Annotated in this window: 112 protein-coding genes, 3 tRNA genes and 3 pseudogenes (2 of these 118 only partly in view); 45 read left to right on the top strand and 73 right to left on the bottom strand. The window is 60.8% G+C overall.

The window, feature by feature from the left end:
* The 4 genes from BSY16_RS05370 to dusB form a co-directional block, all read right to left on the bottom strand.
* Window positions 1-792: the 5' end (the start) of a sensor histidine kinase NtrY-like gene (locus BSY16_RS05370; RefSeq protein ID WP_069061391.1), read on the bottom strand. It extends 1,479 nt beyond the left edge of the window; 792 of the gene's 2,271 nt are visible here — the first part of the coding sequence; its start codon is at window positions 790-792; its stop codon lies off the left edge, out of view.
* A gap of 206 nt (window positions 793-998) precedes the next feature.
* Window positions 999-2,453 carry a nitrogen regulation protein NR(I) gene (ntrC, locus tag BSY16_RS05365; protein ID WP_069058704.1) on the bottom strand — a complete coding sequence of 485 codons (1,455 nt, stop codon included), beginning with the start codon at window positions 2,451-2,453 and terminating at the stop codon, window positions 999-1,001.
* Window positions 2,453-3,601: a two-component system sensor histidine kinase NtrB gene (locus tag BSY16_RS05360; protein ID WP_069058703.1), complete on the bottom strand. Its 1,149-nt coding sequence runs from the start codon at window positions 3,599-3,601 to the stop codon at window positions 2,453-2,455. Before BSY16_RS05360 ends, ntrC begins: the two co-directional genes overlap by 1 nt.
* Complete coding sequence (gene dusB / locus BSY16_RS05355; protein WP_069058702.1) at window positions 3,598-4,623, bottom strand: tRNA dihydrouridine synthase DusB; 1,026 nt, start codon at window positions 4,621-4,623, stop codon at window positions 3,598-3,600. Before dusB ends, BSY16_RS05360 begins: the two co-directional genes overlap by 4 nt.
* A 146-nt stretch (window positions 4,624-4,769) precedes the next feature.
* On the opposite strand from dusB, the gene BSY16_RS05350 reads away from it, so the two are divergent.
* The gene (locus tag BSY16_RS05350; RefSeq protein WP_069058701.1) at window positions 4,770-5,981 is read left to right on the top strand and encodes a bifunctional 2-C-methyl-D-erythritol 4-phosphate cytidylyltransferase/2-C-methyl-D-erythritol 2,4-cyclodiphosphate synthase; all 1,212 of its coding nucleotides are present in this window, start codon (window positions 4,770-4,772) and stop codon (window positions 5,979-5,981) included.
* A 2-nt stretch (window positions 5,982-5,983) separates the two neighbouring features.
* Window positions 5,984-6,478 carry a CinA family protein gene (locus BSY16_RS05345; RefSeq protein ID WP_150130025.1) on the top strand — a complete coding sequence of 165 codons (495 nt, stop codon included), beginning with the start codon at window positions 5,984-5,986 and terminating at the stop codon, window positions 6,476-6,478.
* Here BSY16_RS05345 and BSY16_RS05340 read toward each other — a convergent pair.
* From BSY16_RS05340 to BSY16_RS05280, 13 genes are all read right to left on the bottom strand, one after another.
* On the bottom strand, window positions 6,475-7,284 hold the full coding sequence (locus tag BSY16_RS05340; RefSeq protein WP_069058699.1) for a hypothetical protein: 810 nt from the start codon (window positions 7,282-7,284) through the stop codon (window positions 6,475-6,477). The two genes, BSY16_RS05345 and BSY16_RS05340, sit on opposite strands and share 4 nt — an antisense overlap.
* Before the next feature lie 31 nt (window positions 7,285-7,315).
* Complete coding sequence (locus BSY16_RS05335) at window positions 7,316-7,768, bottom strand: type II toxin-antitoxin system RatA family toxin (RefSeq protein WP_069058698.1); 453 nt, start codon at window positions 7,766-7,768, stop codon at window positions 7,316-7,318.
* Window positions 7,769-7,777: 9 nt separating this feature from the next.
* The gene (locus tag BSY16_RS05330) at window positions 7,778-8,344 is read right to left on the bottom strand and encodes a P-loop NTPase family protein (protein WP_069058697.1); all 567 of its coding nucleotides are present in this window, start codon (window positions 8,342-8,344) and stop codon (window positions 7,778-7,780) included.
* 71 nt (window positions 8,345-8,415) lie between these two features.
* Entirely contained in the window at window positions 8,416-9,393 is a 978-nt protein-coding gene (gene lipA, locus BSY16_RS05325) for a lipoyl synthase (RefSeq protein ID WP_069058696.1), read from the bottom strand.
* Between the two features lie 92 nt (window positions 9,394-9,485).
* Window positions 9,486-10,931: a dihydrolipoyl dehydrogenase gene (gene lpdA, locus BSY16_RS05320; protein ID WP_069058695.1), complete on the bottom strand. Its 1,446-nt coding sequence runs from the start codon at window positions 10,929-10,931 to the stop codon at window positions 9,486-9,488.
* 59 nt (window positions 10,932-10,990) lie between these two features.
* Window positions 10,991-11,632: an SGNH/GDSL hydrolase family protein gene (locus BSY16_RS05315; RefSeq protein WP_069058694.1), complete on the bottom strand. Its 642-nt coding sequence runs from the start codon at window positions 11,630-11,632 to the stop codon at window positions 10,991-10,993.
* 16 nt (window positions 11,633-11,648) lie between these two features.
* Entirely contained in the window at window positions 11,649-12,989 is a 1,341-nt protein-coding gene (locus BSY16_RS05310; RefSeq protein ID WP_069058693.1) for a pyruvate dehydrogenase complex dihydrolipoamide acetyltransferase, read from the bottom strand.
* 15 nt (window positions 12,990-13,004) lie between these two features.
* Window positions 13,005-14,384, bottom strand: a complete 1,380-nt coding sequence (locus tag BSY16_RS05305; protein ID WP_069058692.1) for a pyruvate dehydrogenase complex E1 component subunit beta — start codon at window positions 14,382-14,384, stop codon at window positions 13,005-13,007.
* A gap of 18 nt (window positions 14,385-14,402) precedes the next feature.
* Complete coding sequence (pdhA, locus tag BSY16_RS05300) at window positions 14,403-15,449, bottom strand: pyruvate dehydrogenase (acetyl-transferring) E1 component subunit alpha (RefSeq protein ID WP_069058691.1); 1,047 nt, start codon at window positions 15,447-15,449, stop codon at window positions 14,403-14,405.
* Between the two features lie 149 nt (window positions 15,450-15,598).
* The gene (locus BSY16_RS05295; protein WP_069058690.1) at window positions 15,599-15,907 is read right to left on the bottom strand and encodes an FtsB family cell division protein; all 309 of its coding nucleotides are present in this window, start codon (window positions 15,905-15,907) and stop codon (window positions 15,599-15,601) included.
* A 139-nt stretch (window positions 15,908-16,046) separates the two neighbouring features.
* A complete protein-coding gene (gene eno / locus BSY16_RS05290) occupies window positions 16,047-17,321 on the bottom strand; it encodes a phosphopyruvate hydratase (RefSeq protein WP_069058689.1) in 1,275 nt (424 codons plus the stop codon).
* 131 nt (window positions 17,322-17,452) lie between these two features.
* The gene (kdsA, locus tag BSY16_RS05285) at window positions 17,453-18,292 is read right to left on the bottom strand and encodes a 3-deoxy-8-phosphooctulonate synthase (RefSeq protein ID WP_069058688.1); all 840 of its coding nucleotides are present in this window, start codon (window positions 18,290-18,292) and stop codon (window positions 17,453-17,455) included.
* A 1-nt stretch (window position 18,293) separates the two neighbouring features.
* On the bottom strand, window positions 18,294-19,187 hold the full coding sequence (locus BSY16_RS05280) for a VOC family protein (protein ID WP_069058687.1): 894 nt from the start codon (window positions 19,185-19,187) through the stop codon (window positions 18,294-18,296).
* A gap of 144 nt (window positions 19,188-19,331) precedes the next feature.
* On the opposite strand from BSY16_RS05280, the gene BSY16_RS05275 reads away from it, so the two are divergent.
* Window positions 19,332-20,573 carry an NAD(P)/FAD-dependent oxidoreductase gene (locus BSY16_RS05275; protein ID WP_069061390.1) on the top strand — a complete coding sequence of 414 codons (1,242 nt, stop codon included), beginning with the start codon at window positions 19,332-19,334 and terminating at the stop codon, window positions 20,571-20,573.
* A 73-nt stretch (window positions 20,574-20,646) separates the two neighbouring features.
* Here BSY16_RS05275 and BSY16_RS05270 read toward each other — a convergent pair whose 3' ends face one another.
* Entirely contained in the window at window positions 20,647-21,606 is a 960-nt protein-coding gene (locus tag BSY16_RS05270) for a GlxA family transcriptional regulator (protein ID WP_069058686.1), read from the bottom strand.
* A gap of 101 nt (window positions 21,607-21,707) precedes the next feature.
* Between BSY16_RS05270 and BSY16_RS05265 the strand changes: the two genes are divergently transcribed.
* Complete coding sequence (locus tag BSY16_RS05265) at window positions 21,708-22,253, top strand: cysteine hydrolase family protein (protein ID WP_069058685.1); 546 nt, start codon at window positions 21,708-21,710, stop codon at window positions 22,251-22,253.
* Between the two features lie 208 nt (window positions 22,254-22,461).
* A complete protein-coding gene (locus tag BSY16_RS05260; protein WP_150129880.1) occupies window positions 22,462-23,613 on the top strand; it encodes a glycosyltransferase in 1,152 nt (383 codons plus the stop codon).
* A gap of 8 nt (window positions 23,614-23,621) precedes the next feature.
* Here BSY16_RS05260 and BSY16_RS05255 read toward each other — a convergent pair whose 3' ends face one another.
* Complete coding sequence (locus BSY16_RS05255; RefSeq protein ID WP_069058684.1) at window positions 23,622-24,212, bottom strand: TetR/AcrR family transcriptional regulator; 591 nt, start codon at window positions 24,210-24,212, stop codon at window positions 23,622-23,624.
* A gap of 118 nt (window positions 24,213-24,330) precedes the next feature.
* Between BSY16_RS05255 and BSY16_RS05250 the strand changes: the two genes are divergently transcribed.
* The gene (locus BSY16_RS05250) at window positions 24,331-25,554 is read left to right on the top strand and encodes an MFS transporter (protein WP_069058683.1); all 1,224 of its coding nucleotides are present in this window, start codon (window positions 24,331-24,333) and stop codon (window positions 25,552-25,554) included.
* Between the two features lie 51 nt (window positions 25,555-25,605).
* Here the strand turns inward: BSY16_RS05250 and pyrG are convergent, their stop codons facing one another.
* The 4 genes from pyrG to BSY16_RS05230 all read right to left on the bottom strand — a co-directional run bounded on the left by pyrG (window position 25,606) and on the right by BSY16_RS05230 (window position 29,697).
* Entirely contained in the window at window positions 25,606-27,234 is a 1,629-nt protein-coding gene (pyrG, locus tag BSY16_RS05245) for a CTP synthase (protein WP_069058682.1), read from the bottom strand.
* 148 nt (window positions 27,235-27,382) lie between these two features.
* On the bottom strand, window positions 27,383-27,868 hold the full coding sequence (gene secG, locus BSY16_RS05240; protein WP_069058681.1) for a preprotein translocase subunit SecG: 486 nt from the start codon (window positions 27,866-27,868) through the stop codon (window positions 27,383-27,385).
* Between the two features lie 122 nt (window positions 27,869-27,990).
* Window positions 27,991-28,761, bottom strand: a complete 771-nt coding sequence (gene tpiA / locus BSY16_RS05235; RefSeq protein ID WP_069058680.1) for a triose-phosphate isomerase — start codon at window positions 28,759-28,761, stop codon at window positions 27,991-27,993.
* Window positions 28,762-28,812: 51 nt separating this feature from the next.
* Window positions 28,813-29,697, bottom strand: coding sequence for an alpha/beta hydrolase (locus BSY16_RS05230; RefSeq protein WP_069061388.1), 885 nt, complete (start codon window positions 29,695-29,697; stop codon window positions 28,813-28,815).
* Window positions 29,698-30,003: 306 nt separating this feature from the next.
* Between BSY16_RS05230 and parE the strand changes: the two genes are divergently transcribed.
* Both parE and BSY16_RS05220 read left to right on the top strand, forming a co-directional pair.
* Window positions 30,004-32,061 carry a DNA topoisomerase IV subunit B gene (gene parE / locus BSY16_RS05225; protein WP_069058679.1) on the top strand — a complete coding sequence of 686 codons (2,058 nt, stop codon included), beginning with the start codon at window positions 30,004-30,006 and terminating at the stop codon, window positions 32,059-32,061.
* Window positions 32,062-32,131: 70 nt separating this feature from the next.
* Window positions 32,132-32,563 carry a hypothetical protein gene (locus BSY16_RS05220; RefSeq protein WP_069058678.1) on the top strand — a complete coding sequence of 144 codons (432 nt, stop codon included), beginning with the start codon at window positions 32,132-32,134 and terminating at the stop codon, window positions 32,561-32,563.
* A 3-nt stretch (window positions 32,564-32,566) separates the two neighbouring features.
* Here BSY16_RS05220 and BSY16_RS05215 read toward each other — a convergent pair whose 3' ends face one another.
* From BSY16_RS05215 to BSY16_RS05195, 5 genes are all read right to left on the bottom strand, one after another.
* Window positions 32,567-33,694 (bottom strand): DUF2336 domain-containing protein, encoded by a 1,128-nt coding sequence (locus BSY16_RS05215; RefSeq protein WP_069058677.1) that lies wholly within the window; start codon window positions 33,692-33,694, stop codon window positions 32,567-32,569.
* Between the two features lie 202 nt (window positions 33,695-33,896).
* The gene (gene tig, locus BSY16_RS05210; RefSeq protein WP_069058676.1) at window positions 33,897-35,372 is read right to left on the bottom strand and encodes a trigger factor; all 1,476 of its coding nucleotides are present in this window, start codon (window positions 35,370-35,372) and stop codon (window positions 33,897-33,899) included.
* Window positions 35,373-35,652: 280 nt separating this feature from the next.
* Window positions 35,653-35,737: transfer RNA gene (locus BSY16_RS05205), tRNA-Leu, on the bottom strand.
* A 138-nt stretch (window positions 35,738-35,875) separates the two neighbouring features.
* The gene (locus tag BSY16_RS05200) at window positions 35,876-36,463 is read right to left on the bottom strand and encodes a GDYXXLXY domain-containing protein (RefSeq protein ID WP_069058675.1); all 588 of its coding nucleotides are present in this window, start codon (window positions 36,461-36,463) and stop codon (window positions 35,876-35,878) included.
* A gap of 2 nt (window positions 36,464-36,465) precedes the next feature.
* Window positions 36,466-37,569 carry a DUF2157 domain-containing protein gene (locus BSY16_RS05195; RefSeq protein WP_069058674.1) on the bottom strand — a complete coding sequence of 368 codons (1,104 nt, stop codon included), beginning with the start codon at window positions 37,567-37,569 and terminating at the stop codon, window positions 36,466-36,468.
* A 1,099-nt stretch (window positions 37,570-38,668) separates the two neighbouring features.
* Between BSY16_RS05195 and BSY16_RS05185 the strand changes: the two genes are divergently transcribed.
* The 3 genes from BSY16_RS05185 to trmFO all read left to right on the top strand — a co-directional run bounded on the left by BSY16_RS05185 (window position 38,669) and on the right by trmFO (window position 40,855).
* Window positions 38,669-38,812, top strand: coding sequence for a DUF1127 domain-containing protein (locus BSY16_RS05185; RefSeq protein ID WP_069058672.1), 144 nt, complete (start codon window positions 38,669-38,671; stop codon window positions 38,810-38,812).
* A 332-nt stretch (window positions 38,813-39,144) separates the two neighbouring features.
* Window positions 39,145-39,288: a DUF1127 domain-containing protein gene (locus BSY16_RS33055; RefSeq protein ID WP_069058671.1), complete on the top strand. Its 144-nt coding sequence runs from the start codon at window positions 39,145-39,147 to the stop codon at window positions 39,286-39,288.
* 157 nt (window positions 39,289-39,445) lie between these two features.
* Window positions 39,446-40,855 carry a methylenetetrahydrofolate--tRNA-(uracil(54)-C(5))-methyltransferase (FADH(2)-oxidizing) TrmFO gene (gene trmFO, locus BSY16_RS05175; RefSeq protein WP_069058670.1) on the top strand — a complete coding sequence of 470 codons (1,410 nt, stop codon included), beginning with the start codon at window positions 39,446-39,448 and terminating at the stop codon, window positions 40,853-40,855.
* A gap of 3 nt (window positions 40,856-40,858) precedes the next feature.
* On the opposite strand, the gene BSY16_RS05170 is transcribed toward trmFO, so the two are convergent.
* The 5 genes from BSY16_RS05170 to yajC all read right to left on the bottom strand — a co-directional run bounded on the left by BSY16_RS05170 (window position 40,859) and on the right by yajC (window position 45,638).
* The gene (locus tag BSY16_RS05170; protein WP_069058669.1) at window positions 40,859-41,311 is read right to left on the bottom strand and encodes a hypothetical protein; all 453 of its coding nucleotides are present in this window, start codon (window positions 41,309-41,311) and stop codon (window positions 40,859-40,861) included.
* Window positions 41,312-41,389: 78 nt separating this feature from the next.
* On the bottom strand, window positions 41,390-42,232 hold the full coding sequence (locus BSY16_RS05165; RefSeq protein ID WP_069061387.1) for a phytoene/squalene synthase family protein: 843 nt from the start codon (window positions 42,230-42,232) through the stop codon (window positions 41,390-41,392).
* Between the two features lie 31 nt (window positions 42,233-42,263).
* Entirely contained in the window at window positions 42,264-42,650 is a 387-nt protein-coding gene (locus tag BSY16_RS05160) for an Mth938-like domain-containing protein (protein WP_069058668.1), read from the bottom strand.
* On the bottom strand, window positions 42,643-45,150 hold the full coding sequence (locus tag BSY16_RS05155) for a protein translocase subunit SecDF (protein WP_069061386.1): 2,508 nt from the start codon (window positions 45,148-45,150) through the stop codon (window positions 42,643-42,645). The genes BSY16_RS05160 and BSY16_RS05155 overlap by 8 nt, the downstream gene beginning before the upstream one ends.
* A gap of 149 nt (window positions 45,151-45,299) precedes the next feature.
* Window positions 45,300-45,638 (bottom strand): preprotein translocase subunit YajC, encoded by a 339-nt coding sequence (gene yajC / locus BSY16_RS05150; RefSeq protein WP_069058667.1) that lies wholly within the window; start codon window positions 45,636-45,638, stop codon window positions 45,300-45,302.
* A 183-nt stretch (window positions 45,639-45,821) separates the two neighbouring features.
* Here yajC and BSY16_RS05145 point away from each other — a divergent pair, with 183 nt between their 5' ends.
* On the top strand, window positions 45,822-46,691 hold the full coding sequence (locus BSY16_RS05145; RefSeq protein WP_069058666.1) for an ATP-binding protein: 870 nt from the start codon (window positions 45,822-45,824) through the stop codon (window positions 46,689-46,691).
* Window positions 46,692-46,731: 40 nt separating this feature from the next.
* On the opposite strand, the gene BSY16_RS05140 is transcribed toward BSY16_RS05145, so the two are convergent.
* From BSY16_RS05140 to BSY16_RS05130, 3 genes are read right to left on the bottom strand one after another with little or no spacing between them, the layout of a single operon-like run.
* Entirely contained in the window at window positions 46,732-47,037 is a 306-nt protein-coding gene (locus BSY16_RS05140) for an NIPSNAP family protein (RefSeq protein WP_069058665.1), read from the bottom strand.
* A 36-nt stretch (window positions 47,038-47,073) separates the two neighbouring features.
* Window positions 47,074-47,547 (bottom strand): GNAT family N-acetyltransferase, encoded by a 474-nt coding sequence (locus BSY16_RS05135; RefSeq protein ID WP_069058664.1) that lies wholly within the window; start codon window positions 47,545-47,547, stop codon window positions 47,074-47,076.
* A complete protein-coding gene (locus BSY16_RS05130) occupies window positions 47,544-47,975 on the bottom strand; it encodes a rhodanese-like domain-containing protein (RefSeq protein WP_069058663.1) in 432 nt (143 codons plus the stop codon). The genes BSY16_RS05135 and BSY16_RS05130 overlap by 4 nt, the downstream gene beginning before the upstream one ends.
* 87 nt (window positions 47,976-48,062) lie before the next feature.
* On the opposite strand from BSY16_RS05130, the gene ftrA reads away from it, so the two are divergent.
* Entirely contained in the window at window positions 48,063-49,052 is a 990-nt protein-coding gene (gene ftrA, locus BSY16_RS05125; protein ID WP_069058662.1) for a transcriptional regulator FtrA, read from the top strand.
* A gap of 73 nt (window positions 49,053-49,125) precedes the next feature.
* Here the strand turns inward: ftrA and BSY16_RS05120 are convergent, their stop codons facing one another.
* The 15 genes from BSY16_RS05120 to BSY16_RS05050 form a co-directional block, all read right to left on the bottom strand.
* Window positions 49,126-50,706: a peptidoglycan DD-metalloendopeptidase family protein gene (locus tag BSY16_RS05120; RefSeq protein WP_069058661.1), complete on the bottom strand. Its 1,581-nt coding sequence runs from the start codon at window positions 50,704-50,706 to the stop codon at window positions 49,126-49,128.
* A 152-nt stretch (window positions 50,707-50,858) separates the two neighbouring features.
* Window positions 50,859-51,485 carry a hypothetical protein gene (locus BSY16_RS05115; RefSeq protein ID WP_069058660.1) on the bottom strand — a complete coding sequence of 209 codons (627 nt, stop codon included), beginning with the start codon at window positions 51,483-51,485 and terminating at the stop codon, window positions 50,859-50,861.
* Window positions 51,486-51,746: 261 nt separating this feature from the next.
* Entirely contained in the window at window positions 51,747-52,403 is a 657-nt protein-coding gene (locus tag BSY16_RS05110) for a protein-L-isoaspartate(D-aspartate) O-methyltransferase (protein ID WP_286157182.1), read from the bottom strand.
* A complete protein-coding gene (surE, locus tag BSY16_RS05105; protein WP_069058659.1) occupies window positions 52,400-53,170 on the bottom strand; it encodes a 5'/3'-nucleotidase SurE in 771 nt (256 codons plus the stop codon). Before surE ends, BSY16_RS05110 begins: the two co-directional genes overlap by 4 nt.
* A 13-nt stretch (window positions 53,171-53,183) precedes the next feature.
* Window positions 53,184-54,467: a serine--tRNA ligase gene (serS, locus tag BSY16_RS05100; RefSeq protein WP_069058658.1), complete on the bottom strand. Its 1,284-nt coding sequence runs from the start codon at window positions 54,465-54,467 to the stop codon at window positions 53,184-53,186.
* A gap of 64 nt (window positions 54,468-54,531) precedes the next feature.
* Entirely contained in the window at window positions 54,532-55,362 is an 831-nt protein-coding gene (gene tatC, locus BSY16_RS05095; RefSeq protein ID WP_069058657.1) for a twin-arginine translocase subunit TatC, read from the bottom strand.
* On the bottom strand, window positions 55,359-55,979 hold the full coding sequence (tatB, locus tag BSY16_RS05090; protein ID WP_069058656.1) for a Sec-independent protein translocase protein TatB: 621 nt from the start codon (window positions 55,977-55,979) through the stop codon (window positions 55,359-55,361). Before tatB ends, tatC begins: the two co-directional genes overlap by 4 nt.
* Window positions 55,980-56,104: 125 nt before the next feature.
* Complete coding sequence (locus tag BSY16_RS05085) at window positions 56,105-56,302, bottom strand: twin-arginine translocase TatA/TatE family subunit (protein ID WP_023511864.1); 198 nt, start codon at window positions 56,300-56,302, stop codon at window positions 56,105-56,107.
* Between the two features lie 42 nt (window positions 56,303-56,344).
* A complete protein-coding gene (locus BSY16_RS05080) occupies window positions 56,345-57,442 on the bottom strand; it encodes an ABC transporter ATP-binding protein (protein ID WP_069058655.1) in 1,098 nt (365 codons plus the stop codon).
* A 65-nt stretch (window positions 57,443-57,507) separates the two neighbouring features.
* Window positions 57,508-58,212, bottom strand: coding sequence for an SMC-Scp complex subunit ScpB (gene scpB, locus BSY16_RS05075; protein WP_069058654.1), 705 nt, complete (start codon window positions 58,210-58,212; stop codon window positions 57,508-57,510).
* On the bottom strand, window positions 58,205-59,017 hold the full coding sequence (locus tag BSY16_RS05070) for a segregation and condensation protein A (protein WP_069061384.1): 813 nt from the start codon (window positions 59,015-59,017) through the stop codon (window positions 58,205-58,207). The genes scpB and BSY16_RS05070 overlap by 8 nt, the downstream gene beginning before the upstream one ends.
* 76 nt (window positions 59,018-59,093) lie before the next feature.
* Window positions 59,094-60,113, bottom strand: a complete 1,020-nt coding sequence (gene nagZ, locus BSY16_RS05065; protein ID WP_069058653.1) for a beta-N-acetylhexosaminidase — start codon at window positions 60,111-60,113, stop codon at window positions 59,094-59,096.
* A gap of 128 nt (window positions 60,114-60,241) precedes the next feature.
* Window positions 60,242-63,493: an SPOR domain-containing protein gene (locus BSY16_RS05060; RefSeq protein WP_069058652.1), complete on the bottom strand. Its 3,252-nt coding sequence runs from the start codon at window positions 63,491-63,493 to the stop codon at window positions 60,242-60,244.
* 63 nt (window positions 63,494-63,556) lie between these two features.
* Window positions 63,557-65,317 (bottom strand): arginine--tRNA ligase, encoded by a 1,761-nt coding sequence (gene argS / locus BSY16_RS05055; RefSeq protein ID WP_069061383.1) that lies wholly within the window; start codon window positions 65,315-65,317, stop codon window positions 63,557-63,559.
* Window positions 65,318-65,383: 66 nt separating this feature from the next.
* A complete protein-coding gene (locus BSY16_RS05050; protein WP_069058651.1) occupies window positions 65,384-66,604 on the bottom strand; it encodes a deoxyguanosinetriphosphate triphosphohydrolase in 1,221 nt (406 codons plus the stop codon).
* A 219-nt stretch (window positions 66,605-66,823) separates the two neighbouring features.
* Between BSY16_RS05050 and erpA the strand changes: the two genes are divergently transcribed.
* Together erpA and xth are read left to right on the top strand one after the other, a co-directional pair.
* Window positions 66,824-67,156 carry an iron-sulfur cluster insertion protein ErpA gene (gene erpA / locus BSY16_RS05045; protein WP_069058650.1) on the top strand — a complete coding sequence of 111 codons (333 nt, stop codon included), beginning with the start codon at window positions 66,824-66,826 and terminating at the stop codon, window positions 67,154-67,156.
* Window positions 67,157-67,188: 32 nt separating this feature from the next.
* Entirely contained in the window at window positions 67,189-67,980 is a 792-nt protein-coding gene (xth, locus tag BSY16_RS05040; protein ID WP_069061382.1) for an exodeoxyribonuclease III, read from the top strand.
* Window positions 67,981-68,015: 35 nt separating this feature from the next.
* Here xth and exoR read toward each other — a convergent pair whose 3' ends face one another.
* The 6 genes from exoR to BSY16_RS05010 form a co-directional block, all read right to left on the bottom strand.
* Window positions 68,016-68,816, bottom strand: coding sequence for an exopolysaccharide production regulator ExoR (exoR, locus tag BSY16_RS05035; protein ID WP_069058649.1), 801 nt, complete (start codon window positions 68,814-68,816; stop codon window positions 68,016-68,018).
* 364 nt (window positions 68,817-69,180) lie between these two features.
* Window positions 69,181-70,425, bottom strand: coding sequence for an OmpP1/FadL family transporter (locus tag BSY16_RS05030; protein WP_069058648.1), 1,245 nt, complete (start codon window positions 70,423-70,425; stop codon window positions 69,181-69,183).
* Between the two features lie 358 nt (window positions 70,426-70,783).
* The gene (locus tag BSY16_RS05025; RefSeq protein WP_069058647.1) at window positions 70,784-73,627 is read right to left on the bottom strand and encodes a valine--tRNA ligase; all 2,844 of its coding nucleotides are present in this window, start codon (window positions 73,625-73,627) and stop codon (window positions 70,784-70,786) included.
* Between the two features lie 137 nt (window positions 73,628-73,764).
* On the bottom strand, window positions 73,765-74,547 hold the full coding sequence (locus tag BSY16_RS05020) for a PopZ family protein (protein ID WP_069058646.1): 783 nt from the start codon (window positions 74,545-74,547) through the stop codon (window positions 73,765-73,767).
* A 153-nt stretch (window positions 74,548-74,700) separates the two neighbouring features.
* A complete protein-coding gene (locus BSY16_RS05015; protein ID WP_286157181.1) occupies window positions 74,701-76,098 on the bottom strand; it encodes a TolC family outer membrane protein in 1,398 nt (465 codons plus the stop codon).
* Between the two features lie 260 nt (window positions 76,099-76,358).
* The gene (locus BSY16_RS05010; protein ID WP_069061380.1) at window positions 76,359-77,009 is read right to left on the bottom strand and encodes a protein-L-isoaspartate O-methyltransferase family protein; all 651 of its coding nucleotides are present in this window, start codon (window positions 77,007-77,009) and stop codon (window positions 76,359-76,361) included.
* A 326-nt stretch (window positions 77,010-77,335) separates the two neighbouring features.
* Here BSY16_RS05010 and exbB point away from each other — a divergent pair, with 326 nt between their 5' ends.
* A complete protein-coding gene (gene exbB / locus BSY16_RS05005) occupies window positions 77,336-78,385 on the top strand; it encodes a tonB-system energizer ExbB (RefSeq protein WP_502695998.1) in 1,050 nt (349 codons plus the stop codon).
* Between the two features lie 4 nt (window positions 78,386-78,389).
* Window positions 78,390-78,818 carry a TonB system transport protein ExbD gene (gene exbD / locus BSY16_RS05000; protein ID WP_069058644.1) on the top strand — a complete coding sequence of 143 codons (429 nt, stop codon included), beginning with the start codon at window positions 78,390-78,392 and terminating at the stop codon, window positions 78,816-78,818.
* 73 nt (window positions 78,819-78,891) lie between these two features.
* Here exbD and BSY16_RS04995 read toward each other — a convergent pair whose 3' ends face one another.
* Window positions 78,892-79,158 (bottom strand): hypothetical protein, encoded by a 267-nt coding sequence (locus BSY16_RS04995; RefSeq protein ID WP_069058643.1) that lies wholly within the window; start codon window positions 79,156-79,158, stop codon window positions 78,892-78,894.
* Between the two features lie 204 nt (window positions 79,159-79,362).
* On the opposite strand from BSY16_RS04995, the gene BSY16_RS04990 reads away from it, so the two are divergent.
* A tRNA-Cys gene (locus BSY16_RS04990) sits at window positions 79,363-79,436 on the top strand.
* Between the two features lie 22 nt (window positions 79,437-79,458).
* Here the strand turns inward: BSY16_RS04990 and BSY16_RS04985 are convergent.
* Window positions 79,459-79,888: pseudogene (locus BSY16_RS04985) on the bottom strand (DDE-type integrase/transposase/recombinase); the annotation flags it as partial.
* A gap of 219 nt (window positions 79,889-80,107) precedes the next feature.
* On the opposite strand from BSY16_RS04985, the gene BSY16_RS33050 reads away from it, so the two are divergent.
* The 3 genes and pseudogenes from BSY16_RS33050 (at window position 80,108) to BSY16_RS31340 (ending at window position 82,461) form a co-directional block, all read left to right on the top strand.
* Window positions 80,108-80,233 (top strand): transposase, encoded by a 126-nt coding sequence (locus BSY16_RS33050; protein ID WP_083242831.1) that lies wholly within the window; start codon window positions 80,108-80,110, stop codon window positions 80,231-80,233.
* Window positions 80,234-80,314: 81 nt separating this feature from the next.
* Window positions 80,315-81,634: pseudogene (locus BSY16_RS04975) on the top strand (IS701 family transposase).
* A gap of 72 nt (window positions 81,635-81,706) precedes the next feature.
* A protein-coding gene (locus tag BSY16_RS31340; RefSeq protein WP_502695997.1) for an IS5 family transposase occupies window positions 81,707-82,461 on the top strand; the annotation gives its coding sequence in 2 pieces (ribosomal slippage) (window positions 81,707-82,048 and window positions 82,051-82,461; 753 coding nt in all).
* Between the two features lie 262 nt (window positions 82,462-82,723).
* Here the strand turns inward: BSY16_RS31340 and BSY16_RS32680 are convergent.
* The 4 genes and pseudogenes from BSY16_RS32680 to BSY16_RS04950 all read right to left on the bottom strand — a co-directional run bounded on the left by BSY16_RS32680 (window position 82,724) and on the right by BSY16_RS04950 (window position 85,659).
* Entirely contained in the window at window positions 82,724-84,019 is a 1,296-nt protein-coding gene (locus BSY16_RS32680) for a ribonuclease H family protein (RefSeq protein WP_353652375.1), read from the bottom strand.
* 24 nt (window positions 84,020-84,043) lie between these two features.
* A pseudogene (locus BSY16_RS04955) lies at window positions 84,044-84,498 on the bottom strand (transposase); the annotation flags it as partial.
* Window positions 84,499-84,978: 480 nt separating this feature from the next.
* A complete protein-coding gene (locus BSY16_RS31880) occupies window positions 84,979-85,200 on the bottom strand; it encodes a hypothetical protein (protein ID WP_150129878.1) in 222 nt (73 codons plus the stop codon).
* A 99-nt stretch (window positions 85,201-85,299) separates the two neighbouring features.
* Window positions 85,300-85,659: a nuclear transport factor 2 family protein gene (locus BSY16_RS04950; RefSeq protein ID WP_069058639.1), complete on the bottom strand. Its 360-nt coding sequence runs from the start codon at window positions 85,657-85,659 to the stop codon at window positions 85,300-85,302.
* A 273-nt stretch (window positions 85,660-85,932) separates the two neighbouring features.
* Here BSY16_RS04950 and BSY16_RS04945 point away from each other — a divergent pair, with 273 nt between their 5' ends.
* From BSY16_RS04945 to BSY16_RS04930, 4 genes are all read left to right on the top strand, one after another.
* On the top strand, window positions 85,933-86,139 hold the full coding sequence (locus BSY16_RS04945) for a hypothetical protein (RefSeq protein ID WP_069058638.1): 207 nt from the start codon (window positions 85,933-85,935) through the stop codon (window positions 86,137-86,139).
* A gap of 310 nt (window positions 86,140-86,449) precedes the next feature.
* Window positions 86,450-86,722 (top strand): hypothetical protein, encoded by a 273-nt coding sequence (locus tag BSY16_RS04940; protein WP_069058637.1) that lies wholly within the window; start codon window positions 86,450-86,452, stop codon window positions 86,720-86,722.
* A gap of 213 nt (window positions 86,723-86,935) precedes the next feature.
* The gene (locus tag BSY16_RS04935; RefSeq protein WP_083242830.1) at window positions 86,936-87,655 is read left to right on the top strand and encodes a class I SAM-dependent methyltransferase; all 720 of its coding nucleotides are present in this window, start codon (window positions 86,936-86,938) and stop codon (window positions 87,653-87,655) included.
* A 165-nt stretch (window positions 87,656-87,820) separates the two neighbouring features.
* Window positions 87,821-88,144 carry an RcnB family protein gene (locus BSY16_RS04930; RefSeq protein WP_069058636.1) on the top strand — a complete coding sequence of 108 codons (324 nt, stop codon included), beginning with the start codon at window positions 87,821-87,823 and terminating at the stop codon, window positions 88,142-88,144.
* A 51-nt stretch (window positions 88,145-88,195) separates the two neighbouring features.
* On the opposite strand, the gene BSY16_RS04925 is transcribed toward BSY16_RS04930, so the two are convergent.
* On the bottom strand, window positions 88,196-88,672 hold the full coding sequence (locus BSY16_RS04925) for a DUF2938 domain-containing protein (protein ID WP_069058635.1): 477 nt from the start codon (window positions 88,670-88,672) through the stop codon (window positions 88,196-88,198).
* A gap of 73 nt (window positions 88,673-88,745) precedes the next feature.
* A complete protein-coding gene (locus BSY16_RS04920; RefSeq protein WP_069058634.1) occupies window positions 88,746-89,030 on the bottom strand; it encodes a hypothetical protein in 285 nt (94 codons plus the stop codon).
* Between the two features lie 164 nt (window positions 89,031-89,194).
* Between BSY16_RS04920 and BSY16_RS04915 the strand changes: the two genes are divergently transcribed.
* Window positions 89,195-89,269 (top strand) — tRNA-Asn (locus BSY16_RS04915).
* 232 nt (window positions 89,270-89,501) lie between these two features.
* Here the strand turns inward: BSY16_RS04915 and BSY16_RS04910 are convergent.
* Window positions 89,502-89,768, bottom strand: a complete 267-nt coding sequence (locus tag BSY16_RS04910) for a PepSY domain-containing protein (RefSeq protein WP_069058633.1) — start codon at window positions 89,766-89,768, stop codon at window positions 89,502-89,504.
* 157 nt (window positions 89,769-89,925) lie between these two features.
* On the bottom strand, window positions 89,926-90,237 hold the full coding sequence (locus BSY16_RS31330; protein WP_083242829.1) for a DUF982 domain-containing protein: 312 nt from the start codon (window positions 90,235-90,237) through the stop codon (window positions 89,926-89,928).
* A 120-nt stretch (window positions 90,238-90,357) separates the two neighbouring features.
* On the opposite strand from BSY16_RS31330, the gene BSY16_RS04905 reads away from it, so the two are divergent.
* Both BSY16_RS04905 and BSY16_RS04900 read left to right on the top strand, forming a co-directional pair.
* Complete coding sequence (locus tag BSY16_RS04905) at window positions 90,358-90,543, top strand: hypothetical protein (RefSeq protein WP_069058632.1); 186 nt, start codon at window positions 90,358-90,360, stop codon at window positions 90,541-90,543.
* A 107-nt stretch (window positions 90,544-90,650) separates the two neighbouring features.
* A complete protein-coding gene (locus BSY16_RS04900) occupies window positions 90,651-90,833 on the top strand; it encodes a helix-turn-helix domain-containing protein (protein WP_069058631.1) in 183 nt (60 codons plus the stop codon).
* 134 nt (window positions 90,834-90,967) lie between these two features.
* On the opposite strand, the gene BSY16_RS04895 is transcribed toward BSY16_RS04900, so the two are convergent.
* Window positions 90,968-91,360, bottom strand: coding sequence for a hypothetical protein (locus BSY16_RS04895; RefSeq protein WP_069058630.1), 393 nt, complete (start codon window positions 91,358-91,360; stop codon window positions 90,968-90,970).
* Between the two features lie 609 nt (window positions 91,361-91,969).
* Between BSY16_RS04895 and BSY16_RS04885 the strand changes: the two genes are divergently transcribed.
* From BSY16_RS04885 to BSY16_RS04870, 4 genes are all read left to right on the top strand, one after another.
* Window positions 91,970-93,076: a tyrosine-type recombinase/integrase gene (locus BSY16_RS04885; RefSeq protein ID WP_069058628.1), complete on the top strand. Its 1,107-nt coding sequence runs from the start codon at window positions 91,970-91,972 to the stop codon at window positions 93,074-93,076.
* The gene (locus BSY16_RS04880; protein WP_069061377.1) at window positions 93,076-94,134 is read left to right on the top strand and encodes a tyrosine-type recombinase/integrase; all 1,059 of its coding nucleotides are present in this window, start codon (window positions 93,076-93,078) and stop codon (window positions 94,132-94,134) included. Before BSY16_RS04885 ends, BSY16_RS04880 begins: the two co-directional genes overlap by 1 nt.
* Window positions 94,135-94,143: 9 nt before the next feature.
* Window positions 94,144-94,344, top strand: coding sequence for a hypothetical protein (locus BSY16_RS04875; RefSeq protein WP_069058627.1), 201 nt, complete (start codon window positions 94,144-94,146; stop codon window positions 94,342-94,344).
* Window positions 94,345-94,658: 314 nt separating this feature from the next.
* Window positions 94,659-95,432: a hypothetical protein gene (locus tag BSY16_RS04870; protein ID WP_150129877.1), complete on the top strand. Its 774-nt coding sequence runs from the start codon at window positions 94,659-94,661 to the stop codon at window positions 95,430-95,432.
* A gap of 1,339 nt (window positions 95,433-96,771) precedes the next feature.
* Here BSY16_RS04870 and BSY16_RS04860 read toward each other — a convergent pair.
* Window positions 96,772-97,053, bottom strand: a complete 282-nt coding sequence (locus tag BSY16_RS04860) for a hypothetical protein (protein WP_150129876.1) — start codon at window positions 97,051-97,053, stop codon at window positions 96,772-96,774.
* 468 nt (window positions 97,054-97,521) lie between these two features.
* On the opposite strand from BSY16_RS04860, the gene BSY16_RS04855 reads away from it, so the two are divergent.
* Entirely contained in the window at window positions 97,522-99,138 is a 1,617-nt protein-coding gene (locus tag BSY16_RS04855; RefSeq protein ID WP_083242827.1) for a calcium-binding protein, read from the top strand.
* 185 nt (window positions 99,139-99,323) lie between these two features.
* Here the strand turns inward: BSY16_RS04855 and BSY16_RS04850 are convergent, their stop codons facing one another.
* Window positions 99,324-100,019: an SDR family NAD(P)-dependent oxidoreductase gene (locus BSY16_RS04850; RefSeq protein WP_069058622.1), complete on the bottom strand. Its 696-nt coding sequence runs from the start codon at window positions 100,017-100,019 to the stop codon at window positions 99,324-99,326.
* A 242-nt stretch (window positions 100,020-100,261) separates the two neighbouring features.
* Here BSY16_RS04850 and BSY16_RS32275 point away from each other — a divergent pair, with 242 nt between their 5' ends.
* The 11 genes from BSY16_RS32275 (at window position 100,262) to BSY16_RS04795 (ending at window position 108,815) form a co-directional block, all read left to right on the top strand.
* Window positions 100,262-100,414 (top strand): hypothetical protein, encoded by a 153-nt coding sequence (locus BSY16_RS32275; RefSeq protein WP_171902384.1) that lies wholly within the window; start codon window positions 100,262-100,264, stop codon window positions 100,412-100,414.
* A gap of 131 nt (window positions 100,415-100,545) precedes the next feature.
* Window positions 100,546-100,779, top strand: a complete 234-nt coding sequence (locus tag BSY16_RS04845) for a hypothetical protein (RefSeq protein ID WP_069058621.1) — start codon at window positions 100,546-100,548, stop codon at window positions 100,777-100,779.
* Between the two features lie 398 nt (window positions 100,780-101,177).
* Window positions 101,178-101,705: a hypothetical protein gene (locus BSY16_RS04835; protein WP_069058619.1), complete on the top strand. Its 528-nt coding sequence runs from the start codon at window positions 101,178-101,180 to the stop codon at window positions 101,703-101,705.
* Window positions 101,706-101,836: 131 nt separating this feature from the next.
* Window positions 101,837-102,088: a hypothetical protein gene (locus BSY16_RS04830; protein ID WP_069058618.1), complete on the top strand. Its 252-nt coding sequence runs from the start codon at window positions 101,837-101,839 to the stop codon at window positions 102,086-102,088.
* A 695-nt stretch (window positions 102,089-102,783) separates the two neighbouring features.
* The gene (locus BSY16_RS04825; RefSeq protein ID WP_069058617.1) at window positions 102,784-103,251 is read left to right on the top strand and encodes a DMP19 family protein; all 468 of its coding nucleotides are present in this window, start codon (window positions 102,784-102,786) and stop codon (window positions 103,249-103,251) included.
* A gap of 298 nt (window positions 103,252-103,549) precedes the next feature.
* Entirely contained in the window at window positions 103,550-103,864 is a 315-nt protein-coding gene (locus BSY16_RS04820) for a hypothetical protein (RefSeq protein ID WP_069058616.1), read from the top strand.
* 1 nt (window position 103,865) lies between these two features.
* Window positions 103,866-104,270 carry a hypothetical protein gene (locus tag BSY16_RS04815; RefSeq protein WP_069058615.1) on the top strand — a complete coding sequence of 135 codons (405 nt, stop codon included), beginning with the start codon at window positions 103,866-103,868 and terminating at the stop codon, window positions 104,268-104,270.
* 158 nt (window positions 104,271-104,428) lie between these two features.
* On the top strand, window positions 104,429-104,671 hold the full coding sequence (locus tag BSY16_RS04810; RefSeq protein WP_069058614.1) for a hypothetical protein: 243 nt from the start codon (window positions 104,429-104,431) through the stop codon (window positions 104,669-104,671).
* A 215-nt stretch (window positions 104,672-104,886) separates the two neighbouring features.
* A complete protein-coding gene (istA, locus tag BSY16_RS04805; protein ID WP_069058613.1) occupies window positions 104,887-106,407 on the top strand; it encodes an IS21 family transposase in 1,521 nt (506 codons plus the stop codon).
* Window positions 106,397-107,179, top strand: coding sequence for an IS21-like element helper ATPase IstB (istB, locus tag BSY16_RS04800; protein ID WP_069061376.1), 783 nt, complete (start codon window positions 106,397-106,399; stop codon window positions 107,177-107,179). Before istA ends, istB begins: the two co-directional genes overlap by 11 nt.
* Before the next feature lie 97 nt (window positions 107,180-107,276).
* Complete coding sequence (locus BSY16_RS04795) at window positions 107,277-108,815, top strand: IS3 family transposase (RefSeq protein WP_069061375.1); 1,539 nt, start codon at window positions 107,277-107,279, stop codon at window positions 108,813-108,815.
* Between the two features lie 33 nt (window positions 108,816-108,848).
* Here BSY16_RS04795 and BSY16_RS04790 read toward each other — a convergent pair whose 3' ends face one another.
* On the bottom strand, window positions 108,849-109,586 hold the full coding sequence (locus BSY16_RS04790; RefSeq protein ID WP_069058612.1) for an Arm DNA-binding domain-containing protein: 738 nt from the start codon (window positions 109,584-109,586) through the stop codon (window positions 108,849-108,851).
* A gap of 811 nt (window positions 109,587-110,397) precedes the next feature.
* On the opposite strand from BSY16_RS04790, the gene BSY16_RS04785 reads away from it, so the two are divergent.
* A complete protein-coding gene (locus tag BSY16_RS04785) occupies window positions 110,398-110,892 on the top strand; it encodes a YciE/YciF ferroxidase family protein (protein ID WP_069058611.1) in 495 nt (164 codons plus the stop codon).
* Between the two features lie 87 nt (window positions 110,893-110,979).
* On the opposite strand, the gene BSY16_RS32270 is transcribed toward BSY16_RS04785, so the two are convergent.
* Window positions 110,980-111,141, bottom strand: coding sequence for a hypothetical protein (locus BSY16_RS32270; RefSeq protein ID WP_171902383.1), 162 nt, complete (start codon window positions 111,139-111,141; stop codon window positions 110,980-110,982).
* Window positions 111,142-112,005: 864 nt separating this feature from the next.
* Window positions 112,006-112,329: the 3' portion of a YoaK family protein gene (locus BSY16_RS04780; protein ID WP_171902382.1), read on the bottom strand. Its footprint extends 318 nt past the window's final position; 324 of the gene's 642 nt are visible here — the last part of the coding sequence; the start codon falls outside the window, past its right edge; it ends in the stop codon at window positions 112,006-112,008.

Raw genomic sequence — 112,329 nt, 5'->3', positions numbered from 1 at the left:
GATCGTATAGAGGAAGGCGTCCGGAATGTTGTCGAGCTTGATGATGGCACCGACGAGGTTCGTCGTTCCCGGTGGAATCAGTGTCGGCTGGCCCGCGGCTGACGCGCGCAACGCTTCCTCGGGCACCGCCGGCAACGGGCTTTCGGTGTGGATGTTGGCTTGAACGAGGGTCGAGCCATCGGCACGCAGAAGGAAAGCACCGAGCATGCCGCGACCGCGTGCCTGCCGTGTCATCAATTCTATGAAGCCCGTGCGGTCGAGGCTGTAGAGCTGGCGATTGCGATCAAGGTCGTTTGCCATCGACACGGTCTGGCCCTGAAGATAGCTCGCATTTTCAAGCATATAGGCCTGCGCCACATTGAGCGACGAGCTGACGATCGACTGGGTCCGGAGCGAAAACCAGCGATCGAGGCCGACATCCAGCGTGATGGACGCAAAGATCGCGACCAGCACGGCCGGCGTGATCGCGACAATGGAGAAAAGCGCCACGATCCGCACATGCAGGCGCGCCGCGGCACGGCCGCGCCGTCGGGCGCGCAAAAGCCGCAGGATTTCGCGGCCGATCAGGAACATCAGGCCGACGATGAAGATCGCGTTGATCGCCGCCGATGCAATGACGACATTGGCTTCAGGCTTGATCGGCGTCAGGCCGAGCAGGATGAACAGAGAGATCGTCGCCGCGACAAGCGCGCCGCCGGCCAGCAGCAGGCCAGGCAGAGCAAAGGACGCGCGGCGGTCGCCACCCGTTCCCGCGTCGCTCGTTGCCGAAAGCAGGCTTACGCCCTCATTCATCTGCCGCATCGCTTCCCCGACCGGATACCCGAAGGGCGCCGACGTTTTTCTCGTGTTTTCCGGAGTAGCGCCGATCGCGTAAGGATCGGCTGCATTTTGCACCCACATCCAGAACGATCAGGCACGCGAACCTATTCGGCCGCAAACCCCTCTGTTACCCTCAAGCAACAGATTGTGGCCAAAATGCAACGCCCCCAACCGATAAGTCAAGCGGAGCGGGAACTTCTGTACACGGATACACCCAGTTCGCGAATTTTCTTGCGCAGCGTGTTGCGGTTGAGGCCGAGCAGGTCGGCGGCCTTGATCTGATTGCCGCGCGTTGCAGTCAGAGCCGCCAGGATCAGCGGATACTCCACCTCGGCCAACACACGATCGTACAGCCCGACCGGCGGCAGGCCATCACCGAAGCCGGCAAAGTACTGCCGCATATTTTCCTCGACGGCCTGCGAAATCGACAACGACCACGTGCGCGCCACCGTCTTCTCGATCGGGCTGTCGGGAATGTCGGCACGCAGCTCCGTCTCGATGATTTCGCGGCTGATCACGTCCTGCGGATAGAGTGCGGTGAGCCGGCGCACCACATTTTCCAGTTCGCGCACGTTGCCCGGCCAAGGATGCGCCTTCATCAGTTCCAGCGCCTCCTGATCGAATCGCTTGGCGTCGAGCCCTTCCTTTTCCGCCTGCTGCACGAAATGGCGCACCAGATCGGGGATATCCTCCGCCCGGTCGCGCAGCGGCGGCAGGCGCAACGGCACGACGTTCAGACGGTAATAGAGGTCTTCGCGAAAGAGGCCCTGATTGATCGACTGCTTCAGGTCCTTGTTGGTCGCCGCCACGATGCGCACATCCGTACGGATCGGCGTGCGCCCACCCACTGTCGTATATTCGCCCTGCTGAAGCACGCGCAGCAGACGGGTCTGGGCGTCCATCGGCATGTCGCCGATCTCGTCGAGGAAGAGCGTGCCGCCTTCTGCCTGCTCAAAGCGGCCGGTCGAACGGTTCTGAGCCCCGGTAAAGGCGCCCTTCTCATGCCCGAACAGTTCCGATTCGATGAGGTCGCGCGGGATCGCCGCCATGTTGATGGCGACGAAAGGGCCGTTGCGGCGCTTGCCGTAATCATGCAGCGCCCGCGCGACAAGTTCTTTGCCCGTGCCCGATTCGCCGGTGATCATCAGCGTCAGGTCGGTCTGCATCAGGCGGGCGAGCACGCGGTAGATTTCCTGCATCGCGGCCGAGCGGCCGACGAGCGGCATGCCGTCCTGCGTGTCGTCGTCGAGGCGGGCGGGCTTGCGCTTCGGCTCCGAAAGCGCCCGGCCGATGATGGCAATGAGTTCAGTGAGGTCGAAAGGCTTCGGAAGATAGTCGTAGGCGCCCTTCTCCGAGGCCTTGATCGCCGTCATGAAGGTGTTTTGCGCGCTCATCACGAGCACCGGCAGCTCCGGGCGGGCCTTCTTGATGCGCGGCAGCAGGTCGAAGGCGTTCTCGTCCGGCATCACGACATCGGTCACGACGATGTCGCCCTCGCCGGCAGAAATCCAGCGCCACAGGGTCGCTGCGTTGGAGGTGATGCGCACATCATATCCCGCACGGCTGAGGGCTTGGTTGAGCACCGTGCGGATCGCGGCATCGTCATCGGCAACGAGGACTGTGGCGCCTGTCATTAGATACGTCCTTTGGTCTTGGGAAAGTCGTCGTCTTCACTGACGCCGCGAGAGGCCGGCATCAGCACGCGGAAGGTGGTGCGGGAACCCTGGCTGTCGCATTCGACAATGCCGCCATGGCCACCGATAATCTTTGCGACCAGTGCGAGACCTAGGCCGGAGCCGTTGGTCTTGGTCGTGATGAAAGGATCGAAGAGGTGCGGGACGAGATCCGCCGGCACGCCGGGGCCATTGTCATGCACACAGAACTCGAGCGGCAGCGAAATCTTTTCGCGCGTGCCGGCCACCGAAAGCCGAATGCCGGGCCGGTAGGCAGTCGTCAGCTGGATTTCCCCATCCGGCCGGTTGCCGACAGCCTCGGCCGCATTCTTGATGAGGTTGAGAAACACCTGAACGAGCTGGTCGCGATTGGCATAGACCGCCGGCAACGAGGGATCATAAAGCTCGGTGATCTTGATATCCCGCCCGAACCCCGCCTTGGCGACAGCCTTCACATGGTCGAGCACGGAATGAATGTTGAGCGGCACGCGGTCGATCGGCCGCTCGTCGGAAAACACTTCCATCCGGTCGACCAGCGAGACGATGCGGTCGGTCTCGTCGCAGATGAGTCGGGTCAGCGCCCGGTCCTCATCGAGCACGGAGGTTTCCAAAAGCTGCGCTGCGCCGCGAATGCCGGAAAGCGGGTTCTTGATCTCGTGCGCCAGCATGGAGGCGAGCCCCGTCACCGAACGCGCGGCAGCGCGATGGGTGAGCTGGCGGTCGATCTTGTCCGCCATAGAGCGCTCCTGGATGACGACCACCACCGCGCCCGGCTCGGTCGTCACCGGCGCCACGTAGATATCGACGAGCTTTTCCGCGCCGAGCCGCGGCGAGCTGAGATCCACCCGATATTCGCTGACCGGCGCCTTGCGCTCACGCACCTGGTCGATCAGCGTCAAGAGCGGGCTGCCGAAGGGGATGACGGCGGAAACCTTGTGCCTGGCGAGATGGTTGGCGCTCGCGCCGAAGAAGGATTCGGCCTCCCAGTTGGCAAAGGCGATGAACCCGTTGACGTCGACGAGGATGACCGGGTTCTGGATGGCGTTGAGCACGGCGAGCGCGAGATCCGGCGCCTTCGCGGCATTCTGGTCTGCGGCCTTGTCCGTCATGCGGCCTCTCCAATCCTGGCCGTGTCGTTGCCCAGCACGGCGGTAGCGAGCCGATCCGCCACGAAGGTGCTGTCGCGCGCCGTCATGATCGCGGCCTTGTCCGGTCCGGTCAGGCCGGGCGCAAAACGCTCCAGATACCAGCCAACATGTTTTCGCGCATGGCGCAGGCCCGCTTCATCGCCATAGAAATCAAGCATCATGCGATAGTGCTCGACCGCAACCGCGGCGACCTTTTCCGCCGATGGATGCGCTGAAGCACCCGCCAGCACTGCCGGATGCCAGGGCCGCCCCTGTGCCGACCGTCCGACCATGACGGCATCGGCGCCCGAGCGGCGCAGAATCTCCTGCGCATCCTCTGCCGTATCGACGTCGCCGTTCGCCACGAGCGGAATGGTGAGAACGTCACGCACCGCGCGAATCGCATCCCAATCGGCCCGGCCTTCGTAGAACTGCATGCGCGTGCGCCCATGCACGGTGATCATCGCAGCACCAGCAGCCTCCGCGCGCGAAGCAATGTGCGGCGCGTTGAGCGAATTATGATCCCAGCCGAGCCGCATCTTCACCGTCACCGGCACCTTGACCGCGTTGACGGTCGCCTCGATCAGGCCGAGCGCATGGTCCGGATCCCGCATCAGCGCCGAGCCCGAATAGCCACCGATCACCTTCTTGGCGGGGCAGCCCATGTTGATGTCGATAATATCGGCGCCCTCGCCCTCCGCGATCTTCGCCGCCTCCGCCATCCAGTGTGCCTCGCGGCCGGCGAGTTGCACCATATGGGGCCGGATGCCGCAATTGCGGATGCGCGACCAGCTTTCCCGTGCATTCAGCGCCAGTTCCCGGCTCGCCACCATCTCGGTCACCACCAGGCCGGCGCCAAAACGCCAGGCAAGATCGCGGAACGGCAGGTCCGTAACGCCGGACATCGGCGCAAGAACCACGCGGTTCCGAAGGGTCTGGCCACCAACCGCGAGCGGCGCTGACAAGGCGGGGATCGTCAAATGCTCATCTTTCAAGCAGGTCATGTCTCTGCACTATTTTTAGCCATTGTTATCGTTCTTGCCAAGACGCAATCACATCGCCCCGTAATTTTCCCAAGGACGCTGGAATTGCGTCATCCTTCCGGCTAAACCACCTCAAAACGCTTTGAAACGAGAGGTGCGAGACCGAAATGCAGGCGGAAAACACGCTATCCTGCGCTGTGGTGATCGTTGCCGCCGGGCGAGGTGAACGGGCCGGAAGTCATGCCGAAGGCCCCAAGCAATACCGCCGCATCGGCGGAAGGCCGGTCATCTCCCATACGCTCGATCTCTTTGTCAATTGGCAGCCGGCCCGGCGTATCGTGGTCGTGATACATCCCGATGACGAAGCGCTGTTCGAGACCGCCCGCGCCACAGCCCTGCCCGCCGGTGATCGCCTCACCGTCGTGCACGGCGGCGCGACCCGCCAGCAATCCGTGCTTTCCGGCCTCGAAGTCCTCGCCGATGACGATATCAGCCACGTCCTCATCCAGGATGCCGTGCGTCCCTTCGTCGAGCCCGCCATCCTCGTGCGCACACTCGCTGCCTTCCATCACGGGGCGCGTGCGGTTCTTCCAGCCGTCGCCGTTGCCGACACGCTGAAGCGGGCGGATGCCAACGGCAATGTCGCGGAAACCGTGTCCCGCTCGGGCCTGTTCGCCGCCCAGACGCCGCAATCCTTCCACCTCGCCACCATCCTCGAAGCGCATCGCCGCGCTGCCGCCTCCGGCCGCACGGACTTCACCGACGACGCCTCGATTGCCGAATGGGCCGGCGTGCGCGTGCATCTCGTCGAAGGCAGCGCCGGTAACGTCAAGCTTACATTGCAGAAGGACATCACCATGGCCGACCAGCGCCTCTCCCACGGCTTGCCGGATGTTCGCACCGGCAACGGCTACGATGTGCATCAGCTTGTGGAAGGCGACGGCGTGACGCTCTGTGGCCTCTTCATCCCGCACGACCAGAGGCTTTCCGGCCATTCCGACGCTGACGTCGCCCTGCACGCCCTGACGGACGCCCTGCTCGCGACCTGTGGCGCCGGCGATATCGGCGACCATTTTCCGCCTTCGGATATGCAGTGGAAGGGTGCGGCCTCGCGCATCTTCCTTGAGCATGCCGCCGGCATCGTGCGTGCCAACGGTGGCACGATCATGAATGCCGACGTCTCGCTGATCGCCGAAGCCCCGAAGGTCGGTCCGCACCGCGATGCGATGCGTCAAAACCTTTCGGACTTCCTTGGAATTTCGATCGACCGCTGCTCGGTGAAGGCAACGACCAACGAGAAGATAGGCTTCATCGGCCGCCGCGAGGGCATTGCCGCCATTGCCACCGCGACCGTCGTCTACAGGGGGACCGACGCATGAGCATCTGGCCGGAAGACATCGAAAATGCCGCCCGCACAATCGTTGCCGATTTCACGGAACGCAAGCTGCTGATCGCCACCGCCGAATCCTGCACCGCCGGCCTGATTGCCGGCGCGATCACCGAGATCGCCGGCTCTTCAAACGTCTTCGACCGCGGTTTCGTCACCTATTCCAACGAGGCCAAGCGCGAGATGATCGGCGTCGCCAATGCGACGCTGAAGGCCCATGGCGCCGTCTCCCGCGCGACGGCCCTCGAAATGGCGCAAGGTGCCATCGGAAATTCCGGCGCCAACATCTCTATCGCCGTGACAGGTATTGCCGGCCCCGGCGGCGGCTCGGATGAAAAGCCGGTCGGCCTCGTCCACCTCGCCGCAGCCCGTACAGACCGCGAAACGCTTCACCGCGAGATGCGCTACGGCGATATCGGCCGCAGTGCCGTCCGGCTTGCGACGGTGCGCACCGCGCTGGAAATGCTGATCGAGATCGCGCGGGATTAGTTCGGGCAGAGGGAATAGACGCTCATGGCGAAATTCGCCTCGTAGCGTGCCGCATCGCTCCAGAAGACCTGACCCGCGGAAAAATTATTTGCGAGGAAAGCGTCAACACTCGCCTTCTGCTTTTCGGCGAGCACCTTGTAATCGGGCGTCCTGCGCTTTTCGCTGACACATGTCGTGAAATCCGGGATGGGGCTTGTCCGCTCCACAAAGAGCGCCTCGAAGTCACTGGAACTCAATGCCTTACCAGTCTCGACGGCAGCGATCTTGCGGGCCGCCGGTGCGGGCAGCACGATATCGAACGTCTCGACATGGAAAAAATCACCGAGGCGCCGGTCCTCATCGCCAAGTTCGGGCCCCTCGACGGTATAGGCCTTGCCGACGAGCTTGTAGCCGCTCACCTCGAAGGCCAAACGCGCCGAGATCTTTACTATCAACGCCTTCTCGTGCTCCGGCTTCTGATCCTTGAAGAGCGGGGGCTGCAACGTCTCCTTGTCCACGATGCGCATCTCACCGCCGACGTCGATCGCCACCGGATCGGAGGAATAGGCGTGGCGCGCATTGTAGAAGGCCAGCATCTCCGCTTCGCGTGTTGGGAAGAAGGCGCGATCCAGATAAACGGGATTTCGTGGCAAGCCGCCATCGGTGCCCCGGATCGTCATCTTCACATCCGGCCCGATGCGATAACTACCAGCAAGCGGCCGGTTCTGTTCGTCGAGAAGCAGGATGTAGTCTCCCGGCGCTTCCTGCGCGGCCGCAGACGTGCAGAACAAGGCGATCAGGACGAAGGGCGCAAACCGGGTGATCATGCCCCGGTAACGGGTGAGCAGGCGGAAAAATTCAGGTGGTTGGATAGATCGCGTCGGCGCGCTTCTCGAACGCCTCGGTGAACATACGAAAGGCGCGGTCGAACATCGAGCCCATCAGCGCACCGAGAATGCGGCTCTTGAACTCGTAGTCGATGAAGAAATGCACAGAACACCCGCCGTCCGGCAGCGCCTCGAACCGCCAGCGATTGTCGAGGTAGCGGAATGGCCCGTCGATATACTTGACGTCGATTGCACGTTCCACCCGGTTGAGCAACACCTGCGTGGTAAAGGTCTCGCGGATCGCCTTGTAGCCGACCGTCATGTCGGCAACCAGCAAATCCTTGCCATCCCGCTCCTTGCGCGAGCGAACCGTCAGCCCCTCGCAGAGCGGCAGGAATTCCGGATACCGCTCCACATCGGCAACGAGGTCGTACATCTGTTCAGGCGTGTGGGGAACCGGACGGCGGGTTTCGTATTGGGGCATGGCCGAGAGCTAATATTTTGGCCCCAGAATCGCAAGTAGCTGTTGGTTCTGGCGTCGCGATTTCAACACGCAAACCGACACATCAGGGCCATATGCCGCAAGATTTTCCGCGATTTCCGGGCTTTCCGTCCGCTCGAAATTCCAGACATAGCTGAGAAATTCCCGGCTGATCCGTTCCGGGCATCCATCCGCCATTTCCGGCCGCGACTGGCCGCGAAGTCTTAACCAGCGCGAGATCACCCCATAAAGCGACATCCAGCGCGGCGGGCGCAGCCAGAGCACCAGGTGGCTGCGCGGCAGACGCAGCGGCAGCGTGCCGGGGCTCGTACCGTCAAGGACCCAGCGCTCTTGAGCAACGATCGTCTGCAAGCGCGCCAAAGCCTCCACCCTTGGCCGCGTCTCCCAGCCCGGCAGCCAGAAAATCTCGCGATCCATGGAGACGTAGGGCACAGCAAGACGCGCCGAGAGCCCCTGCGCCAGCGTACTCTTGCCGCTCCCCGAGCAGCCGATCACCAGCACACGCTCTGCCGTCCTCAGCCGTTCGGCTGCCTCCTCTACGGTGATCGAAACCGTCATGGCCGTCCCCCAAATGCAAAACCCCGCCGTCGGGCAGGACGGCGGGGTTTAGAGGAAGGTCTTGAAAATGTCTATTCCGCGGCGGCGAGAAGCTTGCGCTCGCGAGCGGCGCGAAGTCGGGCGAAATCATCTCCGGCATGGTGCGAGGAGCGCGTCAGCGGGCTCGACGAAACCATCAGGAAGCCCTTGCTGTAGGCGACCGTCTCGTAGGACTTGAACTCGTCCGGCGTGACGAAGCTCATGACGGCGTGGTGCTTGCGGGTCGGTTGAAGATACTGACCGATGGTGAGGAAATCGACGTCGGCGGTGCGAAGGTCGTCCATCAGCTGGAGCACTTCGTTGCGCTCTTCGCCGAGGCCCACCATGATGCCCGACTTGGTGAACATGGTCGGGTCGAGTTCCTTCACGCGCTGCAGCAGGCGGACGGAGTGGAAGTAGCGCGCACCCGGGCGGACGGTCAGGTAATTGCCCGGCACGGTCTCCATGTTGTGGTTGAACACGTCGGGCTTGGCAGCGACGACGCGTTCCAGGGCACCGGGCTTCTTCAGGAAGTCGGGTGTCAGGATTTCGATCGTCGTCAGCGGCGAGGCCGCGCGGATCGCCCAGATCACCTTCTCGAAATGTTCTGCACCACCATCGGCCAGATCATCACGGTCCACCGAGGTGATGACGACGTGGCTGAGGCCCATCTGCTTGACGGCCTTGGCGACGTTTTCCGGCTCAGCCAGGTCGAGCGCATTCGGCTTGCCCGTCGCCACGTTGCAGAAGGCGCAGGCGCGGGTACAGATCTCGCCCATGATCATGAAGGTCGCGTGCTTCTTGTCCCAGCACTCACCGATGTTCGGGCAACCCGCTTCCTCGCACACCGTCACCAGCTTGTGGCTGCGCACGAGATCGCGCGTCTCCTGGTAGCCCTTGGAGACCGGCGCGCGCACGCGGATCCATTCCGGTTTGCGCAGCACTTCGGTGTCCGGCCGGTTGGCCTTTTCCGGGTGGCGTACCCGCTTGCCATCGGGTGAAGGGTTGGTGCGGTCGAGAATGGTGACCATGTCGTTTCCACTTTCCTGGTGAACGCCTTCGCGTTCATCCTGCGGACCGAAAATCAGCAGCCCGCCTCATGTGGAGGCGGGCTTTAGCACGTTCAAGCGTTGAGCGCACGCCCATAGGCATCCAGCACGCTTTCCTTCAGCGTTTCCGAGATCGTCGGATGCGGGAAGATCGTGTGCATCAGCTCTTCCTCGGTGGTTTCGAGGTTCATGGCGATGACGAAGCCCTGGATGAGTTCCGTTACTTCCGCGCCGACGAGATGGGCGCCGAGCAACTCGCCGGTCTTCTTGTCGAAGATCGTCTTGACGAGACCCTGGTCTTCGCCAAGCGCAATCGCCTTGCCATTGGCGACGAAGGGGAAACGGCCGACGCGAATGTCACGGCCCTGTTCCTTGGCCTTGGCTTCCGTGAGGCCAACCGAAGCGACCTGCGGGTGGCAATAGGTGCAGCCCGGGATCTTCGACTTGTCCATCGGGTGGACGTTCGGCAGGCCGGCGATCTTCTCGATGCAGATGACGGCCTCATGTTCAGCCTTGTGGGCGAGCATCGGGGGACCTGCGACGTCGCCGATGGCGTAGATGCCCGGCACGTTGGTCTTACCGTAGCCGTCGATGGCGATGAAGCCACGGTCGGTCTTCACGCCGAGCGCCTCAAGGCCGATATTTTCCACATTCGCCTGCACGCCGACGGCGGAGATCATACGGTCGGCGGTGATCTTCTCAACCTTGCCGTCCTTCATCTCGACATGCGCGGTGATCGAGTTGGCGCCCTTCTCCACCTTGGTGACCTTGGCCTCCAGATGGATCTTCATGCCCTGCTTCTCGAACTGCTTCTTGGCGAGCGCAGAGATTTCGGCATCCTCGACCGGCATCACCGTCTTCATCACTTCGACGACTGTCACGTCGACACCAAGCGTGCGGTAGAAGGACGCGAATTCGATGCCGATGGCGCCCGAGCCCATGACGAGCAGCGACTTCGGCATTTCCTCCGGCTTCATCGCCTCGAAATAGGTCCAGATCAGCTTGCCATCCGGCTCGATGCCGGGCAGCGCACGCGGACGCGCACCGGTCGCGATCACGATGTTCTTGGCCGTATAGGTGCCTTCCGGCAGCACGGTCTTCGGCAGTGGCGCCTGCGGCTGCTGGATCGCCTTGGTCGTCTTGGACACGACGATCTCGCCCGGCTTGGTGATCTTGGCCTCGCCCCAGATGATATCGACCTTGTTCTTCTTCATCAGGAAACCGACGCCGCCGTTCATGCGCTGCGCGATGCCGCGCGAGCGGGCGACGATGGCCTTCAGGTCCGGTGTCACCGAGCCTTCGATCTTGATGCCGTAGTCGCCCGGGTGCTGTGCGTAGTGGAAGATTTCGGCCGAGCGCAGCAGCGCCTTGGTCGGAATGCAACCCCAGTTCGAGCAGATGCCGGCGAGATGCTCGCGCTCGACGATGGCCGTCTTCAGGCCAAGCTGGGCGGCGCGGATCGCGGCGATGTAGCCGCCCGGACCCGAACCGATAACGATGACGTCGTAAGTCTGAGCCATGTCGTTTCCTGCCTTTTCTCTGGGCCGCGCGCGGATTGCTGCTGCCGCCTGTTGTCTTTTTACAATCCGAGCATCATGCGCACGACGGGCTCGAGCCCGCGGCCAATCGCCCGTGTGTTTTCAGCATCGAGGTGCACGCCATCGAGCGGCGTTGTCCTGGCGACCGATCCGGCATCGAAGAAGCCGCAACCGGTCTCATCCGCGAGGTCCGCGTAAAGTGTCGCCAGCATCGCCGACTGTTCGACGCCGCCGGTATACATCGCCGAAAAGGCAACGTTCGCCGTCTCGCAGATCGGCGGCGGCGAAACGATGAGGATCTCCGGCCCGCCCTCGCCGCTGAACGACCAGGCGTGGTGGCGCACCAGCTCCACCAGCCGTTCCACGCCGCGCACCGCGCCAAATGCCGTTCCGCAGATCGTCGGCTTCATGTCGTTGGCGCCGAGCAGAAGGATGACGAGGTCGATCGGATCGTGGCTGTGCAGGATCGTCGGCAGGATGCGCACACCGTTGCGGTCGCAATCCGCCAGATGATCGTCATAGGCGGTGGTGCGGCCGTTCAGGCCCTCTGCGATAACGGTGACATCCGGTCCCAGAGCCTTGGCGAGCACGCTCGGCCAGCGATCCTCGAAGGCATGCCGGTCGAGCGTTTCCGCACTGTAACCCCAGGTCAGGCTGTCGCCGTAGCAGAGAACCGTCTTCATGGCCGCACCCCGCGTATCAGACGAGCATCCCCATCGGGCTTTCGATGTAGCGCTTGAAGGCTCCGAGCAGTTCGGCGCCGAGCGCTCCGTCGACGGCGCGGTGGTCGGTGGAGAGCGTAACCGTCATCGCATTGACGATTACCATCTGGCCCTTCTTGACCACGACCCGCTCCGTGCCGGCACCAACCGCCAGGATCGTCGCATGCGGCGGGTTGACGACGGCGGCGAAATTCGAGACGCCCATCATGCCCATGTTGGAGACCGCAGTCGTGCCGCCCTGGTACTCTTCCGGCTTCAGCTTGCGTTCCTTGGCGCGCTTGCCGAGGTCCTTCATCTCGTTGGAGATGGCCGACAGGCTCTTCAGCTCCGCCTTGCGGATGATCGGGGTGATCAGACCGCCCGGGATCGACACGGCAACGCCGACATCGGCGTGTTTATGTTTCACCATGTTGCTGTCGGTCCAGGAGACGTTGGCGTCCGGCACATCGCGCAGGGCAAGTGCCATGGCCTTGATCACCATATCGTTGACCGAGAGTTTGTAGGCCGGCTTGCCGTCCTTCTCCGGTGCGGAACCGTTGATCTGGGCGCGCAGCGCCAGAAGCGCATCGAGCTCGACATCGACCGAGACGTAGAAGTGCGGGATCGTCTGCTTGGATTCCTGCAGGCGCTTGGCAATGGTCTTGCGCATGCCGTCATGCGGCACGAGGTCGTAGGAGCCCTGCTCGAACAGCTTGAGCACGGCGTCTTCCGACATGCCCTTCGGAGCAGCGGCCGGAGCGGCCGAGGCAGCAGCAGCCGGGGCTGCGGCAGCGGCGGGCTTGGCTCCACCGGAGGTGACAGCCTTTTCGACGTCGCTCTTCACCACGCGACCATGCGGGCCGGAACCGGAAACCGCCGAAATGTCGACACCGGCTTCCTTGGCGATGCGGCGGGCGAGCGGCGAGGAGAACACGCGGTTGCCGTCCTTGGCCGGAGCCGGACCGGCAGAGGCGGTCGCAGCGGGAGCCGCTGCAGCAGCAGCCGGCTTTTCCGCTTCCTTCGGCGCTTCGGGGGTCTTTGCTTCCGCCTTCGGAGCAGCAGCACCGCCACCAGCGGCGGCAGCGCCAACATCTTCGCCATCGGCGGCGAGGATGGCAATGAGGCTGTTGACCTTCACGCCTTCCGTACCGGCCGGCACGACGATCTTGGCGACAACGCCCTCGTCGACAGCTTCGACTTCCATCGTCGCCTTATCGGTCTCGATCTCGGCGATGACGTCACCGGATTTCACGGTGTCGCCTTCCTTGACGAGCCACTTGGCGAGGTTGCCCTCTTCCATGGTAGGTGACAGGGCGGGCATCGTGATGTTGATCGGCATGTCTCAACCCTCCCCTTATTTGTAGCAGACGGTTTTGACCGCCTGGACGACTTCGCCGACATTCGGCAGCGCCAGCTTTTCGAGGTTCGCGGCGTAGGGCATCGGAACGTCCTTGCCGGCAATCGTCAGGATCGGCGCATCGAGATAGTCGAAAGCCTGCTGCATGACGCGGGTCGCGATCTCGGTGCCGACGGAGGACTGCGGGTAGCCTTCCTCAACGACGACCAGGCGGCCGGTCTTCTTGACCGATTCGATGACGGTCGGCAGGTCCATCGGGCGGATGGTGCGCAGGTCGATCAGTTCGACGTCGATGCCGTCCTTCTCGAGCTCCGCAATCGCCTTCAGCGCATAGGTCATGCCGATGCCGAAGGAGACGACGGTGACGTCGTTGCCCTTCTTGTGGATGCGCGCCTTGCCGATCGGCAGCACGAAATCATCCATCTTCGGCACTTCGAAGCTCTGGCCGTAGAGGATTTCGTTTTCGAGGAAGATGACCGGGTTCGGATCGCGGATGGCGGCCTTCAGCAGACCCTTAGCATCGGCAGCCGTGTACGGCATGACGACCTTGAGGCCCGGAATGTGGCTGTACCAGGCGGCATAGCACTGCGAGTGCTGGGCCGCGACGCGGGCAGCCGCGCCATTCGGGCCGCGGAAGACGATCGGCGCGCCCATCTGGCCACCGGACATGTAGAGCGTCTTGGCAGCGGAGTTGATGATCTGGTCGATCGCCTGCATGGCGAAGTTGAAGGTCATGAACTCGACGATGGGCTTGAGGCCCGTCATGGCCGCACCGACGCCGACGCCGGCAAAGCCATGTTCAGTGATCGGCGTATCGATGACGCGGCGGTCGCCGAATTCTTGCAGAAGACCCTGGGTGATCTTGTAGGCACCCTGGTATTCGGCGACTTCCTCACCCATGACGAAGACGTCTTCGTCGCGGCGCATTTCTTCCGCCATGGCATCGCGCAGCGCTTCACGCACCGTCGTCATCACCATTTCGGTGCCGGCCGGAATATCCGGATCGGCGGTGACTTCGCCCTTCGGCTGAGCCGGGACGGATGCGGCGGCAGGGGCCGGTTCGGCGGCCTTCGGTGCTTCGGCTTCTGCCGGCTTTGCGGCGGCCTTGGGGGCTGCGACCGAATCGGCGCTTTCGCCGTCCTGCAGCAGCACGGCGATTGCCGTGTTGACCTTGACGCCTTCAGTGCCGGCGGCGATCAGGATCTTGCCGATCACGCCTTCATCGACGGCTTCGACTTCCATCGTCGCCTTGTCGGTTTCGATTTCAGCGATCACATCGCCGGACTTTACGGTGTCACCCTCGTTCTTGATCCACTTGGAGAGCGTTCCCTCTTCCATGGTCGGAGACAGGGCGGGCATGAGAATTTCGATAGGCATTTTTCGTCCCTCCCCGGATTACAGCAGGATGTCGGTGTAGAGTTCGGATGCATCCGGCTCCGGATCGGCCTGCGCGAAATCGGCACTGTCGGCGACAATGTCACGGACGTCCTTGTCGATCTGCTTGAGATCGTCCTCGCTTGCCCACTTGTTTTCCAGAAGGCGGGCGCGCACCTGCTCGATCGGGTCGTGCTCGGAACGCATCTTCTGCACTTCGTCCTTCGAGCGGTACTTCGCCGGGTCGGACATGGAATGGCCGCGGTAGCGGTAGGTCTGCATCTCGAGGATGACCGGACCCTTGCCTGCACGGCAGTGCGCGACAGCCTCATCCGCAGCAGCCTTCACCGCACGCACATCCATGCCATCCACCTGGAAACCGGGGATGTTGAAGGAGGCGCCGCGATGCGAGAAGTCGGTCTGGGCTGAGGCACGCGAAACGGACGTGCCCATGGCGTAGCGGTTGTTCTCGATCACGTAGACCACCGGCAGCTTCCAAAGCGCTGCCATGTTGAAGCTCTCGTAGACCTGGCCCTGGTTGGCCGCGCCGTCACCGAAATAGGCAAGCGATACATTGTCGTTGCCGCGATAGCGGTTTGCGAAGGCAAGACCGGTACCGAGCGAGACCTGCCCGCCGACGATGCCGTGACCGCCGTAAAAATTCTTTTCCTTGGAGAACATGTGCATGGAGCCGCCCTTGCCCTTGGAAAGGCCGCCGCGACGTCCGGTCAGTTCGGCCATCACACCACGTGGGCTCATGCCGCAAGCGAGCATGTGGCCATGGTCGCGATAACCGGTGATGACCTGGTCACCTTCTTTCAGCGCCGCCTGCATGCCGACGACGACAGCTTCCTGGCCAATGTAGAGGTGACAGAAGCCGCCGATGAAGCCCATGCCGTAAAGCTGGCCGGCCTTCTCTTCGAAACGCCGGATCAGCAGCATTTCGCGGTAGGCTTTGAGATCGTCTTCCTTGGAGAATTCGGCGATGGTGCCGCCGGTGAAGTCTTTTTTGACAGGCCTTGCCGTGGTCTTACGGCTGGACGTGGACGCGGTTTTACGCGGAGCCATGCGTTCCTCCCTATGTTTGCCTCTTGAAGAAAACCATAGGGGAGAAAGTCCGGCTCAGCAATGCCATAAATGCATGGCTTATATTCTTCGTAAGCCGCTGAATAGTAAGGGAGATTTACGATTAACTAGATTTCAGTTAATCCAGCTCTTCAGTGGAAAATGACGATTTCGTCGGCGCGGGACATGTTGAGATAGGAGCGCGCCTTCTCATCCAGCATGTCGCGTTCAAGCGAGCCGTCGCTCATCAAGGCCACTTCTTTTTCCAGGATCTGGCGTTGCCGCACGAGCACGTCGACGCGCGCCTGACGCTCAACCCTCTGCCGTTCGAACTCCTCCATCCCCCTGAGGCCGAATTCGCCATGTACGGAATGATAGCCGAAGTAGGAAAGGAATGCGACCGTAATCACCGGTAGTGCCAGCCGGCCGAATTTCCGCTTTTTATGATGTTTGGTCCACATGCAGGTGCCCCGCTACGCAATACGGATTTGACACTAGCGGCAAGCGGTTAACCGACCATTGACCATGATGGACGGGCGACAAAAAAAACCCGCATCCGGAGATGCGGGCTTCGCCGTTTCGGAGAAACTGTTTTTCCGATCAGCCGCGCAGGATGCCGCGGCCAGCGTACTTCGCCTGCGGACCAAGCTGTTCCTCGATGCGGATCAGCTGGTTGTACTTGGCGGTACGGTCAGAGCGGGCGAGCGAGCCGGTCTTGATCTGACCGCAGTTGGTGGCGACAGCGAGGTCGGCGATCGTCGAATCCTCGGTCTCGCCCGAGCGGTGCGACATGACGGCGGTGTAGCTCGCCTTGTGCGCGGTCTCGACGGCGTCGAGCGTCTCGGAGAGCGAGCCGATCTGGTTGACCTTGACGAGGATCGAGTTGGCGACGCCCATCTTGATGCCGTCGCGCAGGCGCGCGGAGTTCGTCACGAACAGGTCGTCGCCGACGAGCTGGACCTTCTTGCCGATCTTGTCGGTCAGCGACTTCCAGCCGTCCCAGTCGTCTTCCGCCATGCCGTCCTCGATCGAGAAGATCGGGTACTTGCCGGCAAGCTCTGCCAGATACTCGGCCATGGCTTCCGGTTCCAGGGTGCGGCCTTCGCCTTCAAGCACGTACTTGCCGTCCTTGAAGAATTCGGTCGAGGCGCAATCGAGCGCGATGTACATGTCTTCGCCCGGCTTGTAGCCGGCCTTCTCGATCGACTTCATGATGAAGTCGAGGGCAGCCGGAGCGGACGCCAGACCCGGCGCGAAGCCACCTTCGTCACCGACATTCGTGTTGTGGCCGTCGGCAGCAAGCTGCTTCTTCAGCGTGTGGAAGACTTCCGAACCCATGCGCACGGCATCGCGGATATTGTCCGCACCGACCGGCACGATCATGAATTCCTGGAAGTCGATCGGGTTGTCGGCATGCGCGCCGCCATTGATGATGTTCATCATCGGCACCGGCAGGACGCGGGCGTTCGGGCCACCGACATAGCGGTAGAGCGGCAGGTTGGCGGCTTCCGCGGCAGCCTTGGCGACGGCGAGCGAAACGCCGAGGATGGCGTTGGCGCCGAGGCGGGCCTTGTTCGGCGTACCATCAAGCTCGTTCATCGCCTGGTCGATCAGGATCTGGTCTTCGGCTTCAAGACCGCCGATCGCTTCGAAGATTTCGCCGTTGACGGCGGCGACGGCATTTTCGACACCCTTGCCGAGGTAGCGCTTGCCACCGTCACGCAGTTCGACGGCTTCATGTGCGCCGGTCGAGGCGCCTGATGGAACGGCCGCGCGGCCGAAGCTGCCATCCTCGAGGTGCACGTCCACTTCAACGGTGGGATTGCCGCGGCTGTCGAGAATCTCGCGGCCGATGATGTCGATGATAGCAGTCATGGAAATCGTCCTGTTTCGGGGTTAGTAAATCGATTAAAATTCACTTTTAATCGACGATGCGGAAATTACAATGGCGCAGGCAGCCGTTGTAAAAAACGGATGGCACGTCTCCATGTCATCCGTTTGAAGCCTCAGCTCTTGGTGATGTCGTCGAAGGCGACGAGCTTTTCGAGAAGCCGCGGCATGTCCTTCAGGTGCACCATGTTCGGGCCATCCGACGGCGCATTGTCCGGATCTTCATGCGTTTCGACGAAGAGGCCGGCAATGCCGACCGCGACGGCGGCCCGCGACAAGGTCTCGACGAACTCGCGCTGGCCACCGGTCGAACCGCCCTGCCCGCCCGGCTGCTGCACGGAGTGGGTCGCGTCGAAGACGACAGGGGCGCCGAGCGAGGCCATGATTGGCAGCGAGCGCATGTCGGAGACGAGCGTGTTGTAGCCGAAGGACGCTCCGCGTTCGCACAGCATGACGTTCGGATTGCCGCTCTCGGTGAACTTGGTGAGCACGTTCTTCATGTCCCAGGGCGCGAGGAACTGGCCCTTCTTGACGTTGATCGCGCGGCCGGTCTTGGCGGCAGCGACGAGCAGGTCCGTCTGGCGCGACAGGAACGCCGGGATCTGCAGCACGTCGACCGTCTCGGCGACGATTGCGCACTGCTCTTCCGTGTGAATATCCGTCAGCACCGGAAAACCGAAATCCTTCTTGAGGTCGGCAAAGATTTCCATTGCCTTCTCCAGCCCGATGCCGCGCTTGCCGGACAGCGAGGTGCGGTTCGCCTTGTCGTAGGAGGATTTGTAGACGAGGCCGATGCCGAGCTTGTCGGTCATTTCGACGAGCGCCTCGGCCATCATGTAGGCGTGGTCACGGCTCTCCATCTGGCAGGGGCCGGCGATCAGCGAGAAGCGTTCGGTCTGCGAGAAGGTGACCTTCTTCGGGCCTTCGCCGACGACAACGGTGGAATTGGTTTTCATCTCATTCTCCAAAGACGAAGTGGACACCCTGCCCCGGCGCCGGTGGCACCATCAGGCGGCCGTCCCGCTCCTTAAAGGCGACGCCGCGCTCCGTCAGCAGGCGGCGACAATCGGACAGGTTGGAAGTCTTGAACACGACCGCCCGCCCCTTGAGGCCACGGTCCGTGCCCACAACCGGCGGAATGCCATAGAATCCTTCAAGGCCGGCATCGTTCAGCACGGTGATGCGGCCGCGCGGCGTATCGACGGACATGCCGAAGGACAGGGCCTCGACCTCGCGCTCATCGGCCGCTTCCTGCACGAGGTACTGGAAGTCGGTCGGGTTCTGCTCGGACAGCACGACCTCCGAGAGCGCCACGACACCATTCTCATGCGCTTCCAGCGACTTGCGGTCGGAGGGCAGCGGCAGGATGCGTTGCGAGGCGAAGAAGAGGAAATCCGGGCTGCGCTGGTCGGCGGCAAAGGCCAGTCGAAAACTGCCGGTCGCCGATGTGCCGTCGGGCAGCAGCATGTCGCGGGAGAATTCCAGCACCTCACCGCCCGAAAGGCCGGCCGTCGTGTAGCGCTGGTCGTCTTCCCAGGCGTCGCTGCTCGCCATGGCGATGCCGGAAAAGCCTTCTATGCCGCGGCGGAAACGAAAGGCCTGGTCGCGCGCGACGAAGACATTGCCCTTGCGGGCGGCTTCCTCGCACTCCTCGCGATTGGCAATACCGAGCGGCTCCAGATAGCTGCCGTCGGAGAGGAAGACGCAACAGTTTTCCGTCCCGAAGGGATGGCGCGCGTCCTTGGCGACGGTGAAACCGAGCGCCGTCAGACGCTCGCGGGCAACACCGAGATCGGACACCGGCAACACCAGATGGTCGATCGGGCGAGGCGTTCTCGAACTCACGGTCATGGGTAAAATCCGGTCGTGTTTCAGGCGCCCCGTGCTTTGCATGCTTTCGGTCCGCAATGCAAGCACCAGCATGACAGGCGGAGACGCCCGGAACTTTTCCATCCGCCAGCCATTCCAGACCACCTTCCGCACCGGAGCATTCCCATTTCAAAGTCCGATGACATCACCCGCCAGCGCGATCTGCACGAATCCCGCCCCCTTTGGGCCGACTCGCCCCGCATCGCGCTTCACACGAAGCAAACGCCATCGAGGGATGACTACGACGTCATCATCGTCGGCGCCGGCATTTCCGGTGCCCTGATGGCGCATGCGCTGGCGGATGGAAAACGCTCCGTGCTCGTGGTCGACCGCCGCCAACCCGTGCATGGCAGCACGCTCGCCAGCACCGCGATGATCCAGCACGAAATCGACATCCCGCTCCACAAACTCGCCGGCATGATCGGCGCGGAAAAGGCCGCCCGCGCCTGGCAGCGCTCGGCGCGCGCCGTGGAGCAGTTGACACACATCGTCGCCGATCTCAGCCTTTCCTGCGGCTTCGAGCGTAAGAAGACGCTCTTCCTTGCGGGCGACGAATATGGCGCCCGCGCCCTGCGCACCGAAGTCGATGCGCGTCATGCAGCCAATATCGAGGCCGATTTTCTCGACGCCGCCGGCCTCGCCGAGCGTTTTTCCCTCAATCGCACCGGCGCTATTCTTAGCGACATTTCCGCCTCGGCAAACCCGGCCCAGATGGCCGCCGGCATCCTGCGCGCGGCGGCAAGGCGCGGGGTGGAACTCGTCAACCCGCTCGAAATCACCGATGTGCGCTCAACGACTCAAGGTGTCTTCCTCGCCACGGCCGACGGCAAGATTCTCGCCGCCCGCCACGCCGTCTTCTGCTCGGGTTACGAGTTCCTGGAGACACTTGCGCACAAGGACCACGCCATCATCTCTACCTGGGCGCTCGCCACGCCACCCGGAATTGCCCTGCCGGACTGGCTGAAGGACTGCATCGTCTGGGAAGGCGCCGATCCCTATCTCTATCTGCGCCGCTCGCGCGACGGCCGGCTGGTAGCCGGCGGCGAGGACGAGGAGAGCGAAGACGCCTTCGCCTCGCCGCAGAAGCTGAAAAACAAGGCGACAACCATCCGCAGGAAAGTCGAAGCCCTGCTCGGCCTCTCCCTGCCGGCGCCGCAATATACCTGGGCTGCCCCCTTTGGTACGACCCGCACCGGCTTGCCGCTGATCGGGCGCGTTCCCGGCATGGACAACGTGTTCGCCGTCATGGGCTTTGGCGGCAACGGCATCACCTTCAGCCAGATCGCCGCAGAGATCGTTTCGTCGGAGATCGCCGGCCATGGCGATGCGGACGCGGACCTCTTCGCCTTCAGTCCAGGCACTACCTGACAAAACGCCTTTCGGAAGGCCGCGCTATGCACGATGACGGTCGTGCGCAATCACTTTCAACGGGAGTATGCGCTCAGGAGCGGAAGCGTTTGCGATAGTCTCCCGGCGTCAGCCCGACGATTCGGGCAAAAACTTTCCGGAAGGCGCCGGGATCGTTATAGCCGACGTCCACCGCCACGTTGTCGACCGAGCGCGTGGTGAATTGCAGCATTTCCTGGGCCTTCGCTACCCGCAGTCGCTGGCAATAGTCCGTCGTCGTCAGCCCCGTCGCCTTGCGAAAACGCCGAAGGAAGGTGCGCTCTTCGAGCCCCGCCTGCGCAGCGAGCCCCTCAAGGCCGATCTCCTTCGCCTCCGTCGCCTGCAGAAAATGCTGCACCTTTAGGATCGCCGCATCGCCATGCAGCAGGCGCGGCGAGAAGGTGCTGTAGTAGCGCTGCTCCCGCCCCGGCGGATCGATGACGAATTGCCGCGCGATCTCCAGCATGATCGTGGGCCCGAGAAAACGGTCGATCAGTTTCAGCCCGAGATCGACCCAGGCCATGACGCCACCGGCCGTGACGATGTCACCATCGTCGCTGAGCAGCCGATCGGTATCGACATGAACATCGGGAAAACGCACTTCGAAGGTCTCGGCAATCACCCAGTTGGTGGTAATCGTCCGGCCGGTCAGCAGCCCCGTCTCGCCAAGCAAAAAGGCCCCGGCACAGATCGAGGCGAGCTGAATGCCATTGGCATGGCATTCGCGCAGCCAGGCGGCGAAGGGCGCCGCGTCCTCCCGGCGGACGGGATCGCCAAGTGCGGGCGGCAGCACGAGAACACAGGGCCGCGGCGCCCCGGTCGGGAGAGCACTCGCTTCGATGCGCACCGGCCGCCCGTCCTCCAGCCTCCAGTGGCTGACCCCGAGTACCGGCCCGGCCTCGCCCTTCCGGCCGGCCAGTTCCATCGCCGAATTGAAGAGATCGGTCATGCCGAGCACGGCCGCCATCTGCACGCCGGGATAAAGCACCAGTCCAATCTCGGCTGCGACTGCCATGTCACTTTCACCCTGTATTATGTCGATATCGCCAATGGCGAGAGATGGCAGGCCCGGGGCAGAATGTCCATGACATCAATCATGTGCAGAAGGGATCTCCCATGAGCAAACGCGCCGTCATCATCGTCGACCTCCAGAAGGACTATCTCGCCTCCGGCAGCTTCGCGCTGACCGGCATCGATGCCGCCACCGCCAACGCCGCCCGCGTCGTCGACGCCGCACGCGGCAAAGGTGACCGGATCATCCACGTTCATCACGTGTCGAAGGAGGCGGACTCACCGCTCTTTGCCCCGAACACCGACGGCATCCATCCGATCCCGGCGGTAGCGCCGCAGACGGGCGATACGGTCGTGGTCAAGAATTTTCCGAATTCCTTCCGCGAAACGACACTCCAGCAGACCTTGCAGGACGGAGGCATCGAAGAGGTCGTGGTGGTCGGTGCGATGAGCGACGTCTGCATCGACGCGACCGCCCGCGCCGCCGCCGATCTCGGTTACGGGCTCACCGTCGTGCACGATGCCTGCGCCACGCGCGACAAGGCGTTTGGTGATTCGGTCGTGCCCGCCGCACAGGTTCACGCCACGATCATGTCAGCGCTCGAATTCGGCTACGGCAAAGTCACGACGACGGCCGAATTCCTGTCTTGAATCCGAGAAGCATCTGAAAAAACCTGAAAAATGGCCATCTCCGCTCCGGCGGGGATGGCCAGCCGAAGACGGAAGCCTGCGGAAATCACCGTCCGTCGAACGCGCGTATTGCGGCGCGTCATTCGCCTGTCATGTGACAATGATGTCTCTTCCCGCGTGAATGCACCCGGCAGCCGCCAGGACCGGCGCCAAGCGGAGTACGCGTTGAATGGACATGGCTCAGGCCTTCGCCCTTGCCTCGGGCGCTCTTGTCGCGACCAACCTCGCCAGCATCGTGATCGCCGGCAAGCGGCTGAAACCAGCCGACGCCGCACCGCCGACAATCGACGAAAAGCCACCGGTCTCGATCGTCGTTCCCGTCCGCGGCATCGAGAATTTTACGGCCGAAACGCTGGACCGTGCCTTTCGCCTGACCTGGCCGGACTATGAATTGCTGTTCTGCGTCGCCCATGCCGGCGACCCCATCATCCCCGAAATCGAGAAGACGGCCGCGCGGCATGCCCATGTCGCTGCGCGTATCCTCGTCGGCGACGACCGCATCAGCGCCAATCCAAAACTCAACAATTGCGTCAAGGGCTGGCAGGCGGCGCGCCATGATTGGGTGATCCTCGCCGATTCCAACGTGCTGATGCCGCCGGATTACATTCAGCACCTGATGGGCGGCTGGCGGACCGATTCGGGCCTGGTCTGCTCGACGCCGCTCGGCTCGCGGCCGGATGGCTTCTGGGCGGAGGTGGAATGCATGTTCCTCAACACCCAGCAGGCACGCTGGCAATATGCCGGCGAAGCGCTGGGGCTCGGCTTTGCGCAGGGCAAGAGCATGCTCTGGTACAAGCCCATGCTCGATGCGAATGGCGGCATCCATGCGCTGAGCGCGGAAATCGCCGAGGATGCGGCCTCCACCAAGCTCGTTAGCCGGCTCGGCCTGAAGGTTCACCTCGTCTCCTCGCCCTTCGAGCAACCGCTGGGGCGCCGCACGGGGCACGACATCTGGTCACGCCAGTGCCGCTGGTCGCGCCTGCGCCGCGTGACTTTCCCGAGTTTCTTCACCCCGGAAATCCTGCTCGGCGCCATCCCGCCGCTGCTACTGGCGCTTGTCGCAGCCATGATGTCCGACGCAACGCTTGCGCCGGCCGCACTTCTGGTGCTCGCGGCCATCTACCTGCCGGAAGTGGCGCTTGCACTTGCCAAGGGCTGGCGGCTCTCCGTCTGGTCCGTCCCGGCCATGATCGTCCGCGATTGTATGATGCCGGCCATCTGGCTGCGCAGCTGGGTCGGCGGCAATATCGACTGGCGCGGCAACACGATGACGATCGGCACCACTGCCTGCGAACTGAAGGAAGCGCCGGCCGGATCGTAAAAGCCCGGTCAGCTCTTCAGGCAAAGCCCTTCCAGCAGCGTTCGAAAACCCTGCACCGCGCGCCGGGAGGTTTCTTCCGGCGCCTCCGACTTGGCGATCCACAAGGCGGCATGGCTGCTGGCGCCGTTGATCAGGCGAGCCGCCGCCTCCGTATCGATATCCGCCATCACGCCATCGGCCTTCAATTCCTCGATGCTGCGGCTGAGGGCAGCGATGCAACCGCTTGTGGTCTGCCATTGCGACACGTCGCCGAGCACTGCCGGCCCATCGCGAAACATGATGCGCTGAATTTCCGGCTCCAGCGCCATCTCGATATAGGCGACGCATTCTGCAACGAACCCTTGCCAGCGATTTGGAGCCGCTGCCGAAACCTGGTGCAGCCGCGTCGTCATTTCCGCGTCGATTTCCCGGATGACCGCCTGGAGAAGCCCCTTCTTGTCGCCGAAGTGGTGGTACAGCGCGCCGCGCGTCAGCCCGGCGCCCGCCGTGAAGTCATCCATCGACGCATCTGCATAGCCCACGGTTCCGAAAGCCAGCCGCCCGGCAGCAATCAGCTTGGCCTTCGTTTCTGCAATCATTTCCTCGCGCGGTTTGCGCATGGCATTTTCCTTTCACATACGCCGCGTATTTTATTTGACATACGCCACGTATGCAACTATCTCTTCGACATACGCCACGTATGTAAGTGGCAGGACGGTTCATTTTCAGGAGCAGGCCATGGCCAACCCGTACAAAGAGATTTTCAGCGTGCCCGGAACGAAAGGCTTTTCCGCCGCCGGTTTCCTCGCACGCCTTCCCATCGCCATGGCGCCGATCGGCATCGTCGCCATGCTGTCGCAGACCCACGGTGAGTACTGGCTCGCCGGCGCCGTGTCCGCCACCTTCGCGCTGACCAACGCACTGATCTCGCCGCAGGTCTCCCGCCTCGTCGATCGCTACGGCCAGGCGGCCGTGCTGACACCGGCGACCATCATCGCCGTCATCGCCTTCCTGGCGCTGATCATCGGCACCAACCAGGGTTGGCCCGTCTGGACGCTCTTCGTCTCCGCCTTCCTCGCCGCCGCCATGCCCAGCATGCCCGCCATGCTGCGCGCCCGCTGGAGCGACATTTTCCGCGATCGCCCGGAACTCAACACCGCCTTCGCCTTCGAATCGGCGGCCGATGAACTGGTCTACATTGCCGGCGCCTCGCTGTCGGTCGGTCTCGCCGTGGCACTCTTCCCCGAAGCCGGCATGCTGATCAGCACCGCCTTCCTCGCCATCGGCACGCTCGCCTTCGTGCTGCAGCGCTCCACCCAACCGGCGGTCCGCCATGTCGCCGGCAGCACGCCACAGAAATCGGCGATCCGTCTCCGCCCCGTACAGATCATTACGCTCGCCCTCATTTTCGTCGGCTCCACCTTCGCAACGGCGGAAGTCAGCGCAGTGGCGATCACCAAGGAACTCGGCCAACCGAATGCCGCCAGCCTCGTCATCGGCGTCTACGCCGTCGGCTCCTTCGTCGTTGGCCTCATCCTGGGCGCCCTGAACCCGAAGATGGCACTCCAGAAGCAATTGATGATCGCCGTCGCCATCCTGGCGCTGACTGCGCTGCCCCTGCCCTTCGCAGGCACGGTTCCTATGCTCGCAATCGCAGTCTTCCTCAGCGGTGTCGCCATCTCGCCGACCTTCATCACCGCCTTCGGCATCGTCGAGCGTCGCGTGCCGGAAAGCATGCTGACCGAGGGCGTCACCTGGGTCACCACCGGCATCGGCATCGGCATGGCCCTGGGCGCCTTCGTCGCCGGCTGGGCGGTCGATAACTTCGGCGCGCAGAACGGCTTCTGGGTCTCCGTCGCCGCCGGCCTCGGCGCCGTCCTCACCATCGGGCTTGGCCAGCGCGTACTTGCCGGCGAGGATTGCGATGACGGGGTCTGCCCGCTGGTGCAAGCCGCTGAATAAACAAAAAAGCCCGGCAGAGATGCCGGGCTTTTTCATTTTGAATGGATTGCCTCAGACGAGGCGGCTCTGTTCCAGCGCCGCTTCCACGAAGCTCGCAAAGAGCGGGTGCGGATCGAGCGGGCGGCTCTTCAGTTCCGGGTGGTACTGGACACCGATGAACCACGGATGATCCGGATATTCCACCGTCTCCGGCAGAACGCCGTCCGGCGACATGCCGGAGAAGACGAGGCCACAGCCTTCCAGCCGGTCCTTGTAGTCGACGTTCACCTCGTAGCGGTGACGGTGACGTTCGGAAATATCCGTCGAGCCGTATATATCGGCAATCTTGGTGCCGCCCTTCAGCGTCGCGCGATAGGCGCCAAGACGCATCGTGCCGCCGAGATCGCCCGACGCGGAACGCTTCTCCAGATCGTTGCCCTTCACCCATTCCGTCATCAGGCCGACGACCGGCTCGGCCGTCTTGCCGAATTCCGTGGACGACGCCTTTTCAAGGCCGGCGAGATTGCGTGCCGCTTCCACGACCGCCATCTGCATGCCGAAGCAGATGCCAAAATACGGCACCTTGCGCTCGCGGGCAAAGCGCGCCGCGTTGATCTTGCCCTCGGAACCGCGCTCGCCAAAACCGCCGGGAACGAGGATGCCGTGCACCTTCTCCAGATACGGTGCCGGATCTTCCTTTTCGAAGACCTCCGACTCGATCCATTCAAGCTTGACCTTGACGTGGTTGGCGATGCCACCGTGGTAGAGCGCCTCGATCAGCGATTTGTAGGCATCCTTGAGGCCGGTATACTTGCCGACGATGGCGATCGTAACCTCGCCTTCCGGCGTCTTGATGCGATCAGAAACCGTCTGCCAGGCTTCGAGACGCGGCTTCGGCGCCGGCTCGATGCCGAAGGCGGCGAGCACCTCGTCGTCCAGGCCTTCCTTGTGGTAGGCGAGCGGCACGTCGTAGATCGACGCAACATCGAGCGCCTGGATCACGGCGGTCTGGCGCACGTTGCAGAACAGCGAGAGCTTCTTGCGCTCGGCTTCCGGGATTTCCCGGTCGGCACGCACCAGCAGGATGTCCGGATGGATGCCCATGGCCTGCAGCTCCTTGACGGAGTGCTGCGTCGGCTTGGTCTTGAGCTCGCCAGCAGCCGGAATGTAGGGCATCAGCGTCAGGTGGACATAGACGGCCGTGCCGCGCGGCAGATCGTTGCCAAGCTGGCGGATCGCCTCGATGAAGGGCATGGCCTCGATGTCGCCCACCGTGCCGCCGATCTCACAGATAACGAAATCGTAGTCTTCGTTGCCATCGGTGACGAAGTTCTTGATTTCGTTGGTAACGTGCGGGATGACCTGCACGGTCGCGCCGAGATAGTCGCCGCGGCGTTCCTTGTCGATGATGTTCTTGTAGATGCGACCAGTGGTGATGTTGTCGGTCTTCGTGGCCGAACGCCCGGTAAAGCGCTCATAGTGGCCGAGGTCGAGGTCGGTTTCCGCACCGTCGTCTGTGACGAACACCTCGCCGTGCTGCGTCGGGCTCATGGTGCCCGGATCGACATTGAGATAGGGGTCTAGCTTCCGGAGGCGAACGCGGTAACCGCGAGCCTGAAGGAGAGCTCCGAGTGCAGCGGCAGCGATGCCTTTTCCGAGGGAAGAAACCACGCCGCCTGTGATGAATACATATCGCGCCATGGGAGTCACCGAATACCTTTTCAAAATCGATTCCGCCACCGAAAAATCACCTTGGGCGTGATTTCGGAAGGCGCAATCGGCGTTTTACACAAGAAGAAGGCCGGTTGGGTTTCGCCAACCGGCCGGTTTGTCTTTTAGTCCTTGCAGCTTACTGGCCGCTCGGGACGCCGGAATTCTGTTCCGTGCCCGTTGCGCCGCCCGTCGTACCGGTGCCGGTCGTGGTGGGCGTATTGCCAGTGCCGGTGCCGGTTCCGGTTGCCGCGCCACCTTCGGTCGGAACGGCGTCGGTGCCGGTCGTCGCAGGCGTCTGGTTGTTCTGCGTGCCCTGGCTCTGTTCGCCGCCGCCGAGCGCGTCAAGAACGCCGCCCGTGCCGGTCGTGCCCGGGATACGGTCGAGAATGTCGGTCGGCTGCGTCTCGTAGCGTGCGATGATGCCCATACCAAGCGCCAGAACGAAGAACAGCGTGGCGAGGATGGCCGTGGTGCGCGTCAGGGCATTGGCCGTGCCGCGCGCCGACATGAAGCCGGAGCCGCCGCCGATGCCGAGGCCGCCGCCTTCAGAGCGCTGGATCAGCACGACGCCGATCAGCGCGACGACGACCATGAGATAGATGACGAGCAAAATGGTCTGCATGTTTCAGGATCCCGGCCAGACGGCCCAAATTTCAGGTTTGCGGCTCAATATACCAAGCCGCGCACCATTCCAAGCCCTACCAGTCAATCCACCTGCCCTTTTGCAGGCAGGCGAAACAAGCTTCAGGCTGTGAGCTCTTCGTATGCCCGGTAGATGGCAAGGAAGTCGTCCGATTTCAAGCTTGCGCCGCCGATCAGCGCGCCATCGACATTGGCGACCCCCATCAGCTCCCTGGCGTTGCCGGGCTTTACCGAGCCGCCATAGAGAATGCGCATCTTGGCGCCCTCGCCGGCAAAACGGGCCGTCAGTTCGGCGCGCATGAAGGCGTGCGCCTCTTCCACGTCTGCCGCCGTCGGCGTCAGACCCGTGCCGATCGCCCAGACCGGTTCATAGGCGATGACGGTGTTTTCCGCCGTCGCGGCGTCCGGCACGGAGCCGTCAAGCTGGGTCTTCAGCACGTCCAGCGTCTTGCCGTCCTTGCGCTCGTCCCCGGTTTCGCCGATGCAGACGATGGCGACGAGGTCGTTTTCGTGGGCGATCTCGGCCTTGGCACGGATCAGTGCATCGCTTTCCTTGTGGTCGGTGCGGCGCTCGGAATGCCCCACGATGACGTGGGTGCCGAAGCAGTCGGCGATCATTTCCGCCGAAACGTCACCCGTGTGCGCGCCGGATGCCTTTTCATGGCAGTCCTGCGCACCGATCAGAAGCGGGCTGTCGTCGCAGAGTGCGGTCGCCACATAGAGCAGCGTCGCCGGCGGGCAGATCAGCGCCTCGACCTTCTCAGAGAGCGGCCCCTTCACGCCTTCGGCCATCGCCTTGATCTGGTCGAGCGATGCACGCGTGCCGTTCATCTTCCAGTTCCCGGCAACAAGCGGGGTTACGTCCGGTGTCATGAGGCCTCCCTATCCATAAAATCGGTCGCTTGCGGCGTAGCAAATCGAAGCCTATTGCGCAAACAGCCAGTTGAGCGTTTCCCGCCAGTCCGTCATGCGCACGGGCGTGCCGTGGCCGCCGGTCTGGAACAGCACGAAGCGCGCCGGTACACCGGCCTTGCGCAGCTTGCGGAACACGGTGATCTGGTCATTGGCGGCATAGACACTGTCGCTGTCGCCGTGGGTGAAATAGACCGGCAGCTTCGCCTTGAAGGCCGGCGTCTTCGCATAGTCGCCATCCGCCGCGCCACCCATCAGCACCATGCCGGCAAGGCTTTTGACCGCTACCGGATCGCGCGCGACGCGGGCGCAGATGAAACTGCCCATCGAGGCGCAGGCGAGAATGACCGGCGCATTCGGCGAGAGCGCCTTGGCGGTGAGGATGAGGCCCGAAACGCGCGCCGCACCCGCGTCATCGAAAGACGGCACGCTCGGCGCATAATAGACGCCGCCACCACGCACCGCGAGGTTCTTCAGCCGGTTGAAATTGCCGCCGAAATTCCAGTCGTTGCTGCCGAGCCGGCGATCGCCGCCGCGGCCATGGATGAAGATGACGCTGAAGGCCGCCCCCTCGCCCTTGCCCGTCATCGAAACGTCGATCGGCCCTGCCGGTGTATCGATCGTTGCGTTCTGTTGCGCTTTCTTTACCGCCGTCGACACATAGGCGGCCTTTACACGACGCTCCGGCACCTGATCGCGGCCGTTGATGTCGCGCAGTTCCTGGTAGTCGACAACGCGAAGCGCCCCGTCATCCGACGTTTCCACCACATCGCCATAGGTAAACAGCGCATCCTTCCAGGCATCGAGCGTCAGTGCGGCCGCGTCCTGCACGGCCATTCCGGCGAACAGCGCCGCCAGAACCAGCCGGCGAAAGCAATGAACTGTGGACTGAGGCATGAACTGGCGCTCCCTTGCGGTGGCGATACTTGCCATCCGCCCACGCGCAACGCAATCCTCGGCAAGCGGTTGGCGAGGCTTCGCGCATGTGCCGCCGGGTGGAATCGCTCGGCGTCGCACGATGCGGCGGAAAATCAGACAGGGTGGCAGACCGGATTCAGCCGGTTATTCGCCAGTCTGTCATCGCGAAACCCCACGGAATCTGGCAGAGTCGTTGGTGATTCGCCGATGAACTTATTTTCGCCAAACCCCGATCCACCCGGATCGACGGGAGAACTGGCAAACGGAACAAACTCTGAACAGCCCATGCAAGACGACAACGATCTTTTCGCCAATATACCCTCCACGCCCGCCAAGCAGCCTGCCGCTCCGGCCGAAACGCCGACGGTGACCGCGCCTGCACGCGAGCCACGGCAGCCCATCAGCGAAGGCTCGGGCGGCTACGATGCCTCGGCGATCCGCGTGCTCGAAGGCCTCGAGCCCGTGCGCATGCGCCCCGGCATGTATATCGGCGGCACGGATGAGAAGGCGCTGCACCACCTGTTCGCCGAAGTCATCGACAACTCTATGGACGAAGCGGTTGCCGGCCATGCCAACTTCATCGACGTCAACCTCGACGCCGAAGGCTTTTTGACGGTCACCGACAACGGCCGCGGCATCCCGGTGGAGAACCACCCGCAGATGCCGGGCAAGTCGACGCTCGAAGTCATCCTCACCGTACTGCACGCCGGCGGCAAGTTCGACGGCAAGGCCTACGAGACCTCGGGCGGCCTGCACGGCGTCGGCGTCTCGGTGGTCAATGCGCTGTCCGACCATCTCGAGGTCGAGGTCGCCCGCAACAAGAAACTCTACCGCCAGCGTTTTTCGCGCGGCAAGCCGGTCGGCGGCCTGGAAGAGCTTGGCGACGTGCACAACCGTCGCGGCACGAAGGTGCGCTTCCATCCCGACCCGGAAATCTTCGGCGCGCATGCCCGTTTCGATCCCGGCCGCGTCTTCCGCATGGCCCGCTCGAAAGCCTATCTTTTCGGCGGTGTCGAAATCCGCTGGAGCTGCGATCCGTCACTGCTGCCGGAAGGCTCTGAAACACCGGAAAAGGCCGTCTTCCATTTCCCCGGCGGCCTGAAGGACTATCTCCAGGCAACGCTTGGCAAGGACTACACCGTCACCCGCGAGATTTTTGCCGGCAAGAGCGAAAAGTCGGGCGGCCACGGTTCGCTCGAATGGGCAGTCACCTGGTATGGTGGCGATTCGCTGATCCATTCCTATTGCAACACGATCCCGACGGCTGACGGCGGCACGCACGAGGCCGGTCTGCGCATTGCGCTCACCAAGGGCCTGAAGAACTACGCCGAACTGACACAGAACAAGCGGGCGGCGGGCATCACCACCGACGACGTGATGATCTCGGCCGTCGGCATGCTCTCCGTCTTCATCCGCGAGCCGGAATTCGTCGGCCAGACCAAGGACAAGCTTGCCTCCGTCGAAGCCCAGCGCATCGTCGAGAATGCGCTGCGCGACCCCTTCGACCACTACCTCGCCGACAATCCGGGTGAAGCGGCAAAGCTGCTCGAATGGGTGATTGAACGCGCGGAAGAGCGCCTGCGTCGCCGCAAGGAGAAGGAAGTCAGCCGCAAGACGGCGGTGCGCAAGCTCCGCCTGCCCGGCAAACTCGCCGACTGCTCGCAGAACTCCGCCGAAGGCGCCGAACTCTTCATCGTCGAGGGTGATTCGGCCGGTGGCTCGGCAAAACAGGCACGCAACCGTGCCAACCAGGCCATTCTCCCGCTGCGTGGCAAGATTCTCAACGTCGCCAGCGCCGGCCGCGAAAAGCTCAGCGCCAACCAGCAGATTTCCGATCTGATACAGGCGCTCGGCTGTGGTACCCGCTCGAAATACCGCGAAGAGGACCTGCGCTACGAGCGCGTCGTCGTCATGACCGATGCCGACGTCGACGGCGCGCACATCGCCTCGTTGCTCATCACCTTCTTCTACAAGGAAATGCCGGACCTCATCCGCGGCGGCCACCTCTTCCTCGCCGTGCCGCCGCTCTATCGCCTCAGCCAAGGCGGCAAGACGCTCTATGCACGTGACGACGGGCACCGCGAGGAGTTGATGCGCACCGAGTTCAACAGCCGTGGCAAGGTGGAGATCGGGCGTTTCAAAGGCCTTGGCGAAATGCTGCCGGCGCAGCTCAAGGAAACCACGATGGACCCGAAGAAGCGCACGCTGCTCAAGGTCGCCATCGACGACGTGGATTTCGAGGGCACGCGCACGGCCGTGGACGACCTGATGGGCACCAAACCGGAAGCCCGCTTCCGCTTCATCCAGGAGCGTGCGGTCTTCGCCGACAACCTTGATATCTGAGGCTTTGCCGCCTTATTTTCGCGGCAAAGCCGGCTTCTAACCGGCAGGAACGAAGGCGGAAAGGACGGCCATGAAAGCTGCGCTCATCGTCATGACGATCATGGGTTGCGACGACAGCGCGACCCAGTGCCATTACATCGACACGGTCGACCGCAGCTGGCAGACCGTGTCGCTCTGCGATGCGCAGGCCGAAACCTATATCAATCGCCACCAGAACAAGAACTATCCGGTGATCGTCGCCGTGTGCGAGAGTTCTGGTGATCGTATCACCGCCGATGTGGCAAAGCCCGCGCCCGATGCAACGCCGGCAGATACCCTTGCCGCCACAGAGGTTCCGGTACCGGCCGAAACTGCGGAAGCCAAAGAAGGCTTGGCGACCCGCACGCTGAACTTCGTGAAAAAGGCCATTCCTGACAAAGCGGCCCTGAAGGCCGCCGTGACCACGCCTGTGCGCTACGCCGAGGATGGTTACTCTTGGGTGGTAAAACGCTTCACCAAATGAGGTTCATGCCGCTTCGCGCGTGGCGATGACGGCGTAGCTGCGCGCCGTCTGGCGTTGCTCGGCAATCGCCAGTCGCTCGACCAGCTCCAGCATCGACTGGCAGGACGTGTTGCCTGCAGCGCGGGCGCTGGACAGCAGGCGCTCGGAGACCGAAAGCAGGCCGTCGCCGCCCTTGGCCTCACACCGCCACAGCATCGTCGCCTCGGAAAACAGTACGCTGATATCCCGGCCAAGGCCTGCGGCCTCGTACAGTGCGCGCACCGCAGCCTCGCGACCGTCGGAGAGAATGGAACGTACCCGCCGTTCCGCCTGCCCGGACAGATTGGTAATCGCGGCGGCAAAAAACTCCACCCGTCCCGTGCACAGCGCATGCATGAGAAAGACTGGCGTCAGGCGCGCGGTGAGGCGCAGATGCTCGATGAGGGCCGGCATTTCGGCCGACGTCACCTCCGCCACCATGCCGATCGTTGCGATGTCGCAGGCTTCGCGTGTAATACGCTCGACGCGGCTCGTTCCAACCGCCGCCTGGATAAGCCCGAAGCCGGCCAGGGCCGTGCCGACCTTCTCGACAAGCGCATGGCGCGCATCACTCGGCAGGTCTTCACGGTCAAGCAGCCGCGCACGGATGTCCGCATCGTGCCCGAGACGGTCGGCAATGCGCGCTAGGCTGCGGCGCGACAGCACTGCCCCCTCGTTCTCCAGCAATGCCAGCACGTCCGGTACTTCGCCGATTTCGGCAAGCGCGGCACATACCGGTCGGGAGACATAGACGCGGTTTGCCACCAGCATGCGCGTCACGTCACTCCCCCTGGCGGCGAGATCGACGAGATCGGTATCCGTAAGCAGAGACGAACAAAGAATGATGTGCGCGGCGATTTCCGGTTGATCTTCGGCAAGCGGCAGGATGACGGCGCGCGGGGCATCCCCGCACTCGGCGAGTGCTTCGGCAAGCGCCAGCCGCACTTTCGGCGCCGGATCGTCGAGCAGGAAGATCATCGCCATTTCAGCGGCGCGCCTGTCTTCGACAGCGATACGGGCGCGTGCGTAAGCCCTTGCCAACACACTGGCCGCCTTCGCCCTGTCGGCTGCCCGCGCGGTCTCGACCCATCGGAGAAAAGCATGAACGATCAATGGACGCCCCAAACGCCTGCACCAAATTCTAAGAAACCACGCTATCGACAAAGTGTTTAAGATTGGTTCACCATATCCGTTAACCGGACGGTCATCGCCATGAACGCGCGAAAAGGCATCGAGGCACGGCCCTACCCGACGCAGCAAAACAAAAAAGGCCGCCCGATGGGCGGCCTTTCCGTATTCGATGGGGTCGAACCGATTACTCGGCGTCGCCTTCAGCGGCCTTTTTCTTGGCCGGGGCCTTCTTCTTCGGAGCGGCGTCTTCGCCTTCCGCAGCGTCAGCCTTGGCAGCAGCCTTCTTCTTCGGCGCAGCCTTCTTGGTTTCCTTGTCGGAACCCTCTTCGTCTTCAGCCATCAGCTCGTCCTTGGAAACGGTCTTGTCCGTAACCTTGATTTCGCTGAGCAGGTGATCGACGACCTTCTCTTCGAAGAGCGGGGCGCGCAGCGATGCGGCGGCACCCGGGGTCTTCTGGAAGTATTCGAGGATCTGCTTTTCCTGACCCGGGAACTGGCGCAGCTGCTCATAGAGCGAGCGCTGCATTTCATCGTCGCTCACCTGGACGCCGGCCTTTTCGCCGATTTCCGAGAGAACGAGGCCGAGACGGACGCGGCGTTCAGCGAGCTTGCGATATTCTTCGCGGGCTGCCTCTTCCGTGGTGTCTTCGTCAGCAAAAGTCTTGCCGGACTGCTGGAGGTCCGTGTTGATCTGGCGCCAGATGTTTTCGAATTCGGCGTCGACCAGGCGCTCCGGCGTGTCGAACTTGTACATCTCGTCGAGCTGGTCGAGGATCTGACGCTTGACCTTCTGGCGGGTGACCGAGCCGTACTGGCTTTCGATCTGGCCGCGGACGATTTCGCGCAGCTTGTCAGCCGATTCGAGGCCGAGCTTCTTGGCCAGCTCGTCGTTGATCTCGACTTCAGCCGGAGCGGCGACGTCCTTGACGTTGATGTCGAAGGTGGCTTCCTTGCCGGCGAGGTTTGCGGCCGGGTATTCCGTCGGGAAGGTCACGGTGATGACCTTCTCGTCGCCAGCCTTCAGGCCGATGAGCTGCTCTTCGAAGCCCGGGATGAAGCGGTTGGAGCCGATGACGAGTTCTGCGTCTTCGTCCTTGCCGCCGTCGAAGGCTTCGCCGTCGACCTTGCCGAGGTAATCGATCGTGACGCGGTCGCCGTCAGCGGCCTTGCCCTTCTTGGTTTCGTAGGAACGCGCGCTTTCGGCGATCTTCAGGATCTGCTCGTCGACTTCCGAAGCATCGATTTCAACGACTTCGCGCGTGACGGCGATGCCGGAAGCGTCCTTCAGCTCGATTGCCGGGATGACTTCGTAGGAGAGCGTGAACTCGAAATCGGCTTCGGCGGCGAGGATCTTCTCGGCTTCGGCCTGGTCTTCGGTCATCGCGATTTCCGGCTGCGTAGCGGACTTTTCGCCGCGCTCGGAGAGAATCGTCGACGGACGGTCGCGGATGATCTCGTTGACGAGTTCAGCCATGATCGACTTGCCGTACATCTTCTTGAGATGCGCGAACGGCACCTTGCCCGGACGGAAGCCGTTGATGCGGACACGGCCCTTGGCGTCCTGAAGACGCTCATTCAGCTGAGTTTCCATGTCCTTGGCCGGGATGACGACCTTGATTTCGCGCTTCAGCCCTTCAGCGAGCGTTTCGATAACCTGCATGTTCAAACCTTTATTTCGAGTTGGCGGTGTTCAAACCGGCCTGCCGGTTATGGCGAACACCCCGCCGGTCCATGTGCCGGCAGTGGCTTTACTGAATTCGGTGGCCTTTTGGCAAGCAAAATGGCGCTCTCGACAGCGCCGCGCGCCAATCATGGCGTACAAAGAACGCTATCGTACTTTAGAATCTGCTGCATAATCCCTTAAATCGCCTTCGAATTAAGGGATTATGCAGCAGTGTCCACAAACCGCTGAAACCTGCTGTTTCCGCGTTTGGTGGCTCTGGTGCGGGTAGAGAGACTTGAACTCCCACGCCTTTCGGCACCAGAACCTAAATCTGGCGTGTCTACCAATTTCACCATACCCGCGTCTCAGAAACCTCGTTGCCACGGCGGCTTGCGGCCGCTCATCATGGCGCCTTCCGAGCGCGGCGTCTCTATATCACCCGTTTTCGGCGGATCAAAGGAAAAATACGTGGAAACGGGCGCTATCCCGCCCCTTCGCCGTCAATAGAGCGGTTCGTCATAAATCGGCTCGCCGCGCAGGATCAGCCGGGCGATCTGCGGCGTGCCGTCTTTCGAGACCCGCGCCTCCACTTCCAGCTCTTCCTGATTGCGCGCCTCCTCCAGCACCTTGCCCTCGCCTTCCGGCACATAATAGCGCTCGATACCGTAATTGACGAAGAGCGTTTCCGGCACTCCATCCACTCCGGCGTAATAATCAAACGGCAGCGTGCGCAGCACGACACTGCCCTCCACCGGCGCAAGATCACCGAAGCTTGCCTCGGTCGCCGTCCACAGGCCGTCGGTGCCGGGCTTCAGCCGCACGGACATGCGCACGAGCCCGCTGGTTTTGGGCGCTTCGCCTGTCACGATCGCTTTCGAGATCGTCGAAACCGGATAGGACAGGATGACATAGTCACCGCGCAACAGGTCGCGCGGATCGACGGGCAACGTCTTCAGCTTGATGTCCGCCCCGCTGCGCAGGATGGAGGCGCGGCTTTCGACCATGTAGCCCAGCACGGCCGTCTGGAGTGCGGCGGCGACGATGGCGGCGACCAGCGGGGGCACGCTGAAAAAACGGGATGTCGTCATGGTCAGGCCTCCGCCTTCGTTGCAGCCTGGGAGAACCGCCGCTCCAGCGCGATCACGCCCCAGGCGATCAGTGCCACCACCAGGCCGGAAACAAGGAAGAAGCCGGATGTACCGATGATCGAGCCGATCGTCTCCGATGCAAGGTAAAGGGTCTCGGCGGCGAAGGTAGCGTAACCGAGATAGCGCACCGCCCCGTTCTCCTTGCCGGACAGTGCTATGCCGGCGATGGCGGCAACGAGCGTGATGATGCCGAGGAACAGCCGATCTCCAATGTCATCGAATTCGGCGTGCAGCACGAAAAGGCCGACGATCAGCACAAGGTAGGAATAGAAGGCCGGAGAGGCGCCGGCACTGCGCGCAACCGCATGAAGCGGCGATTGCGGCACGGCGGCAAGCAGATAGGCAACAGCGCCGAACGCAGCGATCGCAATCGCAGTCGTCGGCGTCTCGTATTCGCTATAGATAAAGGCAAGCCAGGTCACGAGCAACAGATAGGCCAGGTGCCGTACCCTGTCGGCGCCCGTGTAGCGCACGAGCAGGATAATGATGACGGCCATGACCGGCATCAGCCAGAGCAGCACCATCTCGTGGGCATTGTAGGATCCGGTCCAGTCCGCACCGGCAACGACGAAGGCCAGAAAGCCTGCAATGGCCGTGACGGCGCCTGAACGGAAGAGCACGGCCGCCACGACCGCACCGGCAAACCAGACCAGCATCGCCTGGAACGTATCGCCGGAGAGATGGTACATCTGCCCGACAAGTGCGATCGCACCGCCGAAAGCGAGCGTGCCGAGCACGAGAAAGGCGGCGGCAAGCCGCTCTGCGCCACGCGTGATGAGCACGCCGCCCGCAAGATAGGCGCCCCAGATCACACACACGATGCCTACGAGCCGGACGAGACGCGGGATCACCTCCCAATTGGCGGCAACGAGCAGCAGGACGGCAGCAGAGACAAGAAGCGCTGCGATGATCATCAGCACCCGGCCCAGGCTGAACGAGCTAGGGCGGGAATCATATTCCTTCAGCAAGCGCCCGGCAGTCGGTGCATCGATCAGGCCTTGCTCCGTCCAGAGTTTGAGATCGCGTTCCAGCCTGCCCCTGTACATCCGTTCCCGCTCCGTTCGCAAAATGCGTCGTCATCGCGCCGATTCCGGCTCTGCCAACAGGGACGATATAGGTTACCCGGAAATTCGCAATCGGAGCAAAAAACCCATAAACGGGCAAATCTTCGCGCCATTCCGCCTTGAAATGGCAATCGCGACCACCAAGATTAACGAGAAATAAAGAAATCCATGGCATTTTTAGCGTGCAAAGGCCGATTGGCCTCCCGATTTGGAGCATGCATCCGGCGCATATCATCCATGCCGATATTGCACTGCACAAAATCAAAAAGGGGAGCTATAGTTTGGTCATCGGATCAGAAATGATCTGGCCCGGAAATCAAGGCGCCGCGTAGTGTGAGGCGACAGAGAAACGGGAGGGCGGACTGGTCGAACGCCCGGCATGATGCCGAAGACCCGACGCCCCGGAAACGGGGATCGACATGGAATTCGGAGCGACGCACTCCTCCTCCCAGCGTCCCTCCGATGCGATTGGCAACACTCCTCCTCCCAGTTGCCAATCATCTTTAGTGACGCCCGCTGGACCTCCTCCCCCGGCGGGCGTTATTATTTGCGCAAGGCGCATGGCTCGTCGCCCCAAATAACCGATTTTCTCCCCACGCCGCACCCGCCAGCTTAAAGCTTGCGCAACCGAGCTTCGTTGGTCTGCTGCATATGCGCAGAGTGCATGGGTGCCATTCTCATCCGGCGCTTCTGTCCAAAGGCCCGGCGGACTATATAAACGTCATCGGTCGGGTGACGATCTCCTCCTCCCAACGTCCCCGACAGGATTGGCAGCCCCTCCTCCTCCCAGGTTGCCAATCGACATCAGCAACGCCCGCCGGATCTCCTCCCCCGGCGGGCGTTGTTTTTTGCACTGCACCCACACAAGCACGCATGGCCGCATTTACCTTTGTGGCGAATCGCCCGGATTTTCGCCAGAATTTCGCCAAAATTTCCGCTTGACATGCGTAAAACGCATGGGTGCCGTGCCGTAACAGCGCTGTTCTTTTCGGCGATGCAGCGTATATTTCAATACATCAGATCAGGGCGGCGCCAAAGACGAGCGGCCGCCCAGTAGGAAGCCCATGAAAGGGGTAAAGACATGAACCTGGCACGCTCTTTTAACAACTGGCGCAAGTACCGTCAGACCGTCAACGAACTCGGCCGTATGTCGGACCGTGAACTCCGCGACCTCGGCATCGGCCGCAGCGATATCCCGTACATCGCTCGCAAGGCTTCGATCTAAGCCGAACGATCCTGAACGGATCCATTTCAAACGCCCTCCGGCTTCCCACCGGAGGGCGTTTTCGTTTGCCCGTTTTTGCGGCGCACAATGTCTCGTTTTTTCATCCGCAACATCGATGAATCCGGTGCTCATCGCCCTATCTGCCCGGAATATCGGCACTTTCTGCCTTTTGCCCTCAGTGGAACCAGATGCCCGCTCGTTAATCATCTTATTGCACAAATGCATAGCAGCTGCATTTTCTTTGCACTGCACATTAACAAAGAGCGGGCGTATATAGACCTCACAAACCGGCGAGCAGACCTCCCGGCCAACCGCTTCTGAGGAGCAAGACCATGAACCCGATCCGCATCGCAAAGAACTGGATTTCCTACCGCCGCACGATGAACGAACTTGGCAACCTGTCGAACCACACGCTGTCCGACATCGGCCTGACCCGTTACGACATCCGCGACATCGCTTCCCGTTCCTTCCGCTAAGACATCAGCCGGATTTCCGCCGCTGCGGCCGGAAACGGCGACGCGCGAGGAACGTTTCAAACGGCACCATCTGGTGCCGTTTTTGATTCCGGGGTGCGGCATGCGTGCCAGACGCTTTTCCTTGGAATTGCTCCGGCCCCCATGGTAACGAACCGCCATGACAAAAACCTCTTCCTTCGCCCCCATTCACGTCATCGGCGGTGGCCTTGCCGGCTCCGAAGCCGCCTGGCAGATCGCCGAAAGCGGCATCCCCGTCATCCTGCATGAAATGCGCGGCGTGCGCGGCACGGATGCCCACAAGACGGACGGCCTTGCCGAACTCGTCTGTTCCAACTCCTTTCGCTCCGATGATGCGACCAGCAATGCGGTCGGCGTGCTGCATGCCGAAATGCGGCTTGCCGGTTCGCTGATCATGCGTTCGGCCGATGCCAACCAGGTTCCGGCCGGCGGCGCGCTTGCTGTGGATCGCGACGGCTTTTCCATCGCCGTCACGGCCGCACTCGAAAGCCACCCGCTGATCTCCATCACCCGTGAAGAAGTGACTGGCTTGCCGCCGGAGGACTGGGACCAGGCGATCATCGCCACCGGCCCGCTGACCGCTCCGTCGCTTGCTGCCGCGATCCAGGAACGCACCGGCGCCGATTCGCTCGCCTTCTTCGACGCCATCGCGCCGATCGTGCACACGCCGAGCATCGACATGGATATCTGCTGGTTCCAGTCGCGCTACGACAAGGTCGGCCCTGGCGGCACGGGCAAGGACTATATCAACTGCCCGATGGACGAGGCGCAGTACAATACCTTCATCGACGCCCTGATTGCCGGCGACACGACGGGCTTCAAGGAGTGGGAAGGCACGCCCTATTTCGACGGCTGCCTGCCGATCGAAGTCATGGCCGAACGCGGCCGCGAGACGCTGCGCCACGGCCCGATGAAGCCGATGGGCCTGACCAACGCGCATAACCCGACCGTGAAAGCCTATGCCGTCGTGCAACTCCGGCAGGACAATGCGCTCGGCACGCTCTACAACATGGTTGGATTCCAGACGAAGCTGAAATACGGCGCGCAGGCGGAGATCTTCCGCCTTATCCCCGGCCTCGAAGGTGCGGAATTCGCCCGCCTCGGCGGCCTGCACCGCAACACCTACATCAACTCACCGACGCTGCTCGATCGTTCATTGACGCTGAAGGGCCGCCCCGGCCTGCGTTTCGCCGGTCAGATCACCGGCTGCGAAGGGTATGTGGAAAGCGCCAGCATCGGCCTGCTCGCCGGCCGTTTCGCCGCTGCCGAGCGCCGTGGCGAGACACCGTCGCTGCCGCCGGAAACGACGGCTTTTGGCTCCTTGCTCGGCCATATCACCGGCGGCCACATCGTCTCGGACGACGAGCCCGGCAAACGCTCGTTCCAGCCGATGAACGTCAATTTCGGCCTGTTCCCGCCGCTGGACCCGGGCGCGGTGACCAGACCGGAAGGCCTGAAGCGTTTCCGGGGCAAGGACAAGGCAATCGCCAAGAAACAGGCCACCGCCGCCCGGGCTCTCGACGATTGCGCGCGGTGGCTTGAAGGCTGAACTTCAGCTTGGCTGACCGACGATCTGCTGATCTGTGCCAGCCAGGCCGGGCATGAAGCTGCCGAGCAGCCACAGCGAGACTTCTGCCGTCTCCCGCTCGTCGCGGAATTCGAAGGTGCCGCCTTCGTAGGCGGCGTTGGCGAACTGTACGGTGAGGCGCTTGGGGCCGGCGCTGTTGACGCGCACCGTGCCGGGTTCGATCAGGTGGCAGGAATAGTGGTGGCCGTGGGCGTTCATGCAGCCGGCCTTGCCGTCATGCAGCCGAAGGAACACGGTGCGGCCATTCGTGGTCGTGATCACCTCGCGGATCGCCTCACCCGGAAAGGCCCGGCCGAATTCCAGGATCGCAAGACCTGCATCCTCCCCCGCCATCTCCTGCCCCTCATCCCGGCGAAAAGTCTGCCGGAAGATAAGCCCTGCCAACAGCAGGCATCCAACGGTGATGGTCCAGAGCATTGGCGCGACTCCTCCACGAAAAACGTTCTGCCGCTGTAGCGGACAAGGCTTGCGCCAATTTTGCGTCTTGTCAGGTTTTCAGAACGGACCGCGACGCATTGCCCACCACATCCACCATTGCCGCCGCCATTGCGGAGGCTGGGGGGAGCGTTCGAGCGCTTCGGCGCCGGCCTTCTCCACGGCATCCAGTATATGCCGAACCAGGGAAACTGGCAAAAAGGCCGGGCGATTGGCCGCCGATATGCCGTTCGCTGCGCGCGCCTTGGCGAGATGTTCTCGCCCGAGGCCGACAAAGGCTTCCACCGCCCGCGTTGCGGCAGGTCTGTCGCTGCCGTCGAGCAGAGCTTCCGGCGTCAGCCCCGTTGCGGCCAGAAGTTCGGCCGGCAGGTAGACTTGTCCGCGCCGGCGATGGATCGGCAGCATCAATAGTGCGCCCGCAACCGCCTGCGCCACACCGGCGTGGCCGGCTGCATTGGCGGATTTCGGCGCATTGGCGGGATCGAGAATGAGGCTCGCGAGCTGGATCAGCGCAGACGCGGTCTCGCCGGCATAGCCTTCAAAGGACGCACGGCTTTCCATCGGGTCGTTGTAGACATCGAAGATGCGGGCCTCGATCATGTCCGTCAGCACGGCGATGGGCAGCCCGTACTCCTTGACCGTGGCCAGCAGGGCGGCAGCGAGCGGATTGGCGGAAGCGTCTCCATCCGCCTCACCTTCCAGCAAATCACGCCACCATTGCAGGCGGATTTCGCCGGGAAGCGCGTCACGCACCATGTCGCGCACGCGGGCGATCTCTGCGTGGAAGGCATAAAGTGCGGCGAGAGCACCCCGCTTTTCCGCCGGCGCCAGCAGGCAGGCGAGATAACGGTCACGATCGGTCTCGCGGAGCACCGTCAGACAGTGCGCGTAATTGGCTTGCATATCGGTCACGTCGAGAAAACCGCCTTCCGCGTCACACGGCAATGAGTGCGGCGGCGACCGCCCGGCTTTCGGCCAGCATGACATTGAACGTGCGCACGGCCGCTCCCGTGCCCATCGGATCCGAACTGATCTTGCGCTCGCGCAAGGCCGCCTTGATGTCTGCCGGAAGCGGGCGGATATCCTTGCCCGTGCCCACGAGCAGAACCTCGATATCGCCCGCCTCGTCCAGCACGCGCTGGAGGTCGGCAAGCGTCAGCGGCGCGCTCTCGTCCTTGTCCCAGCCGTGAATGCCGGACGGCAGGCAGAGGATGGAGCCGCGATGCGACATGTCGGCGAAGCGGAAGCCGCCATTGCCATATGCGTCGATCGGCGCACGCCCTGGGAAATGCGCCTCCCGGATTTCGATGCCTTTAGCCATTGGCTCCCGTCGCCTCCGTGACCGGTCCCTTGCCGCCCTTGCCCGGGCGGTAACGTTCCGGCTGCAGGCGGAACAGGATGAGGATCGGTCCGGCAATGTAGATAGAGGATATGGTGCCGATCGCCACCCCGAAGAGCAGCGTCAGCGCGAAGGTGCGGATCGCCTCGCCGCCGAAGAGCGCAAGTGCTGCCAGCGCGATCAGCGTCGTCGCCGAGGTCAGCACGGTGCGCGACAGCGTGCGGTTGATCGCATCGTCGATCAGGATCGGCAGCGGCATCTGCTTGAAATGGCGCAGGTTCTCGCGAATGCGGTCATAAACGACCATCGTGTCGTTCAGCGAGTAGCCGGCGACGGTCAGGAGGGCGGCGACGGCGGTGATGTTGAACTCGATCTTGGCGAGCGCCAGGAAGCCGAGTGTGAAGAACACGTCATGCGCCAGCGCGATGATCGCACCGATGGCGAAATGCCACTCGAAGCGGATCCAGATATAGGCGACGAGCGCCAGAAGGCCGACGACGAAGCCGAGTGTCGCCGTGTCGATCAGTTCCCCGGAAATCGACGGGCCGACCGCCTCGACGCGACGGAAATCGTAGTCGTCTTCCAGTTCGCCGCGGGCGACGAGCACCGATGTCTGCTCGGCGTTCTCGCCCTCGCCCGCCGAGGTCAGTCGAATGAGCGCATGCCGCGCATCACCGTGCCTGGTGACGCTCTGAACATCGACACCGGTATCGCTGAGGCGTGCGAAAATATCGGTTGGATCGGCGTTGCCCGATTTCGCCCGCACTTCCAGTGCAGCACCGCCGGTGAAATCGATCCCGAGCTGGAGCTTTCCAGCGACGAGCAGGCCGGCGATCGCAAGCGACAGCACAGCCGTAAGCAGGAACACGCCGTTGCGCACCGCCATGAAGCGCAGGTTCAGCCGGTCGAAGAACCCGGAGCGCACGCCCTTCGGCAGGTGTGTCGCGTGGCTGCGGCCGAGCCAGGCGCGCACGAGGCGCTGCGTCAGCGTGAAGGTGGTGAAGAGCGTCGCCAGCAGGCCGATGCCGACGGCGAGCGCAAAGGCGCGCACGGGGGCGGCGGACAGCAGGAAGAGCACGGCAATGGCGATCAGCATCGTCGCGGACGCATCGAGCACCGTTGCGCGGGCACGGGCGAAGCCGGTATCGACCGCATCCGAAAGCGCCTGGCCTGCCTTCACCTCCTCGCGGATACGCTCGAAGATCAGCACGCTCGCATCGACCGCGATGCCGACGGTCAGCACGATACCGGCGATCATGGAAAGCGAGAGCGGCGCGCCGATGAGGGCAAGCACGGCAAAGGTCAGCAACACATTGAAGAACAGCGCCACCGAAGCGACGACGCCGAGCACACCGTAGAAGAAGGTCATGAAGGCGACGACCGCGGCGACGGCGATAGCGAGCGCGATCACCACCGTTCTGCTGGATGTCGCGCCGAGTGCCGGCTCGATCGAGCGCTCCTCGATGATGGTGAGCGGTGCCGGAAGCGGCCCACTGGCGATGATGCGGGCGAGGTTTGCAGCGCCCTCGGCATCGAAATCGCCGGAGAGCCGGCCGACGCCGTCGGTGATGGCGCCCTGGATCTGCGACGTGGAGATGATCTGTCCGTCAAGCAAGATGGCGATGGTGCGGCCGCTATTGTCGCGCGTGAAAGCGGCGAGCCGGTCTGCGGCCTCGCCCTTCAGCACGAATTCGATGAAGGGTTCTTCGTTGGCCGCCGGCTGCGCGGATGCCACATCCGTGGTGGTGAAGAGATCGTCCTGCCGGACCAGGTAGCCGACCGGTGGCTCGCCGATGGAGTAGAGCACTTCGGAGCCAGCCGGTGCACCATCCTCCATGGCCGTATTGACCGGCATGCTGTTGTCGACGAGGCGGGCGGAAAGCCGGCCGACCTGCGCGAGCATATCCTTGACGCGCTGCGGATCGGTCAGGCCCGGCATCGATACGACGATGCGGTCGCGCTCGCCGCGCCCGACGACAAGGGAGGGAATGTCGAGGCTCTCGACACGGCGGCGTACCGCATCGACAGCGCCAAGCGAGGCGGCGCTCACGGCATCGTTTATGGCGGCAGGCGACAGAACGAGGCGGAGTTGGCCGCTTTCCGGCTCGCTGATTGTGCCGAGATCAAGGCCGGCGAGCGCTTCGCGCGCAGCCTCAAGCCGATCGGCCGCCGTGACGGTGATGTCGATCGTCTCTTCCGCGCCATTGAGATCGCTATAGGGAATGCGTGCAGCGCGCAGCGTGTTGCCAATCGTTTCCACGGCAGCACGCAACCGGTCGGCCGCGATGTCGCTGCGCGACACCTCCAGCACCAGGCGGGAGCCTCCGGTGAGGTCGAGACCGGGCACAAGGCGGTGCGTCGCCAGCCAGCCGGGAAGGCTAGCGCTCATCCGGGCCGGGAGAAGGCTCGGCAGAATGACAAGAAGGCTCGCCACAAGGACGAGCCAGAGAGAGAGGGTCTTCAAGCGGGCGGATTGTTGCATCGCGGTCTCGCCTACGGCCATTCAAGCAAAAGTGCGCGATGCGATTTTGCAGGAATTGCGTAAAAACAAAAACAACCCGGCGCCGACGCCGGCCGAAAACCAGTCTGGCCGTCCGGCCGGATTTTCATCCGGCCAAGCGGCAGGCCATGTTATTCCTTGACCGGTTCGCCCTTGACGCGGACTTCGCTGATGCCGCTGCGTACGACGCGCACCTTGATGCCTTCGGCGACTTCGACTTCAAGTTCATTGCCGTCGAGGACCTTGGAGACCTTGCCGACGATGCCACCACCGGTGACGACCTGGTCGCCGCGGCGGATGTTCTTCAGAAGCTCTTCGCGACGCTTCATGTTGGCGCGCTGCGGACGGATGATGAGGAAATACATCACCACGAAGATCAGCAGAAACGGCAGGACCGACATGAGAATGTCTGCACCGCCAGCTGCCCCGCCGGGTGCCGCCGTCTGGGCGAAGGCCTCGGTAATGAACATCAGCTACTCCTTGAAATCTTGAATTTATGGAGCCTGACGGCCCATTTCGGTTGCCGGAATATAGGCAAAGAGGTCTCGAATGCAACACACGACCTTGAGAAGCCGCCTGTTTTCAAGCGCTTTCCCTCTTTTCGCGATGTGGCGCCGTATGCTACCCGGCAAGAACGCATGAGGAGAGAGAAATTGCAGGAAGATACCATCAAGCTTTTGCTCGCCGAAATCGGCCGTATCAATGCCACGCTGGAACGCCTCGCCGGCCCGGCGCCTGCCGTCAACGACTGGGCAGCGGCCGACGTTTTCGTCTGGTCGCCGACACGCCAGCACCTCCAGCCGGTGAAGCGCCCGAACCGCATCGACATCGATCTCATCCGCGGTGTGGACCATGTACGTGACATCCTGGTCGACAACACCCTGCGCTTCGCCCGCGGACTGCCGGCCAACAACGTGCTGCTCTGGGGCGCACGCGGCATGGGCAAGTCGTCGCTGGTGAAATCGGTGCATGCGCTCGCGGCCAAGGATGCGGAAAGCGGCCTGAAGCTTGTCGAGGTGCACCGTGAAGACATTGCCACGCTGCCGGCGCTGATGGAGATCCTGAAGGACGCACCCTGCCCGGTCATCATCTTCTGCGACGACCTCTCCTTCGACCATGACGACACGTCCTACAAGTCGCTGAAAGCCGCACTCGATGGCGGCGTGGAGGGCCGGCCGGACAATGTGCTGCTCTATGCCACCTCCAACCGCCGGCACCTCCTGCCGCGCGACATGATGGAGAACGAGCAATCGACGGCGATCAACCCGTCCGAAGCCGTGGAAGAGAAGGTGTCGCTGTCCGACCGTTTCGGCCTGTGGCTCGGCTTCTACAAGTGCAGCCAGGTCGAATATCTCGAAATGATCGACGGCTATGCCAGCCATTTCGATCTCGGTATTCCGACGGAACAACTCCACGCCGAAGCGCTCGAATGGGCCACCACCCGCGGCTCCCGTTCCGGCCGCGTCGCCTGGCAATATGTGCAGGATCTCGCCGGCCGGTTGGGCAAGCCGCTCAACAAGTGACCCCGATAAGCCGGCTCCAAACGAGCCGGCTTTCCTCTTCCTACGATAAGACCGGGCGCATGAAGCTGCGCTCATAGCTGATGATGCTGCGGTTCTGCTTGTCCATCTCGTAGGCCGCTATGCATTCCGGATCGCTCAGCATGCGTGTGCGATAGTCTTCATAGGTGGCAAGGCTCGGAAAGCTGAAGAGTGCGAGCGCAATATTGTTCGCTCCTTCGCTCGGCAGAAAATAGCCGTGATGCGTGCCGCCCATGCGGTTGACGATGGGGATCCAGGCACGGGCGTAGGCTTCGAACGCCTCCAGCTTGTGTGGATCGATGACGTATCTGAGATAGCAGGTGATCAAGGGTCTCTCCTGTGATTCGTGACCGCGCCGACCGTTTCAGATTCGGCGCGCGATAGGCAGGGTCCAATGTTCCCAGGCAGCATCCGGCGCAGCACCCTGCCCCGCATAGAACCGCTTGGCTGCCTCATTGTCCGGAAGCACCGTCCATCGCAGCGCCGACGCGCCGATCTCGACTGCATAGGCCTGCAGACGCGCAAAAAGCATGTTGCCCACGCACTGCCCGCGAAACGCCTCCGCCACGAACAATTCTTTCAGCACCACGACAGGCCGCAGATCGAACGTCCACGGAATGCGGTAATGCACAGCTATGCCGGCGATCGTATCCCCTTTCACGGCAACGAATACGCCGAAGGCGGGTGCCGGACCAAAACCATGGGCCAGGAGGTCGGCCGGTGTGACCGCGAAGGCGTCCACATATCCCTCGAAAACCGCCAAATCCCGCATCAGCTGCCAGACCGCACCGATATCCCGCTGTTCGAAGGGACGGACGACGATTGTGTCAGCGCTCATTCGGCGGCGACCGCCAGCAGGTTGCCTGGCTCAGCCCCCGTGGCGAAGGGAAGCCCTTCATCCGCCCAGCCGGTAATGCCGCCGATCATGATTTTCACCGGCCGGCCGAGACGCGCCAGCTTCAGCGCCGCCTGGTCGGCCCCGTTGCAATGCGGCCCCGCACAGTAGGCCACGAAGAGCGTGTCCTCAGGCCACTCCGCCATGCGCGCGGCCGAAATCTCGCGGTGCGGCAGGTGCAGCGCGCCCGGCACATGCCGCCGCGCATAGGCCTCCGGAGAGCCGACGACGTGCAGCAGAACGAAATCCTGATCACCGGCCTTGAGGGCTGCGGAGACATCGGCGCAATCGGTCTCGACGGAAAGACGCTTCAGGAAATGTTCGATCGCGATGGCGGAGGATGCCGGTGCGTAGTCGGTGACGTAGCTCATGGTCTCTGCTCCTTGTTGGATGACAGAAAGGTAGCGGGTTCAGCGCCGGGATTGCAGATGGCATGAACGCCATATAAGATCAAAATCATGCCAAACACGCTATCGCTCCGCCCGTTGCCCAATCCGCTCGTCGTCGCGATCGCCTACGACCAGCTCTGCACCTTCGAATTCGGCATTGCGACCGAGATCTTTGCCCTTTCACGGCCGGAAATGGGCACGAACTGGTATCGCTTCGCCGTGGCCGGCGTGGATGAGGGCAACATGCGCGCAGCCGGCGGCCTGACATTCTCCGTCGATGGCGGCCTGGATCTGCTGGCTGACGCAGGAACGGTCATCATTCCGGGTTGGCGCGGCACGGACGCACCCGTGCCTCAGGCTCTGATCGATGCTCTGAAGGCAGCCCATGCGCGTGGTGCGCGTATCCTGTCCTTCTGCTCCGGCGCCTTCGTGCTGGCAGCAGCCGGCCTGCTCGACGGGCGGCGCGCCACGACCCACTGGCGCTACACCGGCACATTGATGGCACAGCACCCGGAAATCAACGTCAGCGCGGACGTGCTCTATGTCGATGCCGGTTCTGTGTTGACGTCCGCCGGCACGGCAGCCGGCCTCGACCTCTGCCTTCATCTGATACGCCGGGATTTCGGTCCGGAAGCGGCAAATCGCGTAGCGTGCCGCCTGGTCCTGCCGGCCCACCGGGATGGCGGCCAGGCGCAGTTCATCAAGCAGGTGGTGCCGCGCCCCCATGAAAGCGGCCGCCTCGGCGCACTTCTCGACCATATGCGGGAGAATCTCGGCGCCGATCATTCCGTAGCGGCGCTCGCGCGGCGCGCCGGCATGAGTACCCGTACTTTCCTGCGTCGCTTCGAAGCGACGACCGGCATGACGCCCGCGCGCTGGCTGCTGGCCCAGCGGCTTGGAAAAGCACGCGACCTGCTCGAGGAAACCAACGCGTCGGTCGAAGAGGTAGCGGCACTCTCGGGCTTCGGCACGACCGGAACGCTTCGCCACCATTTCCGCCTTCACCTGGCAACGACACCCGTCGCCTATCGCGAAGCCTTCGGTCGACGGATCGCATAACAACAGGCAAACGAGAACGGGCGGCTCCAAGGGAACCGCCCGTTGTCATATCAATGCTGTGCGTCGACCAATCCTATTCCAGGAAGGTCATCGGGTTGACCGGGGTAGCGTTCTTGCGCACCTCGAAGTGAACCTTCGGGCGGTTTGCGTTGCCGCTCATGCCGGAGGTCGCGACGGTCTGGCCGCGCTGGATCTTCTGGCCGCGCTGGACGTTCAACTCGCCGGCATGGCCATAGACCGTGACGGTGCCGTCGTCGTGGCGCACGAGAACCGCGTTGCCGAGTTCCTTCAGGCTGCTGCCGGAATAGATGACCACGCCGTTTTCAGCGGCCTTGATCGGCGTGCCTTCCGGAACCGAGATATCGATACCGTCATTGCGGTTGCCTTCGACATTGGCGCCGTAGCCAGCGATGACCGCGCCGCGAACCGGCCAACGATACTTGCCGATACCCGTCGATTCCGGTGCTTCATCCGTCACATCCGACTTTTCCGTCGCTTCCGTGACAGAAACGGTCTTCACCGGCGCCTTGTAGGATTCCGGCTTCTTCTCCGTCGTCTCGACCTTCTTTTCCTTGCTGACAGGAACCGAAGCCGTCACCGTCTTGTCGGTCGTCGTTTCGGCGGCGCCGCCAGCCGGGATCGTCAGCTTCTGGCCGATGCGGATCGATGCGGTTTCCAGGCCGTTCGCCTTCTTCAGCGCATCGACGGAAACGCCGTTGCTGCGCGCGATCTTGGCAAGCGAATCGCCGGGTTGCACTTCGTAGCCGGCCTTGCCCTTGCCTTCGGCGGCGTCAGCGACGTTGGAATTCGTCTGGCCGCTTTCCGACTTCTGCTTCTCGCGGGTGGAGGTGCCGGGCAGGATGGCGACATTCTGCTCACCCTTGCGCTCCGGCGTCGGAAGCTTGTTGTCAACCTTGAGCGTATGGTCCGTCGAGGCCTTGGCGGCGCTGGAGGTGGTGCTGAAGGTCGGGATGACGATCTTCTGGCCAGGCTCGGCATCGGAAGAGCGCTTCAGACCGTTGGCGGCAAGAATTTCCTTTTCCGGCACACCGTAGCGGTTGGCGAGCGTCTTCACGCTTTCGCCCTGGCGCAGCATGACGACCGGTGCGTTGTTCGTCGACCAGCCGGCCTTGCCCTTGTTCACGGTTGCCGTGGTCAATGTGTCGGCGTCCGAGACGATAGCCTTCGCCTTGCGCTCGGTCGAATCCCGGGCGACGGCCACTTCGCGCTCGGCATCCTGGCGAACGCCGGCCGTCGGATCGGTGAGATCGCCACGCTGGACGCGCATCGGTGTCGTGGCCAGCCGCGTACCGGAGCCGCTGGTGGTCGCGGTATTGATGGGGTCGTAGGAAACCGTACCCTGATCCGGGAACGGCTGATTGAGCGCTTCGTCGCGCGTCCCCATCTGGTCTGCCGTCGCGAACTGCTGGCCGTTGCCGACCGTGCCGCGCGGAACCGGATTGGTTCCACCACCGCCAAAGAGCGTGCGGCGCGGAACCGAGCTCGTTGTGATGTTATCCTGACCGGAGGAGGAAAAGAGGCCGCCAAAACGAGAAACGTCCGAGCTGCACCCGGTCGCGACGCTGGCCAGCAGGGCGGCCGCCATCAGGCGGGTCGCAGTCCTACCAAAACTCGGCGATACACTCTTACGCATGAGACTAACCCAATCGGTACGCTACTTGATGTAGACCGATTAAAGCGCGTTAGAGTTACCGCCCGGTTAAAGCCGGGCTATCCGCAACAGGTTTTTGATGAATTGATAACCATGGTGTTCCCGCACCATGGCAAAACCAAGGTCGAAACGCCTCAGAAGCCGGTCGCGTACATGCTGTCGGCGCGCGAGATGCGGCCGTTGACGCGCGCAGCGTTCTCGAAATCTCCCTGGCTCGGCTGGAAGATCGCCGAAATCGGCGTGGAGCGACGTGCCGCTTGTTCACCGGCGGCCGCGGCATTTTCGAGCGCAGTGTCGGGTGCCGTCATGTCGAGGGCACTCTCATTGTACGCGATAGCACGCAGGGCCGCGACGGCAGGTTCCCGCGTGCCAGCGTAACGGGCACTGCGCTGGTCCTGCATCGGCATGCTGTCGAAATATTCGATATAGGCGCGATAATAACCCTTGCGGTCGCCTGCCTCGAGGAAGTGGCCGAAGGCATCCTTTTCGCGCTTTTCAAGCTCCGTCGTATCGAGGTTGTTGCGCTCGGCCTCGGTCAGCGCCGGCCGACTGGAGACCATCTCTTCCCTGGCGACACTGAGGACAAGAAGAGCATCAACCGTCAGGCCGACATGGGCGGACGGATCGTAGCTGCCGCCGGCGAGATGCGCGGTCGAACCAGCCTCGGCATTCTCCTCCACAGCCTTGCCCGCAGCCTTGGTCGCGAGATATGCGAGGCTGTCGCCGGTAGAGCTGCTGGTGATCCTGTTCGAGACGTACATTACCCTCTCCATCGGAACGGCCGCATCATTGGAAAACCGGCGTCCTGCGTGGAAACTGCTGCTTTGTTACCGGCCTACGCCTCGAAACTTGCGCGAAGCTTACGCTGGTTAACAAAAGGTTAACGCGCTGTATTCACGAGGAGAATTCTCGCATCACGTGCAAGTGGCGGTGCCGAAGGCCCGAGGATTTCCAGCAAAAAAGCCCACAGACTCAGCAGGCGACTGCCTGCCGAGCGACAAACACGGATCATGAGAGGGTGATTAAAGCGCCTGCGCCATCTGCGGTACGATCGGCAGGTAAGGCACGTCGAAGAGGTCTTCGCGGTCGAAACGGCTGCCGGTCTTCACCAGCTTCAGCATGCGACACTCGGTATCGCTGACCATGACGGGTGCGATCAGCATGCCGCCGGAGACAAGTTGCTCGGCGAAGGAGCGCGGCAAGGCCGGGAAGGCTGCGGTCACCAGAATGCGGTCGAAGGTGCCCTCGCCCGGCATGCCGTTATTGCCATCCGCCTGCCGCACGATGACGTTGCGGATGCCGGCCTTTTCGATGGACTGCTGCGCATTGGTGGCAAGCGTCTTGTAGCGGTCGACCGTCAGAACGCGCTCTGTCAGGCGTCCCATGACGGCGGCGGTGAAACCGCTGCCGGTGCCGACTTCGAGAATGCGCTGGCCAGCCTTGAGGTTGAGGAAATGCAAGATGCGTACCGCAAGGTCGATGCCCTCCATGAACGATCCGCACTCCAGCGGCAGGACACGGCGCGAATAGGCCTCACCGGTAAACTGCGGCGGCACGAACAGCGTGCGCGGCGTCTGCTCCACGGCCGTCAGGAGGTCGAGATTATTGATTCCCTGCGCGCGCAGGCGCATCGCCAGCGCGGCCAAACCTTCCTTCTCGATCACCCGTCCCGTGTTCAATCCGCGTCCTCGCCATTGAGTGCACGCTGCACGCGGTCGAGCACGGTGTAGTCCGTGAGGTCGAGCTTGAGCGGCGTCACCGAAATCTTGTGGTTCTTTACCGCGTGGATGTCGGTCCCGGCGCGGAAATCACCCTTCCTCTCGCCGAAGCGCAGCCAATAATACGGGAGGCCGCGGCCATCGGCGCGCTCATCGATCGTCAGGCCGAAATCGAGTTTGCCCTGGCTCGTCACCTCGACGCCCTGAAGGTCGGAGGGCGCGCAATTCGGGAAGTTGATGTTGAAGAAGGTCCAGTCCGGCAAGTCCACATCCAAGAGTTGGCGGATGAGCTTGGGCGCGAAGGTTTCGGCAACCTCCCACGGTACGATGCGGCCGCTCGCATGGCTGTAGGCCTGGCTGAGCGCCATGGACTTGATGCCCTGCAGGGTGCCTTCGATGGCACCGGCGATCGTGCCCGAATAGGTGACGTCGTCCGCCATGTTGGCGCCGACATTGACGCCGGAGAGAACGAGGTCCGGCTTGACGTCCAGCACTTCCCGCACGCCCATGATGACGCAGTCGGTCGGCGTGCCCCGCAGCGCATAGCGCTTGTCGTCGATCTTGCGCAGGCGCAGCGGCTCGGAGAGTGTCAGCGAATGGGCCAAGCCGCTCTGGTCGGTCTCGGGTGCGACAATCCAGACGTCATCCGTCAGTTCGCGCGCGATACGCTCGAGGACCGCAAGGCCCTCGGCGTGAATGCCGTCGTCGTTCGTCAGAAGAATGCGCATGTTATCTCCCGCCTCAGGCGGCCTTCTCGATCTTCTTCAGCCCGCCCATATAGGGCAGCAGGACGTCCGGCACGGTGATCGTGCCGTCCTCGTTGAGGTAGTTCTCCATGACGGCGATCAGCGCGCGGCCGACGGCGGTGCCCGAGCCGTTCAGCGTGTGCACAAACTTCGTCGCCTTGTCGTCCTTGCCGCGATAACGCGCGTTCATGCGACGGCCCTGGAAATCGCCGCAGACCGAGCAGGACGAGATTTCGCGGAACGTGTCCTGCCCCGGCAGCCAGACCTCGAGGTCGTAGGTCTTGCGCGCACCAAACCCCATGTCGCCGGTGCAGAGCGTCATGACGCGGTAGTGCAGGCCAAGGCGCTTCAGGATCTCTTCCGCACAGGCGGTCATGCGCTCGTGTTCGTCGATCGAGCTGTCCGCATCGGTGATCGAGACGAGTTCGCACTTCATGAACTGGTGCTGGCGCAGCATGCCGCGGGTGTCGCGACCCGACGACCCGGCTTCCGAACGGAAGCACGGCGTCAGCGCCGTGAAGCGCAGCGGCAGCTTTTCCTGATCGAGGATTTCCTCGCGCACCAGATTGGTGAGCGAGACTTCCGCCGTCGGGATCAGCCAGCGGCCATCCGTGGTGCGGAACAGGTCCTCGGAAAATTTGGGCAGCTGGCCGGTGCCGAACATGGCGTCGTCACGCACCAGCAGCGGCGCATGAACTTCCGTATACCCGTGCTCGCCGGTGTGCACGTCGATCATGAACTGGCCGAGCGCACGTTCGAGGCGGGCAAGCTGGCCCTTCAGCACGGTGAAACGCGAGCCGGCGATCTTCGCGGCGGCTTCGAAGTCCATCCAGCCGAGCGCCTCACCGATTTCGTAGTGTTCGAGCGCCTTGTGGTTCCAGCCGGGCTTGCTGCCCCATTTCAGCTTCTCGACATTGCCTGCCTCGTCGCTTCCGACCGGCACGTCATCGAGCGGGATGTTCGGGATGCGCGAGAGCTGATCGGTAAGCTCGGCCGTGACCTCGCGCTCTTCGTCTTCCGCAGCCGGAAGCAGATCCTTGATCGCGGTCACCTCGGCCTTCAGCTTTTCGGCCAGCTCGCTGTTCTTGCTCGCCATTGCCGCGCCGATCTCCTTGGAGGCGGCGTTGCGGCGCGACTGCATGTCCTGCGCCTTCTGGATGACGCTGCGGCGCTTCTCGTCGAGATCGATCAGGGCCTGTGCAAGGGGGCTCGCACCTCTCTTCGCCAGAGCGGCGTCGAAAGCGTCGGCATTGTCGCGGATCCATTTGATATCAAGCATTGTCGTTCCAGGCGTTCCGTGGATTGAGACCCATCCGCGCCCGGCAGCGACGTGCCGACGAGGCTCAGTCAGCCTCGCCCGGCGTTGCAGCGACCTCGTCTTCCGCACTCTGTGCGTTCGAGGCGCGTGCCCGCTGCCGTTCGATGAGTCGGGCCGTATAGATGGAAATCTCGTAGAGAAGGATGGCCGGCAGTGCAAGGCCGATCTGGGAAACCGGATCCGGCGGCGTCAGCACGGCGGCTACCACGAAGGCGATGACAATCGCATATTTACGCTTGTCGGCCAGCACCTTCGAATCGATGAAACCGGCGCGCACCAGCAGCGACGAGATGACCGGAAGCTGGAAGACGAGGCCGAACGCGAAGATCAGCGACATGATCAGGCTGAGATATTCGGAAACCTTCGGCAGAAGCTGGATCGACACCTGCCCCTCGCCCCCGCCCTGCTCCATGGCGAGGAAGAACCACATGACCATGGGTGTGAAGAAGAAATAGACGAGTGCCGCACCGATAAGGAAGAGGATCGGCGAAGCGATCAGGAACGGCAGGAAGGCGGAACGTTCGTTCTTGTAGAGGCCGGGCGCGACGAACTTGTAGACCTGCTGTGCGATCACCGGAAAGGCGATGACAAAGGCGCCGAACATCGCGACCTTGATCTGCGTGAAGAAAAACTCCTGCGGCGCCGTGTAAATCAGCTCGACATTGCGATGCGTCAACCCTGCCCATTCCACCGCCCACTTGAACGGCAGGACGAGCAGGTTGAAGAGCTGCTTGGCGAAATAGAAGCAGACCAGGAAGGCGACAAAAAACGCACCGACCGCCCAGAGCAGGCGCTGGCGCAGCTCGATCAGGTGTTCGATCAGCGGCTGGGGCTTGTCTTCGATATCGCCGCTCATGCCTCGTCCTTCTTGGTCTTCACTGTCTTGGACTTGGCGGAGGCCGCCTTCTTACCTGCTGCGGCCTTCGCTGCCGGCTTGGCCGCAACCTTCACCTCGGCTTCGGCCTTGGCAGGCGCCTTGCGCGGCTTTGCCGTCTTCGCGGCAGTGTCAGCGGATTTCTTCGCCGCGGTCTTTCTGGTCGGGCCCGCCTTGAGCGGAACAGCGGCCACCGGCTCGGTGGAAGCAGGCTTTTGCGCTTCCGACGGTGCGGCGACTGGAGCACTCGAAACGCTATCGACCGGATTGGCCGCCGAACTCGAGGACGAAACCGAACTGGTCGTCTTCTGGAGATCAGCCTTGATGTCGTTGCCCATCTGGCGCAGCGGATTGACCGCGTCGCGGATGGTGTTCAGCGGGTTGAGCTTTTGCGCCTCGCCGATCGTCTTCTTGACGTCTTCGAGGTCGGCTTCGCGCAACGCCTCATCGAACTGCTGGCGGAAATCACTCGCCATGCCGCGCATCTTCGACATCATGCGGCCGAACGTGCGCAGCATCTGCGGCAGATCCTTGGGACCGACCACGATGATCAGAACGATGGCAATGACGAGTATTTCGGTCCAGCCGACATCAAGCATAGGGTCTTGTCCTCATGGACCGCGAACCACCGCTCGCGGCCTGCCAGATCAATCCTGACCTGGCCAATCCAAATTCTACAGCGTCCTTTGCGCGTCACGAATGACGCACGGCGCTGTAATCCCGGTTACTTGACCTCGTCGGCCTTGTGGTCGACGGTTTTCGCCTTGTCGGCGGCAGCGGCTTCCTCGTCGGACATGCCCTTTTTGAAATTCTTGATGCCCTTGGCGACATCACCCATCAGTTCCGGAATCTTGCCGCGGCCGAACAGCAGCAGCACAACCACCAGAACGATCAGCCAATGCCAGATGCTGAAAGAACCCATTCCCGTAACTCCCTTTCGAATTCGAAACCCGATGTAAGACGTTCAGCCGTCTTTTACAAACACTAGTATGTCGCGCTGGTTAGCCGAAAGCGTGACATCGCGCAATCCGGCCGCCAATTGGTCCGCCCGAACACGCGCCCGCACCGGCCGTTCGCTGCCGGAGACCGCAAGCTCCAGCAATTCGACCACGCCAAGAAACCGCCGCGACAGAATGCGGGCCGGCACATCGCCACCGCTCTCGCTCACATGCAAGCCCGAAAGGCGCACAGCGACCCGGACCTTCTGCCCGTCATTGAAATGCTTGCCGTCGACATTGCCGAGTGGCGTCTCCACGCGGCCGCCGCGCACGTGCCCTGGAAACTCGTTGATCTCCGAAAAGAAGGCAGCGGCGAAGATGTCCTTGGGGTTGAGGTACAATTCCTCCGCCGTGCCGACCTGCACGAGCCGGCCATCCTTCAGAAGCGCAATGCGATCGCCCATGCGCATCGCTTCCTCGGCGTCATGCGTGACGACGATGGCGCTGGCGCGCGACTGGCGCAGGATCGCCAGCGTATCGGCGCGGATTGAATCCTTGAGGCGTGAATCCAGACCGGAAAACGGCTCGTCCATCAGCAGAACCGATGGGCGCGGCGCCAGCGCCCGGGCAAGTGCCACGCGCTGCTGTTCGCCGCCGGAAAGCACATGCGGAAACTTTTGGGCATAATGCGCCAAGCCGACGCGTTCCAGCGCAGCCTCAGCTTCTGCCTCCGCCTCCGCACGCGGCAAAGCCGTCAGGCCGAAACGCACATTGTCGAGCACCGACATGTGCGGAAAGAGCGCAAAATCCTGAAACATCAGGCCGACGCCACGCCGCTCCGGCGGCTGGAACATGTCGGGACCGGCAATCTCGCGGTCGTTCAGGAGAACACGGCCGGCGGTCTGTGCCTCGATGCCGGCAGCAATGCGCAGCAGCGTGGTCTTGCCGGAGCCGGAAGGACCAAGCAGACAGAGCACTTGCCCCGGTTCCGCCGTCAGTGAAATGCCGCGGATGGTTTCCTTGCCGTGATAGCTGTGGTGGATATCCTCGAAGGTCAGACGCGCCGCGAACGTGACCGCCGATGCCCGCCTCGTCTCGATACCGTTTGACGGCTCCGAAGCCATTTCCCGAAGTCTTTCCCTGCCGACGGCACGTAAGCCGACCCTACAGTCCTGTCATAAAGCTTCGCCTATTCGTCCGCTTTTCCGCCCGGTGTCAAGAGACCGAGTTCTTCGAGATCGAGTGCGGTGATCGGGTCCTCATCGTCAGCGATCTCATCTTCGCCAAGCGGCAGCGGCACCTGGAAGTTTGAGGGGATGCGGCCGGAAAGCAGGCCAGCGCCCTTCAATTCTTCGAGACCCGGCAGGTCGCGCAGTTCCTCGAGGCCGAAATGATCGAGGAAATCCCGTGTGGTACCGAAGGTAACGGGGCGGCCGGGCGAGCGCCGACGGCCGCGGAAGCGCACCCACCCCGCCTCCATCAAAACGTCCAGCGTCCCCTTGGAGGTCTGCACGCCGCGGATATCTTCGATCTCGGCACGGGTCACAGGTTGGTGATAGGCAATGATCGACAGCACTTCGAGCGCGGCACGCGACAATTTGCGCACCTCCGTCTCGTCGGTCCGAATGACAAAGGACAAATCCGGTGCCGTGCGAAACGCCCAGCTATCGTCGATCTGGATGAGATTGACGCCACGACCGGCATAGAGACCCTTGAGCTCGCGCATCACATGCAGCACGTCCACACCGCGCGGCAGGCGCTCGGCAATGTAGGTCTGCGAAACGAGCCCGGTCGAGGCGAAGATAAGCGCTTCCGCAATACGCGCCGCCTCATGCAGCCGGCGCGGATCGACGATCGTCCCGCTCTCCGCTTCGTCATCCTCTTGTTCAGCCACGCTCAGTGCCCCCGTCGTCTTCGCCTTGCGGTTTCGGACCCTTGCGCAGGTAGATCGGTTGGAAGGCACCGTCCTGGCGCAATTCCAGCCGCCCTTCCCTGACGAGCTCCAGCGTTGCCGCAAAGGCGCTGGCGATTGCCGTCGTGCGCTCAGCCGGGTCCGTCAGGTAGCGCATCATGAAATGATCGAGTGCCGTCCAGTCACCATCGAATTCGCCGAAGAGCAACTGAAGGATCTCACGCGCATCGGCGAGCGACCAGACACTGCGCCTCTCGATCGTAACCTGCGTGACCGCATGCCGTTGCCGCATCGACGCATAGGCGCTCAGGAGATCGTAGAGCGAGGCCTCGAAGCCTGAGCGGCGCTCGGTCGGGATATGCTCCGGCATGCCCCGGGCAAAGATGTCGCGGCCGAGCCGGTTGCGGTTGATGAGCTTGCTGGCAGCGTCGCGCATCGCCTCCAGGCGCTTGAGGCGGAAGGCCAGGCTCGCCGCCATTTCCTCGCCGGTCGGCCCGTCGTCCTTCGCCTGCTTGGGAAGCAACAGGCGGGACTTGAGATAGGCAAGCCATGCGGCCATGACGAGATAGTCGGCCGCTAGCTCGATGCGGATTTTTCGCGCCCGGTCGATGAAGGCCAGGTACTGCTCCGTCAGCGCCAGCACCGAGATGCGGGTCAGATCGACCTTCTGCGTGCGGGCAAGGTGCAGGAGAAGATCGAGCGGGCCTTCGAAGCCGGCCAGGTCGACGACGAGGCTTTCCTCGGAAAGTCCCCGCCCCTCGGCCTCGTCCTGCCACAGATCGTCCATCGGCGCATCCGCACCGCGACCCTTCTTCGGAGGCTTGCCGCCCGTCACCTGCACGTCGCTCCTTTTGCGGAGCCCGTCAGGCAACCGCGATCATGGCGTTGAACTCTTCGCGCAGCGCCTGTTCGTCTGCCCCGTCCGGCGTCGGAAAGCCTGCGCGTACCGCGTTCGCCCGTCGCAGACTGTCGCCGGCAAGCGGAGGAACGTTTTCTGTCACCGCAATCATTTCGTCCATGATGCCATGGCAATGCAACACCATGTCGAGGCCGGCGGCGATGATTCCCCGGCTTCTTGCGGCAATATCGCCCTTGAGGGCATTCATCGACACGTCATCGGACATCAGAAGCCCGTCGAAGCCGATATGGTCGCGGACAATTTCGCGCACGACCTTGGCCGACGTCGTCGCCGGATTATCGGCATCGATGGCGGTGAAGACTATATGCGCCGACATTGCCATCAACTCGTCCTTCATGTGCCGGAAGGGAACGAAGTCGCACGCCTCAAGCTCTTCCCGGCTCGCATGCACGACCGGCAGGTCGTGATGGGAATCGACCATGGTGCGGCCGTGGCCCGGCATGTGCTTCATGATCGGCAGCAGGCCGCCAGCCTTCAGGCCTTCGCCAGCCGCCTTGCCCATGACGGACACGATCTTGGGCTCCTGCCCGTAGGCGCGATTGCCGATGACGTCGTGCACACCCGGCACGGCGACATCGAGCACCGGCAGGCAATCCACATTGACGCCGAGACGCAGGAGATCGAAGGCATGCAGGCGCGACATCAGCCAGGCGGCGCGCAGCCCCTTCTCCTCGTCGGCCCGGTAGATCGCACCAAGGGCCGCCGCGTTCGGGTACTGCTGGACATGCGGCGGCTTGATGCGCTGGACGCGCCCGCCCTCCTGGTCGATCAGCACCGGAATGTTCGCGTCGCCACCGATACAGTCACGCATTTCCGCCGTCAGATCCGCGACCTGCGCCGGTTCGCCGATATTGCGGCCGAACAGGATGAAGCCCCAGGGCCGCTCGCTGCGGAAGAAGGCCTTTTCATCGGCGGTGAGGCTCAGGCCCTTGCAGCCCGAAAGGAAGGATTTCGATTCGCTCATGTCAGCAATCTTAGAGGTTCGGTGAGGAAAGACGAAGGGCGTGTCGTTGACGAATTTCTGCAAACGCCCCGTTGGAATCAAAGAGGTGCGGAACAGGTCCCGCGCCTCCGAAAATCAGGCTGTCAGTCTCAGCGGGTGACGAGGCAGCTGCCGCCTGCGCTCTTGTAGCGGCTGCAGAGCGAATTGGCTTCATCACGCGAACCGGCAGGGATGCGAACGCGGAAGAAGGTGCCCTTGTTCGGGATTTCCGCCTTCTTGATATCCACGCCGCGGCCACCGATCACGCTGCCGAACTTCGAGGAGAGCGAATTGTAGCTCTTCTGCGCTTCCGCTTCCGAGGGCAGCGAGGCGATCTGGATCACGTAGCTGCCCGGTGCGACAGCAGCGACCTGCGTCTGCTCTGCTGTCTGCTGGGCCTGGGTCGGCGTTGCCTCGGCAGTCTGCGTGTCCCTGACATTGCCGTTTTCGGTGACGGTGCCGACGACGGTGACCGGCTGGTCGATCGGACGGGTTACCGGAACCGGCGTATTGCCATCGGTCGAGGTGCTGGTGGCGCCGATGGTCGTGGTCTTCACCGTGCGCACGGGCGCCGTGTCGTCGACCTCGGCATCGGCCGCTTCAGCAAGCGCCGAGCGCGGCTGGCCGTCCGTTGCGCCCTGTTCGTCGCGCAGGGAGGCATTGGCATCGAGTGTCGCATTCGTTGCTGCCTCACCCGAAGCCGTACCGGTTGTCCCGGTCGCCTTGGCGTCGATCTGTGCGGTTTCCGTTGCCGGCTCCGTCACGATCTCCTCGCGGGCGACCAGCGTACCGTCCGGCTTGACGATCATGGTCTTGACCTTGCGCGGCGAAACGAGCGGCTTGTTGCCACCGTCCGCCGTCGCCGTGGCGGGCTCGTCGACGCCCGGCAGTACGCGGTTTTCGTTCTCAGCCGCGATAACCGCTTCAACACCGTCTTCCGGTCCGTCGAACGGCAGTGTTTCGGGCGTCAGCGTGCGCTGTACCACGTCGACCGGCTCTTCGGTCGAAGTGACGAGCTGTTCCTGCTGCGGCGTGCTGGCATTGTCGCCGGCGACGCGATCGTAAACGGCCTTGTCCTGGTTCGGAACGGTCTTGCCGCCCTTTTCCTCGGGCACGACCTTGACCGGCTCCTTGTCGGCGAGAATGACGCGCGGCTCGCCGGAGCCGACAGAACCGCTGGTAAAGGCAGACCAGGCATAGACGCCGCCACCACCGATAAGGACAAGGCCGGCAATCGAAGCGGCGATCAACAGACCGCGACGCGGACGGGCCGGTTCGTCATCATAGCCGTCACCGGAATAGAGCGGGCTGGCCTGGCCCGGATCAACCGGAATGGCCATGCGCTCCGGCTGGTTCAGCGAGCGGCGGAAATCCTCTTCCAGCGCGCGCTCGAAATCGTCGACATCGTTGATCTGCGCCGTTGGCTGGCTGTTGGAGGCAGCGGCTGCGACGGCAGCAACACCGGCCTGGCGGCTTTCGCCCTTCGCCTTGGCAGCCGGCTCGCTAAAGAGCTGCGCCATTTCCGCATCGATGTCGAAGTCGTAATCCGGCTGATAGACCGGCGGCTTCTCTTTCTCGATAACCGGCAGCTGCGGCACATCAACTTCCGTAACCGGCGAAACACCCTCGTCGGTGTCGGCGATCATGGATGGATCGAAGGGCAGCGCGCCGTCATTCGTTTCCACTGCAAGCGGCTGCGGTCTCGTATAGGTCGAGACCGGCACGGCGACAGCAGGTTCGCGGCGAACGACCGCTTGCACTTCGACGGGTTTTACGACCTCTGCCTTCTTCTCCGGGACCTTGACCTCAGCCACGGCCACAACGGGCTTGGTCTCATGCTTCACCGGCTCGTCGTCGAGCGAGAAGTCGGACAGGTCCAGGTCGATATCGGAGAGATCGAACTCCATATTGTCGAGATCGATCTCCGGCTCGGCAGCAGCAACCGGCAACGCGACCGGCTCCCGGCGTGCTTCAACGACAGGCGCCTGAACGGTTTCGACGATCGGCTTCCTGACCGGCTCGACAATGGCAGTGGTGGTCTTTTCGACGACCGGGGGAATGATCGCCTTTTCGACGGCAGGCCCGCGATGCGCGACGGGTGTTGCACGACCGAAGATGGCGGAAATATTGGCGGGCGGATTGCGAGCCGATATTGCGACGGCCGCAACCGACGCGCTGGAAACCGCTGAACGGCTTTCCGGCACGGGATAACGCTCGATGTCGGCGAGCAGCGCATCATGATCGTAGCCCTGCCCCTTGGCCACGGACTCGACCTGATAGTCGGGTTCCGGCGCAAAGGCGGGCTCTTCCGCCTGCCACTGGGTCTCGGCCTCGGCCACAACGCGGGCATGATCTTCCCGCGTCTGATAGGGCATCGCCTCGACGAAGTGCGGCTCCTCGCGTTCGTAAACAGATTCGGCCTGGAACGGCTGCGCATCCTCGGCAACGGCGTTGTCCGCCGTCAAACCGTCGAACCGCGGCTCCACATGGCTTTCCACCACCTCGACAGCCAGCGGCTCGACGAAGGACGCGTCCGCACCCTGTGCGTTGCCCTGGGCAGGCTCCACCGCGAAAAGTTCATCGGCAAAACCGTCACCAATCGACAGCTCAAGCTCGCGTTCAAGGGCGAGACCGACATCATCGAGCAGGCTCTCGTCCGTCGATACCGGCTGAAGCCCCAGAAACGCCGGCTGAACAGCATCGGGCTGCGCGGGCGTGTAGGTCTCAAGCACCGGTTCATTGCGGGCAGGCTCTTCAAAGCGCGGCTCGAACCGTTCGGCAAACACCTGACCGGCATGCGGCGTCGACTTGGCATCGACGGAGGGTACATCATGCAGAACCGCTTCCAGCTCATCGGCAAGCAACAGGGCCGGATCTGCCTCCAGCTCTGTGTCGTCCCGCTGCGCATCGACAACCCCCTCTTCAGACGAGGCAATGTCATTCGCGAAAACGGGCTCAGGATGCTCTTCGAATGCAGGCTCCTGGCGAGCGGCATGATGGACCGGAAGGTCACGCGACGGTGCATCGTCCAGCTGGGCGTCGTGGCTTTCGACAACCGGAGCCGGCTCGTCAAAAACCGGTTCGATATGGTGAGGCGTCACCTTCTCGGCCACGACCGGCTCGACAGCGCCGCGGATCGGCATGTCGAACTGCTCGAAAGCCCGCATGAGCTCATCCTCGAGGGCGAGGACGGGGTTCTCATAGCGCGGCGCCGCCTGGGCAGCCTCGGAATGGGACTTGCTGACGCCCTGGACCGGGCGCGGCTCGAAATTGACGAGACGGGCAAGCTCGCTCAACGGATCATCATCTGCCAAGAGATCCGTATCAGCGGTTCCGCTTCGTGCGAAGTTCTTGTCTGCCATACTGCTTCCCACTCAAAAGCTACCAAAACGCGTCTGCCAGCTTATTGTGGGTAAATGGTGACGTTATCGCATTTCGTCCGGTGCAGCGGTGCCTGTAATGGACAGGCCCGATTTAAGAACAGACGCGACAGCGTGCACCAGCCCAAGTCTGGCGATACTCAATTCTCTATTTTTATCGTTAACAAACCGTAATTCCGGTTGTTCTTTACCTTTGTTCCAGTGTCCATGGAACGCGCCGGCAAGATCATAGAGATAAAACGCGATGCGATGAGGCTCCTGCGCGGCCGCTGCACCCTCGATGACACGGGGAAATTCTGCCAGTTTCGCAAGAAGCTGCAATTCGCTCGGATCAGCGATATTCCCGGCAATCGCGCCGGCAAGATCAAGCGAGGCGACGTCGAGATCCGGAAAAGCCTCCGCCGCCTGGCGGAATACCGACATGCAGCGCGCATGGGCGTATTGCACGTAGAAGACCGGGTTGTCCTTGGACTGTTCCGTCACCTTGGCGAAGTCGAAGTCGAGCGGCTCGCTGTTCTTGCGATACAGCATCATGAAGCGAACCGAATCACGACCGACTTCATCGACGACTTCCCGCAGCGTGACGAAGTCGCCGGAACGCTTCGACATCTTCACCGGCTCGCCGTTGCGGAACAGCTTTACCAGCTGGCAAAGCAGGACGGTCAGCTTTGCCTTACCCTCCGAAACCGCACGCGCAACCGCTTCCAGACGCTTGACGTAACCGCCATGGTCGGCGCCGAGCACATAGATCATCTCGTCGAAGCCGCGGTCGTACTTGTCCTTGAAGTAGGCGACGTCCGCCGCGAAGTACGTGTAGGAGCCGTCAGACTTGATCAGCGGGCGGTCGATGTCGTCACCGACTTCCGTCGAGCGGAACAGCGTCTGCTCGCGGTCTTCCCAATCCTCCGGCAGCTGGCCCTTCGGCGGCGGCAGCACGCCCTTGTAGACGTGGCCCTTGAAGGTGAGGTCGTTGATCGCGGTGCGGATGGACGCACCGTTTCCGGCATGCAACGAGCGCTCGGAGAAGAAGACGTCGTGGTTGACGTTGAGGGCGGCAAGATCCTCCCGGATCATCGCCATCATCATCTCGATCGTCTTCTCCTTGACGATCGGCATCCATTGATGTTCCGGCATGGCGCGCAGCGTCGTGCCGTGTTCGGCCGCCAGCACCTCACCGACGGGAACCAGATAGTCGCCGGGATAGAGGCCCGCCGGGATGTCGCCGATCGCCTCGCCCAGCGCCTCGCGGTAACGCAGGAAGGCCGAGCGTGCCAGCACGTCGATCTGCGAGCCGGCATCGTTGATGTAATATTCCTTGGTCACCGCATAGCCGGCGAAGGCGAGCAGGTTGGCCAGCGCGTCGCCGACCACGGCGCCGCGGCAATGGCCGACATGCATCGGGCCGGTCGGGTTGGCGGAGACATATTCGACATTGACCTTGCGGCCGGCGCCGAGGGAGCTGCGGCCGTAGTCCGTGCCGGACTTGATCATGCCGGCCAGCAGCTTCTGCCAGTAGGCGACGGACAGGCGCACATTGATGAAGCCGGGGCCGGCGACGCTGACATCCGCCACTTCCGGGTCGTTTTTCAGTTCCGTGACGATGAGATCTGCGAGCGCGCGCGGATTGAGGCCGAGCGGCTTGGCAAGCACCATCGCGGCATTGGTTGCAACGTCGCCATGGCTGGCATCGCGCGGCGGCTCGACGCTGATACGGCCGAAATCGAGTTCGTCGCGCTTCTCACGGACGATATCAAGTCCTTCGAGTACGTTTTTGATTCTGTTATCGAAGTCTGTAAAAAGGTTCATCTCATCCATCCGCACGCAGCGGCCCGTTCGGGGCCTTTTCTGCGAAGAAGTTCAGGTGGCGGCTGACTACCGCAATTCCGGGGTATGGTCAAACAGACGGCGATGGGTGTTGATCGCGTAGTTATCGGTCATCCCCGCCAGATAATCGCCGACATGGCGGGCTCTGGCCGATTCCGGCATGGTCGCGATGCGGTCCACCCAATAGTGCCCCTGCATGAGCTGCGGGTCGTCCATATAGGCATGGAAAAGGTCCGTCAGGATCGACGCCGCGTTGGCGCGCACGCGCATGACATCCGGATGGCGGTAGATGCGCGAGAAAAGCAGTTTCTTGATCTGCTTGTCGGTTATGGACATCTCTTCCGAGAAGGTCGCGAGGCACCGGCGCGCCTTGCGCACGTCCTCGGCGCTTTCCGGCCGTTCCTCGCGGATCGCCTCCTGCGCATAGCCGATCACGTCCTCCACCATGGCGGTGATCTGGCGGCGCATGATCTCGTGGGTGAAGCGCGAGGCTTCGAGGCCGGGATACTTGTCGCGCACGTCCGCCATGAGCTTGGCGAGGAACGGCACCTCCTCCAGCATCTCGAACGTCAGATAGCCGGAGCGCAGGCCGTCATCGATGTCATGGGTGTTGTAGGCGATATCGTCGGCAATCGCCGCCACCTGCGCTTCGAGACTGGCGAAACTTGCCAGCTCCAGATCGTGCAGGGCGCAGTATTCCAGGATGGGACGCGGCACGTCGTCGCCATGCGTGCATTCGCCCGTCGGCCCGATCAGCGGACCATTGTGCTTGACGAGCCCTTCCAGGCTTTCCCAGGTGAGGTTCAGCCCATCGAACTCGGCATAGCGCCGTTCCAGCTTGGTGACGATGCGCAGCGACTGGGCATTGTGGTCGAAGCCGCCGAAGGTCTCCAGAACCTCGTGCAGCGCGTCCTCGCCGGTATGGCCGAACGGCGTATGACCGAAATCGTGCACCAGCGCGACCCCCTCGGCGAGGTCCTCGTCGAGCTTCAACGCGCGCGCCAGTGCGCGGGCGATCTGCGCCACCTCGATCGTGTGGGTCAGCCGCGTGCGATAGTGATCGCCGTCGGCGGCGATGAAGACCTGTGTCTTGTGCTTGAGGCGCCGGAAGGCGGTCGTGTGCACGATGCGGTCGCGGTCGCGCTGAAAGTCCGATCGCGTGGGACTTTCCGGTTCCGGATGGAGCCGCCCGCGGGTCGCCCAGGGGTCGCAAGCATAGATGGCGCGTTGTCCTGCGCCAAAACCCAGCGCATGTCTGTCCAGTGTCATTCGTCACCTGCATTCACGCCGCCCATTGACGCGGCCTCAATGCCTTCATACCTATAGTGTGCACAGCGGCAAGTCCGGCTGCAAGGTATGCTTGAAAAACCAGTCTTTTCAGGGATTTGTTTTTAACGCCTCGCAACGGGCCCGGCCTTCGGCAACACAGTTGCCGGCTGTAACAGACAGGCGATTCTCTCCGGATCTTGACCCCGGCAGGAGGCAGACATGAGCGATAAATCCGTAACCATCTCCGACGCCGCCGCAAGGCGCATCGCGTCGATCCTCAGTTCGTCACCGGAAAAGCAGGCCCTTCGCGTCTCCGTGGAAGGTGGCGGCTGTTCCGGCTTCTCCTACAAATTCGACCTCGTCGAGGACCAGCAGGATGACGATCTGGTGCTTCAACGCGACAGTGCCAAGGTACTGATCGACCAGCTCTCCCTCGTCTACATGGACGGGTCCGAGATCGACTTCATCGACAACCTGCTTGGCCAGTCGTTCCAGATCCGAAACCCCAATGCCGTCGCCAGTTGCGGCTGCGGCACCAGCTTCTCGATCTGACAATACCCAACCGAAACGAGACCCGCATGCCGATCAAGATTGCCACCTGGAACATCAACGGCGTGCGGGCGCGCATCGAAAATCTCGTCGCTTGGCTCAAGGAGTCCAATCCCGACATCGTTGCCTTGCAGGAAATCAAGTCGGTCGACGAAGCCTTTCCGCGCGCTGATATCGAGGCGCTCGGCTACCATGTCGAGACGCACGGCCAGAAAGGCTTCAACGGCGTCGCCCTTCTCTCAAAAATCCGGCCGGACGAAGTGAACCGCGGCCTGCCCGGCGGTGACGGCGACGAACAGGCGCGTTTTATCGAGGGCGTGTTTTCCGTAGAGGGTGGCGTGGTGCGCGTCTGCTCGATCTACCTGCCGAACGGCAACCCCGCGGACGACCCGGTCAAGTATCCCTACAAGCTTTCCTGGATGGATCGCCTCATTGCTTTTGCCGAAGACCGGCTGGCTCTCGAAGAGCCACTGGTGCTTGCCGGCGACTACAATGTCATTCCGGAGCCGCACGATTGCTGGGACGTGAAGGTCTGGCAAAGGGATGCGCTCTACCTGCCGCCGACCCGCCAGGCTTTTCGCCGTCTCGAAAACCTCGGCCTGCTGGACGCTGTCCGGGCCTCGACCGACGCCGTGCCGCATTATACGTTCTGGGATTATCAGGCCGGCTGCTGGCCGAAGAATTTCGGCATCCGCATCGACCACCTCATGCTCTCGGCCGAAGCATCGGACCGTCTCGTCTCGACGGCCGTCGAAAAGCACGTGCGCAACTGGGAAAAGCCATCCGACCATGTGCCGGTGGTGGCCATATTCGACTACGCCGCCTGACAGCGTACGAAAATCAGTTCGATTTTTTCTGAGAACTACTCTTCCGGATTGAACCGGATGCTCTCCGCAAGCGCCATGCCCTTGCGGCGGTCTTCTTCGCTAGCAACGGAAAACGCTTCTTCCTGCGTCGCCTGAAGCCAGCCACAGTCCTTCGGCGGGCAATGGTCGAGCGCTGCGGTCATGAATGCAAGACCGCGGGTGGTCTGGCCTTCCTGAAAGAGGATATTGCCGAAAAGACCCATGGCGCCGGCGTGGCCGTTGTTGCGGGCGCGGTTCAGCCATTTCTTGGCCTGATGCACGCTGACCGAACCACCCTCGCCCGTCAGCATCATCCGCCCGAGCTGGAACTGCGCTTCAGGAATACCGAAAGCGGACGCCGCCTGGAAATAGAGCTGCCGGGCCTGCGTCATGTCGATCTTGACGGGGCTGTCGGGAATGCCGCGGCGGTAGTAGCTGGCAAGCGCAATCAGCGCATTGGCGAAATAACCGGTATCTTCCGAACCTGGCTCCACGCCGGCCTGGGCGATCTCGCTATACATCTTGAAGGCTTCGAGGTCGTTTTCCGCGACACCGTCGCCATCGGCATACATGTTGGCAAGCGCCCAGCGCGAGCCCGTATGGCCCTTTTCCGCTGCGTAGCGATAGGCCTCGACGGCTTCGGTCTTGCGCCCCTCCTTGTAGGAGAAGAAGCCGAACTTGAAGAGATCGAACGGTCCGCTTTCCTTGCTGACGCCGGATTGAGGATCAAATGCGAGGGCCTGCGACGCTCCGAAGGAGAGCGAGAGGCAAAGACCCATTACCAGTACTTTCATCGGCATCAACTCGGACTTGGGCATCACTTCAACAATTCCGCGCCGCGCTTTGGTCGCTGCGCCAAACCGGGACTGCACGGGTCTCGTGCATGTTTCCGGCAACTCCGGCGGCAATGACATCGGCTGGCTCATCGTTTCCTTGGGCGCGGTCTCACGCGTCTACATGTCCCTATCGCTGCGCCCCGTTTGTGGCGGGAAATGGACATTTCGTCGCTTGCCTAGGGGTGTAGCAAACTCTGGAAAAAAATGTGTTGCGATTCCGTCACATGTTTTCGCGCGGCGCTGTGATTTCCACACCGGACACGCCGCGCAGAAAGGAAACGTTAACCAAGAAAAAAGGCCCGGTGGTGACACCGGGCCTGATTCTCGTTGTTCGCTGGTCCGCCGGTCAGAATTTGACCTTGAGCGACGTCGAGATTGCGGCGAAGTAGTCCGTGCCGAAGTCGTATTCGATGTTTCCGCCAACGGGCACACCGTCCACGACCTGGGGACCGGAGCTGCCGCTCGTCATCAGGCCGAGAGCACCGGAAAGGCGCAGCTCGATGTTGTCATTCACGTTGTAGGAGACCCCGGAGCCGAGAGCCCAGGTATCCGTCTGGTTGCCGTAACCATGGCTGGTGCCACGGTCCCAGGTCAGGCTGACAGCGCCGCTAAGCTTTTCGTTGAACTTGTGGCCAACGCCGCCGGACACCGTCCAGCCGTCGCGATAGAGCAGATCGAGCGAAGTGGGCACGTTGCGCGGGTCCGTCGGATCCTTCGCCGTGACCTTGATGATCTGCAACTGGCTCCAATCCGTCCACTTGACGGAACCGAAGACGAGCCAATCCGGCGCTACGCCCGTCTGGAACTTCAGTTCCAGCGAGTCCGGCATCGAGGCAAAGCTCTCGACGTCGTACAGCGTGCCGGGAACAAAACCACCGCCGGGCACCGGCAGCACGGTATTACGAAGGTCGATCGTACCGTCGAGGTTATCGAGGTCGACCGCGCTGTTGTAAACCAGGCTCACGCGCAGGGCGTAATCCGGAATTTCGTAGGCGACACCCGTGCGCCAGCCCCAGCCACTGCCTTCCAGGTCAAGCCGACCCTTGCCGCTCAAAGGAATACCGGTACCGGTCAAGTCAGCGACGAGACGCTCCTTGAAGCCGCCCACTTCCTGATAGAAGCCGCCGCCGATAAGACGCAGCTGGCCTTGCCCCACATCCCACTTGTAGGAGCAGGTCGCGGCGTAGTTGTCGCTCTCGATCTTGGTTTCGATATTGTCGTTTGCGCCGGCCCAGTTTTCACCCGGATTGGTGTGGGCGCCCCAAGGCTGCGAATAGTCAGCCATACAGTCGACGCCTTCGAAGATTTTCGCCTTCACGCCGAGACGGGGGACCCAATAGCTTTCCGTATCGCGGATGCCATCATTCGGCCGGCTGTTCAGGTCGCCATTCAACGGGTTGATGTCAACGACATTGTTGAGGTCACGCTGCGGTGCGACATAAGTCGCTGCTGCCTCTGCGGCATAATCGGAAGGATCAAACAACAGATCGATGTTGTAGCCGCCGCGCTCAAGGCCGCCGGCATAGGCTGAGGTCGCTGCCAGCAGGCTAGCCGCCGTCACAATCCCCGCACCAATATTTCTTTTACGCATACAGTCCTCCCCTGCAAAAGTTCCGCGCCGCGACAGCTGCCTCCGTCCCGCGCTTCTCCGGTTATGACTATCGAAGAGGAGCGCCGGCTTGGCAAACCCCAGTTTTAGCCCCTGATTTCCAAGGGGTATTCAAAAAATTACGTAAGATTTTTCTGAAGACCCTCACTACATGCCTCGCTCGGAATATTTTTCCGCGAAATGGCAACGTTTTCCAATTTTGGAGGTCAATTTTTCGTGCATGCGGCACCATGTCACATTTTGACCACAGTCGGTAATTTGCCAGCCAACCGACGAATAAAAAACCGCGCTGGAGGCTCCGGCGCGGTTTTCAGGTCGAATACTTCTGTTTGGTTGAGAATCAGCCGGCTTCACTCACGCGGGCGAGCGCCACGGCAAGGCTTGCGAGCTGCTGCTCGAGTTCGGTGAAGCGTTCGCGCTCCGCCTCGACGACCTCTGGCTTTGCGTTGGCCACGAACTTTTCGTTCGACAGCTTGCTCTCGATGCGCGCGGCCTCCGCCTTTGCCTTGTCGACTGCCTTTTCGAGACGGGCCTTTTCTGCGGCCAGGTCGATCAGACTGCCGAGTGGCAGGCAGGCGGTCGCTTCGCCGACGACAATCTGCGCAGCCCCCTTCGGCGCCGTTTCCTCAAGGCTGATTTCCGACACGCGGGCGAGACGGCGGATAGCCGAACCGTGCGTTTCGAGGCGCGCCTTCGTCAATGCATTGGTCCCGACCATGACGAGCGGCGCCGTCGCGCTCGGTGGCACGTTCATTTCGGACCGAACCGAGCGGATGCCGGAGACAAGATCGATCAGCCAGTTGATTTCGTCGGCGGCCGCGTCGTCGGCATAGGCCGGCGACGGCCATTCGGCATGGCAGATCAGGTTTTCGCGCGATTTTCCCTCGCCAGCCGTATGCGCCCAGAGTTCTTCCGTCATGAACGGCATGAACGGGTGGAGAAGCTTGTAGATCTCCTCCAGAACGTAGGCTGCGCAGGCCTGCGATTCCGCCTTGGCCGCCTCGTCCTCACCGATGAAGACCGGCTTCAGCAGTTCGAGATACCAGTCGCAGAACTGATTCCAGATAAAGCGGTAGAGCGTGCTCGCCGCATCGTTGAAGCGATACGTCTCGATTGCCTCGGTGACGTCACGCGCCGTGCGGGCGAGTTCCGTCAGGATCCAGCGGTTGATCGTCAGCGAGGCCGCTTCCGGCACGAACTTCGGATCGGTCTTCACCCCGTTCATTTCGGCAAAGCGCGTGGCGTTCCACAGCTTGGTGCCGAAATTCCGGTAGCCGGCAATACGGGCCGGGTCGAGCTTCACGTCGCGGCCCTGCGCGGCCATGATGGCCAGCGTGAAACGCAGCGCATCCGCACCGTATTCGTCGATCAATTCGAGCGGATCGATGACGTTGCCCTTCGACTTCGACATCTTCTGCCCGTTCTTGTCGCGCACCAGGGCGTGGACATAGACGGTATGGAACGGCTCGATCGGGTTGCCGAACTCATCCTTCATGAGGTGCATGCCCATCATCATCATGCGGGCGACCCAGAAGAAGATGATGTCGAAACCGGTGACCAGGACGTCGGTCTGGTAATATTTTTCCAGCTCCGGCGTCTTTTCCGGCCAGCCAAGCGTCGAGAACGGCCAGAGCGCGGAAGAGAACCATGTGTCGAGCACGTCCTCGTCGCGCGTCAGGATGTCGCCCGGTGCGAAGTTTTCCAGCTTCTCCTCAACCCAGGCCTTCCACGGACCTTCATGGGCGATGTAGTGCTGGATGGCGGCGTGCAGCGCCTCTTCCTCGGTCTTCTCAACAAAGACCTGACCATCCGGGCCGTACCAGGCCGGAATCTGGTGTCCCCACCAGAGCTGGCGCGAGATGGTCCACGGCTGGATGTTTTCCATCCACTCGAAATAGGTCTTTTCCCAGTTCTTCGGTACGAACTTGGTGCGGCCTTCGCGCACGGAGGCGATCGCCGGCTTCGCCAGCGTCTTGGCATCGACATACCACTGTTCGGTGAGGCGCGGCTCAATCGGCACGCCACCGCGGTCGCCATGCGGCACGGTGTGCTTGTGCGGCTCGACCTTGTCGAGGAAACCGCCCTCTTCGAAGACAGTCACGATCAGCTTGCGGGCCTCAAAACGGTCCATGCCGTCGAGCTGGTCCCAGAGGCCGAGTTGCATTTGATTGGGCTCGAGCCCCTCGAGGAAGTCTTCGTTCTCCTTGATCGTGATCTTGGCGTCGATCGTCAGAACGTTGACCTGGCGCAGGCCGTGACGCTTGCCGACGTCGAAATCGTTGAAATCGTGCGCCGGCGTCATCTTGACCGCGCCGGTGCCGGCCGTCGGGTCCGGATATTCATCCGCAACGATCGGGATCTTGCGGCCGACGATCGGCAGGATAACGTGTTTGCCGACGATCGACGTATAGCGCTCGTCCTCCGGGCTCACGGCAATGCCGGTATCACCGAGCATGGTTTCAGGGCGGGTCGTCGCAACGACGAGATAGTCGCGGGTCTCGAACTCGGTCGGCGTGCCGTCCTCGTCGAAGGCAACAGGATGCTGATAGGTGACGCCCGGCTCCAGCGGATAGCGCAGGTGCCAGAGGTTGCCATTCGTCTCGATCTGCTCGACTTCAAGGTCCGAGATCGCCGTCAGAAGCTTCGGATCCCAGTTGACGAGGCGCATGTCCTTATAGATCAGGCCTTCCTTGTAGAGCGAGACGAAGACTTCGAGGACGGCCTCGGAAAGCCCCTCGTCCATGGTGAAGCGTTCGCGCGACCAGTCGCAGGAGGCGCCAAGGCGCTTCAACTGGTTGAAGATCAGACCGCCCGATTCCGCCTTCCATTCCCAGACCTTTTCGATGAAGGCCTCGCGCCCCATCTCGCGCCGGCCGGGCAGCTTTTCGGCGGCCAGCTTGCGCTCGACGACCATCTGGGTCGCGATGCCGGCATGGTCCATGCCCGGCTGCCACAGCACGTCCTTGCCGCGCATGCGCTCGAAGCGGACCATGATGTCCTGCAGCGTGTTGTTGAGCGCGTGTCCCATGTGCAGCGAGCCCGTGACATTCGGCGGCGGGATCACGATGGAGAAGGTCTCGGCGCCCAGCTTTGCGCCCTCGCCCGCACGGAATGCGTCCGCATCTTCCCACGCCTTGGCAATTCGCGGCTCGACCGCTGCGGAATCATAATTTTTTTCAAGCATTTTCGTCCGAAGCCTGCTGTTTGTCGTGGATTCTCTAAACCGGATGGCCGGCGTGAAGTCAACAATATCAGAGAAAAGCCGCGCCGGGGGGCCGGCGCGGCTCAAACCACAATTTGATTAAGGAATGGCGGCGTCGGTCAGCGGCGCGGGCCGCGCGCCACGCGCTCGATCTCCTCGCGCACCAGCCGCTCGACGAGCGTCGGCAGGTTGTCTTCGAGCCAGTCCTGCAGCATGGGGCGTAACATTTCCTCGGCGATCTCATCGAAGGAGCGGCGCGGGCCGGCATCGATTGCCTCAGCCAGCGCGCCGAACGACTGTGCGACCCGCTCGCCGACGGCCGGCGAAACGAGGGTCGCGATGTCGCGGACCACGGCGGCCGGCTCGGCGACGCGGACCTCCTCCTGCCGGACCGGCTCGACAAACGGGCGTGCTGCCTCGAACGTTTCCACAACAGGCTCGATTTTCTCAACCGGCTCGACCATGGGTTGGAAACGATTGGCCGTCGCCGCCATGCGCGCGGCTACCAACGAGCTTTCCCCGCTCGCGGCAACCTCCAGCGGCTCGGTCATGACGGGCTCGCGCTCCATTGGCTCGCGGTTCGCAGCAATGTGACGTTCCGACGCCGCCCGGACGCGCGCGGCAACATCGGCCAGCGAGAGTGCCGGCTGCCCGCCCGACAGGGAGTCCGTTCGCTGGATTGGCTGAATTCCCGTGGAGCGATGTTCCTCCACATGGAACCGCTCGACGACAGACGGATGATCCAGCAGGTTGGAATGGCTCTCGGTCGTAATGTCGAACCCCTCGTCATCCTGCGCATCAGCGCTGAGGTCTGTCTGGGCTTCGTTATTTTCGATGATCTTGCGAATGGACGCCAGGATTTCATCCATGGACGGTTCACGCGCTACATTTGGCTGAGCCATTTCTATCCCCGATCGCTGCGACGTCCACGGCCTGCCGCATGAGGCGTGCCGGACATCCCGAAAACCCTAGGCGAGTTCCATAGCGAACTAAATCGCCGCGAATCATGTGTTACGAGTGATGCACAGATTTGTTTGTGCTGCCAAGGGCGAGGTCTAGCGACCGTCGACGGTTCTCAGGCCGAACCACTTGTCCTTGACGGCCTCGTAATGCACCTCGGAGCGATATTCCGCCACGTCTAGGTCCTGGCTCCGAACCGTCAGGCTGCCCGTGGCGGCGAGCACCGAGTAGCTGGCGACGACGGCATTGCGCTGGGAAATCGCAAGGTCTTCCCGTGCATCGAGTACGTTCTGCTGCACGTTCAACACGTCGAGTGTCGTGCGCTGACCGACATTGCGCTCTTCGATCACGCCTTCAAGCGCCATGTTGGCAGCCTCGATCTGTGCTCCGATGGCGGAGATCGAGGTCAAAGACGCTTCGAACTGGGCATGGGCCGAAACGATAGTACGTTGCACGTCCATTCGGGCGGAATCGACAAGAATCTGCCGCTGGCCGAGCTGCTCCTTGGCCTGGCGGATCTGGCCGTATTCGGCGCCGCCCTGGTAGAGAGGGACGGTCAAACGGGCAGAAAGGGAGCTGCTGAGATTGTCGGCCGGGCCTTCCTCGCTGTTGACGGATTTGTAAACGTCGCCTTGCAGCGAGACGCCCGGCAGCATGGTGCCTTCGGCAACCTTCACATTGTATCCGGCCGCATCAACGCTGCGCATTGCAGCCAGAATATTCGGGTTCTCCCGCATGCCGGTGGCGACTGCCTGGTCGAGCGAGGCCGGCATCGCCTTCTTCGCCGCGGCCGGTTGCTTGATGCCCTTCGGCATTTCCCCGACGATCTGCACATAGGCAGCTTCGCTCTGCTTGAGCTGCGAAACCGCTGCCGTCAGCAAAGCCCTGGCAGCGGCAAGATCCGCTTCCGCCAGGCTGACATCGGTACGCGTCCCCTCGCCGACATCGAGGCGTGCGCCAGCAGCCTTGAGCTGCTCCTGCAAGAAGGCGATGTTCTGCTTGCGGATCACGAGGATTTGCTGGTCACGCGCAATGTTGGCGTAGGATTCGACGGCGGCCAGCAGGATCGAGATTTCATTGGCGCGCAGCGACTCGCGGTTGGCCAATACGTTCGCTTCAGCCGCTTTGACGCGATAGAGCGTCTGGAAACCATCAAAAATCTGCTGCGTGATCGTGAGACCGTAGCTGGAGGTAAAGCTCTCGGTCCGCCGCTTGCCCCGCGCGCCGAAGATGTTCCTCTGTCCTATGTCAAGGTTCGTGCGGTTCAGCTCCGACTGTGTCACGAGGCTGACCCGTGGCCGCATGCCCGCTTTGGCAATCGTGACGTTCTCGTCGATGGCGCGCAGCGACGCCCGGGCGGCATTGAGATCGGGATTGTTCTGGTAGGCCTTGGCCATCGCACCCGCCAGCGTCTCAGCGGAGACATTGCAAGGCATCGCCAGCAAGGCAGAGGCTAGGGCGAGCGCAAGAGCGGTTCGACGAAGACTGGACACAGTACGAAACTCCGATCCTGGATCGGCCCGCCGCAGAGCCTCTCCTTACACAGTACGCACCGGCACACCCGCCGGCTAGACTTTTGGGTCGCGGGATACCGTTTTGGGACAGTGCCCGCGCCGCTCGCGATATTGCCTCTAAGTTCATCGGGGAATAGCCGACAGACAGGCCGCGAGCCGTTTGAACGCGACAATACGGCAGGCCCGTTGCCAAAGCGCAACAAATCAGGCCCGCCAAATCTCATTTCAACGGAGAGATCTCAGAAAACGAATTCTTTTGCCTTGCGGAAGCCGGGCAATGGCTTGACCGCCGTGTTGAAAACGTTGCGCTCCGAAACGTGGCCACCCTCCTTGATATAGAGGCGCGCCTGCGAGGCGTTGCCGTAGCCCTCGACGACGACGAATCGGCCGCCGTCACGCAGCTGCGCCAGGAGTGCATCCGGAACGAACTCCACGGCGCCATGCACGAAGACGACGTCATAGGGCGCTTCGGGCGCGTAGCCGGCCTCAAGATCACCGACGACCACGGCGACATTGTCATGGCCGAGACGGGACAGGGTTTCCGTCGCGGTCGCCGCGAGCGTTGCGTCGCTCTCGATCGCCACGACCGAACTTCCGAGCTTCGAAAGGATCGCCGAGGCGTAGCCGGTGCCACAGCCGACTTCCAGCACCACATCCGTGGGCGCGACTTCCGCAAGCTGGATCAGCTTGGCAAGCGGCGACGGTTCCATGAGGTAGCGGCCGGGCGCAATCTGGATATCATCGTCGATATAGGCGAGCGGCTTTGCGGCCGCCGGCACGAACTCTTCGCGTGCAACGGTGAGGAACGCGTCGAGCACTTCGTGCGACGTCACATCCGTCGTACGGATCTGGTTGTCCACCATCTTCGTGCGCGCTACTTTGTAGTCAATCATCTCTAGCCCTGTGAGTAACGGCAGACCGCGGCACAAAGGCCCGGTTGCAATGCCGGATGCGTCGCGATTGTCTTAGTGCGGTTTAAGGCCGAGTGTCCATAGGCGGCGACGGCTTGCGCGCAAAATCCGCGCCACGTCGAGGACGAAAGCCAGTCATCCGGCCGCTCCAGGCATTATCATGAATAAACTACTCAACATATCATTGCCTGCCTTACGTATAATGTCGTATTAAGAACTCAGGTTTTAGGAGCGCCTCGCGCCCGTACCCTGCCCGCTCCAGCGAGCGGGCTTCGTTTAACTGAGACATGCAAGAGGAATACACCGTGCTGAAACGGTCTCGACTGCTACTCGCGATCCTCCTGATGGCGCTTACCACCCCGCATACCGTGTCGGCGCAGACCCAGGAGACCCCGTCGGTCCAGACGGACAACCAACCTGTAACATCGGGACAGGCGACAGGTGCTGCAACGGACGGTGCCTCTACGACCGACACGACATCCCGCCCCGTGACCGGTGAAAACACGGCCGAAAATCCGGCGAACCCGGAAGATACGGGCACGGCACCCGCCGGAGAGACGGCAACCGAGCTCGAAGCGCTCGATGATACAGAGCCCGCGGCCGGCGAACGCCAGTCCGGCCTGCCGCACGACCTCTCCCCCTGGGGCATGTTCATGGCCGCCGACATCGTCGTCAAAGGCGTGATGCTCGGCCTTGCCTTCGCTTCCGTCGTCACCTGGACCGTGCTTCTGGTGAAGATCGTCGAACTCGGCAGCGCCCAGCGCTCCGCCAGCCACGCGGTCCGCCGGCTCTCCGCTGCACGCGGCCTGGAGGATGGCGAGCAGGCGCTCGGCCGCAACCGCGGCGTGGCCGCCCGCATGACCCGCGCCGCCCGGGAAGAGATGGAATTGTCCGAAGGTGTTCTCGATCACGTGTCGGATGGCGGCGTGAAGGAACGCATCGCCTCGCGCCTTTCGCGCATGGAAGCCCATTCCGGCCGCCGCATTGCCAAGGGCACGGGCCTGCTCGCCACGATCGGTTCGACCGGTCCGTTCGTCGGCCTCTTCGGCACCGTCTGGGGTATCATGAATTCGTTCATCGGCATCTCGAAGGCGCAGACCACCAACCTCGCCATCGTCGCGCCAGGCATTGCCGAAGCGCTTCTGGCCACCGCAATCGGCCTCGTCGCCGCAATCCCCGCGGTGGTGTTCTACAACTTCCTCGCCCGCGCCATCACCGGCTACCGCCAGAACCTTGCCGATGCCTCGGCTGCCATCGAAAGGCTCGCCAGCCGCGACCTCGACGTGCGCCGCGCCGTTCGCCACCCCGCGCAACGCACCGAACGCGCTGCCGGCTCCGTCGTAAAGATCGGGTGACGCCATGGCCAGCAAGATCAAGGATAGCGGCGACGACCTCGAGGAGAACAGCGAAATCAACGTGACGCCGTTCATCGACGTCATGCTGGTTCTGCTCATCATCTTCATGGTGGCAGCACCGCTCGCCACTGTCGACATCAATGTCGACCTGCCCTCCTCCGTCGCCCAGCCGACCCCGCGCGAGGACAAGCCGGTCTTCATGACGCTGAAGAAGGACCTCGCAGTGTCGATCGGCAACGGCGAGATCGCACGCGACAATTTCGGGCCGGAACTCGATGCCGTGACGGAAGGCAACAAGCAGACGCGGATCCTGCTGCGCGCCGACAAGGCCGTCGACTACGGCAGCGTCATGGATGTGATGAACCTGCTGCGCGCCGCCGGCTACGCCAAGATCGCCCTTGTCGGGCTGGAAGGCGCCGCACCGGCGCAATAGCAGCGAAATGTGAGGCGCGTTTGCGAACGCGCCTCCTCTCGAGCCGCCCCGAAACGGTATAATTTTGATCAGGCTACCGGGAATCGACGATTTCCAACTTGTAGCGGGACAGAAGCTCCAGCGAGCGATCCGGGGCTATGCGGTACGTTTCGATATATTGGTCGCCGGACTGGCCAATGAATTTGTGGTCAAACGTACTGCCGATCGGCGATTTCGTCAGCTTCGTCCGCGGCTGCCCGTTGTAGGTAATGCTGCCGCGTATGGGTTCCAGCGTGGAAGGCGCACAGCCCGATAGAGCGAACGCAATCGCCATCGCCGCAAGGGCTTTCGGATTGGGCATAAGATTCTCTCCAGTGTTGAGGCCCGGCACGTTTCGTCACGAGCCACCACATACGATAAGTAGGGTTTTAAATGCCGTATCAAGCTGCGGGCGAGCAAAATGCATATGGCAGCGGAAAAAATCCACAATGCGCGGGAAGCCTCTTGCGCCCTTTCTAAATTCGTTCTACACGCCCGGCACCACTCGCTTTATAGCAAGACGGACGGCCTCGTGGCGGAGTGGTTACGCAGAGGACTGCAAATCCTTGCACCCCGGTTCGATTCCGGGCGAGGCCTCCACTAAAAATCATAACGATGTCAATGAGAAGTCCAGGATGACGCCCTTGGCATAGGCCAAAGATCGAGATCGCGCGACACAAATTCAGTAGCTTGATCGACACGGATTGTCTTCGGATAGCCAACCTGGCGGCACACCTGTTCCAGCGTTTGCACCACGTTCTCACCGCGATAGCTATGATGCGGATCAAGCACGGGCACGTAGCGTGAGAAGATGTCGACTACCGTCAGAACCCGCAGTTTCTTTCCGGTCGCGAGTTGGTCGTGCACGAAGTCCATCGCCCACACGTCGTTCGGACCGATCGCCTCTGCCGCTTTGCCTTGACCCTGCGCTTCGGCGTCTTGTTGTGCAACTGCAGGCCCAAGTCTCTGTAAATACGATAGGTTCTCTTGATGTTGGTGCCCCAACCTTCGCGTTCCAGCAGCACATGCACACGACGGTAGCCGTAGCGCACAATCTTCTCCTCTCTCCTGGCCAGATGGGAGATGTAAAGGCGGCCGTTCCTCTGTTGGACGGTGTGGATGCCGCATACTTCCTGATCGCCGATACCGCTTACGATAGTGATCGCCTGCGCCAATACCTGCTGAAGCGGAAAACTGTCCCCGTCATACCGAACAATCCGACCCGCAAACGAAGACACCCCTTCGATTAAAGGCCATATCGTCGACGCAACATGATCGACCGTACCTTTTGCAGACTGAAAGACTGGAGACGCATCGCAACCCGATACAACAAGCTCGCCACAAACTTCAAAGCCGCAATCCTCATCGCGGCCATCGTCATCTGGTGGGCTAATTGAGTCTCGTGCCTAGCACTACTTTGGCAGATTCGGGCAAGGCTGGTTTGAGATGATTTGTGCTCTCTTCGTTGGGGGCGCGATATGGCAGATTGGGATACGGAGCTTTCGACCTTTTTGCAGCCATTTCTGGACAAGCTCGGACACAAGAAGCGGCGACAGATGTGCCCTCTTTACGTCTCCGGGCTCATTGGTCCCGGTGACCGCAAGAGTATCGAGCCGATGGCGGAACGGTTTGCTCCAGGCCAGTACGACCGCCTGCACCATTTCATTTCCGATGGCCTTTGGAATGCTGTTCCTCTTGAGACCGAGCTTGCGCTGCAGGCGGACAGGATCGTTGGCGCGTTAGATGCGTTTCTGGTGATCGATGATACCGGCCTTCCCAAGAAAGGCGACCAATCGGTCGGGGTCGCGCCGCAATACGCTTCGATGCTGGGCAAGAGGGCAAATTGCCAGACGCTGGTGTCGGTGACGCTTGCGCGAGACGAGGTTCCCGTTCCGGTTGGCTTGCGTCTGTTTTTGCCCGAGAGCTGGACCAGCGACACGGAGCGGATGGCCAAGGCCGGGGTTCCCGATGCCATGCGGACATCTCGCACGAAGCCGGAGATCGCTCTTAACGAGATCGATCGGTTGATCGCGGCTGGTGTCCGGTTTGGCACAGTGCTGGCTGACGCAGGCTACGGCCTGTCGGCGACCTTCCGCCAGGGGCTAAGTGGACGTGGCCTCACCTGGGCGGTCGGCATCCCCAAGCATCAAAAGGTCTATCCCCATGATGTCGAATTGATCTTTCCCATCTCCGGTCATGGTCGCCCACGCAAGCATCCGATCCCCGACATTCTGTCGGTTGCGGCCGAAACGGTGTTAGCACCTGCAAATTGGAAAAAGGTCAGTTGGCGCCGTGGCACGAAAGGCCGCCTCGCGGCACGCTTTGCCGCATTGCGCATCCGGATCGCCGACGGCACGCCCCAGCGCATTCTCGACAAGGGACAGCAACACATGCCGGGCGAGGAAGCCTGGCTGGTTGGCGAGTGGCGATCAAACGATGAGCGCAAATACTACCTGTCCAACTTGCCGGCTAACGCCACGTTGAAAGCGCTGGCGGCCGCCATCAAGGCGAGATGGGTTTGTGAGCAAGCGCATCAGCAGATGAAAGAGGAACTCGGCCTCGACCACTTCGAAGGCCGATCATGGCAAGGACTACATCGGCACGCTCTGATGACGATGATCGCCTATGCTTTCCTCCAGCACCAGAGACTGCAGACTGCAAAGCGGGAAAAAAAAGAAGCGACAAGTACGCAAGGGGCCGCCTGAGCCCACCTTGCCTGCTATCCGTCGAGCCGTCATCAGCGCACTCGCCAGACCCATGACGACAATCCGGTGTCCCCACTGCAAAGGGCAAATTAGGGTCCGGACCCAATAATTGGCTTTCCCTGAGCGCTGGGACATGATTCATTGCCGCGACGAAAGGGCGGTGAGATGTATGATTTCTTTTGGTTTTCCGATGCGCAGTGGGAACGGATCGAACCGCTCCTGCCAACGGATGTGCGGGGCAAGCCGCGGGTGGACGATCGTCGCGTGTTGAGCGGAATCGTCCACGCGCTGCGATGCGGTGGCCGCTGGGCGGACTGCGCCGACGTCTATGGACCGAAGAAGACGCTCTACAATCGCTTCGTTCGCTGGTCCGAGCGCGGCATCTGGGAAGGCATCTTCAGCGCACTTGCCGGAGCCGAAGATGCGCCGGACCGATTGTTCATCGATAGTAGCTGCATCAAGGTCCACCGCTGCGCAGGCGGGGGAAAAGGGGGGCCTTGGCTCATGGTATCGGCCGCACGAAAGGCGGACGGAACACCAAGCTCCATGCCGTCTGCGACGCGAAAGGTCGCCCTCACGTCCTGCTCCTGACGCCCGGCAACGTCCATGATTGCAAGGTGGCGAGGCTGTGTATCGAAGCCCTGCCGCCCTGCGCGCAGCTCGTCGCGGACAAGGGCTATGACAGCCAGGCTCTGCGCGAGTGGCTCGACGAGCGCGGTACCGAGGCTGTGATCCCGCCACGTCGAAATCGCAAGGTCCAGTACGAGTACGACCGCGCCGTTTACAAGCAGCGCAACGTCATCGAGCGTATGTTCTGCCGTCTCAAGGACTGGCGTCGCCTCGCCACCCGCTTCGATCGCAACATCAAAAACTTCATGGGTGCCGTCGCTCTCGCCGCGGCCGTCATCTGGTGGCTCTAGTGAGTCCGGACCCTAGAACCGCAGAATCAGTTCTGCCAAAGTAGTGCTAGGCCAAGCTTAAAACCGGATCTCTGTTCTCGCAAGGCTACCCGAAAACAGGAAGGCTGTTCGTGACGTCTGCGCTTTCTTCAGCGCCGCCGTTCCAAACCTTTCCCCCAGCCTATGTTGCGGAGAATAGAATTCGTCGTCGGTCCGTTGTAGCAAAAAAGGAGTGCGCCATGCCCACCTATATGATTGGCTACGACCCTCGGACAGCCAAGAACTACGATGCACTGACCCAGCAGTTGAGCGAATGGAACTGTGTCCGGCCTTTGGAATCGTTGTGGTTTGGAAGCTTGAATGGCGATGCCCTGACAATCCGCGAGAGGCTCAGGGCGCTGATCGGCGGCAATGACGGACTTTTCGTCTGCGAGATCAAACCTTCGAGCGATTGGGCGGGTGTGAAACTACATGAAGCCGTAACCGCTTGGGTCCGCGCAAACATCGGGCAATAGTCCCCTACCTCGATACTCTCGGATTGTGAGACCAGCGACTTACCGTTTGTCCTGCCTACTAAACTCCTACTGCGCCCCGAGCCTGCCGTTCTTGTCTGAATGCCGGCCCAGATCTTCCGGGGGTCGAGTACTCGGCTTTTAGGCAGAGCAGGGTCGATTTGCGGCCTCGCGTCCGATGCTCGCCAGTCCGTGGCGCATTTCTCGGACGTTACCGTTGTTGATGCGATGAATCGCTCATTTTCCGTCACGGCACAATCGGGGGCCACAAGCCGAATTTGCCTGTTTTGGTTTAGCCTATCCGCAATCCGCTGGCAGATAGTCTTTACAGCTCGGCGCAAAGTACTTTCGCTCATGTCGTTTTTTTTCGCGAAGGCCCCAATAGTCAGGCCGGTGCGCACCTTCACCCATGACCAGGCATACAGAAACTCACGGTCGGACTGCGAAGGAAGAGCATTGATCCACTCGAAGCACTTCTCCATTCGCCCCAGTTCTCCCGCTGAGGCCGTTTCACGATAGCGGGCCGTTCCGCTGCCATACGCATCGCCAAATCGCCTCACCGGCTCGGGCATGGCGCTTCCGTACACCTTCGGGCCGCGGACGGCCGGAACCTTCCTCAACGTATCCGCCATTTCGAGGATCCGATCCTCTACCGCCTTCGCCGTCCAATCCGTGAATGTCATGCTGCTTCCCCGTTTCTCGCTCGACTGGTATTCCTTGCCGCAGCTCGTGAGGCGAACGTGTCCGTGCGGGACTAAGGGCATACCTCCCCGATGATCTGACGGTAGCGTTGTCGAGGTCATCAGCAGACGCTGAACGTAAATCTGCGTCCACGTCTTCTGGTGCCTACCCATCTCCGCCAGTTCGTCGGCGCGCTCGTTGCCAGCACTGCCGGCGATCAGCGCGTCACCAAGCGCTGCGTCGATCCCCTGCCAAAGCTCAAGGTCCTTGATCTCGCCGGCCGCGCGGTTCGGACTGTTGAGGTTCTTCTTGTTCCAACCTCGATCTTTCCAACTCTCCAGCCAGACGTTCGCACCCTCGACGCAGTATTGGCTGTCGCACCAGATAGTGACGGGGGGGCGTTGCTGAAAACGGTATCCGAAATGCCGTCGCTCGTTGGCCAAGTCGCGCAGCTTTGCTCGCAGCGCCACCTCCGGCGCTCGGCACGACCGGTAGCGGATCATCTTGCGGTCAGCAGATATGATTTGGCAGGCCCGCCGTTCCGAAAGACCCATCATGGCCTTCAGATGCGCGACGGCGTCGCGTTTGGCGGCAGGCCCTGCCATTTTTTTGCAAGAAGCTCGCGAAGTGCGGCTGCATCCAGCATCTGTTCGGCCGCCAGCTTCTTCAGCCTCGTGTTCTCGTCCTCAAGCGCCTTCAGCCGCTTCGCCTCGGAGACCTCCATGCCGCCGTATTTGGCTTTCCAATTATAAAACGTCGCTTCTGAAATTCCGTGCTTGCGGCAGAGGTCGGCCACCTTCGCGCCAGCCTCCTGCTCCTTCAGCACCGCAATAATCTGCTCTTCCGTAAATCTCTGCTTCTTCATTCGTCAGTCCTTAATCAGGCCGGACTCTAAGCCATTCTGGAGGAAATTACCCGTGGCAGGTCACGCGGTCGAAGCGAAACCCTGCCCACGAACGTGAGCGGGACCCGATAGGGCCTCGGAGGCGCTCCCGGGTTTCAATCATCAACCGCGACTGGCCAATCTAGAGACGGCAATTCGTCAAGAAATTCTTCTATGGAGGGCCGTTCATACTCGCTGGCCAGCACATTGGCATGCTCGCCATAATCGTAAGCCCAAACGACATCGCGCCACGCGACGAAGGCCAGCGCCTGCGTCTGTCAGAGGGGGTGTCGAGGCGCCGGAGCTGGCCAGCGTCACGCCGTCACGAAAGGCTCGATCCCGCGGTTTAGCATCGACTCGCCTCTGGATGGCCTACTCATGTAGGACCTGCATCGCAGTGGCTTGTGCTGCGGTCTTGGCCTCGGCAGTGATGGTTTTTGCGGAGTCAGGCAGGCGTCCAAGTCAGGTGATATCCCCTTCGTCACGGAGCAGATCAAGCAACCAGTATGGTGGGTTGATCGATGGAACGGGATTGGCAACGGCCAGGGCCTGCCGGCAGAATGAGCGAAAGATGTAGGTGCTTCCGATCCGCTCTACCGGGCCGGTGATCCAGTCGGACGGCGCCTCGCCGTGCGGGATGGTCGCGCCGGCTGATGCAGCGTTACAAAAGAAGATTTCCCGCAAAACTTAAACGCCTCCCCATCTTTAAACGCACGCGTTCACTGGCGTTTTCCCGCCCTCACCGGCGGGCTTTTTCGCGACCTGACAGCCCGCGTGAGAACGTCACTCATCCCAGGCTTGAATCACCGTCTGCCGGGCAATTTTGCCGCCTTCTACATCGATCATAGCGGCACAAAATACACGCGTCCCGTCTGGATATGCGCATGTCTCGGTAAGAGAAATCCGACTACCCTCGGTCACCACTGCATCGACTTTGTGCTCCATTTCGCGGCCACAGACATCGTTCCAGAATTCCGAAATTACAGCTTTCCCAGCCAGTTCTCGCGGTCTGCTAGGGGGATTGTTTCTGTCGATGATCTTTAACACCGCGTTCTCAGCATAGAATTCAGCCAATGCGTGTCCGTCGCGTTTCTCGATGGCGTTCTGTATGGCCACGCCATCTAAGGCCTTGCGCTGTTGCATTGTTGCCTCCTCCAGCACGTCTGCTTGCTTATTTCCTAACTCGGCATTCGAGAATTCTAACGCCTGTATATTAGCATCTCGTACAGACACACAAAAGCGATCGCTTCTGTCGCCCAGCGCGCTTTTTCGTGGACGTGATTCTGGCTTCCTCATCTTTGCGCGCCTAGTTTATGAATTACTCATAATTTCAATTGGCAGATCACTATGATTTTCATACCTTCCTCATCGAAGCGAGCCACCACCCGCCTCGCAGCACCCAAGAGGAGCAAGGGAATGGCAACGAAAATGAACGTGGTGGCCTGCCAGATCCTCAGCCTCTCCCGCTCCCTCGGACATCTTCCGCGGTTGAAGCGGTGGCATACTCGGAAGTTCTCGCTTGTGGCTGATCTGGTCGCCACCATGGCTGACTGGCCAGAGGATGTTACTTCGATCACCAGGGAAGACGCTGACGACGGCGATGTCTGGCGGGCGTCTGCATGACAGGCGTGACGAATTTCAAACTTCCCTATGTCGAGAAAAACAAGAGCCGACATGGCACAATCCGGTACTATCTTCATCGATGGAGTTCGTATTTGTCGCCTGCCCGACGATATTTCATCTAAAGAATTCTCGAAAGCCCACTGGTAGGCCCGCAAGGCCGCGCGGCCACTCCTGGAGCGCAACGGCGAGCCCAAGCCCATTCGGGGGCATCGTAAGACAAAATACCTTTCGGTGGCTCTGGATGGAGCAAATGTGAGCCAACGCCTTTGATGCTCTCGATCGCACAACGAAGGACCGTTGGCGGAAAATCATGGAATCGATGTGGGGTGAACCATTTAGTGAAACCGACGAGCAAAAATTCGCTGATATCCCCCTTCAAAAGATGGCAATATCACATATCGAGGTACTGAAAGATGGAAAAAATGCCGTACCATTCGCTACAGATGAGCGGTTGAACATTCTTCGGCAGGTGTTCGATACAAAGCGGGAGGGCGCAGCCATAGCGCAGAACACGGCGCGTATGGTGGAGCCCTTCAGCATTCATACGGATGGGCACGATACAGCGACGCCGGCCGAACTCTAACCGTTCATTGACCACCACGGTATCGACTCCAAGGCTATCTATATTTTACGGTCATTCTCTACAAGTCCTGCCTTTACGGCAGGCTTTACCCCGGATGCGTTCAGGCGCGGGCGTCGTAGCCGCCGCAGGTTTGGGGCAAGCCGATGGCATCAAGGTGATCCTAGCGCGAAATGCGTGAGTCTTGTCCTTCCCGATCTCTTGGAAAGCCGTCCGATGACCGAACCGAATACCGACCAACAGGCCATGGCGCAGGCGCTTCTGTCTGCCGTCTATCAGGTCATTGCGCGCCCGCAGGGTGATGCGTTCAACCTGGATGTGATCGCCAAGCTCGCCGCCGGCATTTCATCTTCCCAGTATCTCTACACCCGCATGATCGGCGCCAAGCGCACCGACAGCGCTGGCGCGCTCATCGACTATGCCTGCTCGCAGGCGACCGTCGAAGGCTTCGTCGTCGAGTTCGGCGTCTTCTCCGGCCGCTCGATCAATCGCATCGCCCAGAACAAGCCAGGCCCTGTCTATGGCTTCGACAGTTTCGAGGGCCTGCCGGAATATTGGCGCGACGGCTACCAGAAGGGTGCCTTCGCGCGCCAGGACCTGCCGGCAGTGGCACCGAATGTGGAACTGATCGTCGGCTGGTTCGACAGAACCCTGCCGAAGTTCCTCGACGACCATCCGGGCCCGGCCTCGTTGATCCATGTCGACTGCGATCTCTACAGCTCCACCCAAACGATCTTCACGCAGATGCGGGAGCGTATCGTGCCCGGCACGATCATCCTGTTCGACGAGTATTTCAATTATCCGGGCTGGGAACTGCATGAGTTCAAAGCCTTCAAGGAATTCGTCGAAAGCTGGGGTGTGCAGTACGAATATATCGGCCTGCACCCGAACCACCAGCAGGTCGCCGTACGCGTGACCGGCATGTACAATCGATAAAGCAGCCGGTGCTGCAAAAGGAACAAGGCGGCCCGTCGGGCCGCCTATGCGCTCCCGGAACGTCGGATTAACAGGCTGTTTTCATTACAAAATTGTAATTTTTTATTCAGTTACGGTTCATCGAGACGACCCTAGGCTCCTCGTATCAACAACGAGGAACCACCAATGAAACTCTTCGCTAAAACCCTTCTGGCAGCTATCGCCCTCTCCTTCGCTGCGGCGCCTATGGCACAAGCCCAGACCACCTATGGTCATGACCGCAAACCCGGCTACTCTTCCTCCTGGAAGAAGCACGAAGCAAAGAAGCGCCATCACTGGCGTCAGGGTGAGCGCGTCTCCGACTGGAAACGCCGGCCTGCGGTGCGCGACTATCACCGTCATGGCCTGCGCAAGCCGGCCCGCGGCCAGCAGTGGGTAAAGGTCGACAACAGCTATCTTCTGATGAGCATCGCCACAGGCATCATCCTTGGCGTGAATGCGGCCCGATAGGACGAGACAGACGCCACCACCGCTCCGTGGCGGCGTTTTCGTGCCTGGCGATCAGCGTATCAGCAGCGCCGTGCCGAAGAGTCCGAGCGCGAAGACCGTGTGCGAGACCAGGTTGAGCAGGCGCACCTTGTTGGCGTTCGCCAGCTTCGAGGCTGCGACGCCGATGCCGAGGCCGGGTTGCAACAGGAACCAGCCAGCGCCCACCGTGACGATGCCGAGTATCCAGGCTGGCAGGAAGGTCGGCGTAGCAAACCAGCCTTCACCCACGATCAGCGCCAGAATGACACCATAGAGAATGCCGACGGCATAGTGGCTGACCCAGCCGAGCGCCAGTTCATGGGCGTAGGGCTGTGCCTTGCCAATGTCGTCGTGAAAAATGACGCCATTCTTCAAATGCCAGAACCAGCGGCCGACCGGCGCCCAGTTCGGCCGGGCCTGGCCAAATGCCTTCCAGAGAATGATCGCCCAGACATCCATCAGCACCGTGGCACCGAACCCCACCACGATACCCTTCGCCAAAAGTCCCATCGATTCCCCTCGCCCAAAAATGGTGCTGGGCGGTTAGATCAGGTCAGGGATGCCGGTGCAAGAATGGCGGCGGTCAGCGCGCATCGCGACGCGCCTTGCGTGTGGCCCACCAGACGGAGAAGCGGCGCCGCAGGCGACGAACCATATGAGAATCGTGTGAAAGAACGAGAAGACCGAGCGGAACCATCCAGAATCCCAAGATCGGAAGGAAGCCGAGAATGCCGCCACAGACGAGCAGCACGCCGATCGTGGTGCGCAACCAGCGCGATTCCGGCAGTTTCAAACGGAAAGTGCCGATCACGATCTCCCGCGTACGGGGATCGATGCCGAAATGCATATTGTTTTTTCGCGTCGTCATTCATCGCTCATTCTGCTGAAAAGCCTGACTTTCCAAGGCTTGCCTACCGTCCAAGTGGAGACTTCTCCACAACCAATCAAGCTTTGTGCATTTTTTTGTCAAAAATCGCTTGGCAAATCGATCAGGCATTTGTATTACGCGCTCACTCCGCAGCGAGCGGATGATCCCTGGTAGCTCAGCGGTAGAGCATTCGACTGTTAATCGACAGGTCGCCGGTTCGAATCCGGCCCGGGGAGCCATTTTAGAAGTTAAGCGCCTGTTATCGTTGATATATCCGATAACGGGCGCTTTCTTCCCCACAAATCCTCCCCACTTTTGAAATCCGCTCTACCTAGTTGAGGATTCGAACCCGTATCCAACTTTATCCCTGCCATTGGGTCGCAGTCTTTGCGAACTCTGCAAATTGCCTGAGCCCATTCCGCTTTGGTCCGCCCTCGGTGCAGACCGTATGGCGGTGCACCCCGCCCCTACCTACTCCTGCTCGACCGGATTCCCGCTTTTGGCGTCAATGTTGATCTCGACTCGAGCTTTGTCCTTCGTCCGGTACTCGATCTCGTAGTAGCCGCGGTCGTTCCATGACATCTCTTGAAGACGAGCGAAGTCCCGGCGGGCCTCGACGGATGCCAGTATCTCTGATGGCTTTTTTCCATCTTCCGCGCGGGGCTTCGCGTCCTGGGCCGTCGCCGGCACGACCGACAATGCGAGCGTGCTAACAAGCGCTACGAGCGACTTCGACATTTTTCACCTCCATCAAGTCCGCAGCGCTATGAACGGTTCACTATGATTTAGGTTCCGACAGTCGAAGCCGCCCGCTCCGGAGAGGCGGACGGCCTGGCGCGCGCGCGGCACGAGGGCACGGACCAAGAAGCGCGCGCCGAAATTATATTAACAGATCCTAATTAGGCAGGCCACCGCTCATGCGGGGCGGTGACGATGGTTCTCTTTGCCAACTCGGTGTAAATGCTTCGACAGGTAATCCTGCCTCAAGGCAAGCGGAGACAAACGCCTCCCGCGCGACGGCTACCGGTGCCATTCGATAGAGTGCAGCGCGACACTTCTCGCACGCGCGCTTGTATCGCGCGCCGTGCCGCAAAGGCCATTCATTCTCAAGGAAATCGACGGTGTCGTTCAGGCTCTCAAACGAGCGCGTCACCCCGCTGGGGAAACGAACGTGAAGGGGTACAGAGAAGTAAACGTCAGCCAGCATCGTGGTGCTCCTTTCAATTACAATTCTGGCGGCATCGATATGGTTTTCCTCAGCGCGTTTTCAAGATCGGAACAACGTGAGCCCAGGATCGTTTCCAGCGCATCGCTAAGGGAGGATCCAATGGCTATCGAAAACGCACCAACCGAAGAAGGCAAGGAAGGCGCCAGGGGCCTACACAAGGCCGCACGGGCCGATGAGCGCAAAGTTGAAGCGGAGAAGGGTTCGGACCTCGCCAAAGGCGCGGATCGCTTTGAGGAGCGCTCGAGAAGCTCTGATGGCAAAAGCGCAGGTGAAAAGCAGCGCTGACGAGAGGCCATTGAGTGACGGGCCTTTCTTTAATTAGGGCTGAAGCATGCAACTCTTGTTGTGCGCCGCAAACGACCTATATTGCGACGCAATAACAGGAGAGAAAAATGACGATCAACGTGGCGAACCCAATCGCGGACCTGCGCAAGTCGAAGGGCTACGATCTGCAGCAGTTGTCGCTGATCTCCGGACTAACTGTCGCGGAAATCGCGAAGCTTGAGAGCGGCGTGCTGGTCGATCCGACGAAGCTAGCCAGGTTGCTTGCTGCCGCTGGCGTGAAGGCTATCTAAGGCAAGGAAGCGGCCCGCGCTCCGCAGTGTTGGAGCGGGTGGTACAGCGCGGGCCTGTGGTAGAAAGGCCGAGGCAGCCACGAGGGCGCCACCGGCAAGAGCCAGCCGACAATGCGGGAACGGCTGGCGGAAAACTAGTTGGTGTAGGTGACCTCTTTGGGAACTCCGACGAGCTCGCGATACATTGCTACGGTCTCGGTGTTGGAATCTTCAATCCGGACGATGCGTAGAGAGGCAATGTCCTCGAACGAGCAGTCGAAGCGGTGCGGTAGTCCGTCGTAAAACATTGCGGTCACGTCGCGGCCGTTGATTTCCAGGATCATTATCGAACCGACGGTACGATCCGCCTTCCGGAAGGTAATGAGATCGCCGACCTGGTAGATAGGCTCGTCCGACGCGTGGAAGACCTCTTCCAGAAAAGTCGCGATCTTATGTGGGTCATTCGCGTGCGGATGCGCTGACGATCTTCTCGGTACAAGCCTGCGTGGCGCGAGCCTTCTGTCGACAGTATGGGCGGCGGTGTGCATGGCGGGTCTCCTCGTTGATCTGATTGGGTTGATGTGATACTTTTAGATCAATACGAAACGATCGTCAATACCTTTAGATCAAAATTGCACCTATGGATCAATTTTAATGATATCTGGACGACAAATTGCCGCTGCACGTGCTCTAATCGGACTTAGCCAAGCCGAGTTAGCTGGTAGCTCCAACATTTCAGTTCCAACTCTGAAACGGATGGAGGCGAGTGAAGGAATCGCAAGCGGATTGGCCAACAATGTCGCGGCAGTCCGAACCGCACTCGAGTCTGCCGGCATTCTTTTCATCGACCAAAACGGCAACGGCCCCGGCGTACGGCTGCGGGATCGGCAGGCATAGGGATGCGCTGCGTTCTGGCGCTAGCAGTTATCTCGCTAATCGCTGGGTGCACAACCGAGAGAGAGCACACATGTGTTGTCACGCCCGCCAACTTGGTTGAGCGCGGCGCCGGTTGACGGCGTCGTTCGGCCGACCTAACATTTTCTCGCGGCCACCAACCGCACCCGGCCCTGGTCGGTCACCACGTCAGAGGAGCACAACAGCGCGGTCGGCATTGGTGCCGGCGGCAAAACATCTCCTCAAGCGCTTGGTGGGCGCCTTTGCTAAAGCTCTATTCCCGAAAAGACTCTCCAAACTGGTGGATCCGCGGAACTGTACGCGGCATCTCGGTCAACGAGACCACCGGAACCGCCGAGCGAGCCGCCGCCGAGATCATCCTCACTATCAGGGCGAAAGAAGTTCTCGACGAGAGCATCTTCGGTAAGAAGCTAAGCGTCACGTTCGACAGCGCGGCGGCCTCATACCTCCAGAGCGGCGGATCGCCAAGGTTTTTGAAGCCGCTCCGCCAGCGTTTCGGCCCCACATCGCTTCGCAGCATTCGGCAAAACGACCTAGACGCAGCAGCCATGAAACTATTTCCCGAGGCGGCGCCCGAAACCCGCAACCGGCAATGCTATACGCCATTCATAGCGGTCTGGAATCACGCCGTCGGCAATGACTGGGCAGACGTGCGGCAATGGCGGCGGCCCAAAAAGGCGAAGGGGACGACAAGACGCCGACTGGTTAAACGCAGTGGCAGTCAGCCGACCGACTACGAGCGCGCCGCACGTTTTATCGCTGAGATGTCCCCTGCCCCTGCCATGGTGATGACCGCCCTGTTCTACACCGGCATGCGGCCGATCGAATTGTTTACACTCGAGCGAGGCGACATTGACTTGAAAGCCCGTTGGCTCCTCGTTCTCAGCAGCAAGACCGGTGAGCCTCGCGGCGTCCCGATGCATGAGTTTATTGCGCCGCTGTTCCACGCCCTTCTCCAGCGCAAGGACGCGAACCCGCACTTGTTTCGCACGTTCAGAGGGGAGGAGTATACCATCATGGCGGAATCAGGTGGTCAGCTCAGCAATGGAATTGTTGGAGCAAGAAAGCGGCTGGCGGCCAAGGGCGTCGATATCAACGACGTATCTCCCTACACCGCACGCCATTCCGTGAGCACGCAGCTCGTTATCAACGGCGTCCATCCACACATCAAAGATCAGATCCTCGGCCATGCTGTCACGGACATGTCACGCCACTATACCGCCGTGCCCCAGGCTCATCTGATCGAGGCGATCAATACTCTGCCCGTTCCCCAGGAATGGCGCCGCATGCCTTGGTGGGGAGATCCGCTCTCGTGGTCCCGACGACACGTCAAATGGGGGAGGTGTTGATGATTGAGCGCCGACGACATCCCCTCAAAGGCCTCTTAAGGGTCAAGAAGGCTCTCGCGGACGGCAGGACCATCTATTATTGCTACGCTTGGCGTGGTGGCCCGCTTCTAAAGACGGATAACGGCAAGCCGCTCCAGCCGGACGACGCAGGCCTGCAGCGAGCTTTCGACGCTGCGCACGACCGACGACGAAATCCGAACCCCGAGACGCTCCAGGGCCTAATTACGGCGTTCCGTGGATCCTCTGACTTCAAGACGACATCCGCATCAACCAAGCGAGGGTACAACCGCTATCTGGACATGCTGAAGGAGGATTTCGGCAGTCTCACTTTCAGTGATCTGGAAGCCAAGGCCACCCGCGGCGACTTCAAAGCCTGGCGTGACCGCAGAGCGGACAACCCACGTGCTGCTGATTATGCCTGGACCACCCTCGCCCGCGTTCTGTCCTTTGGCAAGGACCGCGGACTGCTTTCAGTCAACATAGCCGAGCGCGGTGGACGCCTCTACAGCGTCGATCGTCGCGAGAAGACGTGGACCAATGCAGACATTGCCGCCTTTAATGCTGTCGCCTGTCAGGAACTTCAGTTAGCGCTACTGCTGGCTTTCTGGACCGGGCAACGTCAGGGTGACCTTCTCGCGCTTCCATGGAAATCCTATGACGGTGCAACCTTTCGGCTTCGACAGAGCAAGACTGGTCGGCGGGTGGTGATACCGGCATCCAACCAGGTGCAACGCGCGCTAGGCGCGGTTACGCGGCGATCACAAACGATCCTCTGTAACACTCGCGGGAAGCCGTGGACGACCGACGGATTTTCTACCAGTTGGCGGAAGACACGCCTTGCTGCCGGCATCAACGAACTGACCTTCCACGATCTCAGAGGGACGGCCGTAACCCGCATGGCCCTGGCTGGCTGTTCGATCGCCGAGATTGGCGCGGTAACAGGCCATTCTCCGAAGGATATCGATGCTATTTTGCATACGCACTACCTCGGCGGGCAGCGAGAGTTGGCGCGCCAGGCGATGGCGAAGTGGGATGGGGCGTATTTGAGCACGACATAGGAGAAAGACATGACCGACGCAGAACGCATCGAAGCGCTCGAAGCGAAAATCCAGCAAGCCTACCATGTCATCGGCCAACTCCTGGGCGGCCCTGACGGTAAGTCGGAGGACCTGTATTCACCGCAGGGACAGCGTGCGCTCGATTACTTCGCGCATGAAGACTTCGATGAGAACTTCCTGCCGTATGTCCATCCGCGGCGAGAGGGGTGAGAGCAGAATCCCCGCACGCGACTAGAACAAAAAAGGAACGAATTTCTGCAATTGATCTGTGGATTACAGGATACTGGGGCGGCGGCCGGATGCCGGGTGCGCCATAATGCAACTGTAGCTCGAGGGAAGCGGGTGCGTTGACACCGCGGAATTACCCGCTCCCCCGACTACTGGCGACACCCGCCGAAGATGAGGACGCTGCAAACGTCCTCATCTCTCGGGTACCGGCATTCTGCGACACGTTTGCCTGCAAGGCAAAAGGGAAAGTAGTTTTTCCAACTCTTTGTTGAATGTGTGTGTCACGAGGTCTCCCTGTGGAAGAATCCGAAAACGCTGGAAGTCAGAAGTTTGCAGTGTTCAAAACCTCACCGTTATTTCGCCTTACCGCCACATATGACGAAGACCTCGAAAAACTCGCCGACCCAGACGTCGACAAGAAATTGGCAGTGCAGCTCGTACAGCGGCTAGCCGAAGCTAAAGACAACCGCGACAGCAATGTGAGGGCATTGTTCATAGCCGATGTGCTTCTGGCGGTCGCGGTCTCCGGTAAAAATTTCACTATCCCCGGCACCGACATCAGCACTCGCGAGCTACCTGCTGTATTGGAGGTTTTGATCGTGGTTTGCACGTTTGCCTTAGTGATCGCGGCGGTCGGATTTACCACATGGCTCTGCTACTCCCAACTCTTGTGGACGGTAATGCAACGGCGGGCGCGCGCCGCAGATATTGCCGGAGGAATTATGACTGATGCTGAGCACTTTAATGAGATGAGTGTTCGACTTTTCCAAGATAAAATTGCTCTTGCTGGCATCGAGCTCTTCACGCCGATGACTGGTTACAAGGCCGTAATTTGGGCGTTCGCTGTTTGCTCCAAAGTTTTGTTTGGCGCCCTCCCTATAATGCACGCGCTCTTGATCGTTTATGGACTTGCGATTGTTTGTGAGCGTTCGGGTTTCGATGTTTTTCGAGCTCTTCTCATCCTGATTGTTTTTGTTGGCCACGTCATGGCTCTGATTCTGTGGTTCGCGCCGAACGCACGTTTTAACTTTAAGATGAGGCTTGGCACCTACACGCGGCAGCGGCCATAGAGACCAATCCATAGGAATATCTTCCCGACCTCCTTGACTCCCTTCCTAGCGAGAACATACTAGCAACATCTCGAAACCGGAACGAATGCCTGCTGTGGCAGCAACACTGGAGAACGGAAACGTGCGCGCAGAATCTCACGAGCCTCGCAACGAAGTCGACGAATCCCTGGCTTGGCACGGCGGAAACGCCCGAGCGGCAGTCGCGACGCTCCTGGCTGACTGCGCTTATCTGCGATGGCAGCTTCAACTGGCCGATCGCGCAATTAGCTCCGGCTTTACGCGAGGGTGGCGACCCAGCGCCGAGCGGAACTAGCGTGGGTGGGGAAAGGGCTTGGCAACGCAAGTACGCTAGGTGCCCTAAGGAGAAGTAAGACTGGTCGGCCCTCGATGACGGTCACACTTTGACTATGCGGTGTCATCTGCCTTTTTTTGGAACGCCCGCACGATCGTGGGGGCTAAGAGACCAGAGATCACGGCGACAGCCACGACCGGGCGATAGTCAATTAATTGACTTGCCTCGAGGGCCGCTGCTTCCAGCTTTGGATAAAGTAGCTTTATTATGAATCCAGATCGAATGACGAAATACGATGCAGCTCTGACTATCCCACCGAAGAGAAATCGAGCTATCGGGTATATAAGCCTTTGTTGAGGGATAGTGTTGTTAAGACGTTGATAGACATACGCGACAATAGTTCCCATTGTTCCACTCCAGAAAGCGAGAGTTATCAATGGAAGGTCTTTACTAAATTCCGACGCTGTCGCTCTATCCTCGCTGCTCATGACATTTATTAGTGAAAATTCTGCAAATTTTAAAAAGGCAAGTGGCACAATTGCGAAAAATAGGAGAACGAATAGCCATTTCGTTATCGATATGGCTTCGCGGTATTGGGAGTCCGAGGATTTAGTTGGCAACAGATATTTCCCCGTTTTTCTGTACTTTGAATCTGCGCCTGAAAATCGCAAGAGTCGAGAGCCGTAGTGATTTATTTAGTACGGGTGGCCTTTATTGACATCATCAACCCGAGTGCACATTCCGGACGGAAGACCTTACACTCTAAGGAGTCAACGATAACGAGGTCTGGGATTTCTGTATACTGGGAGCAGACTCAAATGGCGCTCCGCAAAAGTGCGCCACAGTGGTAAGGGTCGCTACAGCCCACTAAGCTCTAATTGATTGCACTAAATTTCGCTTATCCAACCAAGTTCCAACGATACGGGAGATGTTGCGAAGGCCTTCGAGCCGCAGTTCCGGGCTGCCGCTCGACGGCGGCGGTCTTGAATGGTGCGGCGGCTTGGCTGGCGCTGGAGATTTATCTCAGTCAGTAACTGAACGCCGACCTCAGTCGAACGCATCTTCGCGCGGATGCTCTGGGGCGATCCTCATCGAGGTTTCCTCCTTGTTCCCCTGGCAAATACTGCGCGCAGTTTCCTCCACGACGGAGCGGTGCACGGTCGGATCAAAATCGCCATCCGGAAACGAACTGAAAAGGTATCTCGCAAAGCTTTCGCGGATCTCGGGAGAGCGTGGGAACCAATCCTGACCGGTTACTTCGTTGAAAATTGCCTGCAATGAACCGAGTTCATCGGGTTGATAGGCGCATTTGGTGGAGTGACTATTCATAGCCGACCCCTCTCTTATTGGGGCGGAAGCGGAACAGCTCTCAATGACGGCGCCCGTAACACATGCCGTCCATCCCATCACTGTACGCGCTTTTGGCCGGATGTCGAATCTGGACTTTTTGGTCCTGAGGGAGACCGCGACGACTGCACGGAACAAACCTGACCCGGCTGCGATTATCTAGCTGCGCTGATCAAGCCTTTAGCCCCGACGTCCCCAGCGGGGCCCTTTTTTGTGTAGAAGGGAGGCATAAATTGCGTCGTTGGGTAAGCCGTTCAGAGGGTCAACGACGATAGCAACGAGCTAGCTTGTGGTGCTCACAGCATTCACAAAGACGGACGGTCGGATTAGATGCTGTCCTTCGTACGGCGCCGGCCCCCAACCAAAAAAATCCATCCCCGAACGCTCGTTCTTCGTGTAGTTGTAAATCATATCGCTCCACGCGGCAGCAACACCCGATAGGATCCTAGGATGAAGCTTTTCGATCAGGTTACTGGCAAATCACCAGAGTTCGCACTCACGCGAAGCGGGACAACAGTTGCTGTTTCGTTACACTATGATCTTTGGGGATGGGAAGACGAGGAAGCCGGTTTTATTGTTTTTGAAGGTGAGGCATTCGCCGGTATTGGTGACACCTACGGTTCGGCTTACCAGTCATACGGTGGCGACCGCCCTTTGTACGTGGATTTCACAGCAGCCCTGACGTCTGGCGTGACGTATCAGAGTGAATACAGCGTGACGGACTGGGGTGATGGCACAGAAGTGAATTTCACCTTCAATACGACCCTTTTCTCATTAAAAGCACTGTTCACCGGGACCCAAGCCGTTGATGTCGTATTCGGATCTGCAGATGGCGACGTGCTTTCCGGAGGCGGCGGAGGCGACTTCATAGAAGGCGCTGCCGGAAACGATACGTTGGATGGCGGCGCAGGCAAGGACACTCTCTACGGCGGCGCGGGGAACGACACCTACATCGTCGATGATGTGGGTGACCAGGTGATTGAGGTCAAAGGCGAAGGCACTGACCTGGTGAAATCCTCATTCAGCTACACCCTCGGTGCCAATGTTGAGCGGCTGACGCTCACCGGTTCGTTGGCGATCAACGGGACCGGAAATTCCGGCGCCAACGTCCTCACCGGCAACAGCGCGAACAACGTCCTGGACGGGAAAGCTGGTGCGGACATGATGATCGGCGGTAAGGGCAATGACACTTATGTGGTCGACACCTCCGCAGACCAAATCTCCGAAAAGACAAACGAGGGCATTGATCTAGTCAAGGCATCTGTCACTTACGAGTTGGGCCCGAATGTCGAGAAGCTCATTCTCACAGGCTCGGGTTATGTCAACGGCTTCGGTAACGCACTTGCCAACGACATCTGGGGCAATAACGGCGCAAACGTGCTCGACGGCGACTCGGGCAACGACCGTCTCACTGGAGGTGGCGGTGATGATATTCTTCTTGGCGGCGAAGGCGACGATTCTCTGGCCGGAGGCGCGGGCATCGACCGGCTTTATGGTGGCAGCGGGTCGGACACCTATTTCCTCGACGATGCACTGGATCGTGTGATCGAGGCTGCAGGAGGTGGTACGGACCTGGTTAAGTCTTCAGTCAGCTGGACCATGACCGCCAATGTCGACAATGTAACCCTGACTGGCGTGGCGAACATCAACGCCGGCGGAAACTCTCTCAACAACACCATGATCGGGAATAGTGGCAGCAACATCCTGATCGGCGGCAATGGCAACGATACCGTGACAGGCGGAGCAGGCAAAGACACGTTCGTTTTCAATACTGCTCTGAACGCCGGCACGAACGTCGACAAGATCACGGACTTCAGTCACGTCGATGACGTGATGCAGATCGACAATGCAGTCTTCCTCGGCCTTGCGGTCGGACAATTGGCGTCGAGCATGTTCAAGGATATCACGCTGGGGCCGAAGGACGCCAGTGACCGCATCCTCTACAACTCCGACACCGGAGGCTTATTCTTCGACCGTGATGGTTCTGGAAGCACATACGCAGCGGTGAAATTCGCAACGTTGTCGGGAACGCCAACGCTAACAGCCGCTGACTTCTTTGTGATCTGATTGGTGCCTTAGCCCTAGGCTCCCCGCCACGCGTCGCCAGGAAATGGCGGCGTTGGCTCCGATCGACAGCTAAGGAATTGTCCGCCCGCCGACGACACTATTTCAGGCAGGCGAATTGCTGGAGATGAAGTAGAACGCAGCCACGACGTGGCGGTAGCTTCGCGTCGATGGTGGACATCGTGGTTTCAATCGATGAAGGCGAAATCGTTGTCGAGTGTTTCGACAACTTCGACCCGCGCTGGATGCCTCAGAAGCTTTGCATACCTGTATTTGAAGGATCCTCCGGAAAGGGCCACGATTTGTTCGGCTGTCCAGACCGGGTCCAGCATAGTGCTGGTATCCTCCTCTGTTTTCTCCCAGAACGGCGTACGGATACCAGAGGGAGCGGCGACGAGCACCTTCCCAAACCCTGGATCACGTACAAGCGAAGCGCCGAGCATGGCCATGCCGGCCTTCGTTGCCGAATAGGCAGGCTCTTGCGGCCTTGGCGTATATTGAGAGCTTGATGTGATCAGCAGCAGCTTCAATGGCGTCGGGGCAATAGGCTTCAGACGCGCCGCCAGCATCATCGGAGCCAACAGCCCCACATTGGTCATTGTCGTAAGCGCCTCATCATCCAGTGTTTCGATAGATCCGCGCTGCAGAAATCCAGCGGCGTAGACGAGCGTATGCACGTCTTGAAAGCTGGCGGTGAGGTTGCTGATCCCCTTGGAAAGATCATCCACAGAAGCCGTAATAGACAGTTTGAAGAACTGCGCATTCGCCAAGCCAGGATCTTTGCGCCCTGTAAAGCACACCCGATGACCTTCGTTGACATAATGCCGAGCGAGTTCAAGCCCGACTCCGGAACTGCCTCCGACGATCAGGATGTTCTTTTTCATTCAAATCACCTTTGAATTGCAATCTGGTAGAGATACGAGAAAACGATACCGGTATCAAAGCGCTGAGAACAGACGGCAACGCCCGCAATCGAGATGTCGCAATGCCGCGGCGGCGTGGCTCGCTCTCAATCTCTTCATGGGGCGGAAGGGAACCATTCGCAGCCTCGCTCGTTCTGCCAGCGCCACTATTAGTTCAGCCTCCTGCCCCGCCTCAGTGCGGGGCCTTTGTTTTCAGGTAGAAAATGCCCCACCGCATCAACATTATTGGCCTATGCCTGTTGTCGATGTTCATAGTGATCCTCGGCTCTATTTTGATTATGCCTCTCTTCGGCGATGGGAATACCGCCCCGACAGAAATCAACATCGACGCTGTCGCCGCAACCGGCGAGCAGTGAGGCATCCATGGATCAGGGAGTTTGGGAGAAGACGGTCACATTCGAGATGATGACGTGGGGCGGGAACTTTGCAAAACCACGCGCATTATCTGCGCGATTGTTCTTCAGCGATGTCTCATGGAAGAGAGGATATGCGCGCAGACGACGAACTTAAAGCCGCCATGGCCGACGTACTATCTTCACTACAGGCAGCACCGGACAATCCGGTCAGCCTTCTTGTCGTAGGAAGTGCCCTGATGGAACAGGGGTTTACTCAAGATCAAATCATAAATCGGCTCTATCGCATGGAAGCCGCACATGAGATTAAGTTGTTGGAGGGGAACAGACTTCGTCTGATAAAGCCCCTGATAAACCTAAATGGTTGAGGGCATCGTACTGCCTGTTCTTGCCATCCTTTACCCCCGCGCGTCCCGTGATAAAATCGCCGTAGCCCGCCGGGAGTCGCGCGTGTCACTGGATCCGCATGCCTTGCCCCGCTCCGGCGGGGCTTTTGTTTGGGAGCGTGAAGAGAAGGCACAGCCCGCCGAGGAGCGGCAGGCCTTTATCAGGGCCGCGAAAGAGGCGGGTGTGTTTATCCGACCGTAGAGACTGGGACGCTGTTTCAGGCGGGGAGCTTCCGGGAGATAGAGTAGGGTGTCTATTTCATGGAAGGCGACTTGGCACCACAAGCGGCCATTGGCGCTGATTTCCGCGACTAATGTTTGCCCTTCACAACTCGGCATTATGTGCTAGGTCAACCTCTCGTAGAGGGAGCTGCAGTTAAATGGGCGCGAGTTATTACGTTGCAATACACGAAGCCGATTGGCCGGCTGCGGCAGCTGTGAATGAATGTCTGGCTGGCCTGGACTACCCAGTCCGCCTTCAAACAACGCTAATCAGCACCAACGCTCCGCTTCGCGACACGGACGGCAGCCTAGTCGCCGAATACAAAGGAAAGCTGATCCAGCTCGAAGCGTCGATCATACGGTTTACCGCCACCGAATCTTTTGCTTACGGATTGAAAGTTGAGAACGACCAGACTGTCACTCCTACGGGAATAAATGACCTCGCGCCTCTCGATTTGAATACTGAACTCAGAAAACTAGGCCCGGACGTGCCGAGCTTTAAATATGGCGATTATGTAATGACATTGACGTTCAGATCGTCGGTCGATGAGTGGAAGGCAGGTTTTCTTCTGATGGCGGGGCTTATTCGTTGCTCAAATGGATTTGGATTTGAGTTCGGTGAACTCACCTACGGTGGAATTTCTTTCGCCAATAGACTCGTCCGTGAAGCGGCGGAAATGGAGTAAACCTGCTTGCAGCGATGCTCGGCTCTTGAAGTCCGCGTAGGCTTTTTCGTGGGCCTACGCCCCGATAGCGCGCATGGCACTAATATCGCCTATGTGATATTGACGGGTCCAGTTGCCTTGAAGAGTTTCCAATGAGCGAGAACGAAGACCTTATTATCTATCCAGTGCCGAGCCTTATTGCCATCCTACTCAACCGTGAGCGAGCTAAAGGAAGCCTGCTTACAGAGGAAGAGGTCATCGAAATTCGCGACACCTGCAAAGCAGTCGCGGTTCCTCCAGATGTTGCCCGCAAGATGGATGCGAAACGTGGGTATCTCGACGTCGACCCTGAGAAGTGCTGGGACGAATGGCAATTGGCAAGAGAAGATTTTATAGAGGGCTAAGCGCTCGCTCTATGCCACCCTTTGGCTGCCGCCGACGACGGTCACCCCCTCCCCGATCAGCACCATCCCTGTCCGCTTCAGCGCCTCGCTAAAGGTTACCCCGAGCGCCATCGCCGCGAGGCCTGCGATAGAAGATGTTTATGTCGCTTTGCAGATTTTCAATATATCCCGAAAGAAACTCATTCCGAGAGAACTTATGAAGCTCCGTGCTCACGACATCGATATCAATGTTCCCATGAATTCTCACAATATGTCCTAAGCCGATAATTGCGCATCTTTTCAATACATCGCTTTTGTGCGCGAGAGCTTTCAAACATATTCTCTGCGATCCTCTCCAATCGTCAAAATATAACGCTGCACTCAAAACCGCATCACACGTCGTATCAACATCATCCCCTCCGAGTGCGGTTTCTATTTCCCGCGCACTCATCCTCGGAATTTCCTCATATACCAAATCCTCGGTCAATTCAGTAAGCCCTCCCGGTTCCGACTATCAGCTTAGTCGGCCTCATTTTTGGCCTATCAAGCGCTCGCACCTTTTGTCGACGAGGCCGGAACGAGCCAGAGAATTTTCCCTTGATGTGCGAGGCTTTCCTATGTCGAAACGACCGCGCCGGTTGACTCGACCATTTGATGCTTTCGCGATTTCATAATATCAACAACTCGCGTTGACGGCTCGGCTAACTTGGAGTGAGATGACAGTGCCGTATGATGATCTTGGCGCTCTTGATGACTGGCTTCTCAAGCAAGGGATTGAGCAGGCCGAGCGCGGCATTTCGGTCGAAAACGTGCTCATTCCGGCGACGGTCGCGCGTTTCGGGCAGGCTTATGTCTACCTCTACGCTACGGCTATTTTCGACGGGGAAGTCGCCAATGGCGGCCTCCCACAGTTCTTCGAAAACGCATCCGGCGCTTTGGCTCCCTGTGTTCGTGACGCGTTGCAGGAAATGGAACTACGCGCCTATGCGGTCAGCTTGACGCAACTGATTGCCGCCTTCGGGCCGGATTATCCTCGCAATCAGTGGGTTCGGGTCGAAAAGATAGGATCGGACACTTCCCTTCAGGAAATGCTGGATCGCGGTTATCATGCCATTGATGTGTGGAGTCGAGAGTTCATCCTTGCACGCGCTAATTACGCGAGAAAAAATCGCATATTGAAATGAGAAACCGCGTGCAGAAATGGGTCCTTAAGCGCATTGCGAAGCGAGCGAACTGTCCGGCAACAGCAGAACAAGTCCAGAGGAAGCGCGTCGATCTGGAGATACCGGAAAAGGAAATCGCCCAATCACTTGGCACCCCTTCCACTCAACATGCCTGCTAAGCAGTTGTTCCAAAGCTTGCCGCATTCCTTATACAGCCCGTCATGGGGAGAAAGGTTCGATCACGCGCCACTCGAAATCGTTTGGTCATATCTGCTCATTCCGACGCTAAATCAAAGCTTTAACCGGATAAGATAGAGTTATGAGTTGGAAGTTCAATCAGGCACCGAACGTGGCCTGCATCACGTGCCCGTCGGTGATCGATGGTCATCCGGTCCTCATCGCGACGCACTACGAAGACGATGACTCCTGGGCGTTCATGGACGATAAGCCAGCCGACATTACTTCAGCATTTGTGGTAGCCATGTCCGAAGTAATCGCGCTTCATCCTGACCTCGATGAAGTTGCGAGCCTTCCTCCGGGCTGGTCGGCAACACGCGCCGCCGTTGGCCAACCGTGGATGAAGCAGCAAGACGACTGGGAACAGGGCCTTTTGAAGGAGCATAGAGGAAACTAACGTGATTGCGATTGGGGTAGAAACGGGTGGGCCTGAACATAAGGGATCGGCTATTAGGGAGGCGCTGGTCATGGCAATGGGGGTTGCTATGAGAGTTCGAGACAAAAATTACAACGATGGCTCAGAGACTTGGATCAACCCGATCTTCATTGTTCCGGGCTCGCTATTGAACCCAGACTTCGAGGGCTACAAACTGGGCCACTTTTCCAAGAAGGAAAAGGGGTTGGTCATCCAAATCGCTGTCCCGCAAACGGTCGCCAATGGGGAGAATATCAACTCGTTCATAGGAAATTCGCTGCGTGAAGCAGTCCGACTAGCGGCGACCCGTTTCCAATCGAAGAAGCTCAGCTTTTCCTCGCTGAAGGCAGAAAAAATCATCCTCTCCATCGAAGCCCAGTTGTCGTAAATTAGGCTGACCACGGCGCGGCAGGCCTTTATCGATGCGGCTGATGAGGCAGGCGTGTTTATCCGCTAGCCTCACCTTCCCGGTGGTGATCCCACTTCAGGCCGGCGAAATTCCGGTGATGGAGCGAATCTGGCAATGCAGATCTTGGAGGGTGCTGAATGAACAAGAAATCCGACGAGATTGTACAGGCCATAGCCGCCATCCATGCCTCCCACACAAACGCGTTGGTCGTTCTGGTCAAAACCCTTCAGGAGGCTGGCGTGCTCGATCCGACCCACTATGCCGCCAATATCCGGTTGACCATCGAGGCCAATAACTCTCGCATCGGGCCTGACGTTCAGAGGCTACTCGTCGACCTCGCAGAACTGATGGAGATGCAAGACGAGACCGGCACTGCGTGAGCTCGCGTGCGGTGACCGCCGACGAGCATCCGGAGACGGAATAATGCGACGCACGGGGAACAAGCGGCGGCGATCACTGTTATTGACGCGCGGTCGCTCCGTATGTTGGTTTCCACGCAGAACTGAGCCGGTTAGGCGCATAATTTCCATTGAGAATTGAGCCATGTGAACCTTCCCCCAACGCGGTGAGCGACGGGGGCAACGGAGTGATCCACATGGGACTTTTAAACATCATCCGTCGGATGAAGCTGCGCGAGAAGCAGTCGATCCGCGAGATCAGTCGGCATACCGGTTTGTCGCGTAACACGATCGCGAAGTATTTGAACGCTGGTACGATCGAGCCGACGTTCACGGTACCGGAGCGGCCGAGCAAGCTTGATCCTTTTGCCGACAAACTGGCGGCCTGGCTGAAGACTGAGGCCGGGAGGTCGCGCAAGCAGCGCCGAACGCTGAAGCAGCTTCATGCCGATCTGGTGGCTCTCGGGTTTACCGGCTCCTATGGTCGGGTCGCCGCCTTTGCCCGTGAGTGGCGGGTTGAGCAGCAGACGACTGGCCGCGGCATATTCGTTCCGCTGTCTTTCCGTGCAGGCGAAGCTTTCCAATTCGATTGGAGTGAAGATTATGCCGTGATCGGCGGCGAGCGCACCAAGCTTCAGGTCGCACACATCAAGCTATCGCACAGTCGGGCGTTTCTGGTCAGAGCCTACCTGCTGCAGACGCACGAGATGCTGTTCGATGCCCACTGGCACGGGTTCCGGGTGTTCGGCGGCGTACCTGGTCGCGGCATTTACGACAACATGAAGACGGCGGTCGACCGCGTCGGTCGCGGCAAGGAGCGGCAGGTCAACATCCGTTTCCTCGCGATGACCAACCACTACGTGTTTGCGCCCGAGTTCTGTAATCCCGCCGCGGGGTGGGAAAAGGGTCAGGTCGAGAAGAACGTCCAGGATGCCCGACCACGGCTATGGCAACAGATGCCGGACTTCCCGGATTTGGCCACGTTGAACCTCTGGCTGGAACAGCATTGCCAGGACCTGTGGCGAGAGACGGCGCATGGCACCTTGTCCGGCACGATCGCGGATGTTTGGGCTGATGAGCGGGCAGCATTGATGGCGTTGCCGACTGCATTTGACGGTTTCGTCGAGCAGAGCAAACGCGTCTCGCCGACATGCTTGATCACCTTCGAGCGTAATCGTTACAGCGTGCCAGCATCATTTGCGAACCGGCCCGTCAGCCTGCGGATTTATCCCGAGCGACTGGTCATTGCGGCCGAGGGCAATATTCTCTGCGAACATCCGCGGATCATAGAACGCAGCCACGATAAACCGCCGAGGACGATTTACGACTGGCGGCATTACCTTGCCGTCATCCAGCGCAAGCCAGGAGCCCTGCGCAATGGCGCACCCTTCCTGGAATTGCCGCTGGCCTTCAGACAGTTGCAAGATCAGATGCTTCGCCGCCCCGGCGGTGATCGTGAGATGGCCGATATCCTCGCTCTGGTGCTTCATCACGACGAACAGGTCGTCCTCAAGGCGGTGGAACTGGCCTTGGATGCGGGGGTGGCGACCAAGACGCATGTGCTGAACCTGCTGCATCGGCTGATCGACGGCAAGACAATCGATGGTCCCGACATCGATACGCCACAGGCGCTGACCTTGCTGCGTGAACCCAAGGCCAATGTCGAACGCTATGATGGCCTACGCGCCCGGATCGCAGGAGGTCGCCATGCGTCATGACCCCGCAAGTGCTGCCGTCGTCATCATGCTGCGTAGCCTGAAGATGTATGGCATGGCCCAGGCCGTCACGGACCTTATCGAGCAAGGGGCTCCAGCCTTTGATACGGCCGTGCCGATCTTGTCCCAGTTGCTGAAGGCTGAGATGGCCGAGCGCGAGGTCCGCTCCATCGCCTATCATATGAAGGCCGCTCGCTTTCCTGCGTACAAAGACATCTCCGGCTTCGACTTCGCCGCCAGCGAGATCAACGAGGCTACCGTGCGCCAACTGCACCGATGCGAGTTTATGGATGGGGCGCAGAACGTTGTCCTTATCGGTGGCCCTGGCACTGGAAAAACGCATGTCGCGACCGCTCTTGGAATCCAAGCCATCGAGCATCATCGCCGAAAGGTCCGCTTCTTCTCGACCATCGAACTGGTCAATGCTCTCGAGCAGGAGAAGGCCAAGGGCAAGGCAGGCCAGATCGCCGAGACGCTGGTCCGCCTCGATCTGCTCATCCTGGACGAGCTGGGATACTTGCCGTTCAGCGCCTCAGGCGGAGCACTGCTGTTCCACCTGCTGAGCAAGCTCTACGAGCGGACCAGCGTGGTGATCACCACCAACCTCAGCTTTAGCGAATGGGCAACCGTCTTCGGCGACGCCAAGATGACGACCGCTCTCCTCGACCGTCTCACCCACCGTTGTCATATCCTGGAAACTGGAAATGACAGCTTCCGCTTCAAAGCCAGCTCGGCCGCCGCAGCCCAGAAGAAAGGAGAAAAGCCAACCCCTTGACCAAGTCCTGATCAGAAAACCATACTCAGAGGTGGCTCACTTCTCGGTGGAAAAACCGGGGATGCGGACGAAAACTTGGACCACCAGGAGGTCGTTCATGTATTCCTACGCAGACAGAATTCGAGCGGTTGAACTGTATATAAAGCTTGGCAAGCGCGTTAAGGCGACCATTCGTCAGCTAGGTTATCCCACCAAGAATGCATTGAAGGCTTGGTGCCGAGAGTACGAGCAGCATCGTGACTTGCGTGCACGTTGTGCGGCTAAAACTCCAAAGTATTCTGAGGCTCAGAAGCAGGCGGCTGTTGAGCATTACCTTTGTCACGATCGCTGTATCGCTTCGACGATGAGGGACTTGGGTTATCCCGGTCGCGGAACCTTGACCGCATGGATCCGGGAAGCATTTCCGGAAGCCAGAACGTCGATAGTCGGTCGCTCTTGGCGGCCGGCATATCCTGAGGCGTTGAAACAGGCCGGTGTCATCGGGCTTTGCAGTGGAGAGGAAAGTGCTCAAGATGTAGCGGACCGGCTGGGCGTATGCAGACCGACCTTGTACAACTGGAAGAACCAGCTACTCGGTCATGAGGCTCCCTCATCTATGAAACGCCGCAATACGTCTCCGCCGGCGCCAGACCGCGAGGAACTCGAGCGACAGCTTGAAGCCCTCCAACGCGATGTCCGCCAATTGCAGCTCGAACATGATCTCTTGAAGAAGGCCAATGAACTCTTAAAAAAAGGCCTGGGCGTCGATCTGCCACTCCTGAGCAACCGGGAGAAGACGAGGCTGGTTGACGCCCTCAAGGATCTCTATCGACTACCAGAGCTGCTTGCCCAGTTGAGGCTGCCACGAAGCTCATACTTCTACCATCGCGCCCGTGCGAGCTTGGCGGACAAGTATGTCGCCATCCGTCGTAGCATCATCGAAATCTTCGAAACCAACCATCGCTGCTACGGCTATAGAAGACTGCAGGCGTCGTTGGCGCGAGAGCGTGTGATGATCTCGGAAAAGGTTGTGCAGCGGCTGATGAAACAGGAAAGCTTGATCGTCCCCAGGCCAAAGCGCCGCCGCTTCGGTTCTTATCTGGGAGAGATTAGTCCGGCGCCTGAGAACCTGATCAATCGTGACTTCCAGGCCGAGGCGCCGAACCAAAAGTGGCTGACGGACATCACCGAGTTCCAGATCCCAGCGGGTAAGGTGTACCTCTCGCCGATCATCGACTGCTTCGACGGCATGGTCATAAGCTGGTCCATTGGAACGCAGCCGGATGCGGGGCTGGTCAATACCATGCTGGAAGCCGCGATCGAAACCGTGGCCGATGTTGATGCACGGCCTATCGTTCATTCTGATCGCGGAGCCCACTATCGCTGGCCGGGGTGGCTCACCAGGATAGGCAATGCAAAGTTGGTCCGCTCAATGTCCCGCAAGGGCTGTTCGCAAGACAACGCGGCCTGCGAAGGCTTCTTCGGTCGGCTGAAAACAGAACTCTTCTATCCTAGAGACTGGAGGGCGACCACGATCGAGCAGTTCGTCAGAGAGGTGGACGCCTACATCCATTGGTACAACGAAAAGCGCATCAAATTGTCACTTGGCGCCCTCAGTCCCATCGAATATCGAAACAGCCTTGGGCTTAACGCATAACCAGTCCAACTTTTTATCCGCATCCCCACCGGCTCAGTTCCGCGTGGAAACCAACATGCAGAACTGAAGCGCTTCCGCCTCGACCGTTGGAACCTTCCGCAACTTCTTCATAAAGCCCGCAACTTCAGCGTGAGGCATCGCGGAGTGGTGCTTCTTTGCGGTTAAAATATTGGGTTTGTGAAGCACGTGCTCCAACTGACCGCGCCAGGCGGCCGGGTTTTCGCCGCTCCGATGCCCTTCCACTTTAGCCGCATCCAGCACACGTTCGACAGCTTCCCTCAATTTTTCCGCGGTTTCTTGCCGGACGCCCCACACCGTCCTCAGTACCTCGAGTACATCGGGAACGCCGATCGCGTTAAGCGCCCTCGGTCGGAGAGCAGCAGCATGATTCTCCAGGAGGTTCCGCCACCGCGCTTCCGTTTTGGCGCCGCGCCACCGACCTGCCTTCACCGCATCGTCGACAAAACCGTCAGCATATTCGCCGAAGGTCATCACTTTGACTTCTGCCGCCTGGCGTTGAGCGATTGGGTCGACACCGTTTCGGACGAGCTTGCGGGCCTCATCCGCTTTTGCCCTGGCTTCCGCCAAGCCCACACTCAGCAAAGGACCCAGACCGAGTTGCCTGCGCTTTCCGTTGAGGCTGAAATCTAGGATCCAATATCGAGCATCGCCTTTTGTCACCAACCACAGACCGCCGCCGTCCCGGAGCTTCTTGGATTTACTGGCAGCGATCGCTTTGACCGTCAGAACATTTCGCGTATGGCTCCCCATTTTCCTTCCCCGCAATCCTCCCCACTTTTGGGGTAGTTGCTAGCTGTACCTGCTATGGTTACAATGGGCAAGAAAATCCCTAAACGATAGTATATCAAAGTGTTACAGCGAACATTAAGGTTGGAATGGTTGCTTCAGCTTTTCCGGCCCGGGGAGCCAAATTCTTCAGCTAACGCGCTGATTTTATTTTAGGAGCCGGTTCTTGATTGAACCGGCTCCTAGTTTCTTTGCCAATCTCTTCATCCACAACGCGACGTTTGGCTCCAGTGAGGATTCGAACGACAGCGCTACCTTGTCCACTGCCTCATTGTTTCCTCTCGGCTTGAAGCCACTGACTCAACGATAGCCCCTCGAGCACGCCCTCCCGCTGCCAGAGTTCGAAGGTGCGGGCCTTGATGCATCGCACACGTTCGTGTCTGCAAGCCCGCTCCCTATCTAAGTCCGAGGAAGGAAAGGACGACCAGCACGATGACGATCAGGCCGACGATGTAGATGATACGGTTCACAACTGCCTCCTTTGTTTCACAACTGCCTCCTTTGTAAGGTGAGATGCAACGCTGAGCCTCAAGGGTTGTTCCGCCCCAGAAGCCGCCCGGCCCTTTGGCGGTCGAGCGATGATCCCATGTTCACTCCGTTACTCTTGATCGACCGGCTTGCCACGCGTCGCGTCGATGTTGATTTTGGCACGGGCCTTTGGCCTTGGCCATTGATACGCAATACGGCGCAGCAATTGGCGATCCGCAATCCTGACGGAACAATACGGTCGCTTTTTCATTGCTTTCCCCGCCAGTCAGGCAATGAGGAGATTCCAATGAAAACGCTAGCTGACATTTTCCACCATACGCTTCAGGACGTCTATTTCGCAGAGAATGCGATCACCAAGGCCCTACCCAAGGTTGCCAAGGCTGCGAAGAGCGCCGAGCTCAAGAAAGCCGCCGAGGAGCACCTTGCGGAAACGAAGGAGCAGATCAAGAAGCTTGAGCAGGTCTTCAAGTCGATCGGCAAGAAGGCTTCCGGCGAAAAGTGCGACGCCATCGAAGGCCTGCTCAAGGAGGCTGACGGGCTTATGGAAGAAGCGGAAGGCACCGCACTCGATGCCGGCCTCCTGGCCGCCTGCCAGGCCGTCGAACACTACGAAATCGCCCGCTACGGGTCTCTGCGCGAATGGGCGAAGGATCTGGGGCACGATGAGGCCCACAAGCTGCTGAGCGAGATCCTCGATCAGGAGAAGGCGACGAACAACAAGCTGACCAACCTTGCCGTCACGTCGATCAACAAGACGACTGCCAAGGCCAAAGCGGCCTGAGCGATACGAGAGAAAGCGGCAGCGCCCAGACGATAAGCAGCTCCGGACGAGCGGCGGGCTCTATTCATCGAGCTCGCCGCTTCCACCTTATACCGCTACGCGACGCGCGGCCTTGTCCGCCGCTTTGCGGTCCGAGCCGTGTTCAGCAAGGATCTTGGTGGCATCGTCCACTGAGATCCGGTGCTTCTTCGCCAGTGTCTTGGCGTCATAATTCTGGGCAGACGCCGAGGCGTCTTTCGATTGTGCCATGAGGTTCTCCTAGGGATTGCGGCAAGACGTGAGCGCCACTAGGCGCGCAAAGGCCGCGTAAATCTTATGTAAGTGCTTGAGCGCCACATAACAACCATTCGTTTTCGCGCCGGCGATTCAAATCCCGCCTCCGCAACTCGTTTCGAGAAGGCGGAAAGTCATTCGCGAAGGCTGGGAATCATGTCCGGCTGTTCTTTTCCGTCCGCCATTCGGCTTCGCAAACGGCATAGCCCAAAGGAATTATTGCACTGCATCAATTCGCTGACTGATCAGCAATCGTTCGGCGGATGTTCACTCAGATTTAGAAACCGCAGATATAGCGCAACAGAGCCCTCGCCGGAGTTTGTCATCAGTTGTGGACCCTCCGCGTTCAGGAGAGAGCAATGACTTGGCCGCCCGAACTTGCCGGTTCGAATTCAACCCCGCCAACGGGTCACCACAAGGAGAAACGGACCTCGTAAGGGAAGAAGAGCGCAGGCGGCCACGAGCAGTAATACATGATGGCGCCTAACACGCTACTCGCGATAAAAAGAGCGACCCATAAAGTCTGAGCGGCCTTTTCAGCGCGCGTTCTGCCCGGCTGATCCATTATCGTCTATTCCCGAACTTTTTGCATATCTCACCAGATGCCGTGCTCTGTATATCTTCGGTGGAGGATAGGGATCAGAACATCGTCCAGGCGGCCCAGATGCAGATGTAGGCAACCACCCCGATGATGACGCAAAGCGCGATCTGCCGAGCCATGACGCAACACCTCCCCTGGTGCGAGCCAGGGGATGATGCAATGCCTGATCAATCGAGTCGATAGCGAAGGCCGTTGCAAATGATGCGCGTATCCGTCGATCCAGGCTTGGGAACGGGATATCACCTGAGATATCGAACACTCAGAATTATCAGGGGCATCGCAAACACGCAGAAGGAAACGCCCCCGAGCTGCTGATGTCCTAGCACCCCGAGCACACCGCCCAATGCAAAGAAGACAATCGTAGCAAGGTGGAGCTTCAGCCGTAGCACAATCGCCGACTTCTCGGCGCCGGCACCGACTCCCAGGAGCATGGCTAGGCCAACGCCTAGATCGGTGGCCACACCCGAGACGTGGGTCGTTCTTACGCGGCTACCGGAAATCCGGGTCGACGCTGCATTCTGTATGCCCATGGTCAAGCTCAGCAGGCCTACTACCAGCACTCC

The sequence above is a fragment of the Sinorhizobium sp. RAC02 genome (assembly GCF_001713395.1).
Classification (GTDB): Bacteria; Pseudomonadota; Alphaproteobacteria; order Rhizobiales; family Rhizobiaceae; genus Shinella.
Note: the sequence above shows the minus strand (reverse complement) of the source record. Positions and strands in the feature narration are given on the sequence as shown.

Excerpts from the sequence above, each read along its gene's own strand:
- BSY16_RS04880 (WP_069061377.1), top strand. The coding sequence starts at position 93,076 with ATGATTGAGCGCCGACGACATCCCCTCAAAGGCCTCTTAAGGGTCAAG.
- BSY16_RS05220 (WP_069058678.1), top strand. The coding sequence starts at position 32,132 with ATGAAAGCTGCGCTCATCGTCATGACGATCATGGGTTGCGACGACAGC.
- tatB (WP_069058656.1), bottom strand. The coding sequence starts at position 55,979 with ATGCTTGATGTCGGCTGGACCGAAATACTCGTCATTGCCATCGTTCTG.
- tpiA (WP_069058680.1), bottom strand. The coding sequence starts at position 28,761 with ATGACACCGGACGTAACCCCGCTTGTTGCCGGGAACTGGAAGATGAAC.
- pdhA (WP_069058691.1), bottom strand. The coding sequence starts at position 15,449 with ATGGCTCCGCGTAAAACCGCGTCCACGTCCAGCCGTAAGACCACGGCA.
- argS (WP_069061383.1), bottom strand. The coding sequence starts at position 65,317 with ATGAACCTTTTTACAGACTTCGATAACAGAATCAAAAACGTACTCGAA.
- kdsA (WP_069058688.1), bottom strand. The coding sequence starts at position 18,292 with ATGAAAACCAATTCCACCGTTGTCGTCGGCGAAGGCCCGAAGAAGGTC.
- BSY16_RS05340 (WP_069058699.1), bottom strand. The coding sequence starts at position 7,284 with ATGATCACCCGGTTTGCGCCCTTCGTCCTGATCGCCTTGTTCTGCACG.
- ntrC (WP_069058704.1), bottom strand. The coding sequence starts at position 2,453 with ATGACAGGCGCCACAGTCCTCGTTGCCGATGACGATGCCGCGATCCGC.
- BSY16_RS05185 (WP_069058672.1), top strand. The coding sequence starts at position 38,669 with ATGAACCTGGCACGCTCTTTTAACAACTGGCGCAAGTACCGTCAGACC.
- BSY16_RS04920 (WP_069058634.1), bottom strand. The coding sequence starts at position 89,030 with ATGACGACGCGAAAAAACAATATGCATTTCGGCATCGATCCCCGTACG.
- BSY16_RS05270 (WP_069058686.1), bottom strand. The coding sequence starts at position 21,606 with ATGGCAGTCGCAGCCGAGATTGGACTGGTGCTTTATCCCGGCGTGCAG.
- BSY16_RS32275 (WP_171902384.1), top strand. The coding sequence starts at position 100,262 with ATGCCCCACCGCATCAACATTATTGGCCTATGCCTGTTGTCGATGTTC.
- BSY16_RS04795 (WP_069061375.1), top strand. The coding sequence starts at position 107,277 with ATGTATTCCTACGCAGACAGAATTCGAGCGGTTGAACTGTATATAAAG.
- BSY16_RS05020 (WP_069058646.1), bottom strand. The coding sequence starts at position 74,547 with ATGGCTCAGCCAAATGTAGCGCGTGAACCGTCCATGGATGAAATCCTG.
- istB (WP_069061376.1), top strand. The coding sequence starts at position 106,397 with ATGCGTCATGACCCCGCAAGTGCTGCCGTCGTCATCATGCTGCGTAGC.
- BSY16_RS05310 (WP_069058693.1), bottom strand. The coding sequence starts at position 12,989 with ATGCCGATCAACATCACGATGCCCGCCCTGTCACCTACCATGGAAGAG.
- BSY16_RS05080 (WP_069058655.1), bottom strand. The coding sequence starts at position 57,442 with ATGGCTTCGGAGCCGTCAAACGGTATCGAGACGAGGCGGGCATCGGCG.
- BSY16_RS04895 (WP_069058630.1), bottom strand. The coding sequence starts at position 91,360 with ATGCACACCGCCGCCCATACTGTCGACAGAAGGCTCGCGCCACGCAGG.
- pyrG (WP_069058682.1), bottom strand. The coding sequence starts at position 27,234 with ATGGCGCGATATGTATTCATCACAGGCGGCGTGGTTTCTTCCCTCGGA.
- BSY16_RS05335 (WP_069058698.1), bottom strand. The coding sequence starts at position 7,768 with ATGCCCCAATACGAAACCCGCCGTCCGGTTCCCCACACGCCTGAACAG.
- BSY16_RS05120 (WP_069058661.1), bottom strand. The coding sequence starts at position 50,706 with ATGCGTAAGAGTGTATCGCCGAGTTTTGGTAGGACTGCGACCCGCCTG.
- BSY16_RS05030 (WP_069058648.1), bottom strand. The coding sequence starts at position 70,425 with ATGCGTAAAAGAAATATTGGTGCGGGGATTGTGACGGCGGCTAGCCTG.
- BSY16_RS04820 (WP_069058616.1), top strand. The coding sequence starts at position 103,550 with ATGAGTTGGAAGTTCAATCAGGCACCGAACGTGGCCTGCATCACGTGC.
- BSY16_RS04930 (WP_069058636.1), top strand. The coding sequence starts at position 87,821 with ATGAAACTCTTCGCTAAAACCCTTCTGGCAGCTATCGCCCTCTCCTTC.
- erpA (WP_069058650.1), top strand. The coding sequence starts at position 66,824 with ATGAGCGATAAATCCGTAACCATCTCCGACGCCGCCGCAAGGCGCATC.
- trmFO (WP_069058670.1), top strand. The coding sequence starts at position 39,446 with ATGACAAAAACCTCTTCCTTCGCCCCCATTCACGTCATCGGCGGTGGC.
- eno (WP_069058689.1), bottom strand. The coding sequence starts at position 17,321 with ATGACTGCTATCATCGACATCATCGGCCGCGAGATTCTCGACAGCCGC.
- BSY16_RS05305 (WP_069058692.1), bottom strand. The coding sequence starts at position 14,384 with ATGCCTATCGAAATTCTCATGCCCGCCCTGTCTCCGACCATGGAAGAG.
- BSY16_RS05265 (WP_069058685.1), top strand. The coding sequence starts at position 21,708 with ATGAGCAAACGCGCCGTCATCATCGTCGACCTCCAGAAGGACTATCTC.
- nagZ (WP_069058653.1), bottom strand. The coding sequence starts at position 60,113 with ATGAGCGAATCGAAATCCTTCCTTTCGGGCTGCAAGGGCCTGAGCCTC.
- BSY16_RS05060 (WP_069058652.1), bottom strand. The coding sequence starts at position 63,493 with ATGGCAGACAAGAACTTCGCACGAAGCGGAACCGCTGATACGGATCTC.
- BSY16_RS31330 (WP_083242829.1), bottom strand. The coding sequence starts at position 90,237 with ATGCTGGCTGACGTTTACTTCTCTGTACCCCTTCACGTTCGTTTCCCC.
- BSY16_RS04850 (WP_069058622.1), bottom strand. The coding sequence starts at position 100,019 with ATGAAAAAGAACATCCTGATCGTCGGAGGCAGTTCCGGAGTCGGGCTT.
- BSY16_RS04940 (WP_069058637.1), top strand. The coding sequence starts at position 86,450 with ATGGAATCGATGTGGGGTGAACCATTTAGTGAAACCGACGAGCAAAAA.
- BSY16_RS05315 (WP_069058694.1), bottom strand. The coding sequence starts at position 11,632 with ATGAAGACGGTTCTCTGCTACGGCGACAGCCTGACCTGGGGTTACAGT.
- dusB (WP_069058702.1), bottom strand. The coding sequence starts at position 4,623 with ATGACCTGCTTGAAAGATGAGCATTTGACGATCCCCGCCTTGTCAGCG.
- BSY16_RS04995 (WP_069058643.1), bottom strand. The coding sequence starts at position 79,158 with ATGCCCAATCCGAAAGCCCTTGCGGCGATGGCGATTGCGTTCGCTCTA.
- ftrA (WP_069058662.1), top strand. The coding sequence starts at position 48,063 with ATGCCAAACACGCTATCGCTCCGCCCGTTGCCCAATCCGCTCGTCGTC.
- BSY16_RS05135 (WP_069058664.1), bottom strand. The coding sequence starts at position 47,547 with ATGAGCGCTGACACAATCGTCGTCCGTCCCTTCGAACAGCGGGATATC.
- lpdA (WP_069058695.1), bottom strand. The coding sequence starts at position 10,931 with ATGGCTCAGACTTACGACGTCATCGTTATCGGTTCGGGTCCGGGCGGC.
- BSY16_RS33050 (WP_083242831.1), top strand. The coding sequence starts at position 80,108 with ATGATCGACCGTACCTTTTGCAGACTGAAAGACTGGAGACGCATCGCA.
- BSY16_RS04835 (WP_069058619.1), top strand. The coding sequence starts at position 101,178 with ATGGGCGCGAGTTATTACGTTGCAATACACGAAGCCGATTGGCCGGCT.
- BSY16_RS05255 (WP_069058684.1), bottom strand. The coding sequence starts at position 24,212 with ATGCGCAAACCGCGCGAGGAAATGATTGCAGAAACGAAGGCCAAGCTG.
- BSY16_RS05115 (WP_069058660.1), bottom strand. The coding sequence starts at position 51,485 with ATGTACGTCTCGAACAGGATCACCAGCAGCTCTACCGGCGACAGCCTC.
- BSY16_RS04785 (WP_069058611.1), top strand. The coding sequence starts at position 110,398 with ATGAAAACGCTAGCTGACATTTTCCACCATACGCTTCAGGACGTCTAT.
- BSY16_RS04925 (WP_069058635.1), bottom strand. The coding sequence starts at position 88,672 with ATGGGACTTTTGGCGAAGGGTATCGTGGTGGGGTTCGGTGCCACGGTG.
- istA (WP_069058613.1), top strand. The coding sequence starts at position 104,887 with ATGGGACTTTTAAACATCATCCGTCGGATGAAGCTGCGCGAGAAGCAG.
- exbD (WP_069058644.1), top strand. The coding sequence starts at position 78,390 with ATGGCCAGCAAGATCAAGGATAGCGGCGACGACCTCGAGGAGAACAGC.
- BSY16_RS05330 (WP_069058697.1), bottom strand. The coding sequence starts at position 8,344 with ATGACGGTTTCGATCACCGTAGAGGAGGCAGCCGAACGGCTGAGGACG.
- BSY16_RS04845 (WP_069058621.1), top strand. The coding sequence starts at position 100,546 with ATGCGCGCAGACGACGAACTTAAAGCCGCCATGGCCGACGTACTATCT.
- BSY16_RS33055 (WP_069058671.1), top strand. The coding sequence starts at position 39,145 with ATGAACCCGATCCGCATCGCAAAGAACTGGATTTCCTACCGCCGCACG.
- BSY16_RS04905 (WP_069058632.1), top strand. The coding sequence starts at position 90,358 with ATGGCTATCGAAAACGCACCAACCGAAGAAGGCAAGGAAGGCGCCAGG.
- BSY16_RS04900 (WP_069058631.1), top strand. The coding sequence starts at position 90,651 with ATGACGATCAACGTGGCGAACCCAATCGCGGACCTGCGCAAGTCGAAG.
- tatC (WP_069058657.1), bottom strand. The coding sequence starts at position 55,362 with ATGAGCGGCGATATCGAAGACAAGCCCCAGCCGCTGATCGAACACCTG.
- BSY16_RS05250 (WP_069058683.1), top strand. The coding sequence starts at position 24,331 with ATGGCCAACCCGTACAAAGAGATTTTCAGCGTGCCCGGAACGAAAGGC.
- BSY16_RS04945 (WP_069058638.1), top strand. The coding sequence starts at position 85,933 with ATGGCAACGAAAATGAACGTGGTGGCCTGCCAGATCCTCAGCCTCTCC.
- BSY16_RS04830 (WP_069058618.1), top strand. The coding sequence starts at position 101,837 with ATGAGCGAGAACGAAGACCTTATTATCTATCCAGTGCCGAGCCTTATT.
- BSY16_RS05130 (WP_069058663.1), bottom strand. The coding sequence starts at position 47,975 with ATGAGCTACGTCACCGACTACGCACCGGCATCCTCCGCCATCGCGATC.
- BSY16_RS04875 (WP_069058627.1), top strand. The coding sequence starts at position 94,144 with ATGACCGACGCAGAACGCATCGAAGCGCTCGAAGCGAAAATCCAGCAA.
- BSY16_RS05165 (WP_069061387.1), bottom strand. The coding sequence starts at position 42,232 with ATGCAAGCCAATTACGCGCACTGTCTGACGGTGCTCCGCGAGACCGAT.
- secG (WP_069058681.1), bottom strand. The coding sequence starts at position 27,868 with ATGCAGACCATTTTGCTCGTCATCTATCTCATGGTCGTCGTCGCGCTG.
- serS (WP_069058658.1), bottom strand. The coding sequence starts at position 54,467 with ATGCTTGATATCAAATGGATCCGCGACAATGCCGACGCTTTCGACGCC.
- BSY16_RS04950 (WP_069058639.1), bottom strand. The coding sequence starts at position 85,659 with ATGCAACAGCGCAAGGCCTTAGATGGCGTGGCCATACAGAACGCCATC.
- surE (WP_069058659.1), bottom strand. The coding sequence starts at position 53,170 with ATGCGCATTCTTCTGACGAACGACGACGGCATTCACGCCGAGGGCCTT.
- parE (WP_069058679.1), top strand. The coding sequence starts at position 30,004 with ATGCAAGACGACAACGATCTTTTCGCCAATATACCCTCCACGCCCGCC.
- BSY16_RS05155 (WP_069061386.1), bottom strand. The coding sequence starts at position 45,150 with ATGCAACAATCCGCCCGCTTGAAGACCCTCTCTCTCTGGCTCGTCCTT.
- BSY16_RS04935 (WP_083242830.1), top strand. The coding sequence starts at position 86,936 with ATGACCGAACCGAATACCGACCAACAGGCCATGGCGCAGGCGCTTCTG.
- BSY16_RS05360 (WP_069058703.1), bottom strand. The coding sequence starts at position 3,601 with ATGACGGACAAGGCCGCAGACCAGAATGCCGCGAAGGCGCCGGATCTC.
- BSY16_RS05230 (WP_069061388.1), bottom strand. The coding sequence starts at position 29,697 with ATGCCTCAGTCCACAGTTCATTGCTTTCGCCGGCTGGTTCTGGCGGCG.
- BSY16_RS05280 (WP_069058687.1), bottom strand. The coding sequence starts at position 19,187 with ATGACCGTGAGTTCGAGAACGCCTCGCCCGATCGACCATCTGGTGTTG.
- BSY16_RS05085 (WP_023511864.1), bottom strand. The coding sequence starts at position 56,302 with ATGGGTTCTTTCAGCATCTGGCATTGGCTGATCGTTCTGGTGGTTGTG.
- BSY16_RS04855 (WP_083242827.1), top strand. The coding sequence starts at position 97,522 with ATGAAGCTTTTCGATCAGGTTACTGGCAAATCACCAGAGTTCGCACTC.
- BSY16_RS05170 (WP_069058669.1), bottom strand. The coding sequence starts at position 41,311 with ATGCTCTGGACCATCACCGTTGGATGCCTGCTGTTGGCAGGGCTTATC.
- BSY16_RS05260 (WP_150129880.1), top strand. The coding sequence starts at position 22,462 with ATGGACATGGCTCAGGCCTTCGCCCTTGCCTCGGGCGCTCTTGTCGCG.
- BSY16_RS32270 (WP_171902383.1), bottom strand. The coding sequence starts at position 111,141 with ATGGCACAATCGAAAGACGCCTCGGCGTCTGCCCAGAATTATGACGCC.
- exoR (WP_069058649.1), bottom strand. The coding sequence starts at position 68,816 with ATGCCCAAGTCCGAGTTGATGCCGATGAAAGTACTGGTAATGGGTCTT.
- BSY16_RS04810 (WP_069058614.1), top strand. The coding sequence starts at position 104,429 with ATGAACAAGAAATCCGACGAGATTGTACAGGCCATAGCCGCCATCCAT.
- BSY16_RS05350 (WP_069058701.1), top strand. The coding sequence starts at position 4,770 with ATGCAGGCGGAAAACACGCTATCCTGCGCTGTGGTGATCGTTGCCGCC.
- lipA (WP_069058696.1), bottom strand. The coding sequence starts at position 9,393 with ATGGTCACCATTCTCGACCGCACCAACCCTTCACCCGATGGCAAGCGG.
- BSY16_RS05160 (WP_069058668.1), bottom strand. The coding sequence starts at position 42,650 with ATGGCTAAAGGCATCGAAATCCGGGAGGCGCATTTCCCAGGGCGTGCG.
- BSY16_RS05025 (WP_069058647.1), bottom strand. The coding sequence starts at position 73,627 with ATGCTTGAAAAAAATTATGATTCCGCAGCGGTCGAGCCGCGAATTGCC.
- BSY16_RS05195 (WP_069058674.1), bottom strand. The coding sequence starts at position 37,569 with ATGTACAGGGGCAGGCTGGAACGCGATCTCAAACTCTGGACGGAGCAA.
- BSY16_RS04860 (WP_150129876.1), bottom strand. The coding sequence starts at position 97,053 with ATGAATAGTCACTCCACCAAATGCGCCTATCAACCCGATGAACTCGGT.
- tig (WP_069058676.1), bottom strand. The coding sequence starts at position 35,372 with ATGCAGGTTATCGAAACGCTCGCTGAAGGGCTGAAGCGCGAAATCAAG.
- BSY16_RS04910 (WP_069058633.1), bottom strand. The coding sequence starts at position 89,768 with ATGTCGAAGTCGCTCGTAGCGCTTGTTAGCACGCTCGCATTGTCGGTC.
- BSY16_RS05200 (WP_069058675.1), bottom strand. The coding sequence starts at position 36,463 with ATGACGACATCCCGTTTTTTCAGCGTGCCCCCGCTGGTCGCCGCCATC.
- BSY16_RS05050 (WP_069058651.1), bottom strand. The coding sequence starts at position 66,604 with ATGACACTGGACAGACATGCGCTGGGTTTTGGCGCAGGACAACGCGCC.
- BSY16_RS05295 (WP_069058690.1), bottom strand. The coding sequence starts at position 15,907 with ATGTGGACCAAACATCATAAAAAGCGGAAATTCGGCCGGCTGGCACTA.
- BSY16_RS04825 (WP_069058617.1), top strand. The coding sequence starts at position 102,784 with ATGACAGTGCCGTATGATGATCTTGGCGCTCTTGATGACTGGCTTCTC.
- yajC (WP_069058667.1), bottom strand. The coding sequence starts at position 45,638 with ATGTTCATTACCGAGGCCTTCGCCCAGACGGCGGCACCCGGCGGGGCA.
- BSY16_RS04790 (WP_069058612.1), bottom strand. The coding sequence starts at position 109,586 with ATGGGGAGCCATACGCGAAATGTTCTGACGGTCAAAGCGATCGCTGCC.
- BSY16_RS05070 (WP_069061384.1), bottom strand. The coding sequence starts at position 59,017 with ATGGACGATCTGTGGCAGGACGAGGCCGAGGGGCGGGGACTTTCCGAG.